The 112936-nt window shown below is 72.1% G+C and carries 102 protein-coding genes and 1 riboswitch (1 of these 103 cut by a window edge); of the genes, 55 read left to right on the top strand and 47 right to left on the bottom strand.

All coding sequences use genetic code 11. The features are described 5' to 3' along the window. Positions 1-103: 103 nt before the first annotated feature. From AB0J97_RS29450 to AB0J97_RS29460, 3 genes are read right to left on the bottom strand one after another with little or no spacing between them, the layout of a single operon-like run. Positions 104-1129, bottom strand: coding sequence for an ABC transporter permease (locus AB0J97_RS29450; RefSeq protein ID WP_364094307.1), 1026 nt, complete (start codon positions 1127-1129; stop codon positions 104-106). Continuing rightward, entirely contained in the window at positions 1116-2093 is a 978-nt protein-coding gene (locus tag AB0J97_RS29455; RefSeq protein WP_364094310.1) for an ABC transporter ATP-binding protein, read from the bottom strand. The genes AB0J97_RS29450 and AB0J97_RS29455 overlap by 14 nt, the downstream gene beginning before the upstream one ends. After that, positions 2090-3229, bottom strand: a complete 1140-nt coding sequence (locus tag AB0J97_RS29460; protein ID WP_364094312.1) for a DUF2092 domain-containing protein — start codon at positions 3227-3229, stop codon at positions 2090-2092. The genes AB0J97_RS29455 and AB0J97_RS29460 overlap by 4 nt, the downstream gene beginning before the upstream one ends. Positions 3230-3356: 127 nt before the next feature. Between AB0J97_RS29460 and AB0J97_RS29465 the strand changes: the two genes are divergently transcribed. After that, a complete protein-coding gene (locus AB0J97_RS29465) occupies positions 3357-4031 on the top strand; it encodes a response regulator transcription factor (protein WP_364094315.1) in 675 nt (224 codons plus the stop codon). Next, positions 4024-5370, top strand: a complete 1347-nt coding sequence (locus AB0J97_RS29470; RefSeq protein WP_357696005.1) for an ATP-binding protein — start codon at positions 4024-4026, stop codon at positions 5368-5370. The genes AB0J97_RS29465 and AB0J97_RS29470 overlap by 8 nt, the downstream gene beginning before the upstream one ends. 109 nt (positions 5371-5479) lie before the next feature. On the opposite strand, the gene AB0J97_RS29475 is transcribed toward AB0J97_RS29470, so the two are convergent. Beyond that, positions 5480-6349 (bottom strand): LysR family transcriptional regulator, encoded by an 870-nt coding sequence (locus tag AB0J97_RS29475; protein WP_357696003.1) that lies wholly within the window; start codon positions 6347-6349, stop codon positions 5480-5482. A 346-nt stretch (positions 6350-6695) separates the two neighbouring features. On the opposite strand from AB0J97_RS29475, the gene AB0J97_RS29480 reads away from it, so the two are divergent. Together AB0J97_RS29480 and AB0J97_RS29485 are read left to right on the top strand one after the other, a co-directional pair. Beyond that, entirely contained in the window at positions 6696-7991 is a 1296-nt protein-coding gene (locus AB0J97_RS29480; protein WP_364094320.1) for a neutral zinc metallopeptidase, read from the top strand. Positions 7992-8124: 133 nt separating this feature from the next. Continuing rightward, complete coding sequence (locus AB0J97_RS29485; protein WP_364094323.1) at positions 8125-9693, top strand: LCP family protein; 1569 nt, start codon at positions 8125-8127, stop codon at positions 9691-9693. A 122-nt stretch (positions 9694-9815) separates the two neighbouring features. Here the strand turns inward: AB0J97_RS29485 and AB0J97_RS29490 are convergent, their stop codons facing one another. Beyond that, on the bottom strand, positions 9816-11642 hold the full coding sequence (locus AB0J97_RS29490) for a spermidine synthase (protein ID WP_364094326.1): 1827 nt from the start codon (positions 11640-11642) through the stop codon (positions 9816-9818). Positions 11643-12035: 393 nt separating this feature from the next. On the opposite strand from AB0J97_RS29490, the gene AB0J97_RS29495 reads away from it, so the two are divergent. Continuing rightward, positions 12036-13394 (top strand): S8 family serine peptidase, encoded by a 1359-nt coding sequence (locus tag AB0J97_RS29495; protein ID WP_357695995.1) that lies wholly within the window; start codon positions 12036-12038, stop codon positions 13392-13394. 34 nt (positions 13395-13428) lie between these two features. On the opposite strand, the gene AB0J97_RS29500 is transcribed toward AB0J97_RS29495, so the two are convergent. Next, positions 13429-14154: an ABC transporter permease gene (locus AB0J97_RS29500; RefSeq protein ID WP_357695993.1), complete on the bottom strand. Its 726-nt coding sequence runs from the start codon at positions 14152-14154 to the stop codon at positions 13429-13431. Then, on the bottom strand, positions 14154-14891 hold the full coding sequence (locus AB0J97_RS29505; protein WP_357695991.1) for an ATP-binding cassette domain-containing protein: 738 nt from the start codon (positions 14889-14891) through the stop codon (positions 14154-14156). The genes AB0J97_RS29500 and AB0J97_RS29505 overlap by 1 nt, the downstream gene beginning before the upstream one ends. Before the next feature lie 68 nt (positions 14892-14959). On the opposite strand from AB0J97_RS29505, the gene AB0J97_RS29510 reads away from it, so the two are divergent. After that, positions 14960-15667, top strand: a complete 708-nt coding sequence (locus AB0J97_RS29510; protein WP_364094332.1) for a TetR/AcrR family transcriptional regulator — start codon at positions 14960-14962, stop codon at positions 15665-15667. On the opposite strand, the gene AB0J97_RS29515 is transcribed toward AB0J97_RS29510, so the two are convergent. Further along, entirely contained in the window at positions 15593-15904 is a 312-nt protein-coding gene (locus AB0J97_RS29515) for a DUF4190 domain-containing protein (protein ID WP_357695987.1), read from the bottom strand. The genes AB0J97_RS29510 and AB0J97_RS29515 overlap by 75 nt on opposite strands. A 118-nt stretch (positions 15905-16022) precedes the next feature. On the opposite strand from AB0J97_RS29515, the gene AB0J97_RS29520 reads away from it, so the two are divergent. Then, entirely contained in the window at positions 16023-16814 is a 792-nt protein-coding gene (locus AB0J97_RS29520; protein WP_364094337.1) for an ion transporter, read from the top strand. Positions 16815-16865: 51 nt separating this feature from the next. Here the strand turns inward: AB0J97_RS29520 and rpsD are convergent, their stop codons facing one another. Next, positions 16866-17480 (bottom strand): 30S ribosomal protein S4, encoded by a 615-nt coding sequence (rpsD, locus tag AB0J97_RS29525; RefSeq protein ID WP_364094766.1) that lies wholly within the window; start codon positions 17478-17480, stop codon positions 16866-16868. 67 nt (positions 17481-17547) lie between these two features. On the opposite strand from rpsD, the gene AB0J97_RS29530 reads away from it, so the two are divergent. From AB0J97_RS29530 to AB0J97_RS29545, 4 genes are all read left to right on the top strand, one after another. Further along, a complete protein-coding gene (locus AB0J97_RS29530) occupies positions 17548-18249 on the top strand; it encodes a DUF2470 domain-containing protein (protein ID WP_364094769.1) in 702 nt (233 codons plus the stop codon). 79 nt (positions 18250-18328) lie between these two features. Further along, positions 18329-18955 carry a hypothetical protein gene (locus tag AB0J97_RS29535; protein ID WP_364094340.1) on the top strand — a complete coding sequence of 209 codons (627 nt, stop codon included), beginning with the start codon at positions 18329-18331 and terminating at the stop codon, positions 18953-18955. Between the two features lie 93 nt (positions 18956-19048). Beyond that, a complete protein-coding gene (locus tag AB0J97_RS29540) occupies positions 19049-19360 on the top strand; it encodes a hypothetical protein (RefSeq protein ID WP_364094344.1) in 312 nt (103 codons plus the stop codon). Beyond that, positions 19357-20670: a hypothetical protein gene (locus AB0J97_RS29545; protein ID WP_364094347.1), complete on the top strand. Its 1314-nt coding sequence runs from the start codon at positions 19357-19359 to the stop codon at positions 20668-20670. Before AB0J97_RS29540 ends, AB0J97_RS29545 begins: the two co-directional genes overlap by 4 nt. A gap of 18 nt (positions 20671-20688) precedes the next feature. On the opposite strand, the gene AB0J97_RS29550 is transcribed toward AB0J97_RS29545, so the two are convergent. Further along, entirely contained in the window at positions 20689-21321 is a 633-nt protein-coding gene (locus AB0J97_RS29550) for a TetR/AcrR family transcriptional regulator C-terminal domain-containing protein (protein WP_364094351.1), read from the bottom strand. Positions 21322-21373: 52 nt separating this feature from the next. Between AB0J97_RS29550 and AB0J97_RS29555 the strand changes: the two genes are divergently transcribed. Continuing rightward, positions 21374-22948, top strand: coding sequence for an ATP-binding cassette domain-containing protein (locus tag AB0J97_RS29555; protein WP_364094354.1), 1575 nt, complete (start codon positions 21374-21376; stop codon positions 22946-22948). On the opposite strand, the gene AB0J97_RS29560 is transcribed toward AB0J97_RS29555, so the two are convergent. After that, positions 22945-24156 (bottom strand): ROK family transcriptional regulator, encoded by a 1212-nt coding sequence (locus AB0J97_RS29560; RefSeq protein ID WP_364094357.1) that lies wholly within the window; start codon positions 24154-24156, stop codon positions 22945-22947. The two genes, AB0J97_RS29555 and AB0J97_RS29560, sit on opposite strands and share 4 nt — an antisense overlap. Positions 24157-24295: 139 nt before the next feature. Between AB0J97_RS29560 and zwf the strand changes: the two genes are divergently transcribed. The 4 genes from zwf (at position 24296) to eda (ending at position 29438) form a co-directional block, all read left to right on the top strand. Continuing rightward, the gene (gene zwf / locus AB0J97_RS29565; RefSeq protein ID WP_364094360.1) at positions 24296-25774 is read left to right on the top strand and encodes a glucose-6-phosphate dehydrogenase; all 1479 of its coding nucleotides are present in this window, start codon (positions 24296-24298) and stop codon (positions 25772-25774) included. Beyond that, positions 25771-27732, top strand: a complete 1962-nt coding sequence (gene edd, locus AB0J97_RS29570; protein WP_364094363.1) for a phosphogluconate dehydratase — start codon at positions 25771-25773, stop codon at positions 27730-27732. Before zwf ends, edd begins: the two co-directional genes overlap by 4 nt. A 67-nt stretch (positions 27733-27799) precedes the next feature. Then, positions 27800-28765: a glucokinase gene (locus AB0J97_RS29575; RefSeq protein ID WP_364094366.1), complete on the top strand. Its 966-nt coding sequence runs from the start codon at positions 27800-27802 to the stop codon at positions 28763-28765. 58 nt (positions 28766-28823) lie between these two features. Next, a complete protein-coding gene (gene eda, locus AB0J97_RS29580; RefSeq protein WP_364094369.1) occupies positions 28824-29438 on the top strand; it encodes a bifunctional 4-hydroxy-2-oxoglutarate aldolase/2-dehydro-3-deoxy-phosphogluconate aldolase in 615 nt (204 codons plus the stop codon). Here the strand turns inward: eda and AB0J97_RS29585 are convergent. Further along, positions 29356-30177: a hypothetical protein gene (locus tag AB0J97_RS29585; RefSeq protein WP_364094372.1), complete on the bottom strand. Its 822-nt coding sequence runs from the start codon at positions 30175-30177 to the stop codon at positions 29356-29358. The genes eda and AB0J97_RS29585 overlap by 83 nt on opposite strands. Before the next feature lie 213 nt (positions 30178-30390). Here AB0J97_RS29585 and AB0J97_RS29590 point away from each other — a divergent pair, with 213 nt between their 5' ends. The 4 genes from AB0J97_RS29590 to AB0J97_RS29605 all read left to right on the top strand — a co-directional run bounded on the left by AB0J97_RS29590 (position 30391) and on the right by AB0J97_RS29605 (position 35394). Next, positions 30391-31173, top strand: a complete 783-nt coding sequence (locus AB0J97_RS29590; RefSeq protein ID WP_357695961.1) for an IclR family transcriptional regulator — start codon at positions 30391-30393, stop codon at positions 31171-31173. Positions 31174-31373: 200 nt separating this feature from the next. Continuing rightward, positions 31374-32510, top strand: a complete 1137-nt coding sequence (locus AB0J97_RS29595; protein ID WP_364094375.1) for a cytochrome P450 — start codon at positions 31374-31376, stop codon at positions 32508-32510. 120 nt (positions 32511-32630) lie between these two features. Continuing rightward, positions 32631-34784, top strand: coding sequence for a protein kinase (locus tag AB0J97_RS29600; RefSeq protein WP_364094378.1), 2154 nt, complete (start codon positions 32631-32633; stop codon positions 34782-34784). A 187-nt stretch (positions 34785-34971) separates the two neighbouring features. Continuing rightward, on the top strand, positions 34972-35394 hold the full coding sequence (locus AB0J97_RS29605; protein WP_364094381.1) for a hypothetical protein: 423 nt from the start codon (positions 34972-34974) through the stop codon (positions 35392-35394). A 148-nt stretch (positions 35395-35542) separates the two neighbouring features. On the opposite strand, the gene AB0J97_RS29610 is transcribed toward AB0J97_RS29605, so the two are convergent. The 6 genes from AB0J97_RS29610 to AB0J97_RS29635 all read right to left on the bottom strand — a co-directional run bounded on the left by AB0J97_RS29610 (position 35543) and on the right by AB0J97_RS29635 (position 41291). Then, on the bottom strand, positions 35543-36448 hold the full coding sequence (locus AB0J97_RS29610) for an NAD(P)-dependent oxidoreductase (protein WP_364094384.1): 906 nt from the start codon (positions 36446-36448) through the stop codon (positions 35543-35545). Then, complete coding sequence (locus AB0J97_RS29615; RefSeq protein ID WP_364094387.1) at positions 36445-37182, bottom strand: FCD domain-containing protein; 738 nt, start codon at positions 37180-37182, stop codon at positions 36445-36447. Before AB0J97_RS29615 ends, AB0J97_RS29610 begins: the two co-directional genes overlap by 4 nt. After that, complete coding sequence (locus AB0J97_RS29620; protein WP_364094390.1) at positions 37179-37799, bottom strand: bifunctional 4-hydroxy-2-oxoglutarate aldolase/2-dehydro-3-deoxy-phosphogluconate aldolase; 621 nt, start codon at positions 37797-37799, stop codon at positions 37179-37181. Before AB0J97_RS29620 ends, AB0J97_RS29615 begins: the two co-directional genes overlap by 4 nt. Positions 37800-38117: 318 nt before the next feature. Next, complete coding sequence (locus AB0J97_RS29625; protein ID WP_364094393.1) at positions 38118-39032, bottom strand: sugar kinase; 915 nt, start codon at positions 39030-39032, stop codon at positions 38118-38120. A gap of 70 nt (positions 39033-39102) precedes the next feature. Continuing rightward, on the bottom strand, positions 39103-40425 hold the full coding sequence (locus tag AB0J97_RS29630) for an MFS transporter (RefSeq protein WP_364094396.1): 1323 nt from the start codon (positions 40423-40425) through the stop codon (positions 39103-39105). Between the two features lie 254 nt (positions 40426-40679). Continuing rightward, the gene (locus AB0J97_RS29635; protein WP_364094399.1) at positions 40680-41291 is read right to left on the bottom strand and encodes a TetR/AcrR family transcriptional regulator; all 612 of its coding nucleotides are present in this window, start codon (positions 41289-41291) and stop codon (positions 40680-40682) included. A 225-nt stretch (positions 41292-41516) separates the two neighbouring features. Between AB0J97_RS29635 and AB0J97_RS29640 the strand changes: the two genes are divergently transcribed. Then, on the top strand, positions 41517-42875 hold the full coding sequence (locus AB0J97_RS29640) for a sorbosone dehydrogenase family protein (RefSeq protein ID WP_364094402.1): 1359 nt from the start codon (positions 41517-41519) through the stop codon (positions 42873-42875). A gap of 204 nt (positions 42876-43079) precedes the next feature. On the opposite strand, the gene AB0J97_RS29645 is transcribed toward AB0J97_RS29640, so the two are convergent. Beyond that, the gene (locus AB0J97_RS29645) at positions 43080-43571 is read right to left on the bottom strand and encodes a signal peptidase II (RefSeq protein WP_357695941.1); all 492 of its coding nucleotides are present in this window, start codon (positions 43569-43571) and stop codon (positions 43080-43082) included. A gap of 208 nt (positions 43572-43779) precedes the next feature. On the opposite strand from AB0J97_RS29645, the gene AB0J97_RS29650 reads away from it, so the two are divergent. Beyond that, on the top strand, positions 43780-44211 hold the full coding sequence (locus AB0J97_RS29650) for a hypothetical protein (protein ID WP_364094406.1): 432 nt from the start codon (positions 43780-43782) through the stop codon (positions 44209-44211). Between the two features lie 301 nt (positions 44212-44512). On the opposite strand, the gene AB0J97_RS29655 is transcribed toward AB0J97_RS29650, so the two are convergent. Genes AB0J97_RS29655 through AB0J97_RS29670 form a run of 4 tightly spaced genes read right to left on the bottom strand, consistent with a single transcriptional unit; the run spans position 44513 to position 48124 of the window. Then, a complete protein-coding gene (locus tag AB0J97_RS29655) occupies positions 44513-45391 on the bottom strand; it encodes a PfkB family carbohydrate kinase (protein WP_364094410.1) in 879 nt (292 codons plus the stop codon). A gap of 31 nt (positions 45392-45422) precedes the next feature. After that, complete coding sequence (locus AB0J97_RS29660) at positions 45423-45623, bottom strand: hypothetical protein (protein WP_364094413.1); 201 nt, start codon at positions 45621-45623, stop codon at positions 45423-45425. Between the two features lie 9 nt (positions 45624-45632). After that, positions 45633-46658: a LacI family DNA-binding transcriptional regulator gene (locus AB0J97_RS29665; protein WP_364094416.1), complete on the bottom strand. Its 1026-nt coding sequence runs from the start codon at positions 46656-46658 to the stop codon at positions 45633-45635. Beyond that, positions 46655-48124, bottom strand: a complete 1470-nt coding sequence (locus tag AB0J97_RS29670) for a glycoside hydrolase family 13 protein (RefSeq protein WP_364094419.1) — start codon at positions 48122-48124, stop codon at positions 46655-46657. Before AB0J97_RS29670 ends, AB0J97_RS29665 begins: the two co-directional genes overlap by 4 nt. Positions 48125-48355: 231 nt before the next feature. Between AB0J97_RS29670 and AB0J97_RS29675 the strand changes: the two genes are divergently transcribed. Beyond that, complete coding sequence (locus tag AB0J97_RS29675; RefSeq protein WP_357695931.1) at positions 48356-49639, top strand: ATP-binding cassette domain-containing protein; 1284 nt, start codon at positions 48356-48358, stop codon at positions 49637-49639. Between the two features lie 31 nt (positions 49640-49670). On the opposite strand, the gene AB0J97_RS29680 is transcribed toward AB0J97_RS29675, so the two are convergent. From AB0J97_RS29680 to AB0J97_RS29690, 3 genes are all read right to left on the bottom strand, one after another. Beyond that, complete coding sequence (locus tag AB0J97_RS29680; RefSeq protein ID WP_364094423.1) at positions 49671-50849, bottom strand: hypothetical protein; 1179 nt, start codon at positions 50847-50849, stop codon at positions 49671-49673. Between the two features lie 185 nt (positions 50850-51034). Then, on the bottom strand, positions 51035-52309 hold the full coding sequence (locus AB0J97_RS29685; RefSeq protein ID WP_357695927.1) for an acyltransferase: 1275 nt from the start codon (positions 52307-52309) through the stop codon (positions 51035-51037). A gap of 24 nt (positions 52310-52333) precedes the next feature. After that, positions 52334-53410, bottom strand: a complete 1077-nt coding sequence (locus AB0J97_RS29690; RefSeq protein ID WP_364094427.1) for a cation diffusion facilitator family transporter — start codon at positions 53408-53410, stop codon at positions 52334-52336. 51 nt (positions 53411-53461) lie between these two features. Between AB0J97_RS29690 and AB0J97_RS29695 the strand changes: the two genes are divergently transcribed. After that, positions 53462-53818, top strand: a complete 357-nt coding sequence (locus AB0J97_RS29695; RefSeq protein ID WP_357695923.1) for a metalloregulator ArsR/SmtB family transcription factor — start codon at positions 53462-53464, stop codon at positions 53816-53818. Here the strand turns inward: AB0J97_RS29695 and AB0J97_RS29700 are convergent, their stop codons facing one another. The 3 genes from AB0J97_RS29700 to AB0J97_RS29710 form a co-directional block, all read right to left on the bottom strand. Continuing rightward, positions 53819-54982: an acyl-CoA dehydrogenase family protein gene (locus AB0J97_RS29700; protein ID WP_364094431.1), complete on the bottom strand. Its 1164-nt coding sequence runs from the start codon at positions 54980-54982 to the stop codon at positions 53819-53821. Between the two features lie 74 nt (positions 54983-55056). Further along, positions 55057-55659 carry an amino acid-binding protein gene (locus tag AB0J97_RS29705; protein ID WP_357695919.1) on the bottom strand — a complete coding sequence of 201 codons (603 nt, stop codon included), beginning with the start codon at positions 55657-55659 and terminating at the stop codon, positions 55057-55059. Between the two features lie 265 nt (positions 55660-55924). Continuing rightward, positions 55925-59050 (bottom strand): cytochrome P450, encoded by a 3126-nt coding sequence (locus tag AB0J97_RS29710; protein WP_364094435.1) that lies wholly within the window; start codon positions 59048-59050, stop codon positions 55925-55927. 53 nt (positions 59051-59103) lie between these two features. Between AB0J97_RS29710 and AB0J97_RS29715 the strand changes: the two genes are divergently transcribed. Further along, positions 59104-59661, top strand: a complete 558-nt coding sequence (locus AB0J97_RS29715) for a TetR family transcriptional regulator (RefSeq protein ID WP_357695915.1) — start codon at positions 59104-59106, stop codon at positions 59659-59661. Positions 59662-59731: 70 nt separating this feature from the next. Beyond that, a complete protein-coding gene (locus AB0J97_RS29720; protein WP_364094438.1) occupies positions 59732-60892 on the top strand; it encodes a thiolase family protein in 1161 nt (386 codons plus the stop codon). 3 nt (positions 60893-60895) lie between these two features. On the opposite strand, the gene AB0J97_RS29725 is transcribed toward AB0J97_RS29720, so the two are convergent. Genes AB0J97_RS29725 through AB0J97_RS29750 form a run of 6 tightly spaced genes read right to left on the bottom strand, consistent with a single transcriptional unit; the run spans position 60896 to position 67992 of the window. After that, positions 60896-61192, bottom strand: coding sequence for a hypothetical protein (locus AB0J97_RS29725; RefSeq protein ID WP_357695911.1), 297 nt, complete (start codon positions 61190-61192; stop codon positions 60896-60898). A gap of 18 nt (positions 61193-61210) precedes the next feature. Further along, positions 61211-62461, bottom strand: a complete 1251-nt coding sequence (locus AB0J97_RS29730) for a NosD domain-containing protein (protein WP_364094441.1) — start codon at positions 62459-62461, stop codon at positions 61211-61213. Between the two features lie 58 nt (positions 62462-62519). Further along, positions 62520-64304, bottom strand: a complete 1785-nt coding sequence (locus tag AB0J97_RS29735) for a glycoside hydrolase family 13 protein (RefSeq protein ID WP_364094444.1) — start codon at positions 64302-64304, stop codon at positions 62520-62522. Between the two features lie 4 nt (positions 64305-64308). Continuing rightward, positions 64309-65148 carry a sugar ABC transporter permease gene (locus tag AB0J97_RS29740; protein WP_357695905.1) on the bottom strand — a complete coding sequence of 280 codons (840 nt, stop codon included), beginning with the start codon at positions 65146-65148 and terminating at the stop codon, positions 64309-64311. Further along, positions 65145-66713: an ABC transporter permease subunit gene (locus AB0J97_RS29745; protein ID WP_357695903.1), complete on the bottom strand. Its 1569-nt coding sequence runs from the start codon at positions 66711-66713 to the stop codon at positions 65145-65147. Before AB0J97_RS29745 ends, AB0J97_RS29740 begins: the two co-directional genes overlap by 4 nt. 1 nt (position 66714) lies before the next feature. After that, positions 66715-67992 carry a maltose ABC transporter substrate-binding protein gene (locus AB0J97_RS29750; RefSeq protein WP_357695901.1) on the bottom strand — a complete coding sequence of 426 codons (1278 nt, stop codon included), beginning with the start codon at positions 67990-67992 and terminating at the stop codon, positions 66715-66717. A 301-nt stretch (positions 67993-68293) separates the two neighbouring features. Here AB0J97_RS29750 and AB0J97_RS29755 point away from each other — a divergent pair, with 301 nt between their 5' ends. The 3 genes from AB0J97_RS29755 to AB0J97_RS29765 all read left to right on the top strand — a co-directional run bounded on the left by AB0J97_RS29755 (position 68294) and on the right by AB0J97_RS29765 (position 72083). Continuing rightward, positions 68294-69787: a glycoside hydrolase family 13 protein gene (locus AB0J97_RS29755; protein WP_364094449.1), complete on the top strand. Its 1494-nt coding sequence runs from the start codon at positions 68294-68296 to the stop codon at positions 69785-69787. An 83-nt stretch (positions 69788-69870) separates the two neighbouring features. Beyond that, positions 69871-71217 (top strand): ATP-binding protein, encoded by a 1347-nt coding sequence (locus AB0J97_RS29760; RefSeq protein WP_357695897.1) that lies wholly within the window; start codon positions 69871-69873, stop codon positions 71215-71217. Between the two features lie 47 nt (positions 71218-71264). Next, positions 71265-72083, top strand: coding sequence for an SAM-dependent methyltransferase (locus AB0J97_RS29765; RefSeq protein WP_357695895.1), 819 nt, complete (start codon positions 71265-71267; stop codon positions 72081-72083). A 26-nt stretch (positions 72084-72109) separates the two neighbouring features. Here AB0J97_RS29765 and AB0J97_RS29770 read toward each other — a convergent pair whose 3' ends face one another. Next, positions 72110-73438, bottom strand: a complete 1329-nt coding sequence (locus AB0J97_RS29770) for a cation:dicarboxylase symporter family transporter (RefSeq protein ID WP_357695893.1) — start codon at positions 73436-73438, stop codon at positions 72110-72112. Between the two features lie 107 nt (positions 73439-73545). Between AB0J97_RS29770 and AB0J97_RS29775 the strand changes: the two genes are divergently transcribed. The 5 genes from AB0J97_RS29775 to AB0J97_RS29795 all read left to right on the top strand — a co-directional run bounded on the left by AB0J97_RS29775 (position 73546) and on the right by AB0J97_RS29795 (position 80054). Next, on the top strand, positions 73546-75039 hold the full coding sequence (locus tag AB0J97_RS29775; protein ID WP_364094454.1) for an ATP-binding protein: 1494 nt from the start codon (positions 73546-73548) through the stop codon (positions 75037-75039). Then, positions 75036-75719: a response regulator gene (locus tag AB0J97_RS29780; RefSeq protein ID WP_357695889.1), complete on the top strand. Its 684-nt coding sequence runs from the start codon at positions 75036-75038 to the stop codon at positions 75717-75719. Before AB0J97_RS29775 ends, AB0J97_RS29780 begins: the two co-directional genes overlap by 4 nt. A gap of 82 nt (positions 75720-75801) precedes the next feature. Beyond that, the gene (locus AB0J97_RS29785; protein ID WP_364094458.1) at positions 75802-77829 is read left to right on the top strand and encodes an N-acetylneuraminate synthase family protein; all 2028 of its coding nucleotides are present in this window, start codon (positions 75802-75804) and stop codon (positions 77827-77829) included. Positions 77830-77832: 3 nt separating this feature from the next. After that, complete coding sequence (locus tag AB0J97_RS29790) at positions 77833-78819, top strand: glycosyltransferase family 2 protein (RefSeq protein ID WP_364094460.1); 987 nt, start codon at positions 77833-77835, stop codon at positions 78817-78819. Then, positions 78819-80054: a polysialyltransferase family glycosyltransferase gene (locus AB0J97_RS29795; protein WP_364094463.1), complete on the top strand. Its 1236-nt coding sequence runs from the start codon at positions 78819-78821 to the stop codon at positions 80052-80054. Before AB0J97_RS29790 ends, AB0J97_RS29795 begins: the two co-directional genes overlap by 1 nt. Here AB0J97_RS29795 and AB0J97_RS29800 read toward each other — a convergent pair. Together AB0J97_RS29800 and AB0J97_RS29805 are read right to left on the bottom strand one after the other, a co-directional pair. Further along, a complete protein-coding gene (locus AB0J97_RS29800) occupies positions 80038-81216 on the bottom strand; it encodes a DUF6716 putative glycosyltransferase (protein WP_364094465.1) in 1179 nt (392 codons plus the stop codon). The two genes, AB0J97_RS29795 and AB0J97_RS29800, sit on opposite strands and share 17 nt — an antisense overlap. Beyond that, positions 81213-82133 carry a hypothetical protein gene (locus AB0J97_RS29805; RefSeq protein ID WP_364094468.1) on the bottom strand — a complete coding sequence of 307 codons (921 nt, stop codon included), beginning with the start codon at positions 82131-82133 and terminating at the stop codon, positions 81213-81215. The genes AB0J97_RS29800 and AB0J97_RS29805 overlap by 4 nt, the downstream gene beginning before the upstream one ends. 121 nt (positions 82134-82254) lie before the next feature. Here AB0J97_RS29805 and AB0J97_RS29810 point away from each other — a divergent pair, with 121 nt between their 5' ends. The 3 genes from AB0J97_RS29810 to AB0J97_RS29820 all read left to right on the top strand — a co-directional run bounded on the left by AB0J97_RS29810 (position 82255) and on the right by AB0J97_RS29820 (position 85012). Further along, a complete protein-coding gene (locus tag AB0J97_RS29810) occupies positions 82255-83076 on the top strand; it encodes an aldo/keto reductase (protein ID WP_357695877.1) in 822 nt (273 codons plus the stop codon). A 19-nt stretch (positions 83077-83095) separates the two neighbouring features. Then, entirely contained in the window at positions 83096-84049 is a 954-nt protein-coding gene (locus tag AB0J97_RS29815) for a Gfo/Idh/MocA family oxidoreductase (protein WP_364094472.1), read from the top strand. 117 nt (positions 84050-84166) lie between these two features. Beyond that, a riboswitch (cyclic di-AMP (ydaO/yuaA leader) is annotated at positions 84167-84304 on the top strand. 12 nt (positions 84305-84316) lie between these two features. After that, complete coding sequence (locus AB0J97_RS29820; protein ID WP_364094475.1) at positions 84317-85012, top strand: CHAP domain-containing protein; 696 nt, start codon at positions 84317-84319, stop codon at positions 85010-85012. A 65-nt stretch (positions 85013-85077) separates the two neighbouring features. Here AB0J97_RS29820 and AB0J97_RS29825 read toward each other — a convergent pair whose 3' ends face one another. After that, positions 85078-85896: a class I SAM-dependent methyltransferase gene (locus AB0J97_RS29825; protein WP_364094480.1), complete on the bottom strand. Its 819-nt coding sequence runs from the start codon at positions 85894-85896 to the stop codon at positions 85078-85080. 165 nt (positions 85897-86061) lie between these two features. On the opposite strand from AB0J97_RS29825, the gene AB0J97_RS29830 reads away from it, so the two are divergent. The 9 genes from AB0J97_RS29830 (at position 86062) to AB0J97_RS29870 (ending at position 95623) form a co-directional block, all read left to right on the top strand. Then, a complete protein-coding gene (locus tag AB0J97_RS29830; protein ID WP_364094772.1) occupies positions 86062-86490 on the top strand; it encodes a YciI family protein in 429 nt (142 codons plus the stop codon). 43 nt (positions 86491-86533) lie between these two features. Beyond that, complete coding sequence (locus tag AB0J97_RS29835) at positions 86534-87805, top strand: RNA polymerase sigma factor (RefSeq protein WP_364094485.1); 1272 nt, start codon at positions 86534-86536, stop codon at positions 87803-87805. 360 nt (positions 87806-88165) lie between these two features. Next, the gene (locus tag AB0J97_RS29840) at positions 88166-89506 is read left to right on the top strand and encodes an extracellular solute-binding protein (RefSeq protein WP_364094488.1); all 1341 of its coding nucleotides are present in this window, start codon (positions 88166-88168) and stop codon (positions 89504-89506) included. 57 nt (positions 89507-89563) lie between these two features. Continuing rightward, a complete protein-coding gene (locus AB0J97_RS29845) occupies positions 89564-90520 on the top strand; it encodes a sugar ABC transporter permease (RefSeq protein ID WP_364094491.1) in 957 nt (318 codons plus the stop codon). Beyond that, positions 90517-91347: a carbohydrate ABC transporter permease gene (locus tag AB0J97_RS29850; protein WP_357695863.1), complete on the top strand. Its 831-nt coding sequence runs from the start codon at positions 90517-90519 to the stop codon at positions 91345-91347. Before AB0J97_RS29845 ends, AB0J97_RS29850 begins: the two co-directional genes overlap by 4 nt. Then, positions 91344-92753: a GH1 family beta-glucosidase gene (locus AB0J97_RS29855; protein ID WP_364094495.1), complete on the top strand. Its 1410-nt coding sequence runs from the start codon at positions 91344-91346 to the stop codon at positions 92751-92753. The genes AB0J97_RS29850 and AB0J97_RS29855 overlap by 4 nt, the downstream gene beginning before the upstream one ends. Beyond that, positions 92734-93732, top strand: a complete 999-nt coding sequence (locus AB0J97_RS29860) for a LacI family DNA-binding transcriptional regulator (RefSeq protein ID WP_357695859.1) — start codon at positions 92734-92736, stop codon at positions 93730-93732. Before AB0J97_RS29855 ends, AB0J97_RS29860 begins: the two co-directional genes overlap by 20 nt. A gap of 53 nt (positions 93733-93785) precedes the next feature. Further along, complete coding sequence (locus AB0J97_RS29865) at positions 93786-94613, top strand: aldose 1-epimerase family protein (protein WP_364094499.1); 828 nt, start codon at positions 93786-93788, stop codon at positions 94611-94613. A gap of 17 nt (positions 94614-94630) precedes the next feature. Beyond that, positions 94631-95623 carry an aminoglycoside phosphotransferase family protein gene (locus AB0J97_RS29870; protein ID WP_357695855.1) on the top strand — a complete coding sequence of 331 codons (993 nt, stop codon included), beginning with the start codon at positions 94631-94633 and terminating at the stop codon, positions 95621-95623. Here the strand turns inward: AB0J97_RS29870 and AB0J97_RS29875 are convergent. Next, entirely contained in the window at positions 95570-97816 is a 2247-nt protein-coding gene (locus AB0J97_RS29875) for a M64 family metallopeptidase (RefSeq protein WP_364094503.1), read from the bottom strand. The two genes, AB0J97_RS29870 and AB0J97_RS29875, sit on opposite strands and share 54 nt — an antisense overlap. A 77-nt stretch (positions 97817-97893) precedes the next feature. Here AB0J97_RS29875 and AB0J97_RS29880 point away from each other — a divergent pair, with 77 nt between their 5' ends. The 4 genes from AB0J97_RS29880 to AB0J97_RS29895 all read left to right on the top strand — a co-directional run bounded on the left by AB0J97_RS29880 (position 97894) and on the right by AB0J97_RS29895 (position 102505). After that, positions 97894-98841: a LysR family transcriptional regulator gene (locus AB0J97_RS29880; protein WP_357695850.1), complete on the top strand. Its 948-nt coding sequence runs from the start codon at positions 97894-97896 to the stop codon at positions 98839-98841. A gap of 114 nt (positions 98842-98955) precedes the next feature. Next, positions 98956-100152 (top strand): FAD-dependent oxidoreductase, encoded by a 1197-nt coding sequence (locus AB0J97_RS29885; RefSeq protein WP_364094508.1) that lies wholly within the window; start codon positions 98956-98958, stop codon positions 100150-100152. A gap of 68 nt (positions 100153-100220) precedes the next feature. After that, a complete protein-coding gene (locus AB0J97_RS29890) occupies positions 100221-101558 on the top strand; it encodes a class II 3-deoxy-7-phosphoheptulonate synthase (RefSeq protein WP_357695846.1) in 1338 nt (445 codons plus the stop codon). A 179-nt stretch (positions 101559-101737) separates the two neighbouring features. Beyond that, positions 101738-102505, top strand: a complete 768-nt coding sequence (locus AB0J97_RS29895) for an SAM-dependent methyltransferase (RefSeq protein WP_364094511.1) — start codon at positions 101738-101740, stop codon at positions 102503-102505. Between the two features lie 38 nt (positions 102506-102543). On the opposite strand, the gene AB0J97_RS29900 is transcribed toward AB0J97_RS29895, so the two are convergent. Continuing rightward, positions 102544-103395, bottom strand: a complete 852-nt coding sequence (locus AB0J97_RS29900) for a LysR family transcriptional regulator (protein WP_364094514.1) — start codon at positions 103393-103395, stop codon at positions 102544-102546. A gap of 26 nt (positions 103396-103421) precedes the next feature. On the opposite strand from AB0J97_RS29900, the gene AB0J97_RS29905 reads away from it, so the two are divergent. Further along, positions 103422-104840: an MFS transporter gene (locus AB0J97_RS29905; protein ID WP_364094517.1), complete on the top strand. Its 1419-nt coding sequence runs from the start codon at positions 103422-103424 to the stop codon at positions 104838-104840. Here the strand turns inward: AB0J97_RS29905 and AB0J97_RS29910 are convergent. Further along, entirely contained in the window at positions 104806-105180 is a 375-nt protein-coding gene (locus AB0J97_RS29910) for a thioredoxin family protein (RefSeq protein ID WP_357695838.1), read from the bottom strand. The two genes, AB0J97_RS29905 and AB0J97_RS29910, sit on opposite strands and share 35 nt — an antisense overlap. Before the next feature lie 162 nt (positions 105181-105342). Then, positions 105343-107046, bottom strand: a complete 1704-nt coding sequence (locus AB0J97_RS29915) for an ExeM/NucH family extracellular endonuclease (protein ID WP_364094521.1) — start codon at positions 107044-107046, stop codon at positions 105343-105345. A 106-nt stretch (positions 107047-107152) separates the two neighbouring features. Here AB0J97_RS29915 and AB0J97_RS29920 point away from each other — a divergent pair, with 106 nt between their 5' ends. Both AB0J97_RS29920 and AB0J97_RS29925 read left to right on the top strand, forming a co-directional pair. After that, complete coding sequence (locus AB0J97_RS29920; protein WP_364094524.1) at positions 107153-108523, top strand: pentapeptide repeat-containing protein; 1371 nt, start codon at positions 107153-107155, stop codon at positions 108521-108523. 53 nt (positions 108524-108576) lie between these two features. Then, positions 108577-109728 carry a hypothetical protein gene (locus AB0J97_RS29925; protein WP_364094527.1) on the top strand — a complete coding sequence of 384 codons (1152 nt, stop codon included), beginning with the start codon at positions 108577-108579 and terminating at the stop codon, positions 109726-109728. 102 nt (positions 109729-109830) lie between these two features. On the opposite strand, the gene AB0J97_RS29930 is transcribed toward AB0J97_RS29925, so the two are convergent. From AB0J97_RS29930 to AB0J97_RS29940, 3 genes are read right to left on the bottom strand one after another with little or no spacing between them, the layout of a single operon-like run. Then, positions 109831-110262: an SRPBCC domain-containing protein gene (locus AB0J97_RS29930; RefSeq protein ID WP_357695831.1), complete on the bottom strand. Its 432-nt coding sequence runs from the start codon at positions 110260-110262 to the stop codon at positions 109831-109833. Next, positions 110255-110581 carry a metalloregulator ArsR/SmtB family transcription factor gene (locus AB0J97_RS29935; RefSeq protein ID WP_357695829.1) on the bottom strand — a complete coding sequence of 109 codons (327 nt, stop codon included), beginning with the start codon at positions 110579-110581 and terminating at the stop codon, positions 110255-110257. Before AB0J97_RS29935 ends, AB0J97_RS29930 begins: the two co-directional genes overlap by 8 nt. Further along, complete coding sequence (locus AB0J97_RS29940) at positions 110578-110931, bottom strand: VOC family protein (RefSeq protein ID WP_364094532.1); 354 nt, start codon at positions 110929-110931, stop codon at positions 110578-110580. Before AB0J97_RS29940 ends, AB0J97_RS29935 begins: the two co-directional genes overlap by 4 nt. Positions 110932-111035: 104 nt before the next feature. On the opposite strand from AB0J97_RS29940, the gene AB0J97_RS29945 reads away from it, so the two are divergent. Continuing rightward, positions 111036-111719 carry a permease prefix domain 1-containing protein gene (locus tag AB0J97_RS29945; protein ID WP_357695825.1) on the top strand — a complete coding sequence of 228 codons (684 nt, stop codon included), beginning with the start codon at positions 111036-111038 and terminating at the stop codon, positions 111717-111719. Here the strand turns inward: AB0J97_RS29945 and AB0J97_RS29950 are convergent. Next, positions 111711-112046, bottom strand: coding sequence for a helix-turn-helix transcriptional regulator (locus AB0J97_RS29950; RefSeq protein WP_364094536.1), 336 nt, complete (start codon positions 112044-112046; stop codon positions 111711-111713). The two genes, AB0J97_RS29945 and AB0J97_RS29950, sit on opposite strands and share 9 nt — an antisense overlap. A gap of 89 nt (positions 112047-112135) precedes the next feature. Between AB0J97_RS29950 and AB0J97_RS29955 the strand changes: the two genes are divergently transcribed. Beyond that, positions 112136-112936 carry the 5' portion of a cytochrome ubiquinol oxidase subunit I gene (locus AB0J97_RS29955; protein ID WP_364094539.1) on the top strand. 369 nt of this gene lie beyond the right edge of the window, so the window shows 801 of its 1170 coding nt (coding positions 1-801); the start codon lies at positions 112136-112138; its stop codon lies beyond the right edge, outside the window.

Consider the following 112936-nt stretch of genomic DNA (forward strand, 5'->3'; position numbering starts at 1 on the left):
CGGGCGGGGGGGGGGCCCCCGGGGGCGGGCCCGGCGGGGCGCCTGCCCCCCCCGGGGGGCCCCCCGGGGGGGGGCGCCCCCGGCCGGGGCCCGCGCCTCCCGGTCAGGACGTGATGTCCTTGCCGGAGAAGCGCGCCCAGGCGATCGAGCAGAACAGCACGATGTAGGCGCCGAAGGCCAGCAGCCCGTCCCGCAGCGCCGACAGGTCCATCGGGCTGCGCAGCACCGCGTCGAAGCTGGTGAACCTGGTCGGCAGCAGGTACGGCGTCACCGCGCTCAGCTCGGGGAAGGCCCGCAGCACCTGGCAGACGATCACCAGCACGAGCGTGGCGGCCACGGCCCCGATGGACACCTCGGTGAACGTCGACAACGCCAGCGCTACGGCCGCCAGCGCCGCCATGCCCGCCCCGACGTAGCCGACGGCGACGAGGATGCGCAGCAGCCCCTCGCCCATCGAGATGGTGGTGCCCGACAGCAGCGTCACCGGCCCGACCGGGAACAGGATCAGCCCGGTGACCAGCGCCGACAGCGCCACCACCACCGTGACGGCGTAGGCGAAGACGACCGCGTTGAGGTATTTGACGGCCAGCAGCCGGGTGCGTCCGGCGGGCGCGGCCAGCAGGTAGCGCAGGGTGCCGCCGCCCGCCTCCCCGGCCACCGAGTCGCCCGCGACCACGCTGACGGCGACCGGCATGAGCAGCAGCACGAGGAACGAGAAGGCGACGAACGTCAGCATGAGGCTGTTGCCCGCCACGTTCTGGATGAACCCGCCCATCCCATCGGAATCGTCGCCACCGAACGCGCGCAGGGCGAGGCCGAGGACGGCCGGCACGGAGGCGAGCACGGCCAGCATCATCAGGTTGCGCGGGCGGCGGAAGGTCAGGCCCAGCTCCGAGCCGAGCAGCCGCCAGAACGCCCCCCTCGCCCGCCTCGGCCCGTCGGCGGCGTCCGGCGTGGAGCCCTGGCCCGTGCCCTCCACGGCCTCCGCAGCGGTCAGGGCCGGGTCCGCGTCCGGGATGCGCCGTTCGGCGGTGCGCAGCGTCTCGGTGACGGGCACCAATCCGGGCGTGCGTCCCCGGCGGGTCTCAGTGGCCCGCGTCTCAGTGGCCCGCGTCTCAGCCGTCGACATCGAAGCCCTCCCCGGTCAGTCCGACGAACACGTCCTCCAGGCTCGGCCGCAGCACGGCCAGCCCCCGTACGGCGACCCCCTCGCCGACCAGCGCGGCGTTGATCCGCTCCGGCGCGTCGCCGCCCAGCTCGGCCGTCACGTCGGCGACGCCGGGCCGCACGTCGGCCAGCCCCAGCCGGCCGAGCACCCGCGCGGCGTCGGCCACGTCGGGCGTCTCGATCCGGACGCGCGTGGCCAGGCCGCCGTTCAGCGAGGCGATCGTGCCCTGGGCGGCCAGCCTGCCGGCCCTCATGATCGCCGCGTGCGTGCACATCTGCTCGACCTCGGCCAGCAGGTGCGAGGAGACGAAGACGGTGGTGCCGCCGGCGGCGATGTCCTTGACCAGCGCGCGCACCTCGCGGGTGCCCTGCGGGTCGAGGCCGTTGGTCGGCTCGTCCAGGATCAGCAGCTCGCGCGGGCCGAGCAGGGCGGCGGCGATGGCCAGCCGCTGGCGCATGCCGAGCGAGTAGTTGCGGTAGCGCTTGCCGGCCGCGGCCGACAGGCCCACCCGGTCGAGCGCGACGGCGACGCGCGCCCTGGCGGTACGGCGCACGGCGGTGGGGTCGGCGGCGTCGAAGCGCATCAGGTTGGCCTCGCCCGACAGGTACGGGTAGAACGCCGGCCCTTCCACCACCGCCCCCACCCGGGGCAGCGCCCGCGGCAGCGGCAGGCCGAGCAGGGAGTGCTCCCCCTCGGTGGGCGCGATCAGGCCCAGCAGCATGCGGATGGTCGTGGTCTTGCCCGAGCCGTTGGGGCCCAGGAAGCCGTAGACCGAGCCGCGCGGCACGGCCAGGTCGAGCGCGTCCACGGCCACCTGGCCGCCGCGGAAGCGCTTGGTCAGGCCGCGCGTGACGATGGCGTGCTCCCCGGAGGGCGGGGCCGCCCCGAAGGGCGCCCCCGCTTCCTGCGTGACGGCGGTCGTCACCTGACGCCCGCCGCCTGGGTGATCTCCTCCGGGGTGACCGCGCCGACCAGCAGGCGGCCGTCGTCGGTCAGCAGGACGGTGACGAGCTTGGTCCTGATCAGCCGGCCCGAGCCCCACGTGCCGCTCACCGGGGTGGCCGACTTCAGGACGGTGTCGGCCAGCGCGGCCGGATCGGCCTTCGAGCCGTCGCCGGCCCCGGCGCCGCCCGTGAGGTCCTCCGGCTTGAACGGCAGGACGGCCACGGTCGTCCAGCCGTCGCCGACGACCTTGAGCTCGCCCGCGACCTTCTCGGCCCGCTCGGCGTGCTCCTCGGCCCGCTTGACGTCGCCCAGCTCGCTGAGGTCCTGCTCCTTCACCTTGGCGCCCGCGGGCGGGGTGAAGGCGAAGTTCTCCGGCGCCGGTGGCGTGAACGTCACCTGGGTGAAGCCGACCTGGAAGGCCGGTTCCGCCGAGCCCTTGGCGTAGACCTGGACCTGGAGCGGGACGTAGGTCTCGCCGTCGAGCGCCAGACGCACCTCCTGCACCAGCGAGCCCTCGTCCTTGGGCGCCAGGACGAGCTGGTAGACCGGACGGCCGGCCACCTCGGCGGTGTTGATCACGCGGACCGCGGTGTGCTCGTCGGCCTTGGCCAGCAGCTGCTCGGCCACCTGCGCCGGCGTGAGCTGGGTCGGCGGCGGGGTGGGCCGCTGGTGCTCCCGGCCCGCGCCGGGCTTGATGGTCAACTTGGTGGCGGTGTTGGTGGCGCTCTCCCAGTACCAGCCCTGGTCGCCGTTGACGATCAGGTTGGTCTCGTTCAGCTGGGTCGGCATCGCCACCCGGAACCGGTCGGCGCCGCCGTACCAGACCTTGATCTCGTGCGAGCCGGACAGCAGGCTGAGCGGCGACTCGGAACCGGTCTGGGGCAGCGACGGCAGGCCGAGCGAGGCCGTCTGCTGCACGGTGCCGGACATGGGCGGCACCCCACCCCCCTTGCTCGTCGCCGCCACGGCGTCGGCCAGCAGTTGCTGGGCCGAACGCTCGGGCAGGACGGGCTCGCCGCTGACGGCCGCGATCACCGGGCCCGCTCCGATCGCGCCACCGATCAACGCCGCCGCGGCGATCGGGACTCCCCACCTCACGAACGTGCCTCTGCGCATCTCACTCCTTAACGGTATGTCGATGACCAGAGCCTGCGGCATGCATCCTGTGGCCGGCCTGAGACTGTCTGAGACGCCTCTCAGCCTTCTCAGCGGCGTCTCAGGTCAGGGACGGGAGAATCAGCACATGAGAGTACTGGTCGTCGAGGACGAGCGGCGGATGGCCGCGGCCCTCCAGCGCGGGCTGCAGGCCGAGGGGTTCGCCGTGGACCTCGCCCACGACGGCGAGGAGGGCCTGCACGCGGCCCGGCAGGGCGACTACGACGTCGTGGTGCTGGACATCATGCTGCCGAGGTTGTCGGGCTACAACGTGTGCAAGCAGTTGCGCGCCGAGGAGAACTGGGTGCCGATCCTCATGTTGTCGGCCAAGGACGGCGAATACGACATGGCCGACGGCCTCGACCTCGGCGCCGACGACTACCTGACCAAGCCCTTCTCGTACGTGGTGCTGGTGGCCAGGCTCCGGGCCCTGCTGCGGCGCGACGCCGGGCGGCGGCCGTCGGTGCTGGCGGCCGGCGACCTGTCCCTCGACCCGGCCCGCCGGAAGGTGCAGCGGGGCGAGACGCCGGTGGAGCTGACGCCGAGGGAGTTCGCGCTGCTGGAGTTCCTGATGCGCCGCCGTGACGAGGTGGTGTCGAAGTCGGAGATCCTGGAACACGTGTGGGACACCTTCGACACCGACCCCAACGTGGTCGAGGTCTACGTCGGCTACCTGCGGCGCAAGGTCGACGCCCCGTTCGGCAGGAACGCGCTGCAGACCGTGCGCGGTGCGGGCTACCGGCTGGCGGGCGACGGTGGCTGACTCCCCCGTGGCCTGGTGGCGGCGTCAGGGGCTGCGGTTCAGGCTGACGGTCGCGGCGGCCGCCGTGCTGGGGCTGGCGCTGGCGTTGTCGGCCTCGGTGCTGCTGTCGGTGCTCGACCGGGCGCTGATCGACACCGTCGACGAGTCCACCAGGCAGCAGGCCCAGAGCGTGCGCGTGGCGGCCGACGGCGGCACGCTGACCAGCCCGATCACCACGCACGACGGGACGATCGTCCAGGTGCTCGACCGGAGCGGGCGCATCACGCACGTCACGTACGGCACCGACCGGCTGGTGCCGCTGCTGGACGCGGCGGCCAGGGCCAGGGTGCTGCGGGAGGGGCGGGCGACGTTCCTGGACGGGCGGCCGTACGCGATCCCGGGGCCGCTGCGGGTGGTGGTCCTCAGCGCCGACCACGGGCAGACGGTGCTGGCGGCCCGTCCCATCGGCGAGATCCAGACGAGCCTGGGCGTCGCCGGGCGGGTGCTGCTGGTCGGCACGCCCGCGCTGGTCGTGCTGCTGGCGGTGGCGAGCTGGCTGATGATCGGCAGGACGCTGCGCCCGATCTCGTCGCTGCGCCGGGTCGCGGCCGAGATCACGCACACGGCCCGGTCCCGGCGGCTGCCGGTGCCGCAGTCGCGCGACGAGGTGTACGCCCTGGCCACCACGCTCAACGGCATGCTGTCCCGGCTGGAGGAGGCCGAGCAGCGCCAGCGCGCGCTGGTCTCCGACGCCGCCCACGAGCTGCGCAGCCCGTTGGCCAGCATCCGGCTGCAGCTTGAGGTGGCGCTCGGCCATCCGGAGGGCCAGGACTGGCGGGAGACCGCCGAGGGCGTGCTGGAGGACGCCCTGAGGCTGTCCAGGCTGGCGGAGGACCTGCTCGCGCTGGCCCGCCTGGACGAGCGCGGCGGCGTCCCGGCCCGCGACGAGCCGGTCAACCTCGACGAGGTGGTGCGCCAGGTCGCCGAGCGGTACGGCGAGGCCCGGCTGACCACGTGCGACCCCGTGGTGGTGCGCGGGGACGCGCTGGACCTGAGCCGGGTGCTGACGAACCTGATGGACAACGCCGTCCGGCACACCTCGTCGAAGGTCGAGGTGGCGCTGACCGCCGACGGCGTGCTGACGGTGACCGACGACGGGCCCGGCATCCCGGAGCGCGACCGGGAGCGGGTGTTCAACCGGTTCACCCGGCTGGACTCCGGCCGCAGCAGGGACGAGGGCGGGGCCGGGCTGGGGCTGGCGATCGTCCGGGAGACCGTGCGCGCCCACGGGGGGACCGTGGTGCTGGAGGACGCGGCGCCGGGCCTGCGCGCCGTGGTCCGCCTTCCGGTGTCCCGCTAGGTGTCCCGCTAGGCGGGCCGCCGGGGTGCTCGGCCCGCGCGACGCGTTGGGGGCGCCGGCGGGCTGCGGTCAGTGGCGGGGGTAGTGGGGGATCATGGAACGTTCCTGGTCAGGCGGCCGTGCCCTTCTCCGCGGTGGACAGGAAGTCCTGGGCGATGAGCGGCAGGCGGCGGCGTGCGTGCACCACGGCGATGACGCGTCGCACGGCCGGTTCGAGTGAGCGCACCACCAGGCCCGCCCGGGCGGCCTGGTCGGCCATGCCGCGGTACCACAGCAGCGAGGCCCGGCCGGCGCGGACCGCGTTGAGCCAGCCGTTGCGCTCGTCGGTCTCCAGGACGACCACGGGGGTGACGGCGTACTTGCCGAACATGGCGTCGAGCTCCCTGCGCCGCGAGCTGCCGCGGGCGGGCAGCGCCAGGCGCATCCCGTGGAGCTTGCCCATGGGGACCGGGTTGGGCAGGTCGAGCCCGGGCGGGGAGATCAGCACGATCTCCTGGCGTTCGAGCGGGTGGGTGATGAGGTCGGTGGGCACGGGCAGATCGGTGAGCCCGAGGTCGGCCCGCTGATCCCGGATGGCGCTGACGACGCCGTCGCGGCCGTCGCAGCGCACGATGTGCACGCGCACCCCTGGGTGCTCGGCCGCGTAGGCAGGGAGCAACCGCCCCGCGAGCCCGGGTTCGAGACTCGGTGTGGCGGCTATGCGCAGTTCGGCATCCGTCATGCCGGCGTGGTTGGCCAGGCCCTCGATCTCGTGGACGGCGTCGAGCGCCTCCCTCGCCAGCTTGACCACGCGACGGCCCTGTGCGGTGACCACCACGCCGCGGCCGGAGCGGGCGAAGAGCGTCATGCCCAGCTCCCGCTCAAGATCGCGGATCGCGCGGGACAGCGCAGGCTGCGCGATGTAGAGCGACCTGGCCGCGTCGGTCATGGTGCGGTGCTCCGCAGTCGCGACCACATAGCGGAGCTGCTGGAGGTTCATGCCAAAGAAGCTAGGACACCGCCCCGCTCCGGGACCGGGAGATAGCGGAGATCACCTCGATTGATTTCGGAGCGTGACCGAGTACCGCTACATCCGTGACGGGTGATAAATCAGTATGCTTTTGCCCCAAATTTGGCAAAGATCCTTTGGGGTCTGCCGCAAAGCCGTGCATTGCAGACAAGCGGGTTAACGGGGAGACACGGTGACAGCAAACGGGCAGTATCCACCTCCGCCACAGGGGCCAGGGCAGCCCCAGCGGCCTCCTTCGCGGCCCTGGCCGCCGCCGGGCTACGGGCAGCCGCAGCCGCGGGGCGGTCAGCCCTACCCGCAGGCTCCCCCGCCGCCCATGCCCCCGCCTCCGCAGGGCCCGCCGCCCGGTTCCCATCCCTATCCGCAGCAGCAGCCCCCGCCGAACCGCCCGCAGCAGCAGCCGTCGCCTCCACAGGGCTATCCGCCGCAGCCGCCGCAGCCGCCGCAGGCTTATCCGCCGCGCGGACCGCAGTTCCCGCCGCCGCAGTACGGGCAGCAGTTCCAGCCTCCGCCGCCGCCCCCGCCGCCCATGCCCACGCGGCAGTGGCCGCAGCAGCCGCGCAAGAAGTCCGGCATGGGGGTCGCCGGCGTGCTCGGGGCCGTGTTCGGGTCGCTGGCCGCGCTGTTCGTGCTGATCGTCATCGGGGCGGCGATGCTGAAGTCGTCCAAGCGCACGGAGACGACCACGCCGGTCGCGATCCCGTCGTACGAGCCGTCGCACAGCGACGAGCCCTTCCCCACACGGGAGCCCACCCGCGAGGCCGAGCCGACGCGCGAGCCGTCCGAGGAGCCCACCCAGCGGCCTACAGAGCGCCCGACGGAGCAGCCGACCGAGCAGCCGACCCAGGAGACGGTCACGCCGCCCAAGCAGGTCACGCTCAACACCAGCCTGAAGAACAACACCCTCTACAAGGCGGGCACCCTGCCGCGGGTGAACTGCCGGGCCGGCAACGCGAACGTCTTCAACCACAGCCAGCTCAAGGCGCTGATCCTGAAGACCGGCCGGTGCATGGACAAGGCGTGGGGGCCGATCCTGCAGCGTCAGGGCATCGCGTTCCGCCCGCCGGGCTACGCCATCGCGGCCGGACGCGGGCGGGGCGCCTGCGGCGACTATCCGTCGGCCGGGAGCATGGTGCCGTACTACTGCCCGCGCAACAACACGATCTACGCCTCCACCTCGGCGATGTCCAGGGGCAACGGCAACTCCCGCGGCTACGGCCAGATCATCTCCTGGCACGGCGGCATCATCAGCATGATGGCCCACGAGTACGGCCACCACGTCCAGAACATCAGCGGCGTGATGGACTCCTGGTGGCAGGGCACCCTGGCCTCCTCCAGCCAGAGCGGCAAGATGGCGCTGAGCAGGAGGCTGGAGCTGCAGGCCACCTGTCTGGGCGGCATGTGGATGCGCTCGGTCGCCGCCTCCTACCCGGTCCCTTCCTCGCTGCGCTCACGGCTTTTCTGGTTCTACGCGCAGGTGGGCGACTATCCCGGCTATCCGCGCGACCACGGCACGCCCGCCAACAACAACCGCTGGTTCCGGCAGGGGTGGGAGCGGGACAAGACGTACCAGTGCAACACGTGGATGGCGCCGTCCTCGACGACCTCCTGACAGACACGTGGCGTTCATCTCATGTTGAAGAGTTGTCTCTGATGTCCAGGTATGGGGGCTAGAATCCTGGCAATCTTGTGCCCGACATGGGGCGAACGTCATTTTTGCCTGGTAGGCGTGTGAAGGAGCCGGTGTGAGCAAGCGCGATGGGGTGGACCCCGTGCCCGGAGGCACCAAACGGCGCGCTCCACGCCCGCGCAAGGGCTCCTCCCCCGCGCCACGCTTCGCCAAACCCCTGACGATCGCCTCGATCATCGGCTGGACGGCTCTGTCCGCCCTCGTGCCCGGCGCCGCGCATCTGCGGGCCGGGCGCCGTCGTACCGGGCTGATCATGATCGGCGTGTACGCGGTGGTGCTGCTCTCGGCCCTGGCCTTCGGCCTGACGCGGGACCTGAGCAACGTGACGGGCCTCGCCGAGGACGGCGCCATGGTGACGGTGATCGTCATCGCCGCGGCGTGCGCGCTGGCCTGGTTCGCCGTGATCGCCGTCTCGTACGTGGCGCTGGGCCCGAACAGGCTGAACCAGCAGGGCCAGGTGGTGACCGGGATCGTCGTGGGCGTGCTGTGCGTGGCCGTCATGTCGCCGTTCGCGCTGACGGCCAACTACGTGCTGGCCGGGCGGGAGGCGGTCAACGCGATCTTCCCGTCCCACCCGGACCCGGAGAACCCCATCCAGATCAAGAACCCCGCGGACCCCTGGGACGGCAAGGCCCGGGTGAACTTCCTGCTCGTCGGCGGCGACGCCGCGGGCAACCGCGTCGGCGTGCGCACCGACAGCATGACGGTGGCCAGTGTGGACACCAGGACCGGCAACACCGTCCTGTTCAGCCTGCCGCGCAACCTGCAGCACGTGCGCTTCCCGCCGTCCTCGCCGCTGGCCAAGCACTTCCCCAACGGCTACATGGCCGAGCTGCCCAACGGCGGCCTGCTCAACGAGGTCTGGCAGTACGCCAACGACAACCCCCAGCTCATGGGCGGCAAGAACCGCGGCCCCCGAGCCCTGATGGACGCCATCGGCTACACCCTGAACCTCAAGATCGACTACTACGCCCTGATCAACATGTACGGCTTCGCCGCCCTCGTGGACGCCATCGGCGGCCTGAAGATCCGGGTCGAGCGGGACGTCAAGTGGGGCGGCCACTTCGGCACCGCGGGCACGATCAAGGCGGGCTACCGCAAGCTGTCGGGCGAGCAGGCCCTGTGGTACGGCCGCTCCCGCGTCGAAAGCGACGACTTCTCCCGCATGGGCCGCCAGCGCTGCGTCATCGGCGCCTTCGCCCAGCAGGCCACCCCCGGCGTGATCCTGACGAACTTCACCAAGATCGCCGGGGCGGCCAAGCGGCTGGCCCAGACGAACATCCCGCGTCCGCTCGTCGCGCCGCTGGCGGACCTGGCGCTCAAGGTCAAGGACGCCAAGATCACCAGCCTCCAGTTCGTGCCGCCGGACTTCTACTCGGGCCGGCCCGACTGGGTCAAGATCCGGGCGGCCACGAGAAAGGCGATCGCCGACTCCGACCGTTCCGCCCGCCAGGCCCAGACCGCCAACGTGACCGCCTCCCCTGGCCCCTCGGGCTCCCCGGCCACCTCGCCGTCGCGGACGCAGGCCCAGACGGGTACGCAGGCCGGGACACCGACGGAGACCCCGACCCGCAACACCCAGAAGAGCGGCGCGAAGTCCCTGGCGGAGCTCTGCGGCCTGTAACCGCCCCGCCCTGCCGGATCCACCCCGCCCTGCCGGATCCGGACCGGCAGGGCGATCCCGCGTGAGGACCCCCATGGGGGCGGCGCCGACGGCAGATCGCGGAAGCCCGCCGGTCCCCTTGGTCACACGAGCGCGGTTTTGCGCGGCATCACCGCGAGAGCGCCCAGGTAGAGCAGGGCGGCCACGATGAGCAGCCCCTTGTAGCCGATCACCAGCGCCAGGTACTCCAGGCAGCCGCCGACCATCGCGCCGAGCAGGTTCGCGCCGAAGGACGTGGTCGCGTCGGCGGTGTCGGAGAAACGTTTGGCGAAGACCACGTTCGCGGCGAAGATCGGCAGGAACGCCACCGTCACGGCCGCCACGGCGCGCAGCGGCACCGGCAGCGACAGCAGCCACGCGTTCGGCACGAGCCAGGCCAGCAACAGGCCGGCCAGCAGCACGGCGTACATGACGGGCAGCGGCGGGGTGCGGAAGCGGCGGGTCACCTCGACGGCGGCGAGCACGGCGACCAGCACCCCGGCGAAGACGATCGCGTTGACCACCCAGGTGGTGCCGAACAGCAGCGCGAAGCCGGTCACGCTCTTGGTCTCCAGCAGCATGAACGCCACCCCGAGCAGGAACAGGTCGGAGTAGGGCTTCATGCGCCCGTACGGGCCCGCCACGACGCGGACGGCCAGCAGGCTGACGATGAGGATCAGGCCGAGGGTGATGATGTAGATCGGCGGGATCGTGCGGTCCTTGAGGTAGAGGAAGGGACGGTCGTCGTCGGCGGGCGCCGGGGTGCCGGCGGCGGCGCCGGGCCACTCGCTCGCGCAGCGCTGGTCGGAGGCGGTCAGGCCGGCGGTGATGACGGCCTGCTGGCCGGCGGTGCTGACCACGTCGACGCAGGGCTTGTGGCCGAAGGCGGCCTGCATGGTGGAGGCCAGGCGGTCGACCAGCCAGCTCTCGCGGTAGTAGTTGTACATCGAGAAGGTGCCGCCGGGCCGCAGGTGGGCGCGGGCGGCCTTCATGGACTCCTCGGTGAACAGGTAGCTCTCCAGCCGCAGCGAGCTGGCCCCCGACACGAGTGTGAGCGAGTCGGGCAGGGCGAACAGGATCAGGTCGTAGCGGTCGCCGCTGCGTTCCAGGAAGGCGCGGCCGTCGGTGATGTGCGTGGTGACGCGCGGGTCGGCGTAGGGCTTGTCGGGGTGGACGGCGCCGCCCAGCTCGCGCAACTTGGGGTCGATCTCGACGGCGTCGACGTGCTGGGCGCCCTTGGACAGGGCGATGGCCACGTCGGTGCCGCTGCCCGCGCCGACGATCAGCACGTCCTTGGGCGGCCTGGTGGTGCGCTCGTAGGGCAGCCCGTACTGGCGCTCCCACTGCAGGCGGGCGTAGGCGGGCACGGCCTGCTGGTGGGGGATGCCGTTGACGGCGATGTCGGTGACCGGCACGCCGAGCATCTGCATCGCCTTGTAGGTCACCTTGTAGTACGGCGACCACAGCGCCCCGGCCGTCAGCGTCTCCGACAACAGCAGGCCGACGACCACGAGCGCGGGCAGGACCACCAGGCCCAGGTAGAGCGAGCGGGGCCGGGGCACCAGCAGCAGGCCGTAGCACAGGGCCGCGACCGCGCCCCAGAACACCGGCGGCGCCGACAGGAACGACAGCGCCGTGAACGCGGCGATCCCGCTGAGGCTGCCGATCAGGTCGTAGCGGTAGGCCTCCAGGCGCGGCAGCTCGGGGAAGCAGCGCCCGACCAGCTCGGCCGGCCCCATGAGCACCGCCGCGGCGGCGACGAAGATCACCGGCAGGATCAGCCAGGCGGGCGGCCCGACGGTGCCCAGGCTCGTCCAGTACAGGACGCCCTCGGTGTTGCGGTCGACGGTCACCGGGAAGGCCAGCACGAGGGCCACCAGGACGAGCAGGACGACCGGCGAGTAATAGGGCTGGCGCCGCGAGCGCCCCACGCGCAGGAATCCGAGTCCGATTCCAAGAAAAGAACCGAGCAGGACAAAATTGGTGAAATAACTCAGATGAACAATGTTCGATCCGGTCCACCGGATGAGCGCCAGTTCGAGGAAAAGCATGAAGGCACTGGCGAGAACGAGCCTCGGCCGGACCGGCAGCCAGTGATGTCTTTCTCCGTCGGAAACCGGCGTCTGCGCCTGGAGCGTCATGATGCATCACCGTAGTGAACAGACCGAAAACAAGGAAGTCTGACGCCCCGGAAACAATATCCGTCCGCTTCGCCAGTTATGCCATGTTTTCGCAGGTCACAACCGCTGCAAGGGGCTGGACGTGCCTTGGCGGATGCAGGAATGTTGGGTCGTTCGTTTTCCCCCTATGTTCGGTGGTGACTCATGCGGGTCCTGATCCAGCTCCGCCCCTCCCCCGATCTGGTCGCGGCCGTCGCCGACCCCGGCCAGACCGCCACCACGGCCGATGTCGCCGACGGTCTGCCCGGCGTCGAACTCGACACGGCCTTCACACCGGTCGCCGTGCCGAGGCCGGTCCCGGTGGCCGGCGGCGATCCCCTCTCCCTTCACCAGCCACTCACCTTCTCGCTGGCCGCCGAGGACGCCTCCGTGCTCGTCCGCGGCACGATCTCCGACGACGAGCTGACCTCGCGGGTCACGCTGCTGCCCACGCTGCGGCCCGACGTCGTCGGCGTGTTCGCCGATCCGGTGATCGAGTCCAGCCTGACCTGCGGCGGCAATCCGCCGGTGGGCGACTGGCACGACGTCGAGCGCCTGCTCAACGTCGCCGGCCTGCACGCCGAAGGGCTCGACGGCGCCGGGGTGGCGCTGGCCGTGCTCGACACCGGCATCAACGCCGCCCATGTCGCCAGACAGCTCGGCCGCGGCGTCACGCTCGACGCCGAACGCAGCTGGAGCCCCTCCGGCGTCACCGGGCGGGCCGGCCAGTTCGAGGTCGACCACGGCACGATGTGCGCCTTCGACGCGCTCATCGCCGCGCCGCAGGCGTCCCTGATCGACGTCCCGCTGCTGCGGTCGGCCCGGCCGGGCGGTTCGGCGCTCGACGGGCTGCTGTCCGACGCGGTGGCCGCCTTCACGCACCTGCGCACGGTGCTGGAGGCCCAGCCGGCGGCGTCCAGATCGCTGGTGGTGAGCAATTCGTGGGGGTCGTTCTCCCCCGAATGGGACTTCCCCGTCGGGCATCCGGGCAACTACTCCGACAACGCGGCCCACCCGTTCAACCTGGTGGTTGCCAGCCTCGACCGGGCGGGCGCGGACGTGCTGTTCGCGGCGGGCAACTGCGGCAAGGAGTGCCCCGACGGCCGGTGCGCCTTCCCCAACCGGCCCATCGGGGGCGCCAACTCCCATCCCAAGGCGCTGTCGATCGGCGCGGTCGACGTCAACGGCGAGCGGGTGGGCTACTCCTCGCAGGGCCCCGGGCGGCTGACCGCGCGCAAGCCCGACGTGTGCGCGTACACGCACTTCTCGGGGTCGCGGGCGTTCGGCGACGGCGAGCCCGACACGGGCACCTCGGCGGCGACGCCGGTGGCCGCCGGGCTGGTGGCCGCGGTGCGCACCCGATGGCCGGCCGCCAAGCTGTCACCTGCGCAGCTGCGGGCGCTGCTGCGGCGCACCGCCGAGGACCGCAGCGAGGTGGGCTTCGACTACGACTACGGCTACGGGACGGTCGATCCGGCGGGCATCCTGGCCGCGCTGCACCGGCGGGCCAGGGCGGCGGCCTGATCGCGGGCGGGCGGGCCGTCCCGGAGCGGCCCGCTCACGCGGTCTCCCGGTTGAACACACGGGCCCCGACGGCCAGGCCGACCACCGCCAGGACGGCGGTGACGGCGACGCCGAGCCCGACCGTGCCGGTGGCGTAGTGGCCGGCGAACAGGTCGCGCAGCGCCTCCAGCACGTACCTGAAGGGGCTGAGGCGGGACAGGACGTCCAGCCAGCCGGGCGCCATCGACATCGGCAGGAACGCGCCCGACAGCAGCACCAGCGGGATGACCGCCGTCGACATCACGGGTGCGAAGAGCTGCTCGCCGATGGTCAGCGCGACGGCGTACGACATCGCGGCCAGGCTCGCTCCCAGCACCACGACCAGCACGAACCCGGCCACGAGCCCGGCGATCGGCACCCGCATCCCGAAGGCGAACCCGACGGCCAGCAGCATCACCGTCTGGACGACCATCGTCACGGCGTTGTTGAGCACCCGTCCCAGCAGCAGGGCCAGCCGGCTGGCGGGGGTGACGCGCAGGCGCTCCAGCACGCCGAAGCGCCTGTCGAAGACCACCCCGAACCCGGCCAGCCCCATGCTCATCAGGCCGAGCTGGACGATCAGCCCCGGCACCAGCACCTCCCAGGTGCCGAACGTGGCGAAGATCGGCCCGAACAGCACCAGGAACAGCAGCGGCTGGACGGCGCCGAAGACGATGCCGAGCTTCTGCTTCAGGGTGGCGCGCAGGGAGTGGCGGAACAGCACCCAGGTGTCGCGCAGCATCAGACCCCCGCCTCCTCACGCAGCGACCTGCCGGTGATGTCGAGGAACGCCTCGTCGAGCGTGCGGCCCGCCTTGAGCTCGGCCGGGGTGCCCTCGGCGGCGATGCGGCCGCCGTCGATGATCAGCAGGCGGTCGCAGAGCGCGTCGGCCTCGTCGAGGTAGTGGGTGGTCAGGAAGATCGTCACGCCGTGCTCCTCGCGCAGGGAGCGGACGTGCTCCCACAGGTTGGCGCGGCTCTGCGGGTCGAGGCCGGTGGTCGGCTCGTCCAGGAAGAGCAGCCGGGGGTCGTGCAGCAGGGCGAAGGCGATGTCGAAGCGGCGGCGCTGGCCGCCCGACAGCGCGCCGCCCACGCGCTCCTCCAGGCCGGCCAGGTCGAGCCGGGCCAGGACCTCGCGGTACCTGGACCTGGCCGCGGCCCTGGTCAGGCCGTACAGCATGCCTTGCAGTTCCAGCTCGTCGGCGAGCGGGGCCATGACGTTGACGCCGCCGCCCTGCGAGACGTAGCCGATGCGGCGGCGCACCTCTCGCGGGTCGCCCAGCAGGTCGTGGCCCGCCACGGTGGCGGTGCCCGAGGTGGGGCGGAGCAGGGTCGTCAGCATGCGCATGGTCGTGGTCTTGCCGGCGCCGTTGGGGCCGAGGAAGCCGACGATCTCGCCGGCCTCCACCGAGATGTCGACGCCTTTGACGGCCTCCACGCCGCCTTCGAAGGTCTTGGTCAGACCTGTGGTTCTCAACATGTGTGATCGCCTCCAAAATTAGGGTAACCACAATTTTGGGGTCACTGCAAACTTGGTATCATGGCGGCATGGAAGAGGGGTTGCGGGAGCGCAAGAAGCGGGAGACCAGGCAGCGCATCGCGGACATGGCGATGGGGCTGTTCATGACGCGCGGGTTCGACAGCGTGACCGTGGCCGAGATCGCGCGGGCCGCGGACGTGTCGGTCAACACGGTCTTCAACTACTTCCCGACCAAGGAAGACCTGTTCGCCGACCGGCAGGAGCTGGTGACCGACCTGCCGCAGCAGGTGGTGCGCGGGCGGCGGCCGGGCGAGAGTGTGGCGCGGGCCTTCCGCCGCGACTTCCTGGACGCCCTCGACTCACGCGACTGGCGCTACGGCCTCAACGCGGGCGGCGACGTGTTCGCCCGGATCGTCAACGACAGCCCGTCACTGGTGGCCAAGCTGCACGAGCTGCACGTCGCGCGGGTGCAGGCGCTGGCCGCGGCCCTGGCCGACGAGCTCGACGCCGACCCCGACGACCTGACCCCGCGGATGGTGGCCACGCACGTCCTCGGCACGACCAAGATCCTCACCGATCACGCGATGACCCGGACGCTGGCGGGCGAGAGCTGGGAGACGATCGCGCCCGACCTGCGGGCGCAGGCCACGGCGGCCTTCGACCTGCTGGAGTCGGGCATCGGCGGCTACTGCGTGCGGCCTCTAGTTGTTGGAGAAGATGGCCGACAGGATGCCGGCCCCGAGCCCGAGGACCATGAACGCGGCCCCGATGATTAGCAGGATCGTGGCGATCATGCCGCAGACACGGCCGGCCTGCACCGCGCCCCGGTTGTCGTAGGGGTAGCCGCTGCCGTCGATCTCCTTGAGCGCCTTGTTGCCCATCGACCAGGCGAAGGGGCCGAGGATGCCGCAGACCACCAGGCTCAGGATGCCGAGGACGAGGATGGTGGTGCCGTTGGGGTGGCTCTGGGGCGGCGGCCCGTAGTAGGACGGTCCGTAGTTCGGATACGACATGCCCCTTGCGCCCCCTTGCCCCTGTGACTATCAGGTGCGATTTATACCACAGGCAACTCCTTGATCATGTTGCTGCATCATGGAACGGCACATGACCGATCTTTAGGAGCCTGCCCCCGTGCGTGAACGCCTCCAAGCCCTCCTCGCCGACCGGCGCTTCCAGCGTTTCATCGTCGGCGTCATCCTGGTCAACGCGGCCACCCTCGGCCTGGAGACCGTCCCCGCCGTCGCCGGGGAGTTCGGCCACGTGCTGGTCGCCATCGACCACGTCGCCCTGTACATCTTCGTGGCCGAGCTGCTGGCCAAGGTCTACGTCGAGCGGTCGGCGTTCGTGCGCGACCCGTGGAACCTGTTCGACACCGTGATCGTGGGCATCGCCCTGGTCCCGGCGTCCGGCGGGCTGTCGGTGCTGCGCTCGCTGCGCATCCTGCGGGCCCTGCGCCTGCTGTCGGTGGTGCCGAGCCTGCGCCGGGTGGTCTCGGCGCTGCTGCGCGCCCTGCCCGGGATGAGCTCGATCGTGGTGCTGCTCTCCCTGGTCCTGTACGTGGCCGCCGTGATGGCCACCAAGCTGTACGGCGACGACGCCCCCGAGCGCTTCGGCAGCCTGCCGACCTCGCTGTTCACCCTCTACCAGACGATGACCGGGGACGACTGGGGCAACATCGCCCGCGAGGTGATGGGCGCCCACCCCACGGCCTGGATCTTCTTCACCATCTTCATCCTCGTCTGCACGTTCGTCGTGCTGAACCTGTTCATGGCGGTCGTGGTGAGCGCCATGGACGAGGAGTCGGCCGAGGAGCGGGCGGCGCTGGAGCAGGACAACAGCGTGCACACCCAGCGCATCCTGGAGGAGCTGAGCGCCCTGCGCCGCGAGGTCGCCGAGCTGCGCCGGCAGGACGTCGCCGGCTGACCCGCCCGCCGGCCCTGCTCACCGCCCTGCCCGCCGACCCCGGCCGCACGGCTAGCGCGAATAGAACTCCACCACGAGCTGCTCGTCCACCGGCACCGCGATCTGCTCGCGCTCGGGCCGGTGGGTGAGGGTGAAGCTCAGGCCGGCGCGGTCGACCGTCAGGTAGGGCGCGATGCGCTCGTCGGCGTGCACGCCCTCGGCGGCGGCCACGAAGGGCTGCATGCGCCGCGAGCGCTCCCGCACCGTGACGATCTGGCCCGGCTTGACCAGGTAGCTGGGGATGTCCACCTTGCGGCCGTCCACGGCGATGTGGCCGTGGGTGACGTACTGGCGGGCGGCATAGATCGAGGGGGCCAGGCCGGCCCGCAGCACCAGGGAGGCCAGGCGGCTCTCCAGGATCGTGACCAGTTCGGCGCCCGAGGCGCCCGGCTTGCGTACCGCCAGGTCCCAGTAGCGGCGCAACTGCCGTTCGGACACGTCGTAGTACCAGCGCAGCTTCTGCTTCTCCAGCAGCCGCAGCCCGTAGTCGCCGGTGGTGCGGCGGTTGGTCTTGCGGCCGTGCTCGCCCGGCGGGTACGGCCGCTGCTCGAAGTAGCGGACGGCTTTCCTGGTCAGCGGGACGCCCGCGCGACGCGACAGTCGCACCTTCGGGCCGGTGTAGCGCACGTTCACCTCCATGTGGTTAGGTAATCCTTACTTAGGTAAGCCTAACCTACCCGTGGATGTGATCTCAATGTTGCCCCTCGCCGAGCGGATCCGTACTCTCGCCTCGACCTCGACGCCGGCCAAACTCACGGTGGACGGCGTCCACTGCCCCGCCCGCGGCGGCGTGGACGAGCGCGGCCGCCCGGTGCTGCTGGTCCGGCCCGGCGAGCCCCTGCACGGCCTGCGCGAGGACGCCGTGGTCGCGGTGAACCTGACGGCCATGCGGCAGCTCGGCGAGGTGACGCATCCGCGGGCGCTGATCGAGGTGCACGGGTGGGCGGAGGCCGTGCCGGAGTCGCAGGCCCGCTCCGCGGCGGTGGCGGTGGCCGCGCACAGCGCCGACGAGGGCCTGTTCGACGCCCTGGAACGGTACGGTCGCCCCGGCGCCCCGCGCCTGCTGCGCCTGGACGTGGCCCAGGTGGTCTACCTGACCGGCCAGGAGTCCGGCGTGCTCGACGCCGACGACTACCTCGGCGCGGCGCCCGACCCGCTGACCGAGACGGCCGAACGGGTGATCGCGCACGTCAACGCCTCCCACCGGCCGCAGCTCACCGCGGGCGTGGCCAGGCAGCTCGGCGAGGAGCCCGGCGAGGTGTGGCTGTGGGAGCTCGACCGGTACGGCGCCACCGTGCGCGTGGACGAGTCGCTGGTGCGCTTCCCGTGGCCGGTCCCCGCCCGCTCGGAGCTGTGCCTGGAGACGGCGTTGCGCGGGCTGCTGTGCGCGTGTTGATCACGATTGACGCCGTATTTTCCGGGCGGACGTCCACTACCGGCCGACCCATGCCTCCGCCTCGCTACCATCGGGGTACGTGAGCGGAACCCATCGATCAGCGGCGCGAGCCGCCTCCTCCCCGTCCGAGGGCGGCGGGCGGCGCGGGCGGGCGCTGATGGCCGCCGGGGTGCTGCTGGGCACGCTCATGCTGGCCACCGCGGGCGCGCTCATGGGCGACACGTTCAACTCGCCGGGCCTCGACCCGGTCCACTGGCCGCACGACGCGCGCCGGACCTCCGGGGAGCCGGGGCCCGTCGCCACCGACTCCCGCCGTCCCGTCGCGGTGAGGTCGGAACGCGCCGCCGTCGCCTCCGGCCCCGTCGCCGACCGGCCCGCCAAGACCGCCACAGGGCCCGCCGTGGGCCGTACCGGACCTTTCGTGGCCGGTTCCACACCGCCGGGCGGGTCCACGCCGTCGGCCGTCCAGCCGGAGGGCGGGCGGGGAACGCGCCGCCCGCACTCGACCGTCCCCGGCCCCGCCGCGACGGCCCCGGGCCGGACCCCGGCCCCGTCGCCGTCCCGCCCGCACGGCTCCCTGCCCGGCCCCACGCCGACGCCGTCCTGGAGCACGGGCCCGGCGGCGAGCGACCCTCCGTCCCATCCGCACGGCACCCCGCCGGGCCGCGTCCCGTCCAGGACCCACGGCCCCAAGAGCCGGACGTAGCTCCCCCGCCTGTAGGCGGGCGTTCACCCAGTTGTTGATCATCCGTCGCCGGTGGCCCGTAAGGTGGGCTCCCCATCGGGGGGACGGAGGGCGATGACGCGGGAGTTCTGGGCGGACGACACGTCGTTGGCGAACGCGGCGCACGCCATGGACGAGTCCGCGGACCTGTTCGGGCGGCACGTGGACACACTGCTGGGCCGCCTGTCGGGCGGGGGCCGCTCTCCGTGGGGCATCGGCGTGGTCGGCATGGCCGTGGACGAGATCAACCTCCTGGTCGGCGAGGCGTGCACCCGCCTGCACGAGAGCATGGCCAGCGCCGGGACGGGCCTGCGGGACATGGCCGCCGTCCGCCGGGCCGCCGAACGGGCGACGGTGCCGACCGCCCGGGTGATCGACGCTTCATGACGGTGATGCTGCCGCCCCAACTGGAGATCGCCTTCCAGGCGCTCGGCGTGCCCTGGCCCACCCAGGACGAGGACGGGCTGCGCGCCGGCGCGGCGGCCTACCGTGAGTGCGCGGCGGCGCTCGTCGTCCAGGTCACGCCGCTGGTGCGCGAGTCGCTCGGCCGGGCCGCCACCGGCAACGCGGGGCTGCACATGGAGGCGGTGGCCGCGTTCTGGGACGAACTGGACCGGGACGACGACCGCTCGGGCCACCTGTCCAGGATGGGCACGACCCTGAACGCCCTGGCCGACGCGCACGAGGCGGCGGCGCTGCTGGTGGAGGCGCTGAAGGCGGTGCTCGTCGCGCTGGCCGCCGGAGTGGTCGCCGTCCTGGTGTGGGCGGTGGCGGCGGCCGCGGTGAGCGGTGGGGCGGCGGCTCTCCAGGCCAGGTCCGCGCTCCTGTCGTTACGGGTCTCGGCCATGCGCTTCTGCCGGGCCTTCGTGCGCCAGCTGGAGCGCTTCTTCGCGCGCGACCTGGCCACGGGGCTGCGTGCGCTGCTGCACCCCGTCCTCAGCGCCCGCAAGGCCCGCACCCTGACGAAGGAACGGGCGGGCGCCCGGCCGGTCGGCGCCGCCGAACGTGACCTGCTGTCCAGGCTGAGCCGGGTACGGGACAAGGACGTCGTCCCGTACCCGCACGCCGGCGACGAGGGCGTCTACCTGGTCACCCTCGACAACGGCAGCCGCGCGATCTACAAGCTGCCCCCCGGCCGCAGCCCCCGGGAGACGGTGCCGAGGTCGGGCATGCCGCGCCGCGAGGCCGAGGCGTACCGGTTCAGCGAGCGCCTGGGCTGGGACCTCGTACCGCCCACGACGACCTGGGACGGCCCCTACGGGCACGGCTCGGTGCAGCTGTGGGTGGAGAACGCGCGCGGCGGAGGCATGGGACGCGGCGTCCCGGAGATCCAGCGCGAGCGCGCGGCCGTCTTCGACTACGTCATCGGCAGCCTCGACCGGCATTCGGAGAACTACCTGACCGACGAGGCCGGCGGCCTCCGGCTGATCGACAACGCGCTGTCGAACCCGCGGTCGCACACCCGGGCCATGCGCTCGCCGTTCCTCATGGCCTACCGCGACGAGCCGCTCAGCCCCGGGATCGTCGCCGACCTGCGGGCGCTGGACCTGGAGCAGGAGGCCCGGCTGCTGCGCGAGTCCGGGTTCGGGCACCGGGAGATCAGGGGCAGGCTCCAGCGGCTGCAGGAGCTGCGGGAGCAGGGCATGATCACCTCGTCGGCGTGGCGCGGCCGCATCCAGTCCGGCGACAGCTGGTGACGGCGGCCTCCGGCCGGTTCACCCCTCGCCGCTCCCGGGCGTCATGCCGCGCAGGAGGTAGCCGAGGCCGGTGGCGAAGGTGGCGTCCCAGTCGTGGCCGAGGCCGTGCGCGGCCAGCGCCGGGTAGCTGGCGGCCCGCTCGCGCAGGAACGCGTCGGTGTCGTGCAGGTCGCGGCGCTGCCAGGTGACCTGCATGATGACCGAGCCCATGACGTAGTTGGACAGGCTGTAGGCGGCCTGCGGGCCGTCGAGACCGGCCCCGGACAACGTCCGGTAGAGGAAGTCGGTGCGCTCCAGGGCGTTGGGGCCCATGAGCGGGCGGTCGAGGATGGTGGCCGACCAGGGGTGGCGCAGCAGGGCGGCGCGCCAGCCGTCCATCAGGTCGCGTGCGGCCGTGCGCCAGTCGTCGTGGTCCCCGGGGAGCGGCACCTCGCCGAAGACGGCGTCGAGCGCCAGGTCCAGGACGTCCTCCTTGGTGCGGACGTGCCAGTAGAGGGTGGTCGAGCCGGTGTCGAGGCGTTCGGCCAGCCGGCGCATGGTGAGCCCGCCCACGCCCTCCTCGTCGAGCAGCGCGAGGGCCTCGGCGACGATCCGGTCAAGCGTCAGCCTGGGCTTGGCGTCCTTACGGGGGCGCACCCATACGTTGTCCACCCGTCGGATAATACGCTGTACGCGGACCGGATCGATGGTCTAGTAATGGAACATGGGTCATATCGAGGTGAGCGGCGTGACGTACCTGCTGCCGGACGGGCGCCCGCTGCTGCTGGAGGCGTCGTTCAAGGTGGGCGACGGCGCCAAGGCGGCGCTGGTCGGCCCCAACGGCGCGGGCAAGACGACACTGCTCCGGCTGATCGCGGGCGACCTGCGCCCCGACGACGGGCGGGTCACCACCGGTGGCGGCGTCGGGGTGATGCGGCAGTTCCTCGGCACCGGCAGCGTGCGCGACCTGCTGCTGGGCGTCGCGCCCCTACGGGTGCGGGAGGCCGCGGCCGAGCTGGAGCGCGCGGAGTCGGCGATCGGGCGGTGCGACGACGAGCCCCGGCAGCTCGCCTACGCCCAGGCCGTCGCCGACTTCGCCGACGCGGGCGGCTACGAGCTGGAGGTCGTGTGGGACGTGTGCGCGACCGAGGCGCTCGGGCTGCCGTACGAGCGGGTCGCCGGCCGGGGGCTGGACACGCTTTCCGGCGGCGAGCAGAAACGGCTGATGCTGGAGGCGCTGCTGCGCGGCCCCGACGAGATCCTGCTGCTCGACGAGCCGGACAACTACCTGGACGTGCCGGCCAAGCAGTGGCTGGAGCGGGCGGTCAGGAGCTCGGCCAAGACGGTGCTGCTGGTCTCGCACGACCGTCGGCTGCTGGCCGAGGCGGCCGGCCGCGTCGTCACGGTGGAGGGGCGCGAGGTGTGGGTGCACGGCGGCGGCTTCGCCGGTTACGCCGAGGCCCGCAGACGGCGCGGCGAGCGTCTGGAGGAGCGGCGGCGGCGCTGGGAGGACGAGCGGGGCCGGCTGCGCCGGCTGGTGCACGTCCTGCGGCAGCGGTCGGCGAACAACGACGCGCTCGCCGGGGCCTACCGGTCGGCGGTGTCCCGGCTGGAGCGCTTCGAGCGGGCGGGGCCGCCGAGCCGGCCGCCCAAGGAGCAGAACGTACGGATGCGGCTGCGCGGCGGGCGTACCGGGAAACGGGCCGTGACGTGCGCGGACCTGGAGCTGACCGGGCTGGTGCGGCCCTTCTCCACCGAGGTCGCCTACGGCGAGCGGGTCGGCGTGCTGGGCCTGAACGGCACCGGCAAGAGCCACTTCCTGCGCCTGCTGGCCGGCGAGCCCGTCGCGCACACCGGCGTGGCCCGGCTGGGCGCCCGCGTCGTCCCCGGCCACTTCGCCCAGACCCACCTGCGGCCCGACCTGCACGGACGGCCCGTCGCCGAGCTGGTCACCGAGACGTTCGCGCTGACCAGGAACGAGGCCATGGCCGCGCTGGCCCGCTACGAGCTGGCGCCGGCCGGCGGGCAGCGGTTCGAGACGTTGTCGGGCGGCCAGCAGGCCCGGCTGCAGATCCTGCTGCTGGAGTTGTCGGGGGCGACGCTGCTGCTGCTCGACGAGCCGACCGACAACCTCGACCTGGCCAGCGCGCAGGCGTTGCAGGAGGGGCTGGACGGCTTCGCGGGCACGGTGCTGGCGGTCACGCACGACCGCTGGTTCGCCGACGACCTGGACCGCCACCTGATCTTCGGCGCGGACGGCGTGGTGCGGGAGAGCCCCGAACCCCGCTGGGACCTCTAGCTGGAGGCGGCCACGCCGCGCTCGCGGCGCAGCGTGGAGACCGTCATCGTCTCGTCGACCGCCTCGGGCGAGAGCACGTGGTCGAGAACCATCACCGCGCAGCCGCTGATGCCCGCCCCCGCGCCGAGCCGGCTCGGCTCGATGCGCAGCCGCCGGGTCGCCAGGGCGGTGGAACGCCGGTAGACGACCTCGCGGATGCTCGACACCAGCGGGCCGAACGCCTCGGCCATGTCGCCGCCGAGCACCACGACCGACGGGTTGAGGATGTTGACCGCCCCGGCCAGCACCTCGCCGATGCGGCGGCCGGCCGTGCGGACCGTGGCCATCGTCTCGGCGTCGCCCGCGCGCACCAGCGCGGTCACGTCGGCGATGGTCACGACGTTCTTGCCCGCCTCGCGCAGGTCGCGCAGCAGCGCGGTGCCACTGGCGACGGAGTCGACGCAGTCGGTGTTGCCGCAACGGCACAGCACGCCGCCGCCGTCGAGCACGGGGATGTGGCCGATCTCGCCGGCCGCCCCCATCGCGCCGCGCAGGATCTCGCCGCCGGCGATCACGCCCGCGCCGATCCGGGTGGAGACCTTCACGAACATCAGGTCGTCGAGGTCGGGGTAGGCGCCTCGGTGCTCGCCGATGGCCAGCACGTTGACGTCGTTGTCCACGAGCACCGGGACGGGGAACCGGTCGCGGATGATCGGCGGGATCACCACGCCGGTCCAGGAGGCCATCACCCGGGCGCTCTCCGTACGGCCCTGGGCGAACTCGACGGTGGCGGGCACGCCCATGCCGACACCCCTGACGCACGAGCGGGGGCGGTCGCCGAGCAGCTCGTCCCAGGTGTCCATGAGCAGCGGGAGCACGACGTCGGGGCCCTGCTCGACGTCGATGAAGAAGTCACGGCCGGCCAGCTCGCGCCCGGCCAGGTCGCAGACCGCGACCCGGGTGCGGCTCGCGCCCAGCGCGGCGACCAGGACGACGCCGCCGCCGGAGTTGAACTCCAGCCGGACCGGCGGCCGCCCGCCCGTGGAGGGCGCGTCGGTGCGCTCGACGACCAGGCCGCGTTCGAGCAGCTCGCCGACGCGCAGTTGCACCGCCGGACGCGACAGACCGGTCACCCGGCCGAGGTCGGCGCGCGTGACGGCCTCACCTGTGCGGATGAGGCGGAGCACCTCGCCACTCGTGGCGAGGGTCGCGGCGGTACGTCGAGGCATCGGCTAAGTGAATCACATGGGCTTCGGTAATGAAAGGTGAAGACTTTTTCATCTCAGATAGCAAAACCCTGCTTGTGTACGACCCGAACTCTCGTTAGTGTCCGTTCTGTCCTTCTTGGTAGATCAACGGAGCTTCGCCTTGTCCCCCCTCTCGACCGCCAGCCCCGCCCATACCGCCGATCTCGTCGTCTTCGGCGGCACCGGCGACCTGTCCATGCGCAAGCTGATCCCGGCGCTCTACCACAGCGACAGGGACGGCCGGCTGTCCCCCGAGACCCGCGTCATCGCCATGTCCCGGGGCGGGCTGACCGACGCCGACTTCCGCGGCAAGGTGGACGCCGAGGTACGCGACCAGGTCCCCGTGGACGACCCCGCCGTCTGGCAGCGCTTCCTCGGCCGCCTGCACCACGTCTCGGTGGACGTCGGCGGCGAGGACAAGTCCGGGTGGGGCGCGCTGACCAGGCTGCTGGCCGGTCACGAGCAGCGTGACCGGGTGTTCTACCTGGCCAGCCCGCCGATGACGTTCGGCCCCTTCTGCCGCGAGCTGGACGAGGCCGGCCTGGTCACGCCGCTCTCGCGGGTGGTGCTGGAGAAGCCGCTCGGACGCGACCTGCCCAGCGCGCAGCGGATCAACGACGAGGTCGGCGCCATCTTCGACGAGCGCCAGATCTTCCGCATCGACCACTACCTGGGCAAGGAGACGGTGCAGAACCTGCTGGTCCTGCGCTTCGCCAACGCCTTCCTCGAACCGATCTGGAACTCGCTGTGGATCGACCACGTCCAGATCACCGCCGCCGAGACCGTCGGCACGCCGGGACGGCGCGGCTACTACGACCACGCGGGCGCGCTGCGTGACATGGTGCAGAACCACCTGCTCCAGCTCCTCACGCTGACCGCGATGGAACCACCGTCCCGCAACGACCGCGAGTCCATCCGCGACGAGAAGGTCAAGGTGCTGCAGTCGCTGCGGCCGGTCGTCGGGACCGAGGTGGACCGTTTCACCGTGCGCGGCCAGTACACCGAGGCCGACGGCATGCCGTCCTACCTGGACGAGCCCGCCTCCACGCCGACGACCGAGGCCTCGCGGCGGGTGGAGACGTTCACCGCGATCCGGGCCGAGATCAAGAACTGGCGATGGGCCGGGGTGCCGTTCTACCTGCGGACCGGCAAGCGCATGCCGTACCGGCGGTCGGAGATCGTGGTGCAGTTCAAGGACGTGCCGCACTCCATCTTCCCCGGCGGCACGCCGAACCGCCTGGTGCTGCGGTTGCAGCCCGAGGAGGGCATCGAGCTGCACATCATGGCCAAGGAGCCGGGCGCGGGCGAGGTGACGCTGAAGCCGGTGCCGCTGTCGCTCAGCTTCGGCAAGACGTTCACGGCCCGGGTGCCGGAGGCGTACGAGCGGCTGCTGACCGACGTCCTGGCGGGCAACCCGACGCTGTTCATGCGGCGTGACGAGGTGGAGGCGGCCTGGCGTTGGATCGATCCGATCCTGGCCGCCTGGGAGTCCTCCGCCGATCTGCCCGAGCCCTACCCCGCAGGAACCACCGGCCCCGCCGGGGCCCACGAACTGCTCGGCCGCAGCGGTCGCGCCTGGCACGAGGAGGAAGACCTGTGAATTCCGTCATCCAGGAGATCACCGATCGGATCGCCGAGCGCAGCGCGGCCAGCCGTACCGCCTACCTGGCGCGCATCCGGCGCGACGGCGAGGCGGCGCGGGCCAAGGGCCCGGCGCGCGCCCACCTGGGCTGCGCGAACCTGGCCCACGGCTTCGCGGCCGCGCCCGAGGACGACAAGCTGATCCTGCGCGGCGCCGGAAGCGCCGGAAGCACGGCCAAGCCCGGCGTGGCGATCGTGACCAGCTACAACGACATGCTCTCGGCCCACCAGCCGTACGAGACCTACCCGCCGGAGCTGAAGGCGGCGGTGCGCAGGGCGGGCGGCGTGGCGCAGGTCGCCGGCGGCGTGCCCGCCATGTGCGACGGCATCACGCAGGGCCGCGCGGGCATGGAGCTGTCCCTCTACAGCCGCGACGTGATCGCCATGGCGGCCGCCATCGCGCTGTCGCACGACATGTTCGACGCGTCGCTGCTGCTGGGTGTCTGCGACAAGATCGTGCCGGGCCTGTTCATCGGGGCGCTGCACTTCGGGCACCTGCCGGCGATCTTCGTGCCGGCCGGGCCGATGACCTCCGGGCTGCCGAACAAGGTCAAGGCGCGCACCCGCCAGCTCTTCGCCGAGGGCAAGGTGGGACGGGCCGAGCTGCTGGACGCCGAGGCCAAGTCCTACCACTCCCCCGGCACCTGCACCTTCTACGGCACCGCCAACTCCAACCAGGCGCTGATGGAGGTCATGGGCCTGCACCTGCCCGGCTCGACGTTCGTCAACCCGCACACCGAGCTGCGCCACGCTCTCACCGAGGCGGCCGGCCGCCGCGCGGTGGAGATCACCGCGCACGGATCGGAGTACACGCCGATCGGCGAGCTGGTGGACGAGAAGTCCATCGTGAACGCGTGCGTGGCGCTGCTGGCCACCGGCGGCTCCACCAACCACACGCTGCACCTGGTCGCCATGGCCGCCGCCGCGGGCCTCGTGCTGACCTGGGACGACCTGGCCTGCCTGTCGCGCGTCGTGCCGTCGCTGACCAAGATCTACCCCAACGGACAGGCGGACGTGAACCACTTCCGCGACGCCGGCGGCATGCAGGTGCTCATCGGCGACCTGCTGGACGAGGGCCTGCTCCACGGCGACGTGCTGACCGTCGCCGGCCCCGGCCTCGACCGCTACCGCGAGGCGCCGTCCCTGGTGGACGGCGAGCTGGTGTGGGAGCCGGTCACGGGCGGCAGCAAGGACCTCGACGTGCTGCGTCCGGTCGCCGAGCCGTTCTCGGCCGACGGCGGGATCCACATGGTCGAGGGCAACCTCGGCCGGGCCGTCAGCAAGGTGTCGGCGGTCAAGGCCGAGCACCTGGTGATCGAGGCCCCGGCCAAGGTGTTCGACGACCAGCTCGACCTGCTGCGCGCCTTCGAGGCCGGCGAGCTGGACGGGCAGGACTTCGTGGCCGTCATCCGCTACCAGGGCCCCAGCGCCAACGGCATGCCTGAGCTGCACAAGCTCACGCCGCCGCTGGCCGTGCTGCTGGACCGGGGGCAGCGCGTGGCGATCGTCACCGACGGCCGCATGTCGGGCGCGTCGGGCAAGGTGCCCGCGGCCATCCACCTGTCGCCCGAGGCCGCCGACGGCGGGCCGATCGCGCTCGTCCGCGACGGCGACGTGGTCCGGCTCGACTCGGCCGCCGGCACGCTGGAGCTGCTGGTGCCCGCCGAGGAGCTGGCCCGGCGCACGCCCGAGGGCCGGCCGCTGAGCGACGCGGAGTGGGTCGGCACGGGACGCGAGCTGTTCGCCACGTTCCGCCGCATGGCCGGGCACGCCGAGCAGGGCGCGGGGATCTTCGGGGTGAGCGGCGCCGAGTCGCCCCACCACGGCCCCGGGCTGGGCTTCCCCGCCGAGGCGGGCGCCTCCCACCTGGAGACGGGCGCGCCCGTGGGCACGCGGGCCACCGGGCTGCGCCGGTGAGCGTTCGTGACATCCTTCCGGCGACGGCGTGCGATCCCGGTCGCGCCCTGAGCATCGGAGGTGTGAGATGAGTGCGTTCGACCTGCCCTGGCTGGTCGCCGACATCGGGGGGACCAACGCCCGGTTCGGGCTGGTCACCTCGCCGCAGGCCCGGCCGACGAACGTCGCGGTGCTGGCCGGCTCCGCCTACGCCACCCTGCCCGACGCCGTGGACGCCTACCTCGCCGAGCACGCGGGCGGGGCGCGTCCGGGCGCGGCCTGCCTGGCGCTGGCCGGGCCCATCGACGGCGACCGCTACCGGCTGACGAACTCGGCGTGGGCCGGGTCCGTCCGCGACCTGGGCATCCCGTACGCGGTGCTGCTCAACGACTTCGAGGCGCTGGCCGTGTCGCTGCCGCACCTGGAGGGCCCCGACCTGGTGTCCCTGGGCGGGCCCGAGCCCGGCGACGGCGTCAAGGCCGTGCTGGGCCCGGGGACCGGGCTCGGCGTCGGCGGGCTCGTGCCCACCGACCGGGGCTGGACGCCCGTCCCGGGCGAGGGCGGGCACGTCACGGTGCCGGTGATCGACCGGCGGGAGCTGGAGATCGTACGGGTGCTGCAGGCCGAGGGGCTGCCGCACGTCGTGGCCGAGCACCTGCTGTCCGGCCCCGGCCTGGTACGCCTGCACCGGGCGCTGGCCAAGGTCAACGGCGTGACCGCGCCCGACCTGAACGCCTCCGACATCGTGGCCCGGCTCGACGACTCGCTCTGCGCGGAGACCGTCGAGGTGTTCTGCGAGATGCTGGGCAGCTTCGCCGGGAACGTGGCCCTCACCCTGGGCGCCAGGGGTGGGGTGTACCTGGGCGGCGGGGTGCTGCCCCGTATCGTGGAACGGGTGCGGGCCAGCGGCTTCCGCGACCGGTTCATCGGCAACCCCGACATGTCCGGATACCTGGAGGCGATCGCCACCACGCTGATCGTCGCGCCCCAGCCGGCGCTCACCGGCGCGGCCGCCTGGCTGCGCCGGCGGGCCACCACCGAACTCGTGGGCTGAGGCCCACCCTGATCACCACTAGACGGCCGCGACCCCGGCCGATGAGGAGAAGACTCTCATGAGCTTGCTCGACCTCGCCCCCGTGATCCCCGTCGTGGTGATCGACGACGTGGCGACCGCCGTGCCGATGGCCGAGGCGCTCGTGGCGGGCGGACTGCCCGTCATCGAGGTGACGCTGCGCACGCCGGCCGCGCTCGGCGCGATCGAGCGGATCGCCGCGGAGGTGCCGGGGGCCACGGTCGGCGCGGGCACGATCCGCACCACCGCCGACATCTCGGCGGCCGTGGCGGCCGGGTCCCGGTTCCTGGTCTCGCCGGGCACGACGCTGTCGCTGGTGGAGGCGCTGGAGGCGAGCGGCGTGCCGTACCTGCCGGGCGCGGCCACCGTCTCGGAGGTGATGGCGCTGGCCGAGCGCGGCATCAAGGAGCTGAAGTTCTTCCCGGCCGAGGCGGCGGGCGGCGTGCCGTACCTGAAGTCGCTGGCCGGGCCGCTGCAGGACGTGCGCTTCTGCCCGACCGGCGGCATCCGGGCCGAGAGCGCCGCCGACTACCTGCGGCTGCCGAACGTCGGCTGCGTGGGCGGGAGCTGGCTCACCCCGGCCGACGTGCTGGCCGCGGGCGACTGGGCGCGGGTGGAGAAGCTGGCCGCCGACGCGGCGGCCCTGCGCCGGTAGGCCGCCCCTGTCGGAGGTCCTGGGCCTTGGCGTCCTCGTGCCGCGCCTGCTCGCACTCGGCGACGGGCGCGCGGGTGCGGCAGTCCTCGTAGACGGCGGTCGCGTGCCGGCAGATGTCGCCGCCCTCGGAGGTGAGGGTCCAGCCGTACCGGCAGAAGGCGTACTCCTCGATGCCTTCGACGCAGATGTGGCGGGCGATCTCCGTGCCCTCGACGGTCCGCGCCCGGCAGGCGTCATAGCCGGGGGCGGCGTCGCCGCAGAGCATCCCGCCGCCCCGCCGGACGCAGACGGTGTAGACCGCCGGGCGCTCGCACCGGCGGTCCGTCCCGCCGGCGAACCGGCAGTACAGGTACGCCCGCGCGGCGCTCTCCCCGTCCCGCGCGCACGTCCGCGTGTCGCGTACGACGACGTCGGCGCGACGGCAGTCCGCCAGGAACGCCCTCCGGTCATGCTGGACGGCCTCGCTGCCCCGGCAACGACGGCCGGTGAACCCGGCCTCCTCGCAGGCGTCGAGAAGGGCCCGTCCCCTCTCGCACCGCTTGGCGTCGGAGGTGTCCGCGCAGGACTCCAGCAGCTCCGGCGGCGGCTGCGTGGACCGGATCACGGGCACCGGTGTGCTCGTGGGGGCCGCCGTGTGGGCGGCTCGCGGGACGTCCCGTTCCGGGCCGTAGGCCAGCCAGAGCAGCCCTCCGACGAGCAGCACCGCCGTCAGCGCGACGGCGTACGCCCGCAGCGACATCCTGATGCCCCCTTCGCACGCCCATGCGCATATGCCGCACTTTTGGACTTATACCGCAGAACCACCGCCGACGTGGCCGTTTACGGGTAAGCCGAGATCATCAGCCTGCGCCGAACCGGGTATTCGGACGCGTGGCGGCGGGGTAGGGCAAGGAATGCCAAGCCGTAGCCCCGGGAAGCCCCATCCGCTCCTCGGAGAGCGAAAGGGACTGCCATGCCGCTGCAAACGGCCCGCCAGGAAGACCTCACGCGTCCGGTGACGCCGATCGGGAGCCTGGAGCGGGGCATCGACATCCTCCTCGCGCTGAGCGCCGCGCCCCGGCCGGTCAGCCTGGCCCAGCTCAGCCGGAGCACGGGCCTGCCCAAGTCCACGGCCCACCGCATCCTGGGTGTGTTGTGCGCCCGCGAACTGGCCCGGCGGGTGGGCACCGGCTACCTGCCCGGCCGGCAACTGGAGACCATGGCCGGCATCGCCAGGAGTCGCATCCCGGGGTCGCGCCGGGTGGTGCTGCCGTACCTGCTCTGCCTGCAGGAGACCACCCGGCAGACGGTCAACCTGGCCGTGACCGCCGGCCTGGAGGCCCGCTACGTCGAGCGCCTGTACGGTCACGACCGCGTCCGCTCCCGCTCCGACGGCACCGATCTCGCGCCGCTGCACTGCACGGCGACCGGCAAGGCGCTGCTGGCCTTCGACACCGGGCTGCGCGAGGAGGTGCTCGGGCGCGGCGGCTTCGAGCGGCTGACCCGTCGCACGATCACCGGGGTGGCCACGCTGGAACGGGAACTGGCCCAGGTCCGCCGCTACGGCGTGGCCTATGCCCAGGAGGAGTACACCGAGGGCGTGTCGTGCGTGGCCGCGCCGGTGTTCGGGCCCGGCGGCGGCGTGTGCATGTCGGTGGGGGTGGCGGCGCCCGCGCCGTCCGCGCCGCTGGCCCGGCTGGGCCTCACCGTACGCGGCGCGGCACAGGCGATCTCGGCCGCGCTGGTGGTGGCCTGAGGTGTTCCGGCTTCTGGAACGCTCCATATGGCGCGGCCCGAAAACGTTCCGCCCAGCGAGACCCCCGCTTGCGCGACCGGCGGACGGGCGATCGCATGAGCCCATGAACCACCTTCCCGCTCCGGCCGCCGAGGAGGCGCCCGCGGCCCGGCGAGGTCAGGCCCCGACGCCCCTGGGCACGGGCCCCGGGGAGGGCACGCGTGCCTAGAGGCCTGCACAGGGCCACCGTGCTGGAGAGCCTGCGCCTGGCCGCCGCCCTCCTGCCGCCGGGCACGCCGCACGCGACGGCCGGGCTCGACCTGCTGCGCTCCCGCTCCCTGCTGACCGGCCTGCACGTGCGGTACGGCGGCCGTCCCGTGCTCGTCCGCGGCCCGCGCCGCACGGCTCTGGTGGTGCTGTCCCGCCGCGACGCCGAGCGCGTGCTGTCGGAGCCCGCCTTCGTCCCCGCCGTGCGCACGCGGGCCGCCGGGCTGCCCTACGACGTGCTGCGACCGACGTTCGCCGAGGTCGCGCGCGAGGAGGCGGCGGCGCTGACGGCGGGCGTGATCGACTACGCCCGGCTGGAGGGCTGCTGGCAACGCGTGGCCCGGCGCTGCGTCTACGGCGCGGGCGCCGCCGGCGACGAGGAGCTGAGCGCGCTGCTCGCCCAGGTCAGGCGGGCGGGCAGAGGCCGGGCCAGACGCCGCCAGGAGATTCTGTCCGGCCGCTACGACGCCCGCATCCTCGACCACCTGCGCCGCGCCGAGCCCGGCACCCTCGCCGGCCTGCTGGCCGAGACCAGCGGCCCGGAGGCGCGCGGCCTGCGGCAGGCGGCGTTCTGGCTGCTCGGCTTCAGCGTCACCGCCGCGAGCCTCATGCGCACCCTCGCGCTGCTGGCCACCTACCCCGCCCAGCGCAAGTGCGCCCGCGCCGACCCCGACTACCTGCGCGCCTGCCTGCGCGAGGGCCTGCGCCTGTGGCCGCCGGTCCCGGCCCTGTCCCGGGTCACCACCGAGGAGACCGACTGGTACGGCGTCCCGGTGCCCGCCGGCACCCACGTCATCCTCCCCTTCGCCCCCCACCAGCGCAGCCCCCGCCTCCACTACGCCGACTCCTTCGCCCCCGAGATCTGGCTCGACGGCACCGCCGCCGACGAATGGTGGGCCCTGCCGCGCTGCGACGGCGTGCACCTGATGCTCGGCGTCGGCACGGCCTTCCTGGGCGGAATCCTGGCCGCGGCACGCCCCAAGGCGTCCGGCCGGCCGCTGTCGCCGCACCGCCCGCTGCCCCCGGCGCTCAACGCCGCGCGACTGCGGGTGGCGATGCGTCCCCTGACGCGGCGTGCGGGCCAGAGCTGACCGGTCTTCGTCGCCACCGGGCCTCGGCTTCTCCGTTAGAGTCTGGGGGAGAAAAAGGCGTACCGGCGGGAGAAACGGTTCGGTTTGCGACGGGATGACGACGGCGAGAGGACGGCGACCGTGGGGCGCTCGGCAGGCACTCCGCTGGAGCCTGAGGATCCGCCGGCGATCGGCCCCTACGAGCTGGTGAGCCGTCTCGGCTCGGGTGGCATGGGCACCGTCTACCTCGCCAGGGGCGCCGACGGGGTCAAGGTCGCGCTCAAGGCCATCAGGCGGGACTTCACGGCCGACCCGGTCTACCGGGCGCGCTTCCACGAAGAGGTGTCCAACGCGCGCAAGGTGGCCTCGTTCTGCACCGCGCGGGTGCTCGACCACGGCGAGGACCGCGGGGTGCTCTACCTGGTCACCGAGTACATCGACGGCATCTCGCTGGAGAACCAGCTGATCGAGCACGGCGCGCTGCCGCCGTCCGTGCTGCACTCGGCGGCCGTGGGCGTGGCGGCGGCGCTGACCGCCATCCACGCCGCGGGGCTGGTCCACCGCGACCTCAAGCCGGCCAACGTCATGCTGACGCTGGCCGGGCCGCGGGTGATCGACTTCGGCCTGGCGCGTTCCACGCACGTCGCGTCCCGGCACACGAACGCCGGCATGGTGATGGGCACGCCCGGGTGGATCGCTCCCGAGCAGGTCTTCGAGGGGCACACGAGCCCGGCCGGCGACGTGTTCGCCTGGGGGTCGCTGATCGCGTACGCGGGGCTCGGCGGGCACCCGTTCGGCGAGGGGGACGCGTACGTGATGGCGGCGCGGGCCCGTACCGCGCCGCCGGACCTGCGCGGGCTGCCCGCGCCCCTCGACCGGCTGGTCGCGGCGGCCATCCACCCCGACCCGGCGCGCCGGCCCGCGGCCAAGCAGCTCCTGCTGGAACTGGTGGGGGCGGCCGACGAGCCCGCGGCCCAACTGGCGGCCACCGAACACCTGACCAACGCGTGGAACCCCTCGGAGTTCCGGCCGCTCGGCCCCATGACCCCACCCGCCGAACGCACCGGCCCCCGGCCCCCGATTCCCCCGGCGACCGGCTCCCGCCCCCCGATGCCGCCCCCGGCCGAACGCACGGGCCCCCGCCCGCCGATGCCCCCCTCCACCGAGCGCACAGGATCCCGCGCCCCGATGCCACCTGCCGCCGAACGCACAGCATCCGGCGCTCCCATGCCACCCATGCCTGAACGCGCAGCGTCCGGCGCTCCGATGCCACCCGGAGCTGAACGCACACTGTCCGGCGGCCCGATGCCGCCCATGCCTGAACGCACGGCGTCCGGCGGCCCGATGCCGCCTGCGGCGTTCGGGGGGCCGGTGCCGCCCGCCGAGCGCACCGGCCCGCGCCCGCCGATGCCCGCCCCAGCGGACTACCCGGGGCCGGGCGCACCTCAGACTCCGTCCGCCGCCGACCACGCCGGGCCGCCCCACGCTGCCCAGATGCCCTCTCCGGCCGAGCTCACGGGCCCGCGTCCGCCCCAGATGCCTTCCCCGGCAGAACGCACCGGCCCGCGCCCGCCGCAGATGCCCTCCGCAGCCGAGCGCACGGGCCCCCGCCCGCCGCAGATGCCCTCCGCGGCGGAACGCACCGGTCCGCGCCCGCCCATGCCCGCCCCGACGGAGCATCCCGGTCCACGCGCGCCACAGATGCCGCCCCCCGTGGACCGGACCGGCAACATCCCGCTCCCCCACCACCAGACCACCGGCCAGGGCCCTCTACCGCCGCACACCACGGGCCAGGGCCCGCTCCCCGGGTACGTGCCCCCGCGCCCCAAACGCGGCGTGTTCACCGGCTGCGTGACCGTCCTGGTGATCGCGATCGTCCTGCTCGTGGTGCTGCTGGCCGCCCTCGCCTGGATCTTCCGCTCCCCCGCCATGGGCGCGGACGGCCCGGTACAGGACGGCAAGCTGAAGTTCGCGGTAACCGGCACAAAGTGCCCCAAGCCCGCGAAGTCGGCCTCCCGCCGGACCTGCCAGATCACGGTGAAGGTGAACAACGTCGGCCCCGACGCCCGCGTCCTCCAACCCGGCCAGCAGAAGCTGATCGACGCGGACGAGGCCCTGCACGGCGGGAGCAAACTCCTCGACAAGAGCGGCACCGAGATCACCCCGGTCCGCATCGCCCCCGGCCAGTCCTTCACCGGCACGCTGGAGTTCGACCTGCCGAAGAGCGCCGAGCCGGCGGGCCTTGAAGTACACGACTCGGGACAGAGCGCCGGAGCCCGAGTAGCCCTGGACTGAGCCAGAAATCCCCGGGGCGACCGCTCTCTGCCGCCGCCGCGCCGCATGATTTCGACGGAAAGGCCTCGACGTCGACCTTCCAGCGACTACCCATGCCGACCGACGCCATCCGGCTGGAAGGCTCAGCGATCCGCCGATGGATCGCTCGCCAGAAGCGCCCCCTTCCATCGATCCGGCACGAGGAGACATGAGCCGCGACGTCGCCATCCACCTGGAGCTCGCACACGACATCGATTTCATGGACGTCCTCGATCGGCTCGCCCGGATGGGGTGGGAGCTGCTGCGCGAAGAAGACGCCATCTGGTACATGACCGACTACGACTGGAAAATCCTGCCGCTGGACGGCCTGGACGAGGTGAAACGCGACATGCGCACCTCCTACGAGGCCGGAGAGGCGGTAGGCATCACCAGCAGGCTGCCCGATGGGAAGACCTTCGCGAACGTGCTGTTCCACGAGGAAAGGACATCGGTCTCCCTGCTCCCTCTGCTGGACTACCGCACCATCGCGCACATGCCGGAGTTCGTCGACCTGGGCTGGTATCTCGAAACGTTCCTGACGGCCTGCAGAGACCTGCCCATCGTACGAACAGAAGCCAGCGACCAGCGGTGACACCGTCAGCCGCGCCGGAGAGGCCCCCGCCAACCTTCGCCTGCCCAAAAGGTTGAGCGATTGGTGGTGGGATGGCGGCGCGATCGAGGACATTGGGCTTTCGACCACGGGCGTGGCCCGTTCTGATGAAGGTCAGGTCGCCGCCACCTCAGAACCCCTGCTCCGCCGAGACCACACCCTCCAGCGGAGCGCCGTCGGCGAGGTGGCGCACGTTCGCGGCCACCCGTTCGGCCAGGCCACGCCAGTAGGACGACGGCGGGTTCGCGGTGTGCGGCGTGATCAGGACGTTCTCCATGTGCCACAACGGGTGCCCGGACGGCAGCGGCTCGGGATCGGTGACGTCCAGCGCGGCACCGCCGATCCGCCCATCGCGCAGCGCCGCCACCAGGTCATCGGTCACGACGAGCGCGCCGCGTGCGATGTTGACCAGCCAGGCGTCCGTACGCATCAGGTCAAGCTCGGGAGCGCCGATGATGCCCTTGGTGCTCGGCGTGGTGGCCGCCGCGAGGACGACGTACGCCGCCTCCGGCAGCGCCTCCCGATATCGGGCACGAGGCAGGATGCGGTGTGCACCGGGCGCCCAGCCACTGTCGGTGACCGCGACCACCGGGCAGCCGAACGGCTCCAGCATCCTGATGATCGCCCGCCCGATACCTCCACAGCCGATGATCGCGACCGTCGAGCCGGCGAACTCCTTCGACTCGTTCCTCCCCCACTCGGTGGCCCTGGCCAGTCGGGGCAGGTTGCGGGCCGCGGCCAGCATGAGGGCCAGTGCGTGCTCGGCGACGGGCACGCCATAGGAGCCGGTGGCGGCGGTGAAGACAGGCGCCTCGGTGATCACTCCCGCCGCGGCGTACCGCTCGACACCCGCCGCCGGCAGCTGCACCCACCGGATGCCGTCATGGATCATGGATCGCAGCTCCTCGGGGCCGCCGCGCCCGTAGTAGACGATCGCCTCCGCCTCCTCCAGCGGCACGACACTGCCACCCGACCGCCGTACGGCGTCGACCAGCACAGGCACCGGCTCAGGGCCGACATGGACGGCGACGCTCATCGGGGAACCTCCGTGACGTGCTCTCTGCTGTTCTCCAGGATCTGCTCGACCTCGGCGCGGGCACGTCCGATGATGTCCGCCGCGGCCTGCGCGGCCTCGGCCGCCCGCCCGGCGGCGACCGCCTCGGCGATCTCGTGGTGGAGTCCGATGGCGGTCGTCTCCAGGCGCTCGGGCAGGAGCAGCAGCTCTCGCCTGGCTTCGAGCAGCACCTCGGTCACCTCGGCGAGCTGAGCGAACATGCCGTTGCCCGACGCGGTCAGCAGCACCCGGTGGAAGGCCGCGTCGGCCGTGACGTAGGCCGGGCTGTCACCGGCGCGGGCGGCGGCGTCCATGGCGTGGGCGTGGGCGGCCAGTTCGTCCCGCACGCGGGGGTCGGGTTTCGCCGCGGCCAGCGCGGCGGCGGCGGGCTCGATGGCGGCGCGCAGCTCGGCCAGCTCACGCAGCTGCACCTCACGCCCGGGCGAGGCCAGCCGCCAGCGGATCACCTGGGGGTCATAAAGGTTCCAGGCGCTCATCGGCCGCACGGTGACGCCGACACGAGGACGGCTGGTGACCACGCGTTTCGACTCCAGCACGCGGACGGCCTCCCGTGCGACGGTCCGGGAGACTCCGTACCGCTCCTGGACGTCCTCCAGTCGCAGCACCTCCCCCGCGCGGATCTCCCCGCCCGCCAGTGACCTGCCGACCGCGTCGAGCACCTGCCCGTGCAGGCCCCGTAGCGTCTCCACACTCATCGGGCCCGTCCAAGCCCCGCCAGCAGCGCCGCCACCCGCTCGCTTGCGGCACGCGGGCCGCCCGAGGTCAGCGCCGAGCCCATGCCACAGGCCACGGCACCGGCCGCGATCCACTCGGGAGCGTCGTCGATGGTCACGCCGCCGGTGGGGATCGCGGGCAGCTGCGGCAGAGCGGCCCGCACGTCCCGCAGCCAGGACGGCGACACCGCCGACGCCGGGAAGATCTTGACCGCGTCCGCCCCCTCTTCCAGGGCACGGACGATCTCCGTCGGGGTGGTCACGCCCGGGAAGACCGGCACGCCGTAGCGGTGCCCGGCACGGATCACGTCGGTCCGCAGGCCGGGCGAGACCAGGAACCGCGCGCCCGCCTCCACGGCGGCCCTGGCGGCGGCCTCGTCGAGTACGGTCCCCGCCCCGACCAGCGCGTCGGGGCGCTGCTCGGTGAGCCGGGCCACGGCGCTGAGGGCGCGGGGCGTGGTGAGCGCGACCTCGACGGCACGCAGCCCGGCGTCCAGCACGGCCTCGGCCGCCGTCAGCGCCGCCTCGGGCGCGGCGGCCCGGACGATGCCGAACACGCGTTGCTCCGTGACGGCCTGGACGATCTCCCAGCGGTACATGACGTCCCTTCTCCGGTTTCCCTCATCAACGCACGGCTACGGCGAGCCGCCCTCCGTGGTGACGGACGATCCCCCGCCTACCCGCCCCTGACCGCGTTTTCACGAATCGCCTTCGCCCGATTTGCGGACTCGCGATTCTCGTTCGATCGTCTTCGCCGGCCTCTTGCGGCGCAGGGGCCAGGCGCCGCAGGCTCCCCGTCACCGCACACACCAGAAGCAGGCCGACAGCAGAGTCATTCGACACACTCCTGATCAGTAACGGCCCCTCTGCGGCAACGAGGTCACTCATGACGGCGAAGCATCTTCGACTGGTTTCGACTATCGGTGGACCGTTTCGGTGTGTCCGGTGAAGGCAGCCAAAGCGCGCTCCAGCCCCGCCCGGTCCGGCAGACCGTCGGTGTCCGCGGCGCACTGGACGACGAGCGCCGCCACCGCCGCCGCCTCGCGCAGACACACCTCGTACGGCTCGCCGCGCAGCATCCCCGACAGGAACCCCGCGGCGAACCCGTCCCCCGCTCCCACGGGGTCGGTCACCGGCACCCTGAACGCCTCCTGCCGCAGCCCTGCGCATGTCGCGGACTTGTCGCGGTGCTTGATCACGGTCAACCCGGGCAGCGTCGCCGGGTCTATCTGGAGCAGGTCGAGCTCGTCCTCGCCGGCCAGCACCACGTCCGCCCTGGCCAGCAGCGGCGCCACCCGCTCGCGCCACGCTGCGGGCTCGCCCAGCTTGTGTCGGATGTTGGGGTCGATGGAGATCAGCGCCCCGGCCTGCCCTGCCAGCTCCAGCAGCCGCAGGGTCGCCAGGTGCGCGGTCTCGGACAACATCGGAGTGATCCCCGTGACATGGACGATCTTCGCACCACTCACCATCTCCGGTGTCAGCTCGTCGGGTGCGAGCCTGGACGCGGCCGCCCCCGCACGGTAGTACTGCACGTCGATGGCCCGGAAGGGATGGCTGTCGCGGACGAGCAGACCGGTCGGCGCACCCGGGTCGATGACGGCATGCCTGGTGTCGACGCCCTCGGCCCGGAGCATGGACAAGACCGCCCGGCCCGCCGGATCCGCGCCGACCCGGCCGAGCCAGCGCACGTCGTGGCCGAGCCTGGCCAACCCGGCGGCCACGTTCGACTCCGCGCCCGCGATCGAGCGGCGGAAGACCGTGGCCCGCTCCAGCGGGATGCCGGGCTCGGCCAGCATCAGGAGCATCGCCTCACCGCACACCACGACGCTCATGACTCGCCCATCCCTCGTCGCCCCGCATTCAATGGTGCTATCAAATCATGAAAGGCACGAGAAGAGTCGCTCAGGTCGTCTTGTAGGCGGAAGGCTGGGAGATGTCGATCCTGGATCGATCGGGCAGGGCCATCGTGGCGACGAACCCGACCACCGCCCCCACGACCATGAAGATCGCGATGGCCTGCCAGCCGTAGTCGTGCAGCAGCCACGTCGCGATCAGCGGCGCCGGACCGCCGGCGATGATCGACGCGAGCTGGTACCCGAGGCCTGCGCCGCCGTACCTGAGTCTGGTCGGGAAGCTCTCGGCGATGAGCGAGGCCTGCGGGCCGTACTCCATGGCGTGCTGGATCTGCGTGACCATGATCGTGAGGAAGACCACCAGCACGATGCCGGTGTTGAGCAGCGCGAAGTACGGGAACGCCACCACCGCCAACAGCGCGGCGCCGACCGCGTACACGAGCCGGCGGCCGACACGGTCGCTCAGGTGCCCGAAGAACGGGATCGCGACGAGTTCCACCGCCGCCGCACAGGTCACCGCCGACAGCGCGATCGTCCGGGACAGGCCGAGCTGCTGGGTGACGTAGGTGATGGCGAACGTCGTGTAGAGGTAGAACGGCATCTGCTCCGACACGCGCGGCAACGCGCTGAGCACCACCTCCTTGGGGTGCCTGCGCAGCACCTCGACTACCGGCAGCCTGACCACCTGCCGCCGTTCCAGCACCCGCGCGAACATCGGGGTCTCCAGCACCCTCAGCCGCACCCACATCCCGATGGCCACCAGGACCAAGCTGGCCAGGAACGGCACCCGCCATCCCCAGTCCTTGAACGTGTCGCCGGTCGTGGTGGCCAGCAGTGACATCGCGCCGGTGCCGAGGATCAGCCCGATGGGCACGCCCACCTGCGGCCAGCTCGCCATCAGCCCACGCCTGCGCTGGTCGCCCCACTCCATCGACAGCAGCACCGACCCGCTCCACTCGCCGCCCACCGCGATGCCCTGCAGAACACGCAGGACCACCAGGATGATCGGCGCTGCCACGCCGATGCTGTCGGTGCCCGGCAACACGCCGATGAGCGCGCTGGCCACCCCCATCGTCAGCAGGGTCACGATGAGCGTCGCCTTCCTGCCGATGCGGTCGCCCCAGTGGCCGAAGATCGCCGCTCCCACGGGCCGGGCGGCGAAGCCCACGGCGTTGGTCGCGAAGGCCGCCAGCGTGCCCGCGTACGGCGTGGACTTCGGAAAGAAGACCTCGGCGAAGACCACGGCGGCGGCCGTGTTGTAGAGGAAGAAGTCGTACCATTCGATGGCGGTGCCGACCACACTCGCCGTGGCGGCCTTGCGCACCTGGGCTCTGTGTTCGGCGGTCGTTAATCCGCTGCTGGTCTCGGTCACGCTGCACCTCGAAGGCGCTCCTGGGCCGCGTCCGCGCCAACGGTCGCCCTACCCCGCACCCGTGCCACGAACCACCTTCGGCCTTCTCCCCTCGCGGGAAACCTCCGGCCATCGTCGCGCCTCCTCTCATGGGGACGGCCCCCGGCTCCGCCCGGCTGGAAGCGGCGCCGGGCAGAACTCTAACACTCGTTAACCCGTCCCGCCGCCGGCGTCGCCTGGGTGCCCAGATCGGGCGGAGGCGCCCCAGGAGGGCGTCAGGCAGCGGGTTCGCCCCCATGGTTCGGGTCGGGCAAACCGGCGAGGACCGCGTCGAGCGCGAACCTGAAGTGTTCGACTTGGTCGGCCCGCCGACGCGCGGCCTCTACCGCGTGATAGTGCGGATACTTGTCGGCGGGGAGCTCGGTCCAGTCCCTCGCGGCGGCCTCGTGCAGGACCAGATGCCCGACGCACACGCGCAGGACCGCCCCCTTCACGTGATCGGCCTGGTCAGGAGGGAAGCCCGCGTCCAGCAGGATGCCGAAGATGGCTTCGTGGAGGCTCATCACGGGCGCGCGCCGGGCGTAGGTGGTGATGGACCACACCGAGGCCCTGGGATGCTCCAGCGACTGCCTGACCATCGAACCCATGAGCCCGCGCAGCTGGTCCTTCCACCCCCCCTCACGGGGGGCCTGCGAGACGATGTTGCTGCACACCTCGTCCACGATGGCCTCCAGCAGCGACTCGCGCCCGTCGAAGTAGTGGTAGATCGCCGTCGCCGTCACATCGAGACGTTTGGCCAGCTTACGCATGCTGATGCCGTGGGCGCCGTCCGCCTCGAGGACCTCCAGGCCGGCTTCCAGGATCTTGTGACGGGTGAGCATCTGCATTGACCTCGCGCTTAACACATGTTAGAAATCTAACGGCCGTTAACTCCGGACAGCTTATCCGAGGGGAGAGGGATCCTTGGCTGCCGTTCTCACGTGCCGTCCCGTCATCCATCAACGATCATCCGCTCACGGGGAGACGATCCGGTGTCCACGACCTCCGAAGTGACAGCGCCGGCGGCGACCCCGCGCCGCCCACGACGCCGGATCCTGCTTCGAGCTCTGCTCGTGCTGCTCCTGCTCGTGGTCCTCGCGGTGGCAGGCGCCGTCTACGCGGTGAACCGTGGCGGAGCCCCGCAGACAGCCGCTCAGCTGGGCTCCGAGCCCGAGCTCGGGGAGCGCGAGACGTTCCCCATCCCCAAGGTCAACGCCCCCGACGTGGTCGGCTGGCCCTCCGGCAGGACGCCGACGGCACCGGCCGGGTTCACGGTCACCCGGTTCGCGGGTGAGCTGGAGCATCCCCGATGGCTCTACGAGTTGCCCAACGGCGACGTGCTCGTGGCCGAGTCGGCCACGCTGCCCAAAGACCCGGAGTCCCCCATCATGGGGCTGTTCTACTGGCTGCGCCGCAACGACGGCTCGACCACCGAACGCAGCGCCAACCGGATCACGCTGCTGCGCGACACCGACGGTGACGGGGTGGCCGACTTCCGCAGCGTGTTCCTGGACAACCTCAACCAGCCGTTCGGGATGGCGCTGCTGGCCGCGTCCGCGCCGTACACGCTCGGTCCGGCGGCTCCGGACGGCACCCAGGCGGCCTTCTACGTCGCGGGCACCGACGGTGTTTGGCGCTTTCCGTACAAGCTGGGCGAGACCCGCGTCACCGAGCCCGGCAAGAAGATTCTCGACCTGCCGGCCGGCGGCTACAACAACCACTGGACCCGCAACCTCTTCGCCGCGCCCGACGGCACCAAGCTCTATGTCACGGTCGGTTCGTCGAGCAACGCGGGCGAACACGGTCTGGAGGCCGAGAAACGGCGCGCCGCGGTCCTGGAGATCAACCCTGACGGCACCGGCGAGCGCATCCTGGCCTCCGGCCTCAGAAACCCCAACGGCCTGGGCCTCGAACCCCACTCCAAGACACTCTGGACAGTCGTCAACGAACGCGACCTCCTGGGCGACGACGCCTCACCCGACTACCTCACGCGCGTACGCCCCGGCGACTTCTACGGCTGGCCCTGGAGTTATTGGGGTCGTCACGTGGACGACCGGGTCCAGCCTCAGCGTCCGGACATGGTGGCCCGCGCCCTCCGTCCTGACTATGCCCTCGGCGCCCACACGGCCCCGCTCGGCCTGGCCTTCTCCGACAGCGCCACGTTCCCCGAGCGCTACCGCGGCGGCGCCTTCATCACCGAACACGGCTCGTGGAACCGGGGCGATCCGGTGGGCTACAAGGTGGTGTACGTGCCCTTCAAAGACGGCATGCCCAGCGCCAAACCCCAGGACTTCCTGACCGGCTTCAAACCGGCACCGGACGACAGCGCCACCTACGGCCGGCCGGTGGGCGTGATCATGGGCAAGAACGGCCGCTTATTGGTCGCCGACGACGCCGGGAACACGATCTGGCACATCACGCCGCGACCGTGACCCCGGGCCTTGTCCCGGACCGCATCCGCGCCATTCGCTGTCCTTCTCCGGACGACCGACGCGACGACCGACGGAAACTGAACGGGCGGCCGACACGCGATGGAAGGCGGAGGTGGGCAGCAGGCAGAGGACCGGTGGCGGGTGAAGAACGTGCGGTGGCGGGAGGATGGGCGGCGGGTCCCCATCCATCCTCCAGGCGTTCGGTCAGGCGGGGCCTTCTGTCGAGGACAGGCGTCCTTCGCCGGCTACGCCCGCAAGGGGGATGCCACGGAGGCTGAGCAGGAACAGGAGGGCGCACCCGCCGGTCAGGGCGATATCGGCGACGTTGCCGACGAACAGGCCACCGTAGTCGATGAAGTCCACCACGTGACCCTGGGCGAACGCGGGCGGGCGGAAGAGCCGGTCGAGCAGATGGGAGGTGGCGCCGCCGAGCAGGGCGCCCAGCACGACGGCCCAGGCCGGCGAGCTCAGCCGTCGGGCCATGTACAGGATCCCGGCGACCGCCCCGGCGGCAGCCAGGGTGAACACCCAGGTCACGCCCTCCCCCAGGGAGAACGCGGCACCGGGGTTGAGCAGCAGCCGCAAGGAGAGCAGCCGTGGGATCACCGTGATCTCCTCGCCGCCGGACAGCGCCGACAACGCCCAGAACTTGGACGCCTGATCGACCACGAGCACCATCACGGCTAGCACGATCATCCACGCACGAGGACGCCCTCCTCGACTCGTCGTCTGCGGGCCGCGTTCGTCTGACACTCTTGCCTCACAATCCCTGGCTTCTCGCCCCGAAATCTACCGAACCTTCGTCGTGGCCACGCTCGCTCCCGCGCGTGGAACGGCTTGGAACGCCTTCCAGATCGGCGCCGGCGACATGCCGGTTCCGGTTCGGACGATGGAAGGAACGCGTATGTCAGAACGTCGACCAGGCCGCGGACGGTACCACCGCGCGGCCCTCGTGCTCGCCGCCGCCGGGGCGGTGGGGCTGCTCGCCACAGGCCAGACCGTATCTGCCCAGGCCGCCGTCTCCACCGCAAGCCAAGGCGTGCCTGCTCGGACCGCCGTCTCTGCCGCGGGGCTCAAGTGCGGGTTCGCCACTCACGACCTGTCGTACACGGGTGCCGCGCCCGCGCGGGTGGTCGCCCAGGGCGAGTGCGTCCCCGAGACCTTGGATCACGGGCTGTTCGTCAAGATCTTCCGCAACGGGACGGTGGTCTTCAGCGGCGGCAACGGAGTGGGCATCGTCACCGCCGTCTACACCTGCCGTGGCAGCACGCCGGGCGAGTTCCGGGCAGTGTGGAGCACCGGCCAGGTGGACGAGGCAACGTTCCCCTGCGGCTGACCGCTTGGGCGACGGGGGCGCAGGCGGCCTCGGCGAGGCCAGGACGGCCAAGGCGCTCGGGGGCGCCGGGGCGCTCGGGACGAGGCCAAGTCGGCCGAAGCGAGCCTGACCCGGTCGGGGCGAGGGCACAGGACGGTCGGGGGGGCCGGGACGTGGAGCCGGGCGATCGGAGGCGGAGCGGGCCGGGCGGAGCGGGCCGGGCGGAGCGGGCCGGGCGGAGCGGGCCGGGCGGAGCGGGCCGGGCAGGGGGCGCGGCTCAGAGGGCGCTCCGCCAGAGGGCGCTCCGCCAGAGGGCGCTCCGTCAGAGGGCGGGTGTTCTTGTGAGGAGGAGGGTTTCTGTTATTGGGGATTCGTGGGTGCCCTCGGTTGTGCAAGCGTGTGCCCCTGCCACGGCGCCCAGCTTGACGCATTCGTCCACCGGACGGCCGTTCAGAACGCCGTACAGGAAGCCTGAGACGAAGGCGTCGCCCGCGCCGTTGCTGTCGGCCACCGGGCCGGGCAGCGGTGCGGCGGGGAAGGCGCGTACGGAGGCCGAGTCGCGGGTGAGGACGAGGCAGCCGTCCGCGCCCCGCGTGCAGACGACCGTGTGGGCGCGTCCGTTCGCCAGGATGTCGCGCATCGTCGCAGCCGGGTCCGCGAGGGCGGTGGCCGAGAGGAACACCAGGTCGGAGTTGTGGGCGAAGTCCTTCTGGTAGTCGGCGGCGCCGTCCCAGTCGTGCAGGTCGGTGGAGGTGGGGATGCCGGCGAGGTCCGGGTAGACGTGGCGGCAGAAGTCCATGATCGAGACGTGCACATGTCTGGGGCGCAGATCGGCGTACAGGTCGCGGGGCAGTCGCTCCCCTGGCGTGACCTTGGGGTCGTGCAGGGAGGTGCGCCGCCCGTCGGGGCCGACGAGCAGGACGCTGCGCCTGGTGCCCGCCTCGGCCGGCCCCCATCTGCAGTCGACGTCCCGCAGGGCGTGCCTGATCAGCGTGCCCTGCGGGTCGTCACCGATGAGGTCGGCGAACGCGACGTCGAGCCCCAGCGCGTGGCAGCCGAGGGCGACTCCGGCCCCGGTGTTCCCGATGCGGTCGACGACGGGCGGCACATGGTAGGTGTCCTTGTACGGCAGGGGCAGTGTGGGCACATAGACAGTGGTGTCCACCCCGGCGCCGCCGAGGACCAGCACGTCACGCGTCAACGTTCGATCAGCCTTTCGAGATACGCCGGGATCAGCGGTCCACCACCGACCCGGAACCCGTTCGAAATACACCGGGCCCACCGGTCCAGCACACGTCCGGAATGCGCCCGGACCAGCGGTCCGGAGCCTGTGGAGCGCGGACGACGAGTTCCGGCTGGAAGATCAGCTCGACGTGCTTGGCCGGAGCGCCGCTGACCTCCTCCAGCAACGCCCGGACGACGGCCGAGGCCATCGCCCGGGATCAGCGGTTGACCAGCGGTCCGGAACCTGTGGAGCCGCGGACGACGAGTTCCGGTTGGAAGATCAGCTCGACGTGCTTGGCCGGAGCGCCGCTGACCTCCTCCAGCAACGTCTGGACGGCGGCCGAGGCCATCGCCCCGATCGGCTTGCGCACGGTGGTCAGCGGCGGGTCGGTGAACGCGATCAGCGGCGAGTCGTCGAACCCGACCACCGACACGTCGCCCGGCACCGACAACCCCTTCTGCCGGCACGCCCGGATCGCCCCCAGCGCCATCAGGTCGCTCGCGCACACGATCCCGGTGCACCCGCGGGCCAGGAGCTGCGCGGCGGCCGCCTGCCCGCCCTCGACCGAGAACAGCGAGTGGGAGATCAGGTCGTCGACGTCGGTGGCGCCGAGCAGGTGGGCCATCGCCTGCTTGTACCCTTCGATCTTCCTGATCACCGGGACGAACCGGCGCGGCCCGAGCGCGAGCCCGACGCGTTCGTGGCCGAGGTCGACCAGGTGCTGGACGGCCAGCCGCGCCGCGAGGCGGTCGTCGGGCGAGATGAAGGGCGCGTCGATGTGCTCGCTGTAGCCGTCGACCAGCACGATCGGCAGACCGCGGTCGATCAGGCGGGTGTAGCGGTCCATCCGGGCGGTGGTGTCGGCGTGCAGGCCGGAGACGAAGACGATGCCGCTGACGCCGCGGTCGACCAGCAGCTCGGTGAACTCGTCCTCGGGGGCGCCGCCGGGCAGCTGGGTGCACAGCACGGGCGTGTAGCCGTGCTGGGTCAGCGCCTTCTCGATGGCCTGGGCGAACGCCGGGAAGATCGGGTTGTCCAGCTCGGGCGTCACGAGCCCGATGAGCCCGTTGCTGCGCTGCCTGAGCCGGGGCGGCCGCTCGTAGCCCATGAGGTCGAGGGCCGTCATCACGGACTGGCGGGTGCCGGCCGAGACGCCGGGCTTGCCGTTGAGCACCCGGCTGACCGTGGCCTCACTCACCCCGGCCTGGGCGGCGATGTCGGCTAGGCGAGCGTGACCGTTCATGGAACACACTTTACTTTCCACCAGGCGGCCGAATCGGCTGCTCCCGGGACATCGGAGGCGAGCAGCAGTTCTCCCTCGACGCCGAAGTCGACGGGCGCGCCGGTCAGGTTGACGGTGCACAGCACGTCGCCGCGGGAGAAGACCAGTGTGCCCTCGGGCGAGTCGTGCCAGGTCAGGTCGCCGTCCAGGGTGCGGCGCACGCGCAGCGCGGCGCGGTAGAGCTCCAGGGTGGAGCCGGTGGCGCCGTCCTGGGCCTGGACGCTGAGCTCGGACCAGTCGGCGGGGATCGGCAGCCACGGGTCGCGCCACCCGAGGTCACGGGTCCACGGCAGCGGCACGCGGCAGCCGTCGCGCCCGCTGTCGGGGTCGCGCAGCCGCTGCGGGTCCTGGCAGACCTCGTCCGGCAGGTCGAGCACCTCGGGGAGGCCCAGTTCCTCGCCCTGGTAGACGTAGGCCGAGCCGGGCAGCGCGAGCGTCAGCAGCGCGGCGGCGCGGGCCCTGGCCAGGCTGCCGTAGCGGGTGACGTGCCGCTTGACGTCGTGGTTCGACAGCACCCAGGTGGTGGGCGCGCCCACGGAGCCGGCCGTGGCGAGCGAGGAGTCGATCACGTCGCGCAGTTCGGCGGCGTCCCACGGGGTGAACAGGTAGTGGAAGTTGAAGGCCTGGTGGAGCTCGTCGGGCCGGACGTACATGGCCAGGCGTTCGGCGGTGGGCGCCCACGCCTCGGCGACGCCGACGCGTTCGCCGGGGTAGGAGTCGAGCACGCGGCGCCATGCCCGGTGGATCTCGTGCACACCGTCGTTGTCGAAGTACGGCACCGGTTCGCGGCCGATCATCCTGGTCTGGTTCGGATGACCGATGTCGGGCAGGCCGTGCGGTTTGACCATGCCGTGGGCCACGTCCACGCGGAAGCCGTCCACGCCCAGGTCGAGCCAGAAGCGCAGGATGGACTCGAACTCGCCGCGCACCTCGTCGTCGTCCCAGTTGAGGTCCGGCTGGGCGGGGTCGAACAGGTGGAGGTACCACTGGCCGTCCTCGACCTGGGTCCAGGCCGGGCCACCGAAGATCGACTCCCAGTCGTTGGGCTGATCGCGGAAGATGTAACGATCGCGTCGCTCGCCGCGCAGCGCGGCCTGGAACCAGGGGTGCGCCGACGAGGTGTGGTTCGGTACGACGTCCACGATGACGCGCAGGCCGTGCCCGTGGGCCTCGTCGATGAGCGCCTTGGCGTCGGCCAGGGAGCCGAACAGCGGGTCGACGTCCCGGTAGTCGGCCACGTCGTAGCCGAAGTCGGCCATCGGCGAGGTGTAGAAGGGCGTCAGCCAGACGGCGTCCACCCCCAGCTCGACCAGGTACGGCAGGCGATCGCGCACGCCGATCAGGTCGCCCACGCCGTCGCCGTTGCCGTCGGCGAAACTGCGCACGTAGACCTGGTAGATCACGGCGTCACGCCACCACATGCTCATGGATCTCCCCCCGGGTGTCCCGGACAATGAAAGCCCTTGCGGCAAGTTTACGCAAGCCCTTCCATGCACCTCATATCCCGATTTATGGGTATACGGGCGTTCAAAACCCTTGGCCGAAACCCCCGCCAGTGAGATTCTTTATGTCAAGGGTGGACATGCAGCGTTAAGGCGCGATGTACTACCTCATCAATCAGCATCGTCACAGGTGACACGCGCGCAAGGTGTGGGCCCATGAGCTCGGTCGTACTCGACAAAGTGACCAAGGTGTATCCGGGCGACTACCTGGCAGTCGACCGGTTGAGCCTGCAGGCCGAGGACGGCGAGTTCCTCGTCCTCCTTGGTCCTTCCGGTTGCGGCAAGTCCACGCTGTTGCGGATGATCGCCGGCCTGGAAGAGATCACTGACGGTGATCTCTGGCTGGACGGCCAGCTCGCCAACCACCTGCCGCCGCGCGACCGCGATGTGGCCATGGTGTTCCAGAACGGCGCGCTCTACCCCCACCGGACCGTGCGCGGGAACATCGCCTTCCCCCTGGAGATCGCCAAGTCGGACCCGGCGATGGTGCGCGACCGCGTCACCGAGCTGTCGAAGGCGCTGCACATCGAGGAGACGCTCGAACGCCGTCCCGGCACCCTGTCGGGCGGTCAGCGGCAGCGCGTGGCGATGGGCCGGGCGATCGTCCGGCAGCCGAAGCTCTTCCTCATGGACGAGCCGCTGTCGAACCTCGACGCCGGCATGCGCACCGAACTGCGCATGGAGATCTCCGCGCTGGTCAGGTCGCTCGGGGTCACCACGATCTACGTCACGCACGACCAGGTCGAGGCGCTCACGCTGGCCGACCGGATCGCGATCCTGAACCGCGGCGTCCTGCAGGACGTGGGCACTCCGGCCCAGATTTACAACGATCCAGCGACGGCGTTCGTGGCGGCCTTCCTCAACTCCCAGCAGTTGAACCTGCTGGCGGCCGGTGTCAGGACGCCGCAGAACCAGTACGTCATGCTCGACTTCGGCCCGCACCGGCTCACGATGCCCTGGAGCGATCCCAGGGCGTACGCGATCTCTCAGCACACGGGCGGGCAGGTGCTGGTCGGCATGCGTCCCGACGGCCTGGCGCCGGTGCCGGAGTCGTACGACGGGCCGTCCTTCTACGGGCGGGTGCGGGCGCTGGAGTACCACGGGCACGAGTGGCTGGCGTACCTGGAGTGCGGCATGCCGGCCGTGCCGGTGCCCGAGCCGCCGGACCCGCGCGCCCGCGTCAACGCCGAGCGCGACGGCGCGGGCGGGCTGAGCGGGATGGTGCGGCGGCTCTTCTCGCAGCGCGCGCCGGAGCACGAGGAGCAGGAGCAGGTCGGCCAGAACGTGGGCAGCGGCTTCCACCGCCGCTCGGACCTGATCGTCCGGCTGGGCAACCGGCCGATGTGGCGGGCGGGCGACGCGGCGAAGGTCGCGGTGGACCTGTCCCGCCTCATGATCTTCACGTTGGACGGCGCCCGCATCGACCCGCCCCGCCGCTGACCCCACGGCCGACAGCCTGACGCGTCACGCCTCACGAGGAGGCGGGGCTCCAGCGGGGGCCGGCCGGGGTGTCCTCCACGATCACGCCGCCGCGTGCCATGGCCTTCCGCAGCGCGTCCGCCACCTCGTACCGCCCCGCTTTTCGCAGCTCCGTGCGCAGGTCGAGCAGGGGTTCGGCCAGCGTGCGCAGGTTGGCGGTCGCGGCGGCCTCGCCCAGGCGGGCGATCAGCAGCCGCAGCAGCTCCCGGGCCTGCTCGACCCCGCCGGAGTCCTCCTCGGTGTCGGCCGCCCACTTGACGATCTCCGCCTCCAGGTCCAGCACGAGCTGCGCCGCCGCCACCATGTCCGGCCTGCCGACCGCGTCCTTGAACAGCTCCTCGCAGGACCTGATCGTCTCCTCCAGGGTGACGGCGGGTTCCGCGGCGACCACGGCGGGCCCCGGCGGCGCGACCGTCCCGGGCACGGCCCCCTCCGCCAGGCCGCGGACGGCCGCCAGACTCGTACGGGTGCCGGCCGGCAGCACGCTCACCGCCCCGGGACGCCGTACGGTCAGCCCGCCGCGCCCGGCCACCTCCACCGCCTCCGACTCCAGGTCGATGATCAGCGCCGTGTGCTCGTCGAGCCCCAGGACGGCGGTCTCCGGCGGCAGCTCCCGCTCCATCCGCGACAACCGCCGCTCACCTAAGTAGCAGTAGCGGGTGTCGTGGGTGCCGCCCTCGGCGTTGTCGAAGTGCGGGATCAGCACGGCCCGCAGGCCCAGCGGCGCCAGCAGGTCGACGCCCTCGCGCCAGTGGGGCTCGGCGCCCACCTTGTAGATCTCGTAGACGGGCACGGTGGCCAGGCCCGCGGTGCAGGCGGCGGCCGAGGCGAGCACGGTCACCCCCTGCCGCGCGCGTACGCGGGCCCGCAGGTCGCCGGCCACGCCGGAGGCGGCCCACCGGTCCAGCGCGTACGTGGGGCTGCCCGGCCCGGAGAACACCCAGTCCGCCCCCGTGACGCCGGCGGCCACCTCGACCTCCAGCCCGACGCTGCGGGCGAAGTAGCGGCGGGCGCGGGCGGAGATGTCGGCGGCGTTCTCCTGGAAGGCGTAGGGGGTGTCGAGCAGCACCGCGCGGGCCCCGGCGCGCAGCCCGCGCGCCACCGTCCGGTGGACCTCGACCATGGTCGGGCTCGTCTCCCCCGACCCCATGAGCACCAGCGAACCCGGCATGACCTCGGCCCTTCTCCCACCCGCGGGCGACCGCGGGCGGCTGCCTGCGCACCCTGACCGGACCGGGCCCGGGAGAGCCCCGACGAGGCCGCGCGACGGCCGGGCGGGGTTCGCGCCGATGACCCGCACACCATCTTGCACTCCACGGACCGGCGGCACGAGCCCGGCGACGAGATCGTGCCGATCTACGCGGTGTGCCCCGGCCCGTCGCCCTGGCTGCCCGCGCCCTGGAGGCCCACCCGCGCGTCGCGGCCCGCCTGCCGCCGGTCGGCGCGCGCGCCGGGGGCGGCCCGCCGGGACAGGCGCCGGCCCAGCGCCTGCATGGGACGCTCGACGTACCGGTAGGAGAGCGCGCTGACGGCCAGGATCAGCGCCAGCGCCAGCCCGGCCATCGCCAGCTGGTACGGCAGCGGCGCCCACCGCAGGTCGCCGCTGACCTCCACGAAGTACTTCAGCAGCGGATGGTGCACCAGGTAGAGCGAGTAGCTGATCAGCCCGAGCCAGGTGAGCACGGCGGGCAGCCGCCGCCCGCGCAGCGCCATCGCGCCCGCGAACGTCGCCGCCGCCAGCGCGATCGTGGTCAGCCACACGTCGGCCTCGACCCACCACCAGCCGCTCTCGATCGCCCACAGCGGGGCGACGGCCACCAGCGCCGCCGTCACCGCGACCGGCCACAGACCGCCGCGCCCGCGTTCCCACCGATGGATCGCCGTGCCGGCGAACATGACCGCGACCACGGCCGCGCCCAGCCACGGCACCCGGCTGCTCAGCAGCAGCAACGCCAGCGCCATCAGCCCGAGCACGCACGCCGCGGTCCTGCGGAACCAGCCGCCGACCACGCAGGCGAGCCCGGCGGCGAACACCGCGCACGACACGTACGCCGGCCACCCGCCCCGCAGCACCGCCCCCGACACGACCAGCCCCACCACGACGGACGCGCCGGCGAACAGCACGGACACCAGCCCGCTGCGTTCGTGCGCCCTCATCAGGAACAGCGCCGTGACCAGCAGGTAGAACACCATCTCGTACGACAGCGTCCACATGGTGTCGGCCACGCCGCCCACGCTCACGACGTCGAGCAGCATGGTCGCGTGGGCCGCCACCGCGCTCCCGTCACGCGGCACGCCCTCGCGCACCGGCACCCACCAGGACGCCGCCAGCACCAGCGCGATCACGGCCAGGTAGAGGGGGTAGAGGCGGAAGGCGCGACTGGCCCAGAAGGCCCGGACGTCGCCGTGGCGCTCCAGCGAGGTCGGGATGATGTACCCGCTGACCAGGAAGAACACCAGGATGCCGTAGACGCCGAGGTTGAACCAGTAGGGCCGCAGCGCGGGCAGGAACCACGGCAGCAGGTGCTCGGCGACCACCGCGAGCGCGCCGATGCCACGCAGGGCGTCGAGCCAGGCGAGCCTGGACGGCGCGCCGGGCGTGGTCGTGTCGGGGGTCGCGGCGGTCGGCACCCGCCCCAACTTACCCGGAGCGGGCTAGGTGATGCGGTGGGTCGCCAGGGACGCGTGGTGGTCGGCGCCGTCCGGGCCGTACGGGTCGGTGTGGACGGTGGCGGCGCGCAGGCGGGGAAGGTCGTGGATGAGGCGGTGCTCGGCCTCGACCGCGACGGCGTGGGCGTCCACGACCGACATGTCGTGGTTCACCAGGATCTCGACCTCGGCGCGCAGGGCGTGCCCGATCCAGCGCAGGCGCACCGAGCCGACGCGCTCGACGCCCGGGACGGCGGCCAGGATGCGTTCGGCGTCGTCCAGCAGGGCGGGATCGACGGCGTCCATGAGGCGGTGGTAGATCTCGCGGGCGGCGTCGCGCAGGACGAAGCAGATGGCGACGGTGATCAGCAGGCCGACGATCGGGTCGGCGATCGGGAAGCCGAGGGCCGCGCCGCCCGCGCCGAGGAGCACGGCGAGGGAGGTGAAGCCGTCGGTCCTGGCGTGCAGGCCGTCGGCCACGAGCGCGGCCGAGCCGATCTGGCGGCCCACGGTGATGCGGTAGCGCGCCACCCACTCGTTGCCGACGAAGCCGGCCAGCGCGGCGGCGGCCACCCAGCCGAGCGCCCGGACGTCCTGGGGCTCGACGAGCCGCCGGACGGCCTCGTACCCGGCCAGGGCCGCCGAGGCGGCGATGAGCACGACGATGACGATGCCCGCGAGGTCCTCGGCCCTGCCGTAGCCGTAGGTGAAGCGGCGGGTGGCGGCGCGGCGTCCGAGCGAGAACGCGATGGCCAGCGGGACGGCGGTGAGCGCGTCGGCCAGGTTGTGCAGCGTGTCGCCGAGCAGCGCGACCGACCCGGACGCCACGACGATCACGGCCTGGACGACGGCGGTGAGCATGAGGACCGCGAAGGAGACGGCCAGGACGCGCATGCCCCGGCGGCTGGACTCCAAGGCGCTGTCGGTCCTGGCGGCGCTGTCGTGGCTGTGCGGCGTGAACGCGTGCGCCGCCTTGACGGCCAGCGCTCTGAAGCCTCGTCGCTCCCCCGCCCCATGGCCGTGTCCGTGACCGTGTCCGTGGCCGTGGCCGTGGCCGTGCGCGTGGGTGTCGGAATCAGACATGGGCGCCCTCCTGCTTGCACATCTCGTCCGCTCCGACCAGGATATGTAGTCATGTACGCACGCGACAACGTCTCAGGTGCGGACCACTCGCAGGAGCAACCCACTCCCGCCCAGGTCAACGCCGCCGTCGACGCGTTCCGCATGCTCAGCGACGCCACCCGGCTCCGGCTGATGTGGGAGTTGTCCGCCGGTGAGCTGGACGTGAACTCCCTGGCCCAGGCGGTCGGCGCGGCGCGCCCGTCGGTGTCGCAACACCTGGCCAAGCTCAGGCTGGCGGGCCTGGTGGACACCCGCAGGGACGGCCGCCGGGTGCTCTACCGCGCCCGTGACGGGCACGTGCGGGCGCTCATCGCCGAGGCGCTGTCCCACGCCGACCACGAGGTCTCAGGGCTGCCCCGGCACGACTAGCTACCAGCCCACCCGGCCCTTGCCGGAGACCAGGGCACGGGCGATCACCAGCCGCTGCACGTCGTTGGTGCCCTCGCCGATCGCCATCAGCGGGGCGTCCCGGTAGAGCCGTTCGACCACGAACTCCTGGGAGTAGCCGTAGCCGCCGTGGATGCGCATCGCCTCCAGCGACGCCTTCAGCGCCACCTCGGAGGCGAAGTACTTGGCCATGCCCGCCTCCATGTCCACCCGCTTGCCCCCGTCGGCCTGGGACGCCGCCCAGTACGTGAGCAGCCGGGCCGCCTGGATCTCGGTGGCCAGGTCGGCGAGCTTCAGCTGGATGGCCTGGAAGTCGGCGATGGGCTGCCCGAACGCGGTGCGCCCCCGGGCGTACTCCAGGGCGGCGTCGTAGGCCGCCTGGGCGACGCCGACGGCCCGGGCGGCGATGTTGACCCGGCCGATCTCCAGCCCGCCGAGCACCTGCTGCATGCCGCGCCCCTCGACGCCGCCGAGCAGCGCCGAGACCGGCACGCGCACCTCGTCGAGCACGACCTCGCACGTCTCGGTGCCCTTGTAGCCGAGCTTGGGCAGGTCGCGGCTGACGCCGAAGCCGGGCGAGGCCGGATCGACGAGCAGCACGGACATGCCCTTGTGGGCGGGCTCGGTGATCGAGGTCTTGACCAGCACGGGCAGCGGGTCGGCGTGCCGGGCGTTGGTGATCCACGTCTTGGTGCCGGTCACCACGTAGTGGTCGCCGTCGCGGATCGCGCGGGTCTGGATGCCCTGCAGGTCGGTGCCGGCGCCGGGCTCGGTGAGCGCGATGGCGGTACGGCGGTCGCCGCTCGCCAGGTCGGCGAGCTGGAGGCGTTTCTGCTCGTCGGTTCCGTGCTTGGCGATCATCCAGCAGGCCAGCGAGTGGGAGCCGATCGTGCCGGCCACGCCCATCCAGCCACGCGCGATCTCCTCGAAGACCAGCGCGAAGGAGACCATGTCGGCGCCCAGCCCGCCGTACTCCTCGGGGACGGTCAGCCCGAACAGCCCCATCTGCTTCATCTTCTCGACGATCTCGGTGGGGTAGCGGCCCGAGTGCTCCCACTCGGTGGCCACGGGCAGGATCTCCTTCTCCACGAAGGCGCGCAGGGTCTCCCGGAAGGCCCTCTGCTCGTCGGTCAGCTCGAAATCCATGGCCTCAGGTCCTCTGCGCGGGAGGGACGGTCGAGGCTCACGTTATTCGTCTGATGTTTGGCCGGTCAATCGTTCTAGGCGCGGGCGGCCAGCTTGGCGACGACGTCCACGATGCGGACCGCGCGTTCCAGCTCGGCGCGGTGGAAGACCGGCCCTCCGGCGCGGGCGACCACGACGTGCAGGCGCTGCGGGACCATGGGCAAAAGCATCAGCCGCAGGTCCGCCGAGTCCAGGGCGATCGCGCGCGGGGGCGGGTCGGGCAGGTTCACGACCTCCGGCGCCGCCATCGAGGCGTGCCGTACGGCTCCGTCCTCGACCGCGACCGACCACTCGGCGCCGCACAGCCCGGGCAGGGCGTCCACCAGTGTGGCCAGGCCGCGCGCCGGTTCCGTCGCGACGTGCATGAGCAGGTCGTAGTCGGGGGCGGAGCCGGGCACGTCGCGGGTGGGCCAGACGCCCTCGACGCGTACGCCCGGCGTCGCCGCCAGGCGTTCGCAGACCTCCGTCGCGCTGATCGGTCCCGGCCAGGACACGATGAAGTCGTCCACGGCCCGGCCGGTCTCCCGTTCGAGCACGGTGACCTGCAGGATGTCGGCGCCGAGCGTCCCCAGCGCCTTCGCGACCTGGCCAAGGCCGCCCGGCCGGTCCGGCAGGGACACCCTCAGTCGCAGCAGCATTGCCCGCCCCCTTTCCAGAGGCTCTCACAGTGCCGTGGACAGGTTTCTCACATGTTCCACGGATATGTCGCGCATGCTGCGCTTATATCCCAGGATCTAGCGCTAAGTCCGGATTGTCGAACCTGAATGGCGGTTTGAGCAGGTGTTTTCCCAAAACCGACCAAGGATCGTTCAAGGATCAGGCGGACGCAGCCCCGCACGTGGGGTTCGGGCGGACGCAGCCCCGCACGTCACGATCAGGCGGGCGCACGCCCGCACGTCGGGATCAGGCGAACACGTCCTGCTGGTAGCGGCCGTCCGCCTCCAGGGCGGCCAGCCAGGCCGCGCCGTCCGCGCCGTCCCCGCCGGTGCGCCGCAGGTGCACGTCCAGCAGCGCCTGACGCACCGCGGGGGCCATCCGCAGGCCGTCGCCGCAGACGTAGACGTACGCGCCCTGTTCCAGCAGCTCCCACACCTCCTCGGCGTGACCGGCGACGGCGTCCTGGACGTAGCGGTACGGATGCCCGGCCACGGCCGAGAACGCGGTGTGCACGTTGACCTCCTCGCGGGCGGCCCAGGCGGTCACCTCGTCCCGGTACAGCCAGTCGTGGTCGGGGTGGCGGCAGCCGGTGAAGACCTCGGCCCGGCCGCCCGCCCCGCCCAGCGCCCGCTCCTCCAGGAAGCCGCGCAGCGGCGCGAACCCCGTGCCGGGGCCGACCAGGATGACCGGCGTGGCCGGGTCCTCCGGCAGCCGGAACGGCGGCGCGGGCACGCGTACGTACCCGTAGAACACCTCTCCGGGCCGCAGCCCGGCCAGGTACGCCGAGCACATGCCCTGGTAGGTGCCGCTGCCGGACCAGGCGGGCCCCTCGACCAGCCCGACGGTGAGCCGCACCAGGCCGGGGTCGGCCAGCGGCGAGGAGGAGACCGAGTAGTAGCGCGGCCGGATCGGCCCGGCCATCTCCAGGAACAACGGCAGCGGCAGCTCGACGGCCGGGAAACGCTCCAGCAGGCTCAGCGGCGAGACCCGCTTGGCCAGGATCTCGTCGGCGTAGTTCGCGGTCAGCTCGGCGAGCTGGCCGCGCGTCCAGGGGCAGCCGGTGTGCGCGGCCAGGGCCTCCAGGTCGGACCTGGTGGCCACCTCCTGCAGCTCGGCGAACTCGGTCAGCAGCAGCCCGGCCGTCACCGGCGTGTCCACGGGCAGGTGGGTGGCGCCGGCGGCGCGCAGCCGCACCACCTGCTCACGCGGGACGCGCAGGCAGCGCAGGGCCCACTCGACCAGCTCGGGATCGTTCTTGGCGAAGACGGCGACGTGGTCGCCCGCCGTGTACGTCACGCCCTCGGGCAGGCGGGCCACGATGGAGCGCACGCCGGGCCGCGGGGCCTCGGCCGAGAAGTCCCACAGGCCGGTGGGGTCGCCGGTGAGCTCCTCGTTGGACACGACGGTCAGCGGCACGGCCCGCTCGGACACGACGGCCGGCCTGACCTCGCTCTCGCCGAGCACGTCCATCTCGTAGCGCGGCCCGGCCGCGCCCGCCGGGGCGCTGTACTCCTCGGCCAGCGCGGCCCAGAGCCGGGCCGTCCACGCCGAGACGTCGCCGTCGAAGTCGCCGTCGGCGTCGGCCTCGCCGCGCTCGATCAGCGGCACCGCCCCGGCGGCGGTCAGCTTCTCCCCGGCCCGGCGCGGGAAGTCCTGGTACGTCGGCCACTGGGAGTTGCCGCAGCCGAGCACCGCCAGGCGCACGCCGGACAGGTCGGGCAGCTCCGCCAGGGCGTCGAAGCGCTGGGCGTTGTCGGGCGCCTTGCCGTTGTAGGAGGAGGCGACCACGACGAGCAGGCCCTCCGACGGCGGGGTGAGGTCGTCCAGGGTGGTCAGGGTGGTGGCGAAGCCGGACCGGCCGGCCCGCTCGGCCAGCCGCTCGGCGATGTCGGCGGCGGTGCCCAGGTTGGAGCCGTAGGCGACGGTGAGCGGCACGCCGGTGACCGCGAGGTCGCGCTCCTCGCCCGCCCCGGCGGCCTGGACGACCTCGGCGGCGGCGGTGCGCTCGTGGGCGCGGCGCTCGCGCACCCGCAGGGTGAACCCGTCGGGCTTGATGGTCAGCGTCTGCTTGATCTGCATCCGGTAGGCGTCCGGGTCGGAGACGGCGAAGCGGCGCAGGATCATGGCCAGGGCGAGCCGGGCCTCGGTCAGCGCGAACTGGCGGCCGATGCAGGCCCGCTCACCGTTGCCGAACGGCTTGTACGCCGCCGGGTGGTGGTCCTTCTTGTTCTCCGGCAGCCAGCGGTCGATGTCGAACTCCTCCGGCCGCTCCCACGCCTTGGGGTGGCGGTGCAGCGACGGCAGCAGCACGGCGACGCCCTGGCCGGCCTCGATCTCGTAGCCGCCGATGGTGGTGGGCTCGATGGCGCTGACGGCGAATGCGGGGATCGGCGACCAGACCCGCAGCGTCTCCTCCAGGATCCGGGGGATGACGTCGAGCTTCATGATCGTCTCGTAGCTGGGCGGTTCGTCGCCGGGCAGCAGGCGGTCGACCTCGTCGTAGGCCCTGGCCAGGGTGTGCGGGTCGCGTAGCAGGTTGTACAGGGCGAAGGAGAGCAGGCCGCTGGTGGTCTCATGCCCGGCGATCAGGAAGGTGAGCACCTGGTTGCGGATGTTCTCGTCGGACAGGCGGCCGCCGGTCTGCGGGTCGGCGGCCTCCAGCATGAGGCCGAGCAGGTCCTTGGTGTCGCCGGCGCCCTCGGTGCGGCGCCGCCTGATCACGTCGTCGACCAGGACACGCATGGTCTCGATGTCGCGCCGGTAGGTCTCCTCGTGGCCGCGCTTCAGCCGGGTGACGAACGGGAGCTGCTGGTTGCGCAGCATGGCCTCGGTCAGCGCGCCGCCCATGGCCTTCAGGAACGGGTGCAGCTCGGGCGAGGCGAAGGAGTCGAAGCGGAAGCCGAAGCCGGTCAGCGAGATGGTGTCCAGCGTGAGCCGGGTCATGTCGTCGGCCACGGGCAGGTCCTGCCCCTGGCGGCCGGCCCATGAGGCGACGAGCTGCTCGGCGACCTCCAGCATCTGCGGGTAGTACGCCTTCATCGAGCGCTGGCTGAAGGCGGGCAGCAGGATGCGGTGCGCCTGCCCCCACACCGGCTCGTGCAGCTCGGCGGTGAACAGGCCGTCGCCGCCGAAGTCGCGCACGATCGACAGCGGCGGGGTGATGCGCTTGACGAACCTGCTCTCGTCGCACACCTCCGCCACCAGGTCGGGGTCGTAGACCAGGACGATCGTGCGCCCGGCGACCTCCAGCCGGAAGATGCCCTCGTCGTACCGCTCGGCGACCTTGACGAAGTGCTCCACCGGCGAGTGGGCCGGGATCTGCAGCGTGTTGCCCAGGATCGGCAGGCCCTGCGGGGCGGGGATACGCCTCATGAGTGCTCCCTTCGGTAGCCATACACCGTATGGCTGACGCTACCATACGCTGTATGGCAGTGAGCGCGCGCAGGGGAGCGCCCCTGAGTCTCGGTGAGATCTGTTCCACGGCGCTGCGCCTGATCGACGAGGGCGGCGTCGAGGGGCTGTCGATGCGGAAACTGGCCGCCGAGCTGGACGTCAACCCCATGTCGGTCTATCACCACGTCGCGAGCAAGGAGGCGCTGCTGGCCCGCATCTGCGAGACGATCAGCGTCCGGCTGCCGCTGCCGCCCGACGACGGCACCCCATGGCCGGACCAGCTCCGGACCCTGGCCCTGGCCTACCACCGGCACGCCCGGCAACATCCGGCGATGTGGACCTATCTGCACAACCATCCCGAGTTCGTCGAGGACCGGCGGCTGCCGCTGTGGCAGGCGCTCTACCGCATCCTGCGCGCGTCCGGGGTGCCCGAGGAGGAGCTGCGGCGGACGAGCGAGGTGCTGCACGCGTTCGTCTCGGGGTTCGTCTTCGCCGAGACGCGAGGCCACCTGACGGGCGAGCCCGAGGAGGTCGAGCGCAGCTTCGACGTCGCCCTGAACATGATCATCCATGGCCTGGCCGCCCGGTGACCCCTGCGTTGGAAAGTCCAACCCACTCGCGTTAGGGTGAGTTGGACTTTCCAACGAACAGGAGGCCGCGATGCGCGACGCCGTCATCGTGCAAGCCGTACGCACCCCGATCGGCAAGGGCAAACCCGGCGGCGGGCTGCACGGGACGCACCCCGTCGACCTGCTCGCGCATGCCCTGCGCGCCCTGATCGAGCGCAGCGGCGTGGACCCGTCGCTGGTCGACGACGTGATCGGCGGCTGCGTCGACCAGGTGGGCGAGCAGGCCATGAACACCACCCGCTACGCCTGGCTGGCCGCCGGTTTCCCCGACTCGGTGCCCGCCGTCACGGTCGACCGGCAGTGCGGCTCGTCCCAGCAGGCCGTGCACTTCGCCGCGCAGGGCGTCATGTCCGGCGCGTACGACCTGGTCGTGGCCTGCGGCGTGGAGTCGATGAGCCGGGTGCCGATGTGGTCGAACGTGCCGCCGGGCGCCGACCCGTTCGGGCCCTCGGTGGCCGCCCGCTTCCCCGGGGGGCTCGTCCCGCAGGGCATCAGCGCCGAGCTGATCGCCGCGAAATGGTCGCTGAGCCGCGAGGAGATGGACGCCTTCTCCGCCGGCTCCCACGCCAAGGCCACCGCCGCCGACTTCGGCGCCGAGATCGCCCCGATCGCCGGCCTGGACCGGGACGAGTCGGTCCGGCCCGCCACCACGCCCGAGATCCTGGCCGGGCTGCGGCCCGCCTTCGCCGACCCCGGCTACGCCGCGCGATTCCCGCAGATCACCTGGTCGGTCACCGCCGGCAACACCAGCCCGATCAACGACGGCGCGGCGGCCGTCCTGATCACCAGCTCCGAGACGGCCGCCCGGCTGGGCCTGCGCCCGCTGGCCCGGCTGCACAGCTTCGCCGTCACGGGCTCCGACCCGCTGCTCATGCTCACCGGCGTGATCCCGGCGACGGAGAAGGTGCTGCGCCGCGCCGGGCTCTCGCTGTCCGACATCGAGCTGTTCGAGGTGAACGAGGCTTTCGCGAGCGTCGTACTGGCCTGGCTGCGGGAGACGGGGGCCGACCCGGCGAAGGTCAACGTCAACGGCGGCGCCATCGCCCTCGGCCATCCGCTCGGCGCCAGCGGCGCCCGGATCACCACCACGCTCGTGCACGCCATGCGCTCGCGCGGCGCGCGCTACGCCCTGCAGACCATGTGCGAGGCGGGCGGCCTGGCCAACGCGCTCGTCCTGGAAAGCCCGAGCTAGGGGTCAGGCGGCGTCCCAGACGGCCTCGAACGCCGCCTGGGTGATCTCCGTCAGTTCCCAGATCTCCAGCGGCTGGTCGGTGAGGAAGCCGCGCTCGTCCTGGAGCCGGCCCCACCAGTAGCGGTGGGCGACCCGGTCGGTGTCGACCTCGATCTGCCTGATCGCCCAGTGCTCGCCGTCGCCCTCGACGCTCTCGAACAGCCAGACGCGCCCGCCGGGGCCGGCGTCGTGCCAGAAGCGGTGGGGCACGTCGGCCTCGGCGAGCTGCTTGACCAGCGGCAGGCGAAGATCCGGAACCATGCTCGGTAGGCTACACCGCTACCGCTGGTAGGCCCCGGCGTCCGGCGCCCCCGTCAGCGCCCTGCCCAGCATGTCCTTGCCGAAGGCGGCGCCGCCGTACCACGTGGGCGACAGCGGCAGGCCGCGGCCCAGCGCCGGGGAGCCCGGACGCAGCCGCAGGTCGGTGCGGGAGACGAACAGCGGGTCGGCCTTGACCGACCTCGGCCCCAGCTTGAAGGTCATCTTGCGGCCGGAGTAGACGCTGCCGCCGTCGTCGACGCCCTTGCCGTCGGCCCAGCCCGCCTCGCCGCCGACCTGGATCACGTTGTTGCGCAACCTGAGGATGGCGGGCGAGCAGCCGTCGTGGCAGGACCAGCCGATGGTGTCCTTGGCCGGCAGGTAGACCGAGTTCTGGACGGCGATCGTGCCCTTGACCGGGCCGACGACGTGGCCGGGGCCGCGGGTGATGAGGAAGGAGCCGCGGCTGCGGCCGGAGGTGACGACGTTGAAGGCGAAGATGTTGCCGGTGGCGGTCTTGCCCTTCTGGGCGCCGAGCTCGGTGAAGGTCTCGTTGTCGCGCGCGGTGTTGTGGGTGACGCGGTTGCGGTCGCCGTTGAAGATCTCGACGGCGGACCCGTCGGTGCCGTAGTCGTGGCTCCTGGCGTAGCTGCCGGTGATGGTGTTGCGGGTCACCAGGTTGTCGTCGCCGTTGAGCAGCACGCCGAAGGCGCCGGAGTCGTTGTCGCCGCCCTCGTCGTTGACGCTCATGCGGTTGTTGCCGGTGAGCGTGCTGTCGCGGACGGTGTTGTGCGAGCCGGACGGCGTGATCCACACGCCCGCGACGTTGGCGTCGGCCTGGACGCCGGCCAGCTCGATGTGGTGGCCGCCGAGCTGGAACCCGGCGAACCGGCAGCCGGTGGCGCGCAGGCCGCCGATCTGCCAGTAGGCGCCCTTGACGACCACGCAGTCGCGCTCTTCGCCGCTGATCCTGGGCAGGGCGCCGGTGCCGTGGGAGCGGATGACGATGGGCCGGGCGGCGGTGCCCGAGGCCGTGAGCCGCAGCGGGCCGGTGAAGCTGCCGCCCCGCTTGAAGCTGACGGTGTCGCCCGGCTTGAGGGCGACGGAGTTGACCTTGTCCAGCGACTTCCACGGCTTGTCGGCGCTGGTGCCGGCGGCGGAGTCGTCGCCGGCCCTGGAATCGACGTAGTAGGTGGTGCCCGCCCTGGCCTCCGCGGCGGTCGGTACGGCGGTCAGAAGCGAAGCCGCGACGGCTACGGAGAGCAACCTCATGCGCGCACACCACTATCTAATTGAGAACGGTACGGGGCGGAGCCCTACCGTAGCGTGATCAGTGTGTGATGCGCCACACACACACCGCAGGTCCTTCTCCCGGGATCTCGTCGCCGTCCGGAGCGTTGTAGACGCCCTGGGCCTGCGCTCCGATGGGCAGCGCCGCGCCGGGCGCCCGGCGGACGGACACCAGCAGCGACTCCTCGAACGTCTCGCGCGCGAAAACCAGGCAGTCGGCGTCGGCATGCAGCCAGCGCAACCCTCCGTGACGCAGGGCGGGCTCGGCGCGGCGCAGCCCGAGCAGCGCGCGGTAGGCCGCCAGGGTCGCCTGGTCCTGGTCGTGCGGCCGGTTCCAGGGCATCGGGGTGCGCGAGTGCTCCCCGTTGATCCCGGTCAGGCCGAACTCGCTGCCGGCGAAGACCATGGGCGTGCCGGGCAGCGTGGCCTGCAGGCCCAGGGCGAGCAGGTGGCGTTCGCGTGAGCCGGTCACCGTACGGATGCGCGGCGAGTCGTGGGAGTCCAGGAGCTGCCAGGAGTGCGTGAGCGAGCGCCAGGACATGTGCGAGGCGAACGACCTGAACGTGGCCAGGGTGTCGGCGCCGTCACGCTCGGGCACGCCGCCCGGCACGCCTAGGAAGTGCGGGAGGTCCAGGTCGGGGCCGCGCAGCCAGGCCCAGACCGGGCGGGTGAAGCCGCCGTAGTTCATGGTGCCGTGCCAGCCGTCGCGGTCGAGGTCGAGCGAGGCGTCGTGGTTGTGCTCGGCGATGAAGGCCGCCTCGGGGCCGAGCTGGCGGCGCAGCATGGCGGCGACCTCGTGGTTGCGGTCTTCGGGGCCGAGCCTGGCGGTCATGTTGGCGACGTCCACGCGCCAGCCGTCCAGGGGGCCGAGCCACTTCTTCAGCACCGCGCGCATGCTGGAGCGCACCAGCTCGCTGCCCCAGTTGAGCTTGGGCAGCGACTTGACGCCCCACCACGACTCGTAGTCGCCGGTGTCGGGGTCGAAGTAGAACATCTCCCGTTCGAGGGCGTTCACGTCGGACACGGCGGCGGTGAACCATTCGTGGGCGTCGCCGCAGTGGTTGGTGGTGATGTCGCCGAGCAGGCGCATGCCGCGGGCGTGCAGCGCGCCCGACAGCCGGTGCAGGGCCTCGTCGCCGCCGAGCAGCGGGTCGACGTGCTCGAAGCTCGCGGCGTCGTAGCGGTGGTTGGAGCGGGCCGGGAAGACCGGCGTCAGGTAGACGGTGTCGGCGCCGAGCCCCTGGATGTGGTCCAGGCGCCGGGTGATCCCGTCGAGGTCGCCGCCGTAGAACTGCTGGGCGGTGCCGGGGCCGCTGGGGATCACCGGGTCGCGGTCCCAGTCGCGCGGCAGCGCCCAGTCGGGCAGGTCCGGCATCGGGCCGGAGCGGTCGAAGCGGTCGGGGAAGATCTGGTAGACGATCGCGTCCGACATCCACGAGGGCGGCGCCTGGTGGCAGACCAGGCGGAAGTCGCTCGCGTCGGTCAGGTCATGCGCAACCGGGCCGGCCGCGGTCAGCCACCGCTGGCCGCGGCGGGTGTGCAGCAGGAACCGGTACGGGGTGACCGGGTTGACCGCGGTGATCTCCGCCCGCCACCAGACGTCGTCCGCGCCGTAGCCGGCCACCGGCGTGCCGGTCCTGGAGTCGTCGACGCGGGCCTCGGCGTAGCGGGGCTCGCCGTCGCAGACGGTGCGCACGTGCACGCCGGTGATCCCGGCGGCCCGCGGGGCCCGCAACCAGAGGGTCACCCGCGAGCCGAGCGCCGGTTCCTGGCTGGAGACGTAGAGAGCTGAGCCGTCGTGATGCGGCTCGCCGACATAGCGCAATGAACTATCCCTTGACAGCCCCGGCCGTGAGGCCGGAGACGATGTACTTCTGCAGCCATAGGAACACGCTCACCGTGGGTACGGCGGTGAGCAACGTCGCCGCGGCGAACATGCCGAAGTTGGCGTTGCGGTGGTCGCCGGCGATCATGCCGTACATGCCGACGGCCAGGGTCTTGCTCTCGGGATCGCGCAGGAACACGTTGGCCATGAGGAACTCGCTCATGACGCCGATGAAGGCCAGCAGCGCGGTGACCGCCAGGATCGGCGTGACCAGCGGCATGATGACCCGCCAGAAGATCTGCGCGTGGGTGGCGCCGTCCACGGTGGCGGCCTCGTCGAGCTCCTTGGGCACGGTGTCGAGGAAGCCCTTCATCAGCCAGGTGTTCACGCCGAGCGCGCCGCCGAGGTAGAGCAGCAGCAGGCCCCAGACGGTGTTGAAGCCGAACGCCGGATACAGCTCGGTCACCCTGGTGAAGATCATGAAGATCGTCACGATGGCCAGGAACTGCGGGAACATCTGGATGAGCAGCAGTGCCAGCAGCCCGACCCGGCGTCCGGCGAAGCGCATGCGGCTGAAGGCGTAGGCGGCCAGCATCGACAGCAGCAGGCTCGCGAACGACGAGGCCAGCGCGATGAACACCGAGTTGAAGAACCACCGGCCGAACGGATAGCTGTCGGAGGTGAGCAGGTTGACGAAGTTGTTCAGGCTCGCCCCCGACGGCAGCAGGTCGGTGGAGGCCAGCGTGCCCATCGGGTTGATCGCGGCCGAGACCACGAACAGGATCGGGAACAGCGCGAACGCGCACACCAGCAGCACGAACACGTGCCTGAGCGCGATCCTCATGCGTAGACCTCCTCCTGCTTGCGGGTACGGCGGAAGGCCACGGCCGAGATGACCGCCACGATCGCGAAGATGAACACCGAGATCGCCGCCGCGAACCCGAACTGCGCCCCGCCCGCGCCGAACGCCAGCCGGAAGGTGTAGGTGATCAGCAGGTCGGTGGCGCCCACCTGCGGGCTCTCGGCCGGGAACGGCCCGCCCTCGGTGGTGAGCGCGATGGCGTTGAAGTTGTTGAAGTTGAACGCGAACGACGAGATCAGCAGCGGCGTCAGCGCGACCAGCAGCAGCGGCAGCGTCACCCGGCGGAACGCCTTGGACGGAGTGGCGCCGTCGATGGAGGCCGCCTCGGTCAGCTCGCGCGGGATCGCCTGGAGCGCGCCGGTGGTGACCAGGAACATGTACGGGAAGCCGAGCCACAGGTTGACCAGGATGACCGCGAACCGGGCGGTGAGCGGCTCGCCGAGCCAGTCGACGTTCAGCCCGAAGAACTGGTTGATCAGGCCGAAGTCGCGGTTGAACATGTCGCGCCAGACCAGGAGCATGGCGAAGGCCGGCATGGCGTACGGCAGGATCAGCGCGATCCGGTACGCCTTCGTGCCGCGCATGCGCGGATGGTGCAGCGCCAGCGCCACGGCCATGCCCAGCCCGAACGTGCCGGCCACGGAGACCAGCGCGAACACCAGGTTCCAGCCCAGCACGCCGACGAAGTAGCCGGAGATGGTGGGGTTGGTCAGGACGCGGGCGAAGTTGTCCAAGCCGACGTTCACCTGCCAGCCCTGGGCCAGGTGCTCGCCCTTGGCGTTGACGAAGTAGCCCTGGTCCTCGTCGGCCGTCCAGGTGTCGCCGTTGCCCTTGACGCAGTCGCAGGCGGCCTCATAGACGAGCGCGGCCCTGCCCTCCACGGCCCGGCTCAGGCCGTTGGCCTTGATCACGCCGCCCGGCGTCGGCACGGACAGCGCCGAGATCTCCTGGCCGCGGGCGGCGGCCTCGGGCGCCTTCAGCACGGTCACGCCGGGGGCCGACAGGACCTTGCCGGTGAGGCCGACCTGGGCGCCCTCCAGCGGGGTCAGCCCTTCGCCGGTGCCCAGCCGTACCTGCTTGGTCTTGGGGTCGACCAGCAGGAACACCAGCTCGTCGCCGCGCAGGGCGGTGGTCAGGCCGTACTCGGGCGAGCCGGGGGCCTGGCGGACCGAGCCGGTCTCGATGGCGGTGACGGCGTCGGCCTTGTCGCCACGGTGCCCGTCGCCGAAGTTCGTGAACGCGGTGGTCACCGTGTAGAGCACGGGCAGCACCTGGAAGGCGATCAGGAACAGGGTGCCGGGGACGAGGTACTTGGCCGGGATGAAGCGGCGGGTCAGGTAGAGGTAGGCGATGGCCGCGGCGGCCAGCCCCAGCAGCGTGAGCGAGACCCACGACTCGGCGGCGACCAGCGGCGGCACGGCGTAGAGCAGGATCGCGGCGGCCACGGCGAGCACCGCGATCCTGCTCACCACGAACGCCGTGGTGAGTTCCCGGCGAGGCCGCGGGGACCGGTCGGTCCCCACGGCCTCGTGCACGTCCTGGGTCATGTCAGTTCTTGAGCGCGCCGTCGATGGCCTTCTGCGCGGCGGCGGCGGCCTTGGCGGCGTCGCCGCCCTTGACCACGGCCGTCTCCGCGATGCCGAACGGCTCCCAGATGGCGGCCATCTCGGGGATGGCGGGCATCGGCATGCCGCTCTTGCCGGCGTCCATGAACTTGGCGGCGTCGGGGTCGGCGGCCTGGACCTCCTGCAGCGCGGCGGTCAGCGCCGGGGGCCGGGGGTCGGCCTCGTACAGGGCCTTGGCGACGTCCTTGTTGGTGACGTAGTTGGCGACGAACTCCTGGGCCAGGGCCTTGCTCTTGCCCTTGGCGGCCACGAAGAACGTCTGGACGCCGACGAACGGCGTGGCCGGCTTGCCGTCCTTGAACGCCGGGACGGGCGTGATGTCGTAGGAGACGCCGCCCTTCTTGACCTCGCTCATGGCCCACGGGCCGGAGATCAGGTAGGCGCACTTGCCGGCGGCGAAGTTGACGATGTAGTTCTCGTTGGTGACCGACGTCTTGAGCGCGCCGTCACCCTTCTCGCCGAGCTCCTTCAGCTTGCCGAACGCCTTGACCGAGCCCTCGGAGCCGAGCAGCACCTGCTTGGGGTCGGGGTCGCCGGAGGCGGTCTGGCCGAACAGCGCGCCGCCCGCGGACGCGAACAGCGGGTAGGCGTGGAAGGCGTCGCCCTTGACGCCGACGGGCAGGCAGAGCACCTCCTTGACCTTGCCGGCCTTCTTCAGCTCCTTGCCCTTGTCGATCATCTCGTCGAGCGTGGCGGGGGCGTCGGGGGCGAGCTTGGTGTTGCGGATCAGGGCGATGTTCTCCACCGCGTACGGGGCGCCGTACACCTGGCCGTTGAAGGTGACCGCCTTCATGGCGATCTCCGAGAAGGCCGCCTTCTGCTCGTCGGTCAGCGTGACGGGGTCGATGGCGCCGTTCTGGACGAGGTTGCCGATCCAGTCGTGCGCGCCGATCATGATGTCCGGACCGCTGCCCTGCTGGGAGGCGGTCAGGAAGGTCATCTGGTTGTCCTTGCTGATCTCCTTCACCTCGACGGTCACGCCGTTCTCGGTGCCGAACTGGTCGGCGAAGGGCTTGAGCGGCTTGACCCGGCTCGGGTCGGCCCAGATGACCAGCGTGCCGCCCGCCGCCGAGGCCGGAGCCGAGGCCGAGGCCGAACCGCTGGGCTGCGCCGACGAGGCGGGCGCGCCGGAGTCACCACAAGCCGTAGCGGCGAACGCGAGGGTGGAGAGGGCGGCCACTCCCAGGACCCGTACACGCATGAGACCTCCCGAGGTCATGGAGGAGCGGCGGCGCCTGCGTGCGCCGCCGTCAAAAGATCGTTATCCGCCGCTGTTCACGGCTTACGTTTCCGGGACGTTAGCGGCTCTTTGCAAGAATTGGAAGAACTTGCGAAAGAGCGTTACCGGAACCACATCCGACCCGTCGCCCGCTGACCTCGTCCCCGCCCGCGAGAACGCCTTGACGCCCAATCTGCAACTTTCCGAAACTTGCACTTGACCTGTCGCAAGAACGCGCGACATCCTGCACCAGACATCACGGACATCCGGGGGAAGGAAAGCCATGCTCGGCAACGACGACTGGTGGCGGGACGCCGTCGTGTATCAGGTCTACCCCCGGAGCTTCGCCGACGCGGACGGCGACGGCACCGGCGACCTGAAGGGCGTGCGGGCGCGCCTGGACTACCTGGCCAGGCTGGGCGTGGACGCGATCTGGCTGAGCCCCTTCTACACCTCCCCCATGGCCGACGGCGGCTACGACGTGGCCGACTACCGGGACGTGGACCCGATGTTCGGCACGCTGGCCGACTTCGACGCCCTGGTCGCGCAGGCCCACGGGCACGGCATCCGGGTGATCGTGGACCTCGTCCCCAACCACTCCTCCGACCGCCACCCCTGGTTCCAGGGCGGCCTGCGCGACCGTTACATCTTCCGCGACCGGCCCAACGACTGGGAGTCGATCTTCGGCGGCCCCGCCTGGACCCAGGTCGAGGACGGCCAGTGGTACCTGCACCTGTTCGCGCCCGAGCAGCCCGACCTCAACTGGGACAATCCCGAGGTGCGCGCCGAGTTCCGCGACGTCCTGCGCTTCTGGCTGGACCGCGGCGTGGACGGCTTCCGGGTGGACGTGGCCCACGGCATGGTCAAGGCCGAGGGGCTGCCCGACGTCGGCCCCAAGGAGGGCCGCCAGGCCGAGATGCTGGGCGACGAGCGGGTGCCCTACTTCGACCAGGACGGCGTGCACGACATCTACCGGGAGTGGCGGCCGATCCTCGACTCCTACCCCGGCGGGCGGATGGCCGTCGCCGAGGCGTGGGTGTCCTCGCCCGAGCGGCTGGCCCGGTACGTGGGGCCGGACGAGCTGCACCAGGCGTTCAACTTCGAGTTCATGATGGCCGACTTCCACGCCAAGTCGTTCCGTTCGGTGATCGAGAAGTCGCTGGCCGAGGCCGAGCTGGTCGGCGCGCCCACCACCTGGGTGCTGTCCAACCACGACAAGCCCCGCCACGTCACCCGGCACGGCGGCCTGGCCCGCGCCCGCGCGGCGACGCTGCTCATGCTGGCCCTGCCCGGCTCGGCCTACCTCTACAACGGCGAGGAGCTGGGCCTGCCCGAGGTCCTCGACCTGCCCGACGAGCTGCGCCAGGACCCGGCCTTCCGGCGCACCGGCGAGAGCCGCGACGGCTGCCGGGTGCCGATCCCGTGGACGAGCGAGCCGGGCTGCGGCTGGACCGACCCGTGGCTGCCGATCCCCGCCTCGTGGACACTGCTGTCGGCCGCGGCCCAGGAGCACGACCCGGACTCCACGCTGCACCTCTACCGGGCCGCGCTCAGGCTGCGCAAGGAGCACCCGGCGCTCGGCGGCGGCACGCTGAGGTGGCTGGAGACCTCCGAGGACGTGCTGGCCGTCCAGCGCGACCCGGGCCTGGTCGTGATGCTGAACACCGGCGAGGAGCCGGTCGCCCCGGTCGTGCCCGGCACGGTGCTGCTGGCCAGCGGTCCGCTGGCGGCCGACGGCTCGGTCCCGCCGGACACCACGGTCTGGATCCAGCGCTGACGTTGGCGGAACCTTTCCCTCAACGCTGCCTGAACGCGGCATGTGGCGGCAATGACGGTTAGTAGTCTCGGGGAGTGCCACCCATGTGGGCCCGCTCCCTGCGCGGACGCGTCACCCTCATCGCGACGGCCGTAGCCGCCCTCGTGCTGATCCCCGTGGGCATCGCCGGGTGCATCGTCTCGCGGTCCCTGGTGACGGCCGCCGTCTACCGGGACACGCGGGACACCGCCGAGCGGGTGGCCTCCGAGATGCGCGCGGGCGGGCTGCCGCAGGGCGCCACGATCCCGGTGCCCAATCCGTCCATCGACCTGATCCAGGTGGTCGGGACCGACGGCCGCGTCCTGGCCAGCAGCGACGCGGCCAGGAACCTGCCGCCGCTCAGCGACGTGCGGCCCACCGCCGAGAGCCGCGTCGTCAACACCACCAACTGCCTGCCGACCGAGTGCGTGCACCTGTCGGCGGTCAAGGCCGGCATGTCGGAGGACTCCCCCATCGTCTACGCCGGCCGCAGCACCCCGGAGGTGCTGGCCTCGCAGACGCTGGAGGTGATCGTGTTCTCCCAGGTGGCGGTGCTGATCGCGCTCACCGCCTGGGCGACCTGGCTGGTCACCGGCCGCGCGCTGCGCCCGGTGGCGACCATGCGCGCCGAGCTGGACGCGGTCAGCGCCGGCGACCTGAGCCACCGGGTCACCCAGCCGGGCGGCGAGGACGAGGTCGCCATGCTGGCCAAGGCCGTCAACAACACACTGGCCCGGCTGGAACGTTCCGCGCTGCAACAACGCCAGTTCGCCTCCGACGCCTCCCACGAGCTGCGCACCCCGATCGCCGGGCTGCGCGCCCAACTGGAGAGCGCCCAGCTCTACCCGGAGGACACCGACGTGGAGGCGCTGGTGGACAGCGCCCTGCGCGACACCGACCGGCTGGAGGCGATCATCACCGACCTGCTGCTGCTGGCCAGGATCGGCTCCCGGGTGGACATGGCCAGGGAGCCGGTGGACCTGGCCGACCTCGTACGGCAGGAGCTGGCCGTGCGCAGCGACAAACTGCCCACGCGGCTGGAGCTGACCGAGGGCGTGGTCGTCGAGGGCGTGCGCCTGCAACTGGCCCGGGTGCTGACGAACCTGCTGGACAACGCCCAGCGGCACGCCGAGACCCTGGTGCTGGTCGTGGTCGCCAGGGAGGCGGGCCCGGCCAGGGGCGGCACGGCCGTGCTGGCGGTGGAGAACGACGGCCAGGAGATCGCCGAGGCCGACCGCGAGCGCATCTTCGAGCGGTTCACCCGCCTGGACGCCGCCCGCAGCCGCGACTCCGGCGGCACCGGCCTCGGCCTGGCGATCGCCAGGGACGTGGCGATGGCCCACCGGGGCAGCGTGCGGGTGGAGGACCGCCGGGGCGGGGCGCGGTTCGTCCTGAGGCTTCCGGCCATCTGATGTCGATAGCGTAGATTTCCGGCAGCCGGTTAGTGGATCATGCCCTCATGACGCAAGAAGTCCCCCAGGGCGTGGATCCTCACATCCCCAACACCGCGCGTATGTACGACTACTTCCTGGGCGGAAAGAACAATTTCCCGGCCGACCGGGAGCTGGCCGAGCTGGTGCTGAGCGCGATGCCGGAGGTCAGGGACGGCACGCGGGAGAACCGGCTGCTGATCGGCCGGATGGTGAAGTACCTGTGCGACCGGGGTGTCACCCAGTTCCTCGACCTCGGCTCCGGTCTGCCGGCCGCCGAGAACGTGCACGAGGTGGCGTTGCGGCTCGCGCCGGAGGCCCGCGTGGTCTACGTGGACAGCGACCCGGTGGTGGCCGCGCACGGCCGGGCGCTGCTGGCCGACCCCGGGCAGGTGGCCATGCTGCACGGCGACGTCCGGCGCCCGCGGGAGGTGCTGGACAGCCCCGAGGTGCGCGGGCTGCTGGACTTCGGCAAGCCCGTCGCCGTGCTCATGATGTTCGTGCTGCACCTGATCCCCGACAAGGACGACCCGCAGGGCTTCGTGGCCGCCTACCGCGACGCGCTCGCCCCCGGCAGCTACCTGGCCCTGTCGCACGTGGGCACCGACCACGCGCCGCAGCGCGTGGCCCGCGTCAGCCAGTTCTACCGGCGAGCCAACGCGCCCTTCTGCCCGCGGCCGGGCAAGGAGATCGCGGCTTTCTTCGGCGACTTCGAGCTGATCCCGCCCGGTCTGGCCACGGGCAAGGGGCCGGAGCTCGGTTTCCCGTTCACCGACCCCCAGAACCCGCCCTTCTACGACGACGACTTCGCCCGCATGGGCTACGCGGGCATCGGCCGCAAGCCCTAGACCCCTAGACGCTTCGCACGCGGGCCCTAGACGCGCACAACCTCGCGTTCCGCCTCCGGCCCGGGGCGGTCGTCCGCCTCGTCGAGCAGCGTGGACTCGTCGAACGGCGCCCGCCCGGCCAGCACCTCGGCGGCGCGTTCCCGGTCGAACTCGCCGGTCCAGGTGCCGACCACGACGGTGGCCACGGCGTTGCCCGCGAAGTTGGTCAGCGCCCTGGCCTCGGACATGAACCGGTCGATGCCGACGATGAGGCCGACGCCGTCCACCAGTTCGGGGCGGTGCGACTGCAGGCCGCCGGCGAGCGTGGCCAGGCCCGCGCCGGTCACGCCCGCGGCGCCCTTGGAGGCGACCATCATGAACAGCAGCAGCGAGATCTGCTCGCCGACCTGCAGCGGCGCGCCGGTGGCCGAGGCGATGAACAGCGTGGCCATGGTGAGGTAGATGGCGGTGCCGTCGAGGTTGAAGGAGTAGCCGGTCGGGACGGTGATGCCGGCCACCGTCCGGCTCACCCCGAAGTGCTCCATCTTGGCGATCAGCCGCGGCAGCGCCGTCTCCGACGACGACGTGGACAGGATCAGCAGGAACTCCCGGCCGAGGTAGCGCAGCAGCGACCACAGGTTGATCCGGGCGACCAGCCACAGCAGCGCGCCCAGCACCACGCCCACGAACAGCAGGCAGGTGACGTAGAAGGCGATCATGATGATGGCCAGGCTCTTGAGCGCCTCGATCCCGGTGGCGCCGACCACGGCCGCGATGGCCCCGAAAGCGCCGACCGGCGCGGCCCACATGACCATGGCCAGGATGCGGAACACCAGCCGCTGGACGTGCTCGACGCCGCGCAGGATCGGCGCGCCCCGCTCCCCCATCGCCTGCAGCGCGAACCCGGCCAGCAGCGCCACCAGCAGCGTCTGCAGGACCGAGCCCTCGGTGAAGGCCGACACCAGGGTGACGGGGATGATGCCGAGCAGGAAGTCGACCCCGCCGGTGGCCTCGCCCTTGGCCGCCTCGGCCTCGGCGGCCTGCTTGGCGGCGTCGGTCAGGTGCAGCCCGGAGCCGGGGTCGATGACGTTGCCGACCAGCAGGCCGATGACCAGGGCCACGGTGGACATCACCATGAAGTAGCCGAGTGCGAGGCCGCCGACCTTGCCGACCTTGGCGGCCTGGCGTACCGAGCCGATGCCGAGCACGATCGTGCAGAAGATGATGGGGCTGATCAGCATCTTGATCAGCGCCACGAAGCCGGTGCCGAGGGGTTTGAGCTCCTTGCCCGCCTCCGGCCAGACGAATCCGACCAGGATGCCGAGCAGGACCGCCACGACGACGGCCAGGTACAGGTAACGAGTTCGATCACGCATGGGGGGTCTCTCCACCGCTTTGGAAAAAGGGGCTGGCCGTGCGACTATGCGCCTCACTGTGACCCACGTCACGATTGAGTAAGTTTCGTTCACGCGAGGGGAGGCTCATGCGCCGCTGGAGCCTGGCGGGCCAGATGCTGGTCCTGCAGTTGCTCGTGGTCGCGGTCGCCGTCACCGGCTGCGTGGTGCTCGCGCTGGTGCAGGCCCATCGCCTGCTGACCGAGGAGGCGGGCGCCACGGCCAGGGCCGTGGCGGTCAGCGTGGCCGCCGCGCCGGGCGTGGCCGCCGCCCTGGACGACCCGGAACCGACCCTGGCGCTGCAGCCGTACGCCGAACGGGTGCGCGAGCAGACGGGCGTCGACTTCGTCACCATCATGAAGCCGGACGGCACCCGCTACACCCACCCGAACCCGGCCGAGATCGGCAGACGTTTCCTCGGCCACACCGGGCGGGCGCTGGCCGGTGAGACCTTCGTCGAGACCTACACCGGCACGCTCGGCCCCTCCAAGCGGGCCGTGACGCCCGTGTGGTCCGGGGGCCGGGTGCGGGCCCTGGTCAGCGCGGGCATCACGATCGACCGGATCAGCGCCAGGCTGCGCGACCAGCTCGCCTGGAGCGGCCTGGTCGCCGCACTGGCGCTCGGCCTGGGCGCGGCCGGGACGTGGCTGGTCACCGTACGGCTGCGCCGCCAGACCCACGGGCTCGGCCCGGTGGAGCTGGGCCGCATCCACGACCACCACGACGCCGTCCTGCACGCCGTGCGGGAGGGCCTGCTGCTGGTCAGCGGCGACGGCACGCTGACGCTCTGCAACGACGCCGCCCGGCAGCTCCTGGACCTGCCGCCGGACGCCGAGGGCCGGCACGTGGCCGAGCTGGGCCTGTCGGCGCTGCTGGAGGGCCATGAGGAACGCGTGCACCTGGCCGGCGACCGGGTGCTGGCCGTCAACATCGCGGCCAGCAGGCTCGGCACGGTGGTGACCGTACGCGACCACACCGAGCTGCAGGCGCTGGCCGGGCAGCTCGACGCCGAGCGCGGCTTCGCCGACTCGCTGCGCTCGGCCGCGCACGAGGCCGCCAACCGGCTGCACACCGTGATCACGCTGGTCGAGCTGGGACGCACCGAGCAGGCGGTCGCGCTGGGCACGGCGGAGCTGCGCGCGGCGCAGGAGCTGACCGACCGGGTGGTGGGCGCGGTGCGCGAGCCGGTGCTGGCCGCGCTGCTGCTCGGCAAGAGCGCCGAGGCGGCCGAGCGCGGCGGCGAGCTGGTGCTGACGCCGGACAGCGACCTGGACGACCTGGGCCTGGACCCGCGCGACCTGGTGACGATCGTCGGCAACCTGGTCGACAACGCCCTCGACGCGGCCACCAGGGTCGAGGTGCGCCTGAGCGCGGACCGGGACGGGGTGGTGATCAGGGTGGCCGACGACGGGCCGGGGCTGACCACGCCGGAGGCGTTCGCGAAGGGCTGGACCACCAAGGGCGACGGCCACGGGCTCGGGCTGGCGCTGGTCGGGCAGGCGGTGCGCCGCCTCGGCGGCACGATCGACGTGGCCGGATCGGCGTTCACCGTGCGCCTGCCGGTCCCGGAGCGGGTGCGATGAGCGGGCCGGGTGGGGCGGTCTCCGTGCTGATCGTGGAGGACGAGGGGATCACGGCCGAGGCCAACCGGGTCTACGTCGAGCGGGTGGCCGGCTTCGAGGTGGCCGGGGTGGCCCGCTCGGGCGGCGAGGCGCTGCGGTTCCTGCGCGGGCGGCCCGTCGACCTCATCCTGCTCGACCTGTACCTGCCCGACATGCACGGCCTGGAGGTGTGCCGCGCGGTGCGGGCCGGCGGGCTGCTGTGCGACGTCATCGCCGTCACCTCCGCGCGCGACCTGGCCATGGTCCGTTCGGCGGTGTCGCTGGGCGTCTCGCAGTACCTTCTCAAGCCGTTCACCTACGCGACCCTGGCCGAGAAGCTGACGCGTTACGCCCGGTTCAGGCAGGACACCGGCGTGATCGTCGCCCAGGGCGACGTGGACCGGGTGCTCGGCACCCTGCGCGGCCCCTCCGAGCTGCCCAAAGGGCTGGCCCGCGACACCCTCGACGCCGTGTCGGCCCGGCTGCGCGAGCGGCCCGGCGGCAGCTCCGCGCAGAGCGTCGCCGAGGCCGTGGGGGTGTCGCGGGTGACCGCCCGCCGCTACCTGGAACACCTGGTCGAGCTGGGGATGGCGGTGCGCGTGCCGCAGTACGGCGGGGTCGGCCGGCCAGAGTTGCTCTACCGGATCCCCATGGAAAGTTAATGGCGGTGACGCTGCCCGTTCAATCCCGGCCTCTAGCTTCTGGGTGCGATCCCACGCACTGAGGAGAAGACACTTGCGAGTCTTGGCCGTTGTTCCCGCCCGCGGAGGTTCGGCGGGCGTACCCCTGAAGAACCTCGCCCTGGTCGGGGGCGTCCCGCTGGTCACCCGCGCGGTACGGGCGTGCCTGCGGGCCGAGCTCGTGGACCAGGTCGTGGTCAGCACCGACCACCCGCAGATCGCCGAGACCGCCCGCGCGGCGGGGGCGGTCGTGGTGGAGCGGCCCGAGGAGCTGAGCGGCGCGACCGCCTCCAGCGAGTCGGCCGTGCTGCACGCCCTCGACGCCCTGGGCGAGGACCCCGAGGTGGTCGTTCTCGTGCAGTGCACCAGCGCGTTCATCGACCCGGCCGACCTGTCGGCCGCCGTGCGCAGGGTCCTGGACGGCGAGGCCGACTCGGTCGTGTCCGGGCTGCCCACCCACGAGTTCCTGTGGACGGCCGCGGGCGCGGGCGTCAACCACGACCCGGCCGTACGGCAGCGCAGGCAGGACCGCGAGCCGCAGTTCCGTGAGAACGGCGCGTTCTACGTCATGCGCACCGCCGGCCTGCGCGAGCACGGCCACCGCTTCTTCGGCGAGGTCGCCGTGCAGCCGGTGCCGCCGCAGCACGCCATCGAGGTCGACGACCCCGGGGACCTGGAGCTGGTGCGCGCCCTCGCGCCGTTCATCGACCAGCCCGAGCCGATCGACGTGGACGCGGTCATCACCGACTTCGACGGCGTGCACACCGACGACCGCGCCTACATCGACTCCGACGGCCGGGAGATGGTCCTGGTCAGCCGCTCGGACGGGATGGGCGTCTCGCTGCTGCGCCGCTCCGGGGTCAAGGTGCTGGTGATGTCCACCGAGCAGAACCCGGTCGTGGCCGCCCGCGCCCGCAAGCTGGGCGTGCCCGTGCTGCAGGGCCTGGCCGAGAAGCGCATCGTGTTGCGCGACTGGCTGGCCATCGAGGGCCTGGACCCGGCGCGCGTGGCCTATGTCGGCAACGACGTCAACGACCTGGGCCCGATGGCCGAGGTCGGCTGGCCGATCGCCACCCCCGACGCGCACCCGCGCGTGCGCGCCGCCGCCCGCGTGGTGCTGACCAGGCCCGGCGGCTCCGGCGCGGTGCGCGAGCTGTGCGACCTGGTGGTGGCGGCCCGGCCCGAGCCGCCGGTCGCCGAGGCCAAGGCCCGTCCGCGGCTCGGCCCGGTCGCGATCGGCGACGTGCTGGTCGGCGACGGCGAGCCCGTCTACATGATCGGCGAGATCGGCATCAACCACAACGGCGACCTCGACCTCGCCCGCCGGCTCATCGACGTGGCGGCCGAGGCGGGCTGCCAGGCGGTCAAGTTCCAGAAGCGCACCCCCGCGATCTGCGTGCCCGAGGAGCAGAAGGGCCAGATCAGGCAGACTCCGTGGGGCGAGATGACGTACCTGGAGTACAAGGAGCGCACCGAGTTCGGCTACGACGAGTACCGGCAGATCGCGAAGTACTGCGACGAGCGTGGCCTGCACTGGTTCGCCTCGCCGTGGGACGTGCCGTCCGTGGAGTTCCTGGAGAACATGGACGTGCTGACCCACAAGATCGCCTCGGCCAGCGTCGCCGACCACGAGCTGCTGCGCGCCCTGGCGGCCACCGGCAAGCCGCTCATCCTGTCCACCGGCATGTCCACGCTGTCGGAGATCGACCAGGCCGTCGAGATCCTCGGCACCGACCGGCTGATCATGATGCACGCCACCTCCACGTACCCGCTGCCGCCGGAGGAGGCCAACCTGCGCACGATCACCACGCTCAAGGAGCGCTACGGCGTGCCGGTCGGCTACTCCGGGCACGAGCGCGGCCTGCAGATCTCCCTGGCCGCGGTCACCCTGGGCGCGGTCTGCGTCGAGCGGCACATCACGCTCGACCGCACCATGTGGGGCTCCGACCACGCCGCCTCGCTGGAGCCGTCCGGGCTGGAGCACCTCGTCCGCGACATCCGCATCATCGAGCAGGCCATGGGCGACGGCGTCAAGCGCGTCTTCCCCGGCGAGGAGGCGCCCAAGGCCCGGCTGCGCCGGGTGACCGTCTGAGTCATGACGCCGACCACTCTCTCCGTCGTCGTGCCGGTGCGTGACGGCGAGCGCTTCATCGCCGACGCGCTCGCCTCGCTCGCCCGCAACGCCCGGCACGACTTCGAGTTCATCGTCGTGGACGACGGCTCCGTGGACGCCACCCCGGACATCATCGCCGACTTCGCCCGTGACCTGCCCGGCCTGGCCGTGCTGCGCAACCCCGCCCCCGTGGGGCTGGCCGACGCCCGCAACACCGGGCTGTCGGCCGCCTCGGGGCGGTTCGTCACGTTCATGGACGGCGACGACTGGCTGGCGCCCGGCTACCTGGCCGGGCTGGTGGCGGCCATCGACGGGCTCGGCTGCGACTTCGTCCGGGTGGACCACGTCCAGGTGGAGGGGCGCAAGCGGGTGGTGCACCGGGCCCCGCTGTCGCGCCGCGGCGTGGTGCTCGACCCCCGTGCGGCGATCCTGCCGGCGGGGGTGCGGACCATGGTGGACTACCCGTACGCGTGGGCCGGGGTCTACCGGCGTTCGCTGCGGGACCTGCTGCACTTCCCCGGCTCGCTGCACACCGCCGAGGACCGGCCGTGGATCTGGCGGCTGCACCGGGAGGCGGCCACGTTCGCGGTGGTGTCGATGGCCGGGGTGTTCTACCGGCGCCTGGTGTCCGGCTCGCTGACGCAGATCGGCGACGAGCGGCAACTGCACTTCTTCGACGCCTTCGAGCTGGTCCTCAAGGACCTGGAGCCGGAGTTCCTGCCCAAGGCGGCGCGCAACTTCTGCGCGCTGCTGGCCCACCACCTGGAGCTCGCGGGCCGGTTCACGCCCGCGCTGCGGGCCCGCTTCGAGGAGCGCGGCGCGCAGATGGTCCGCGGGCTGCCGTCCGCGCTGGTGGCCGACGCGGTGTTGCGGATGGCCGTCGAGCGGGAGGCCCTGCTGCGCGCCCTGGTGCCCGACATTCCCCCCAGCCCCCACGTCCGGATCCGCCGGGATCGGGAGGACTCCTGATGAAGGTCTTCTACGCCTCGACGCTGTTCGGCGCCATGTCGCTGGCCGCCGCGATCGACGACGGCCGCTTCGGCACGGGCCGGCGCGTGCTGATCGTGTCGAACAACGCGGCGATCCCCGAGGTGTCGGTGCCGCTCGACGGCGCGCCCGGCTTCGCCGTCCTGCGCTCGCGCTTCGACGAGGTGCACTCCTGGAACGACCTGATCGCCCCGCTGCACCCCTCCGACTGGCGGGCGCGGGTCATCGAGGTGCCGATGTTCGAGCGGCTGATCCGCTCCCACCTGGCCCTGGACGACGTCGAGGAGCTGGTGCTGGAGTCGATCGCGGTGCCGCCCGCGCGCACGATCGCCGGTCTGGTGCGCGACTGCCCGATCACCGTCTACTCCGACGGCCTGATGAGCTACGGCCCGACCCGCGACCCGCTGCCGGCCGAGATCTCCCGCCGCATCGAGCGGCTGCTGCACCTGGACCTGGTGCCCGGCCTGACCCCGCTGCTGCTCAGCGAGTACGGCGTGCCGCCCGTGGTGCTGCCCGAGGAGCGTTTCCTCGCGGTCGTGCGCGAGGTGGCCGCCACCGCGCCGGACATGCTCTCCGGGCAGGCGGTCATCCTCGGCCAGTACCTGTCGGCCCTGGAGATCGTCACGCCGGAGGAGGAGGCCGGGCTGCACGCCTCGATGCTGGGCGCGCTGGTCGCCCGCGGCTGCACCAGCGTGGTGTTCAAGCCGCACCCGGCCGCCGGACGCCGGCACGCGCAACTGCTGCGCGCGGCGGCCGAGCCCCTGGGGGTACGGCTGACGGTGGCCGGGGAGAGCGTGCCGGCCGAGGTGTGCTTCGCGGCGCTGCGGCCCGAGCTGGTCGTGGGCTGCTTCTCCACCGGACTGGTGACCGCCATGCGCTACTTCGGCCTGCCGGTCGCCACCTTCGGCACCGGCCTGGTGCTGGACCGGCTCACGCCGTACGAGAACAGCAACAGGATCCCGGCCACGATCGTGGACGCCCTGCTGCCCCGGCTGGGCGCCGACGGAGTGATCGACCGGCCGCCGCGCACGGACCTGCCGGCGCTGGTGCGCGCGGTCGGCTACTGCATGCAGGCCGACGCCTATCCCGAGCTGCGCCCGTCGGGGGTCGCGTTCGACCCGCGCTACTTCAAGCGCAAGCGCCTGGAGACGCTGGGGCTGGCCGAGCCGCCCTCGGCGCTCTCCAGGCTGCGCAGGAAGATCAGGTCAGCGATCTGAGGTAGCGGCGCACCCGCCGCCTGGCCCGGTAGCCCGCCCGCAACATCGTGGGCGGCACCTCCACCCGCAACCTGGCCCGGCGGCGGGCCGCGGCGTGCTCCGGGCCGTCCAGCAGCGAGCGGGCGGGCGGCCGCCCCCCTTCCGCGGCCAGTCCGGCCAGCAGGTCCGCCCAGTCGTCGCGCCCGGCGGGGTGGAAGTAGTTGGCCTCGCACCACCGCGGCTCGGCCGGGCGGAAGTCGCCCAGGGCCAGGTCGTCGAGCGTGCCGAGCAGGCCGCTGCCCTCGAACACCAGGTTGATCATCTCGGCGCTGACGCCGAAGTCGCTCAGCACCAGCGACGGCACGCCCATGGCGACGGCCTCCAGCGCGGCCGTCGAGCTGACCGTGACGAACCCGGCCGCCCGCGAGAGCTGCTCGTGCATCGACCCGGCCGCGAACGTCAGCCGGCCCGGCTCGCCCATCTCGCGCCAGAGCCGCTGGTAGTGGTGGCGTTCGTTGTGCGTCTGGCGCTCGTGCTCCAGGGCGCGCAGCTTGACCACGACCTCCAGGCCGGGGCGGCGTCCGGCCAGCTCGGCCAGGGCCCGCAGCACCCGCTCGCGCTCCTCCCGCGCCCGCGGCACCTTGGCCTGGGTGGCGAACACCACCCGGTCGCCGCCGCCGGCCGCCGCGCCGGGCCGCAGGAACGGCAGCCGGGCCAGCCCGACCGCCCCGCCTCCGCCGAGCCGCCCGGCGATCTCGGAGAACTCGGCCACCTCGCGCTCGCTGTGGACCACGAACAGGTCGCAGCCGCTGCGGAACAGCCACGCCTTCTCCGTGGCCGGGACCGAGATGCCGGGCAGCCCGCTGACGAACACCGGCCGCGCCCGGCCGTCCGGCCGCAGCCCGGCCAGCACGTCGGCCACCAGCACGTCCACGACCGGGCCCGTGCAGCCGACCAGGATCGCGTCGGGCCTGGTGCGCTCGGCCAGGCGGCGCAGGGACCGCGCCGAGAGCACCGGGGGCACCGCGCGCCCGCCCACCGCCGCCGCGATCTGCTCGGCCGAGGGCGCGATCGGGCTACGCACCACCACCAGCTCCGTGTCGCAGCCCGGGGGCAGGTCGTCGAGCAGGCAGGCCGCCCACTTCAGATACGAGTCGGAGTCGGCTACCGCCAGCACCCTCACCTGGAAGCTCCTGTCAAGTGCGATCGCAGGTCGGGGGCCGCCCTGCTCGTCCACCAGTCGTCGGGAACGTCCACCGGCTCGACCTCGACACCGCGCGGGCCGAGCAGCACCCGCAGCGAGGTGATCGCGGTCGAGGGAAGGCTGAGCACGCGCTGCCCCGCGTCAAGGCCGCGCAGCGTCAGCTCGGCCGGCACGCCCGCGTCGTGCACGGTGATGCCGGGACGCTCCCTGATCAGCGCGAGGTCGACGGGGTCCTCGCGGCGGTGCGGGTAGTAGGCCAGCGGCTCGCGGCCGGCCAGGTCGGTCAGCCAGCGCAGGTAGCGGTCGCGGTGCACCAGGCCGTTGCGGACCAGGGAGGTGCCGAGGACGACCGTGCGCTCGGCGGGGCCCTGCGTGCTCGGCGGCTGGGCGCGCAGCCAGGCGAAGTCGTGGTGCACGAGGTCGACGCCCGCCTCGCGGACGGCGTCGGCCAGCTTCTCGGGGACGGGCAGCGCGGTGAAGACCGAGACCCGGCTCATCCGCAGCCGCAGCGCGGCGGCCAGACCTAGCAATGCCCGCGCCCGCGACGGCGTCGCCCGCGCCCGCAGCAGCGGCCGGTACGGCCCGGCGGCCAGCAGTTCGAGCAGCCTGAGTGTGGCCAGGCCGTCGTCCACGACGACGATGCGGCCGGGGTCGGAGGTCAGCCAGCGCACCTGGACCTTGCCGGAGAACGCGTCGCCCACCGCCTGGACGCGGCGCGGCATGCGCTCGCGCGGCTCGTCCAGCACCAGGCCTGGAGGCAGGTCGAGGCGGCGCAGCTCCTTGCGGGTGGCGCGCAGCGGGCGCAGGCCGGCGCGCGGCACGACCACGGTGTCCGGGCCGAGCAGCCCGGCGTGGTGGGCCTCGACGGCGCACAGCATCTGGAGCGGAGACTCCACCCAGGCCGACGCCTGTCTGACCACTCTGTTTCCCCCAGCCGGTGGAGCGCCTTGCACGACCCGTCACAAGCTAACCCGGCCTGCTTAAGCCGCAAGAAACGACACGTGAACAATGGAGGGTATGAACTCGCTGATGCTCAACACCGACGGTGTGCAGATACCACAGCTCGGCTTCGGCGTCTGGCAGGTCTCTGCCGACGACGCCGAGCACGCCGTGACGACCGCGCTGCGCGCCGGATACCGGCATGTCGACACCGCCGCCGCCTACGAGAACGAGGAGGGCGTCGGCCGGGCCGTGCGCGCCGCCGGGGTGCCACGGGAGAAGGTGTTCGTCACCACCAAGCTGTGGAACGGCGACCACGGGCGGGCCGAGCAGGCCTTCGACGAGAGCCTGGCCCGCCTGGGCCTCGACTACGTAGATCTTTTCCTGATCCACTGGCCGGTTCCGGAGCAGGACAAGTACGTGCAGGCCTGGCGGGCGCTGGAGAAGATCTACCGTGACGGCCGGGCCAAGGCCATCGGGGTCTCCAACTTCACGGTCGCCACCCTGACCCGGCTGATGGACGAGACCGACATCACGCCCTCGATCAATCAGATCGAGCTGCACCCGTACTTCCAGCAGCGCGAGATGCGGGCCTTCCACGAGGCCAACGGCATCCTGACCGAGGCGTGGAGCCCGCTCGGGCAGGGCAAGGGGCTGCTGGCCGACCCGGCGCTGCGCGTGCTGTCGGAGAAGTACGGCAAGACGCCCGCGCAGATCGTGCTCCGCTGGCATCTCCAGCTCGGCAACGTGGTGATCCCCAAGTCGGTCACCCCGGCGCGGATCGAGGAGAACATCGACGTGTTCGACTTCATCCTCGACTCCGAGGACCTGGTGGCCATCGGCGCGATGAACTCTGGGCGGCGCATCGGGCCCGACCCCGACTCGTTCAACCTGACCTGAGCGCTCTACGATCTCGGGCGTGCGACATTTCACCTGGGGAATAGCGGCGACCGGCGGCATCGCGCGTACCGTGGGGGCGGCCATCGTGGCCGAGCCCGGCATGCGGGTGGCCGCCGTCGGCTCGCGGAGCCTGGTCAGGGCGCGGGCCCTGGCCGACGAGCTGGGCGCGGAGTCGGCCTACGGCTCCTACGAGGCCCTGTGCGCCGATCCGGCCGTCGACGCGGTCTACGTGGCCACGCCGCACGCCCAGCACCTGGAGGTGGCCGAGGCGGCCATCGCGGCGGGCAAGTCCGTGCTGTGCGAGAAGCCGCTGGCGGCCAGCGTGGCCGACGCCGAGCGCATGGTGGCGCTGGCCCGCGCGGCCGGGGTCTTCCTCATGGAGGCCATGTGGATGCGGTTCAACCCGCTCATCCAGCGGGTGGCGGCCGATCCGCGTTTCGGGGAGATCCGCTCGGTGCGGGCCTCGTTCGGGTTCGCGCTGCCCTACGACCCCGCCCATCGGCTGTGGGCGCCGGAGCTGGGCGGCGGGGCCCTGCTCGACCTGGGGATCTACCCGTTCGGGCTGGCGCAGCTCCTGCTCGGCATGCCGCGTGAGCTGCGGATCACCGGCTCGCTGGCGCCGAGCGGGGTCGACGCGGAGGCGGGCGGGGTGCTGCTCTACCCGGACGGACGGCGGGCGCTGGTGGACGTGTCCCTGCTCGCCCATCACGCCAACGACGCGAGCGTGGTGGGCACGTCGATGCGGGCCGACATCCTGGCGCCGTTCTGGGCGCCGCAGCGGGTGCTGCTGTCGGGGCCGTCGATGGAGACGGAGGAGCTGGTGCTCGACCCGGCCGACAACGGGTACGCCGGGGAGCTGCGCGAGGTGCGCGCCGCCACGGCCGAGGGCCGGACCGAGAGCGCCGTCATGCCGCTTGACGAATCCCTTGCCATGATGGGGCTTCTGGCCGACGCGCGGGGGCAACTCTCCTAGCTGCGCCTTTAGGCACTTGCCTTCTTCTTGCCCGATGTATTACCTTGTGGGGCATCTCGCGGCAGACGTCCGGTTTGTCCGGCTTTGTCCAACCATCGCAAGACATTTCACAGGATCGTCCTGTGACCGCTGAATCCGCCTCCGGGCGGAACCGGGGACCCACGTCCTTTGGGGTGAATCGGCACTTCGGTGCCGTAGGGCAGCTTCCACGTCCGAACCCGTCAGCTAACCCGGTAAGCGGCATGGAAGCAAGGAGTAATGCCCTCGATGGCCAAGCACCGTCCCATCCGTGCCCCGAAGATCAACCACCTCCGCGCCGCGCTCGGCGCGACCATCATCGCCACCGCGATCGGCGCCCACGCCACCGCCGCCGGCGCCGACAGCGTCGACCCGGCCGCCTCCACCGGCCACTCGGCCGTCGCGCCGCAGGCCGCCGCCCAGGCCGGCAGGGCCGGGGAGACCCAGGTCAACGTCACCGCCGCACAGGTCCTGGCCGTGGCCAAGGCCCAGGTCGGCATCTCCGAGAACGCCTACGGCGGCGGCACCAAGTTCCAGAAGTGGTACGCCGACTCCCAGCGCGCCGCCGAGACCGTCGCCCGCGACGGCGGCAGCCGCCAGGACTACGTGAACGCCGCCTGGTGCTCGATGTTCGTCTCCTGGGTCGGCGAGCAGACCGGCGCCCGCCCGCAGGTCGGCTGGGACGCCTGGACCGTGGCCCACGCCAAGTGGTTCGCCGCCAACAAGCGCTGGGGCACCGAGGCCAAGCCCGGCGCCGTCGTCTTCTTCTCCTGGGGCGGCAGCAAGAGCCTGGACGCCATCCAGCACGTCGGCTTCGTCGTCAAGGACAACGGCAACGGCACGATCTCCACGGTCGAGGGCAACACCGGCAACGGCAAGGTGGAGGAGCGTGTCCGGCCGAAGTCGCAGGTCGTCGGCTACGGCTACCCGCAGTACGCGGGCTGACCTCCCCTGCTTCGAGCGCGGCTTCGAGCGCGCGTCCCGCACGAGGGACGCGCGCTCGCCGCGTCTCAGGGCCGGACCGCCACCAGCGAGTACAGCACCGGCAGGTGCGAGTCCCCGAACGGCAGCCGGTAGCGGCCGTCCTCGCCCTCGGTCAGCAGCCCGCGCGGGTCCAGCTCGACGGCGACGTGCTCGCCCAGCTCGGCCACCGTGAGCCCGGCGCGCGCCGCCGCCGTGACGATCTCGCCCACCGAGTACGGGTACTGGACGGTCTCCTGGGCCTCGGTCACCACGCCGGCGTCGGCGTACGTGCCGGTCACCGTCTCGCGGTGGGCCTGGCCGCCGCCGTAGGGCCAGTCGGCCACCAGCGGGTCGAGCGAGGCCACCGTCTGGTAGGCCGGATGCAGGTCGACCAGCACCAGCCGCCCGCCGGGCCGCAGCGCCATGGCCGCGCCGCGCATCCAGGCGGCCAGGTCGCCGATCCAGCACAACACGCCGTACGTGGCCACGGCCAGGTCGAAGCCCCCGGCCAGCGACTCGGGCAGCCGCTGCGTGTCGGCCTCCACGAACGTGGCCGCCAGCCCGGCCTCGGCCGCCAGGTCGCGGGCGCGCGCGACCGCCACCGGGGAGAAGTCGACGCCGGTCACCCGCGCTCCGAGCCGCGCCCAGCTCAGCGTGTCCATGCCGAAGTGGCACTGCAGGTGGAGCAGGTCCTTCCCGGCGACGTCGCCGGCCAGGCGGCGTTCGAGCGCGTAGAGGGTCTGCCGGCCGGCGAGGAAGGCGTCCACGTCGTAGAACCTGTCGGCGGGCGTGGAGCCGTGGACGCGGGCGCGCTCGTCCCAGAGGGCCCGGTTGGCGGGGAGGCCGGCTGCTGCGGGTTGGGGCATGGGCCGAGGATGGCACATCGGCCACGCGGTCGCACGACCGGTACCGTGCCCTGGACAACGAACGATCCGCCCCCGCGTGTCGATCCGGCGGGCGCCCGTTCGACGCTCGGGTGAGACCGGCTCCGCGGCGCGATCGCGGGCGGAAGGGACGGCAGAGTGAAGTTCATGATCGTCGGCAAGGCCAGCGCGGAGACCGAGGCGGGGGCGGTGCCCAGCCAGGAGGTCGTCGACAACATGCACGCCTACAACGAGGCGCTGACCAGGGCGGGGGTGCTGCTGGCCGCCGAGGGCCTCTACCCGAGCTCGCAGGGCGCGCAGATCGCCTACAGCGGCGGCCGCGCGAAGGTGATCGACGGCCCGTTCGCCGAGGCCAAGGAGCTGATCGCGGGGTTCTGGCTGATCCAGGTGAAGTCCAGGGAGGAGGCCGTCGAGTGGGCCCTGCGCGTGCCCGTCCCCGAGGGCTGCGACGGGATCGCGCTGGACGTGTGGCGGGTCTACGACGCCTCCGACGCGCCGGACGCGGCCTCGTCCGACCCGGTGGACGTCGAGCGGGAGCGGGCCATGCGCCGGCGCCTGGGCACGTGGGAGCCCTGACCGAGGCTTGCGGACCCCGGGCGGCGGCTGGTGTCATGTGCCGATGACGGCTTCCGAGGCACCCCGGACGATCGAGGCGGTGACGGCCTCCGACGCCCACCGGGCGGTCGAGGCGGTCTGGCGGATCGAGGCCGCGCGGCTCATCGCCGGCCTCGCCGGGCTGGTCCGCGACGTCGGCCTGGCCGAGGAGCTGGCCCAGGACGCGCTGGTCGCGGCCCTGGAGCAGTGGCCGGAGTCGGGCGTGCCACGCAACCCGGGCGCCTGGCTGATGACGGTCTCCAAGCGCCGCGCCGTCGACCTGATCCGCAGGAACGAGCGCATGTCCCGCAACCTGGCCGAGCTGGGCCACCGGCTGGAGAGCGCCGAGGAGCCGCCCGAGCCCGACGAGATCGAGGACGACCTGCTCCGGCTGGTCTTCACCGCCTGCCATCCGGCGCTGTCGATGGAGGCGCGGGTGGCTCTGACCCTGCGGGTGCTCGGCGGCCTGAGCACCGACGAGATCGCCCGCGCGTTCCTGGTGCCCGAGCCGACCGCCGCCCAGCGGATCGTGCGGGCCAAGCGCACCCTGGCCGACCGGGAGGTCCCGTTCGAGGTGCCGCAGGGCGCCGAACTGGCGGGACGGCTCTCGTCCGTGCTGGAGGTCATCTACCTGATCTTCAACGAGGGGTACTCGGCGACGGCGGGCGACGACTGGATGCGCCCCGGCCTGTGCGAGGACGCGCTGCGGCTGGGCCGGGTGCTGGCGGGGCTGATGCCCGCAGAACCCGAGGTGCACGGGCTGGTCGCGCTCATGGAGATCCAGGCGTCCAGGGCGGCGGCCCGGGTGGGGCCGTCCGGCGAGCCGGTGCTGCTGCTGGAGCAGGACCGCACCCGGTGGGACCGGCTGCTCATCGGGCGCGGGCTGGCGGCGCTGGCGCGGGCCGAGAAGCCGGGGGGCGCGTCCGGGCCGTACACGCTCCAGGCCGCCATCGCGGCCTGCCACGCCCGCGCGCTCGATCCCGGCGACACCGACTGGGTGCGCATCGCGAGCCTGTACGAGTCGCTGGCCCGGCTGGCCCGCTCCCCCGTCGTCGAGCTGAACCGGGCGGTGGCGCTGTCGATGGCCTACGGCCCGGCGGTGGGCCTGGAGCTGCTCGACCAGATCGTGGACGAGCCGTCGCTGAAGGGTTACCACCTGCTGCCGAGCGTCCGCGGCGACCTGCTGTTCAAGCTGGGCCGGCGCGGCGAGGCGCGGGCGGAGTTCGAGCGGGCGGCCTCGATGACCCGCAACTCCCGCGAGCGGGCCCTGCTGCGCGAGCGCGCCGCCGCCTGCTGAGGAACGGCGATCCCCTCTGCGGAGGGCGGACGTTGGAACGTGCCAGGCGGCCGTCACGCTCCGTGACAGCCGGGCCTGACCCGGAGCAAGCACGGAGGGTCCGGGCGACATGCCCTTGATGCGGCACGAAAGACGTCTCTTGAGGTGGGAGCGCTCCCAAACGGCCTTTCGCGCCCTTTGTGCCCTTCAATCCTGATTTTGGGGCGCAAAACGCACCATTGGTAACGGTTCCGTTTCGGTGGATTGACGGACACAGCCGGTAAGTGCACCCTTTGTGGGAGCGCTCCCAAACACTCCCACCGCGGCGGAGCGCGTGCCGCGGTGCACCTCCCCCACCATTCACCCGAGAAGGGGTCTCCCATGATGATCAGCAAGCGTCGCGGTCTGGCCGCGGCCTCAGCCCTGGCCGCGGCGGCGCTGACCGTCGCGTCGTGCGGCAGCGGCGACACGCCGGCCGCCGGCAGCTCCCCCGCTTCCTCCGCGGCGGCGGCCGAGCCCGTCACCATCCGGGTGCAGACCTTCGGCGGCGGCTCCAACTTCGGCTACAAGAACGCCATCGAGAAGTGGAACGCCGAGCACAAGGACATCCAGATCAAGGAAGAGCACCTGACCGACCAGTTCGAGCAGCAGTACTGGCCCCAGATGATCCAGTGGCTGCAGTCCGGCAACGGCGCCGGTGACGTCGTCGGCATCGACGAGGGCGGTATGGGCCTGGCCAAGGCGCACCCCGAGTGGTGGGCCGACCTGAAGGAGTACGGACTTGAGGGCCGCAAGGCCGACTACCCCGCCTGGAAGTGGGAGAACGGCGTCACCGCCGACGGCAAGATCTTCGGCCTCGGCACCGACATCGGCGGCATGAGCCTCTGCTACCGCGCGGACCTGTTCAAGAAGGCCGGGCTGCCCACGGACCGCGAGAAGGTCGCGGCGCTGTGGCCGACGTGGGACGACTTCATGAAGGTCGGCCAGCAGTTCCAGGCGAAGGTGAAGGACACCAAGTTCACCGACGGCACGAACACGCTCTACAACGTGGTGCTGTACCAGGAGGCGGCCAAGAACGGCAACGTCGCCTACTTCGACAAGGACAACAACCTCATCGTCGACAAGAACCCGGCGGTCAAGGCGGGCTTCGACTTCGCCTCCAAGCTCAGCCAGTCCGGCCTGACGGCCAAGCTGCGCAACTTCACCGACGAGTGGGCGGCGGGCACCCAGAAGGGCGCCTTCGCCACGGTCGGCTGCCCGTCCTGGATGCTCGGCGTGGTGTCGGGCAACGCCGGTGACGGCATGAAGGGCAAGTGGGACGTCGCCTCGGTGCCCGGCGGCGGCGGCAACTGGGGCGGCTCGTGGGTGGCCGTGCCCAAGCAGTCCAAGCACCCGAAGGAGGCCGCGCAGGTCGCCGACTACCTGACCAGCGCGCAGACCGAGGCGAGCATCTTCACCGACTTCGGCAACATGCCGAGCAACAGCAAGGCCCAGGCCGACACCGCCGTGCAGGGCGCGAAGAACGAGTTCTTCAGCGACGCCCCGATCGGTGAGATCTTCGCCAAGTCGGCGGAGAGCCTGCAGCCGGTCTTCCTCGGTGTGAAGCACGCGCAGGTCAAGAACGCGGTCGAGTCGGTCATCCAGGGCATGGACGACGGCTCGGTGGCCTACGACAAGGCCTGGCAGCAGCTGGTCGACGACGCGGTGAAGGCCGCGGGCTGATCTTGCTCCGCCCGGCCCGCGATCCGCGGGCCGGGCTTGCCGCCGAAAGGTCTGTTCATGAGCTTCGACTTCCATCCGCGGCCGGTGCGGACGAACCGTCGCCGTGCCCGCCCTCCCGGCCGCCTCTGGCGTTCACGACTTGACGTCAAGGCCATGCCGTACGCCCTGGTCTCCCCCTACTTCCTGCTGTTCGCCGCCTTCGGGCTGTTCCCGCTGGCCTTCACGCTCTACTACTCGCTCTACGACTACGACCTGGCCGGCGACACCAAGTGGGCCGGGCTGGGCAACTACGCCGCGCTGCTGACCGACGAGGACTTCTGGAACGCCGTCACCAACACCGTCGGCATCTTCCTGCTGGCCACGATCCCGCAGATGCTGATGGCCCTGTTCCTGGCCAACGCGCTGAACAAGAAGCTCCGCTGGCGCCTGCCGATCCGCATGAGCGTGCTGCTGCCGCTGGTCACCTCGGTGGTCGCGGTCGCGGTGGTGTTCACGCAGCTGTTCGCCCGCGACTGGGGCCTGGTGAACTGGGTCCTGGGCATGTTCGGCGGCGAGAAGACCAACTGGCGGGCCGAGCGCTTCCCGTCCTGGCTGGCCATCGCCGCGATGGTCGACTGGCGCTGGACGGGCTACAACGCCATCATCTTCCTGGCCGGCATGCAGACGATCCCCAAGGACCTGTACGAGGCGGCCGCCATCGACGGCGCGTCCCGGCGGCGGCAGTTCTGGCAGATCACGCTGCCGATGCTGCGCCCGACGATGATCTTCGTGGTGCTCAACTCCACGATCGGCGGCCTGACGCTGTTCTCCGAGCCGACCACCTTCTACAACGGCAACGTGGACGGCGGCTCCCAGGGCCAGTTCCAGACGGTGGCGATGTTCGTCGTCAAGCAGGGCTTCCGCGAGTTCGACTACGGCTACGCCGCGGCCGCCGCCTGGCTGCTGTTCCTGCTGATCCTCATCGGCGCGGCCGTCAACTTCCTGTTCGTCCGGCGGATCGGAGGCGCCAAGTGACCGCCTGGAAACCGACCGTCATGACGCGGGTCATGCTGGGGGTGGCCATCTTCCTGTCGGCGTTCCCGCTGTACTGGATGCTGGTCATCGCCTCGCGCACGAACTCCGACGCCGTGGCGGTGCCGCCGAAGTTCCTGCCCGGGGGCAACCTGGGCGAGAACATCGTGGCGGTGCTCAACAACGAGGACGCGCACTTCCTGCTCGGCCTGACCAACTCCTTCATCAGCGCGGCGATCGTCACGGTCTCCGTGGTGATCATCTCGACCCTGGCCGGGTTCGCCTTCGCCAGCCTGCACTTCAAGGGCCGCAACATCCTGCTGCTGCTCGTGCTGCTGACGATGGCGGTGCCGTTGCAGCAGATGGGCGTGGTCCCGCTCTACCGCATGATGGTGAGCCTGGAGTGGACCGGCACGCTCAAGGCGATCATCCTGCCGTACCTGCTCAACGGGTTCGGCGTGTTCCTGATGACGCAGTACACGCGTCAGGCCGTGCCGAACGAACTGGTCGAGGCGGCCAGGGTGGACGGCGCGGCGACGCTGCGGATCTGGTGGAACGTCGTGCTGCCGGCCGTGCGTCCGGGCATGGCGGTGCTGGGCATCAACACCTTCATGCTCATGTGGAACGACTACATGTGGCCGCTGATCGTGCTGACCCCGGACAACCCGACCGTGCAGATCGCCATCAATTCGCTCAACGCGCGCTACTCGACCAGCTACTCGCTGATCTTCGCGGGTACCGCGCTGTCCATCATTCCGCTCATCGCGGTATTCGTCGCATTCGGCCGCCAGATCGTCGGCGGACTCATGGAAGGTGCGGTCAAGGCGTGACGACACAAGAGGAACAGATTCGTCCCGGGCTGCGCTTCCCCGCCGGCTTCGCGTTCGGCGCGGCGACCTCGGCGTACCAGATCGAGGGCGCGGTCACCGAGGACGGGCGCGGCCCGTCCATCTGGGACACCTTCACCAAGACGCCGGGCCGGGTGCTCAACGGGCACCACGGGGACGTGGCCATGGACCACTACCACCGCTACCGGCAGGACGTCGCCATCATGGCGGAGCTGGGCCTGACGGCCTACCGCTTCTCGGTGTCCTGGCCCCGGGTGCAGCCGACCGGCTCGGGCGCGGTCAACCAGAAGGGCCTGGACTTCTACAAGCGGCTCACGGACGAGCTCCGGCAGAACGGCATCGACCCCTGGCTGACGCTCTACCACTGGGACCTGCCCCAGGAGCTGGAGGACAAGGGCGGCTGGCCCAACCGCGACACGGCCTACCGTTTCGCCGAGTACGCCTCGATCGTCCACGAGGCCCTGAAGGACCACGTCCACACGTTCAGCACGGTCAACGAGCCATGGTGCGCCGCGTTCCTCGGCTACGCCTCGGGCGAGCACGCCCCGGGCCGGCGTGAGCCGCGCAACGCGATCAGGGGCGCGCACCACCTCAACCTCGCCCACGGCCTGGCCGTCCAGGCGATGGACGCGCGCCGCGCCGGCGGCTGCGTCAACCTGTACGCGATCTCCCCCGAGACCGGCAGCGAGGCCGACCTGGAGGCGGCCCGCCGCATCGACGGCCTGCAGAACAGGTTCTTCCTGGACGCGCTGCTGACCGGCCGCTACCCCGAGGACGTCCTGAACGACATCCCGATCGACGACGACCTCGTGCGGCCGGGCGACATGAAGATCATCAACGCTCCGATCGACGTGCTGCTGGTGAACTACTACAGCCGCTTCACCGTCTCCGGCGCGCCCGGCGGCAAGGCGTCGGCGGCGGCGGCCCCCACGGACACGGCCTCGCCGTGGGTGGGCAGCGAGCACGTCTCGTTCGTCAACGGCGGCCGGCCGGTCACCGCGATGGGCTGGGAGATCGACGAGGGCGGCCTGGTGGAGGTGCTCACCCGGGTGGCGCGGGACTACCCGCCGATCCCGATGGTGGTCTCCGAGAACGGCGCCGCCTTCGACGACGTGCTGGCCGACGGCCGCATCCACGACGCGCAGCGGCAGGCGTACGTGGAGGCCCACCTCGGCGCGTGCCGGGAGGCGATCGACGCGGGCGTGCCCCTGCAGGGCTACTTCGCCTGGTCGCTGATGGACAACTTCGAGTGGGCCTGGGGCTACGGCAAGCGCTTCGGCCTGGTCCACGTCGACTTCGACACCCAGGAGCGGCTGCTGAAGGACAGCGCGCACTGGTACTCGGAGATCATCCGGCACAATAGGCGACATGAACCGACCGACTCTTGAGGCAGTCGCGGCCCGGGCCGGTGTGGGCCGGGGCACGGTGTCGAGAGTCATCAACGGCTCGCCGAACGTCAGCGCCAAGGCCCGCGAGGCCGTCGAGCTGGCCATCCGCGAGCTGGGCTACGTGCCCAACAGGGCGGCGCGTGCTCTCGTCACGCGCCGCACGGACACGGTCGCCCTGGTGGTGTCCGAGTCCCAGTTCCGGGTCTTCGACGAGCCGTACTTCGCCGGCACCATCCGCGGCATCGGCTCGGCGCTGGCCGAGACCGGGCTGCAGCTGATCCTGGCGATGGCGCGCTCCCCCGAGGAGCACGAGCGGCTGGAGACCTACCTGACGGGGCAGCACGTCGACGGCGTGCTGCTGCTGTCGCTGCACGGCGCCGACCCGCTGCCGGGCAGGCTGGAGGAGATGGGCGTGCCGACCGTGCTCGGCGGCAGGCCCGTCGGCCTCGACCCCTACAGCTTCGTGGACATGGACAACCGGGCGGGGGCCAGGCAGGCGGTCAAACACCTGCTGGGCCTCGGCCGGGCCGCGATCGCCACGATCGCCGGCTCCCAGGACATGGGCGTGGGCGTCGACCGTCTGGCCGGCTACCGCGACGCCCTGCTGCCCTCGGGGCTGCCGGAGATCGTGGCCTTCGGCGACTTCTCCGAGGAGAGCGGCGCCACCGCCATGCAGGAGCTGCTGGAGAGCCATCCCGACCTCGACGCCGTCTTCGCCGCCTCCGACCCGATGGCCCTGGGCGCGATGCGCGTGCTCAAGGCCGCGGGCAAGGCGATCCCGGGCGACGTGGCGGTGATCGGGTTCGACGACTCCAAGGCCGCGCTGCACGCCGACCCGCCGCTGACCACCGTCCACCAGCCGACCGAGGCCATGGGCCGGCAGATGGCCCAGCTCCTCGTGGCCCGCATCAACGGCGAGGAGCTGCGCCAGCCCGTGGTGATCCTCGACACGCACCTGGTTCGCCGAGAGTCGGCCTGACCAGGGGATATCCTGGCCCGGCTGCTCGCAGGCCCGACGAAAGGACCTTCTCCGTGCCCCAGCTCGAAGGCGGCGGCTACACCGCGCAGATCAGCCCGCGTGGCGCCGCGGTCAGGACGCTCAGGCACGGCGGGCGCGACCTGGTGACGACCTGGCCCGAGCAGGGCCCGGTCCCGTACTTCGCGGGCACCGTCCTTGCTCCTTGGCCCAACCGGGTGGGCGGCGCCCGCTACACCTTCCAGGGCCGCCCGTACCAGCTGGAGGTGACCGAGCCCGACCGCGGTCACGCGCTGCACGGCCTGGTCGCCGTCGTCGACTGGAAGGTGGCCGAGGCCGAGGCCGATCGCGCGCGCCTGACGTACGAGCTGGCCGGGGCCCCCGGGTACCCGTTCACGCTGGCGCTGTCGGTCGAGCACCGGCTCGGCCAGGGCGGCCTGACCACGACGGTCACGGCCCGCAACGCCGGCGAGGCCGACGCCCCCTACGGCTGCGGGCCCCACCCGTGGCTGCTGGGCGAGGAGCTGGAGCTGCCCGCCGCCCGCTACCTGGAGACCGACGACCGGCTGCTGCCGGCCGGCCTGGCCGACGTCGCCGGCACCCCGTACGACTTCGGCAAGCCGCGCCCGGTCGGCGACACCGTGATCGACCACGCCTTCACCGGGCTCGACCGCGGGGAGGTGCGGGTCGGCGGGGTGCGGCTCGCCTGGGACCCGGCCGTGCTGCCCTGGGTGCAGGTCTGCACGAGCCGGCAGCTGGGTTACGAGGGCGTCGCGGTCGAGCCGATGACCTGCCCGCCCGACGCCTTCAACTCCGGCACCGACCTGGTCGTGCTGCGGCCGGGCGACGAACACGTGGCGAGCTGGACGATCAGCGCCGCCTGAACCCGGAAGGGGCCCACGTGGACAGTAGGACCAAGCGCCGCTTATCGCCCGCCGAGCTCGACGCGCTGGCCCGGCGGGCCGTGGGGGCGGGCGTCTTCACGGCCACCGAGCTGACCGACGGCTACGCCAACGCGGTGTGGCGGCTGACCCTGGAGGACGGCCGCGAGGTGGTGCTCAAGCTGTCGCCCTCGCCCGATCTCGACCAGCTCAGCTACGAGCGCAACCTGCTGCGCATGGAGGCCGCCGCCTACGAGCTGGCCGCCGCCGCGGGCGTGCCGATGGCGGAGCTGCTGGTGGCCGGGTTCGACGACCCGGTGCTGGGCGGCGACTACCTGATGCTGAGCGCCCTCGACGGCGTCTCCTGGAACGACGTCAAGCCCGAGGGCGAGCGGGCGCTGCGCCGGGAGCTCGGCCGCCACCTGGCCGCGTTCAACGCGGTGACCGGCGAGGTGTTCGGCTACCCGCACGCCGGGATCGTCGGCTCGACCTGGCGGGAGGCGTTCCTGGCCATGGTGGGCGCGCTGCTGGCCGACACCGAGCGCTACCCGACGCCGCTGCCCCGCCCGGCCGCCGAGATCATGGCGGCCTTCGAGCGGGCCGCGCCGGTGCTGGACGAGGTGACCACGCCCTGCCTGGTGCACTTCGACGTGTGGGCCGGGAACGTGTTCCTCGACCTGACCGGCGAACCGCGCATCCAGGCGATCATCGACCACGAGCGGGCGTTCTGGGGCGACCCGATCGCCGAGTTCGTCACCCCGACGATCTTCGACGAGCTGCGCGAGGACGACCCGCTGCTGGCCGGCTACCGCGAGGTGACGCCGCTGGAGCTGACCGCCTCGGCCCGCGCCCGGCTCGACCTCTACCGCGCCTACCTCTACCTGATCCTGCTGGTGGAGAACGGACCCCGGCAGTACCCGGAAGCCGAGTACGCCAGGGTCCGTGATCTGGCCGTCAGCTCACTGGCGGAGGTCCTGGACCGCCTCGTACGGCTTCCCCTTGACGCCCGCTGACAGCTTGCCGCACTGACCGCCGCCCGCGCCGTTCACCTGGTTCGGCACGCCGAGGTCGGCCGGCGCCGGGGTGTTGCCGGTGCAGGCGAGCGCGCCCTTGACCGTGACGCCCGACAGGATCGGCGCGGTGTTGCCGGTGAGCACGGCCGCGCCGCGCAGTTCGCCGCCCACGACGGTGAGCTGCCGCGCGCCCGTGACGCTGAGCGCGCCGTCCACGCGGGTCCTGATCAGGTGCACGGCGGCGGGCCCGGCGGCGGTGAGGGTGCCGCTGATCCGGCCGCCGTCGGTCACCAGCGAGGCGCCCGCCTTGACCGTGACCGGGCCGGTGACCTGAGCGTCCTTCAGGCAGGTGACGCCGTCGGCCACGGTGAGCGGGCCCCGGTGCGTGCCGGTGACCGTGCGGTCGCAGGCGGGCGGCGGGGCGATGGTGGTGACGGTGAAGCTCTTGGCCTGCCCGTAGTTGCCGGCGGCGTCGATCGAGCGGTATTCGACGGTGTGCCGGCCGCGCGGCAGCTTGCCGTAGACGAGGGAGTCGATGACCGTGCCCTCCTCGGTGAACGTCCAGGGCAGCTCGGAGGAGGTGGGCCAGCCGAAGTAGTTGAACCAGCCGTCGCCGTCCACCCGGGACTCCGAGACCACGTACCCGTCGCGGTCGTCGTCGCCGGTGAGCTTCATCGTGAACGGGGCGTTGTAGACGTAGGTGTCGCCGGAGCGGGCGAGCGGCTCGGACAGCTCGTACCCGGTGGTGGGATCGGCGGCGTCGACCTGCCAGGTCAGCGTCGTGCCGCCGAGGGTGGCCGTGAGGGTGTGCGCGCCGGGCGTCAGGCCGGCCGCGCCCAGGTCGAACTCGGCGCCGGTGCCCGCCTGCCGGTCACCGTCCAGCGTCCAGGTGACGGCGGGGACGGTCGCCGCCGGGTGGGTGGTCTCCACGTAGACGACGGCGGCGCGCCCGGCCGGGCGGTCCGTCGGCGTGGACGACACGATGCCCGCCTGGACGCCGTCGGGCGGCGTGGTGAGCGTGGTGTCCACGGTCCAGGTGCGCGTCCTGGTCATGGCGGCCCTGACCGCCGGGTCCCGGACGAACTCCGTGGGGTCGGCGACGGTGGCGGTGACCGTGTGCGTGCCGGGGGCCAGGCCCAGGGTGCGCAGGTCGAGGACGTCGGCGTCGCCGGGCAGGTTCTTGCCGTCCACGGCCCAGGTGGTGGTCAGCGAGTGCCCGGCCGGGCGCATCGGCTCGATCCAGAGCACCCGGTCGGCCCCGACGGGCGCGGACGTGGGCGCGGAGTCCTGGATCAGCATCGTCTTGGCGGTGATGCGCTGGGTCATGACCTCGCGGCTGACCTGGTCGAAGTAGTAGCCGAGGGTCTTCATCATGGAATGCCTGCTCGGCCGCCACACGCCGCTCGTGTAGTACATGCCGCCCTCGAAGCGGGCGATCGGGCCGCCGGACTCGCTGTCCTCGCCCAGCCACCGCCACCACTTCCTGCGCTGGTCGAGCATCTGCTGCTCGGTCAGCAGGCTGTGGTGCGCGCTGGACGGCTCGGAGCCGCCGTAGGTCCCGCCGGGGACGCCGCGCTGGTAGTAGTCGTACTCGTCCTGGAGGCCGCCCAGGGAGTGGCCGAGCTCGTGCGGGCTGATCAGGGCGGACATGGAGTTGCTGCCGGAGGCGGTGGCGTAGCTGCCGCCCGCGCCGCCGTAGGTGCCGCTGTTGGCCAGGGCGAGGATCTGCCGGTTGCCCGACGTCGTCCCGGTGACCAGGTTGGCGAAGCGGGTGGCGGCGGAGTTGTCCATGGTGATCAGGCGCTGCACGCTGCCCGGGTTGCACCCTCCCCAGAAGCCCATGCTCAGCGGGGTCGTACGGCGGGGCGCGTCCAGGCCGGGGTCGCAGCTCACGCCGGACTCGCCGGAGACGATGTCGATCCGGTAGACGTTGATGTAGTCGCGGTAGGTCTTGAACGGCTCGATCGACCACATCACGTTGAGGTGCCGGTCCACGTCGGCCCGGAACTTCGCCTGCTCGGCCTCGGTGTAGCCGTCGCCCATGACGATCAGGTTGAACCGCTTGGCGGGGGCGCCGGTGACCTGGACCGGCACGACCGTGGCCGCGCCGGGCCCGTCGGCGGCCGCGGACGCGTGGGCGGATGGGACATATAAGACGGCGGCGGCCAGCACCAGGGCCGCGAATTTACGCATGTCATGCACTATCGGCCCGAAAGGTGCAGGAGTCTCATCCCATAAGGGCATAACTCCGGAGTGATAGCTTCTGCGGGATGCAGCTCGAACTGAGACATCTCAGGACGCTGCGCGCCATCGCCGACCAGGGCAGCGTGACCAGGGCCGCGGCGGCGCTCGGCGTCTCCCAGCCCGCGCTCACCGCCCAGCTGGGGCGGATCGAGCGCCTGCTCGGCGGCGCGGTCTTCACCCGGGACCACCGCGGCGTGGCGGCCACCGCGTTCGGGGAGTTCGTGCTGGCCAGGGCCCGGGTGGTGCTCGCCGGGGTGGACGATCTGCTGGCGGCGGGGCCGTACGAGCTGGCCGGGCAGTCGATCCGGGTGGGCAGCTTCGAGAACCCCGTCGTCGTGCCCCTCGTCGCGAACCTGGCGGGCGCGCTGCCCGAGGCGCGCATCACGCTGCAGACCGAGCACTTCGTCCGGGTGCTGGTGGACATGGTGGCCAACGGGCGGCTCGACGTGGCCCTGGTGGCCGACTACCCCGACCACGAGCTGCGGCCCAGCCCCGCCATGGGCATGGGGGTGGTGGCGGTCGAGCCGGTGTTCGTGGCGCTGCCCGCCGCCCATCCGCTGGCCGGGCGGACGGAGGTGGAGCTGGCCGAGCTGGCGGGCGAGCCGTGGGTGCTGCCGCCGCCCGACGGCATGGGGTGGCCGGAGCACCTGCTGGAGGCGTGCGGGCGGGCCGGGTTCACACCGCGCGGGCGGTACCAGCTCGTGGAGGCCGGGGTGCGGCGGGAGCTGATCGCGGCCGGGCACGCGGTGTCGGCCTGCCAGGCGCTCTACGACCCGGGTGAGCGGGTGGCGGTGCTGCCGCTGCGCGGGAACCCGCTGTGGATGCGGCAGGTGCTCATCTGGCGGTCGTCGTTCGCGGCGCACGCGCCGGCCCTGCTGGAAAGCGCCCGCGCCGCGCACGCCGCCGTCGCGGCCCGCAGCACGGCGTACACCGCCTGGACCGCCCGCTACGGCCGCCCGCCCCTCACCTCCTGAGCCGCTCCTGAGCCGCTCCTGACGCGCGGTGCCCTCCACCCTTCGGCACGCCGGAGGGGCGGAGGGCTTGCCCATTTCCCCTGACAGGGAGACAATCTCATTGGGTGATGAATTATGACGTGTGTAATAGCCGGAGGCGGTCCCGCCGGGGCCGTGCTCGCACTGCTGCTGGCCAGGGCCGGCGTCGAGGTCACGCTGCTGGAGAAGCACGCCGACTTCCTGCGTGACTTCCGAGGCGACACGATCCATCCCTCCACCCTGCGCGTGCTCGGCGAGCTCGGGCTGGCGGAGGAGTTCCTCAAACTGCCCCACCGCAAGGCGCACGAGCTGCGGCTGGCGACCGACGCCGGTGACATCAGGCTCGCGAGCCTGCGCGGCCTGCCGGGCGGCTACGACTACATCGCGTTCGTTCCCCAGTGGGACTTCCTCACGCTGGTCACGAAGGCCGCGAGCGCGTACCCGAACTTCCGGCTGCTGATGAACGCCGAGGCCCACGACCTGATCCGCGAGGACGGCGCGGTGCGCGGGGTGCGCTACCGCGACCCGTCCGGCGAGCACGAGCTGAGGGCGACCCTGACCGTGGCGGCCGACGGACGGCGCTCGGTGCTGCGCGAACGCGCCGGCCTGGTCCCCCAGGACCTGAAGGCGCCGATGGACGTGCTCTGGTTCAGGCTGCCCCGGCACGACGGCGACCCCGACGACACGTTCCTGCGTGTCTCCAGCGGCCACATGATGGTCGCCATCAACCGCGAGACCTACTGGCAGCTCGCCTACCTGATCCCCAAGGGCGGCTACGGGCCACTGACCGAGCAGGGCATCGACGCCCTCAGGCGCCCGGTGGCCACGCTGCTGCCTTACCTGGCGGACCGGGTGGGCCAGATCGAGGGCTTCGACGACGTCAGCGTGCTCACGGTCGCGCTCAACCGGCTGCGCCGCTGGCACCGCCCGGGGTTCCTGTGCATCGGTGACGCGGCGCACGCCATGTCGCCGGTCTTCGGGGTGGGCATCAACCTGGCCGTCCAGGACGCGGTGGCCGCGGCCAACCTGCTCGCCGCGCCGCTCGCCGCGGGCCGGCCGATCACGGAGGCCATGCTGCACCGGCTGCAGCGCCGGCGCATGCTGCCCACGCGGATCACGCAGGCGGCCCAGCGGGTGGTGCAGAACCGGGTGATCAGCGCCGCGCTGGGGCGGCGGTTCGACCCGTCCGGGCTGCCGCGCGACGTGACCAGGATCCCGCTGCTCAACCGGCTGCCGCGGCGTTTCATCGGGTTGGGCGTACTCCCTGAGCACGTAAAGTCTCCCGAAAGCTGATAAATGCATTCTCACAACGTGGACAAGGGGGTCAGTGGGGCCGGGTCAGTGGAATACCCTCGTATCTCGTGAGCAGCAATCTCGTGGATCTCGATTCCTGGCGAGCCCTTCCCGCGGCCCAGCAGCCCGACTGGCCCGATCGCGGTGAGCTCGACAAGGTCGTCGCCGAGCTCGGCGGCCTGCCCCCGCTCGTCTTCGCCGGCGAGTGCGACCAGCTCAAGAGGCAGCTGGCGGCCGTCTCGCGCGGGGAGGCGTTCGTCCTGCAGGGCGGCGACTGCGCCGAGACCTTCTCCGGCGCGACCGCCGACAACGTCCGCAACAAGCTCAAGACGTTGCTGCAGATGGCGATCGTGCTGACCTACGCGGCGAAGGTGCCGGTCGTGAAGATCGGCCGGGTGGCGGGCCAGTTCGCCAAGCCGCGTTCCAAGGGCACGGAGGTCCGCGACGGCGTGGAGCTGCCGGCCTACCGCGGCGACATGGTCAACGGCTTCGAGTTCACGCCCGAGTCGCGTCAGCCCGACCCGTGGCGGCTGCTCAAGGCGTACCACTCCTCGGCCGTGACGCTCAACCTGGCGCGTGCCTTCACCAAGGGCGGCTACGCCGACCTGCGCCAGGTCCACGCCTGGAACCAGGACTTCGTGGGCGAGTCGCCCGCCGGGCGCCGCTACGAGCAGCTCGCCCGGGAGATCGACCAGGCGCTGGCCTTCATGCGGGCCTGCGGGGCCGAGCCCGAGGAGTTCCACACGGTCGAGTTCTACGCCTCCCACGAGGCCCTCATCCTCGACTACGACCGGGCGCTCACCCGCATCGACTCGCGCACGGGCCTGCCCTACGACGTCTCGGCGCACATGGTCTGGATCGGCGAGCGCACCCGCCAGCTCGACGGCGCGCACGTCGACTTCTTCGCCGGCATCCGCAACCCGATCGGCGTCAAGCTCGGCCCGACGACCTCGCCGAAAGAGGCGCTGGCGCTGATCGAGAAGCTCAACCCGGACAACGAGCCGGGCCGGCTCACGTTCATCACCCGGATGGGCGCCTCGAAGATCCGCGAGCACCTGCCCGCGCTGGTCAAGGAGGTCACGGCCGCCGGCGCCCAGGTGGCCTGGATCTGCGACCCGATGCACGGCAACACGTTCGAGGCGCCGAGCGGGCACAAGACGCGCCACTTCGACGACGTGCTCGACGAGGTGGCCGGATTCTTCGAGGTCCACCGCGAGCTCGGCACGCACCCGGGCGGCATCCACATCGAGTTCACCGGCGACGACGTCACCGAGTGCGTGGGCGGCGGCCACGAGATCGTCGAGGGCGACCTCGCCACCCGTTACGAGACCGCCTGCGACCCGCGGCTCAACCGCGGCCAGTCGCTCGACCTCGCCTTCCGCGTGGCCGAGCTGTACCGGGGCTGAGCACGACGCCTTCCCGGGGCTGACCGCGGTCTCCTCCCGAGGCTGACCGCGGTCTCCCGCCGGGTTCCGCGCGGCGTGTCTCTCCGGGACGCGCCGCGCGGGCAACCGAACCGAATTCCAGTGCGGGCGGGGTCGGCACGGCTATGATCACGCGAAAGACCGAAATTTCGGGAGAAAACGTGGACAGTGCCCCCGAGGGGGTCGACCCCAACGTCCCCAACGTCGCGCGGATGTACGACTACTACCTCGACGGCAAGGACAACTTCGCGGCCGACCGCGCCGCGGCGGAGCAGATCCTCAAGGTGTTCCCCAACACCAAGGAGGCCGCCCGCGCCAATCGCGCGTTCCTGCAGCGGGCCGTCCGGCACCTGGTGGACTCGGGCGTGCGGCAGATCATCGACCTCGGGGCCGGGCTGCCCACGCAGGGCAACACCCACGAGATCGCTCCCGAGGCGCGCGTGGTCTACGTCGACTACGACTCGGTCGTGTGCGTCCACGGACGGGCGCTGCTGGCCCGTACGGACAACGTCGACTTCCTCCAGGCCGACATCCGCGAGGTCGACCTCCTGCTGGACAAGCTGGGCGCCCTGGTGGACTTCGACCAGCCGGTCGCCTTCCTCATGCTGGCGATCCTGCACTTCATCCCCGACGAGCAGGCCCACCCGATCGTGGCCGGGCTGCGCGAGGCCAGTGCCCCCGGCAGCCACCTGGTGATCAGCCACGCCATCGACGCCAGGCCCGACACCACCCCGCAGGCCCACCAGGTCTACAACCAGGCCACGGCCGCGCTGAGCCTCAGGACCGACAAGGAGATCCTGAGCTTCTTCGACGGTTACGAACTGGCCGACCCGGGCCTGGTGTTCCCCCAGGACTGGCGGCCCACCGAGCCGCCCGCCCTGACGAGCGGCACGGACGTCGGCTACGTCGGCGTCGCCTGCAAACCCTGACGAACCCACCGGACCGCCCGGCTCGCGGCCTCCCGTGGTCAGGGCAGGGCCGCCAGGAGCTGCCGCACCTTGGCCGTCGGCGGCCCGGACGGCACGGCGAGGTGGGTGAGCACCTCGGGCTCGTCCAGGCCGGCGTAGGCGACGCCGCGGATCGGCGGCAGCTCGTCGAAGACCGGGTAGAACAGCGTCCACGACGGCGGCCCCGCGGCCAGGTCGATGAGCGTGTCGTGCAGCCCGGTGAAGGCCGGGCCCCGCGGCGGGTCCACGCCCGCCCGCGCCAGCGCCCCGGTGACCAGGTCGTGGAAAGACGGGTTGCGCTCGCGGGGGGCGAGTCGTACGGGCAGGTCGCCCAGCTGGGCGAGGCCGAGCGTGCCGGCCGTGGCCAGCGGGTGGCCGGCGGGCAGCGCCACGACCAGCGGCTCGGTCCAGGCGGGGAAGAACTCCAGACCGGGCGCGCTGTCCACCAGCCGGACGAGGGCGGCGTCCAGGTCGCCCGAGCGGACCGCTGCCAGCCGCTCGGCGAGCCCCTGTTTGCTGAGCCGGACCCGCAGGCCGGGGTCGAGCCGGTCGAGCATCGGGTACAGGCGGGTGCCGGGCGCCCGCGACACGCCGAGCCGCAGGGTGGCTCCCTCCAGGTGGCCGGTGACCGCCCGGCGGGCGCGTTCGGCCGCGGCGAGCACTTCGCGGGCCTCGGGCAGCAGCCGCTCCCCCGCCTCCGTCAGCCGTACGTGCCGGGTCGAGCGGTCGAACAGGCGCGCGCCCAGTTCGCGTTCGAGCCGGCTCACCTGCTGGCTGACGGCGGGCTGCACGATGTGCAGCCGCTCGGCCGCCCGGCCGAAGCCGCCCTCGTCGGCGACGGCGACGAAGTAGGCGAGCTGGCGCAGCTCCACTGGGGCTCCATTCATCATGATCCGTGATGGCTGTCCAGGAGAACGTCTTCTGGTTCGCCCGCTCTTCCCGCGATGGACTGGCCCGCATGAACGGGAGTGGATTGATCGGGATCAGGCTGGGCGCGCTGTTCGGCCCGGCCGTGTTCGGCGTCACGGCGGCCGGGGTCGCCCTGCCGGACGTCGCCGCCGCGCTGGGGGCGCGTCCAGGCGCGGTGGTGTGGGTGCTGACCGCGCACGCCCTGGCGCTGGGCATCGGGACGGCGCTGTTCGGACGCCTGTCGGACGCGTGGGGGGTGCGCCGCACGCTGCTGCTCGGCTCGGCGGTGCTGGCATCGGGGGCGCTGGCCTGCCTGGTGGCGCCGTCGCTGGGCACGCTCGTGGCGGCGCGGGCGGTGCTGGCGGCCGGATCGGGCGCGCTGTCGGCGGTCGCGCTGAACCTGGCGGCCACGACCGAGCCGAAGCGGCGTCATGCGGTGCTGGCCTGGTTCGGCAGCGCGATGGCGGTCTTCTCGGCGGGCGCGACGCTGGCCGGAGGGCTGGTCACCCAGGCGTTGTCGTGGCGGCTCACGCTCGCCTTGCCCGCGCTGGCGCTGGTGGCGGTGCCGTTCTGCCTGCCACTGGCGCGGCGGGCGGGGTCGGGCGGACGGGTGGACGTCGTGGGCGCCGGACTGCTGGCGGCGGCGGTGTCGGCGTTCCTCGTGCTCGTCCAGTCGGCCAATCTGGGGCTGACGTGGCCGGTGGCGGCGCTGGCCGGGGCGGTGGCGGCGCTCGCGGGGGCCGCGCTGGTCCGGCGCACCCGTACGGTCGCCGCCGGGTTCGTCCCGCCCGACCTGCCCGCTGACCGGGTCTTCCGCCGGGCCGCGCTGATCGGCGTCGGCGTGTACGGCGGCCTGTTCGCCACCATGTGGGCCGCCCCGCAGCTCCTGGCCGGCGTGCACGGGTGGAACGTGCTGACGATCGGGGCCTGGCTGCTGCCGGGCGCGCTGGTGGGCGTGGTGCTGGCCAGGATCGCGGGCGGCCGGGCCTGGCTGCTGCCCGCCGTGGCCGCCGCCTTCGCCGCCTGCCTGGTCGCGGCCGGGCTCGCCGAGATGCTCGGCGGCGCACGGACGGGCGCGGTGCTGGTGGTGGTGGCCGCCTCGCTCGGGTTCCCGGCGTTCTCGCTGGCCCAGGTGGTGATCACGGGCCGGATGTCGGCGAGCTTCCCGTTGGAGCGGCGCGGCGGCGCGATGGGCCTGCTGAACCTGACGTTCTTCGTCGGCGGCGGGATCGGGCTGGGCGTGGCGGGGGCGCTGTCACGCGTGCTCGGGCTGCCCGGCACGCTCGTGGTGCTCGCGGTGTTCCCGCTGGCCGCCGCCCTGACGCGGGCCGGGGGACGCGAGGGCCCCGCCGTGCAGGCGGGGCCTGCCGGAGTCAGTTCTGCTCGGCGTTCTTCAGCTCCTCGCTGAGCTCGGTCCTGATCGCGTCCATGTCGAGGGCCCGGACCTGGCGGATGAGGTCTTCGAGGGCCGGGGCCGGGATCGCGCCGGCCTGGGCGAACACCACGATGCCGTCGCGGATCGCCATCAGCGTGGGGATCGAGGTGATGTCGAAGCCCTGGGCGAGCGCCTGCTCCGCGTCGGTGTCGATCTTGCCGAAGGTGATGTCGTCGTGCTTGTCGGAGGCCGCCTCGAAGATCGGCCCGAACTTCTTGCACGGCGGGCACCACGTCGCCCAGAAGTCGAGCAGCACGATGCCCTTGTCAGCGATGTCGTTGAAGTTCTTCTCTGTTACTTCGATGGTCGCCACAAGTGGCTCCTCGCTCTTCGGTGAAATTGCAACCGTGTCAACCACGTACCCCCCACCAGCATTCCATGCCGCGGCGGCCCTCAAGCCCGATACGGCGGGCGATCTGGAACGCCGAAGGCGCGGCCCCGCGGGCCGCGCCTTCGGCTCGGGCGACGCGTGCGTTCAGTGGCCGCCGGGCAGGGTCAGGCCGATGACCAGCGGGTCGTGGTCGGAGGAGCGGTAGGCGTCCGGCTGGTAGAGGCCGGGCGGGTTGAACTCGGTGTTGTAGTCGCGGATGCGCGGCTCGTCGGAGTTGATGTGCCAGATGGTGGTGCTGGTCACCCGCTTGAGCAGCTGCTTGCCGGCGAAGGCGTGGTCGAGCTCGCCGGCCAGGCCGTCGAACAGGTAGCTGTAGCGCTGCGGCTCGGGCACGAACCGCTTGGTGAGGCTGGTCAGGCCGCCGGCCTCCAGCGTGTCGATCGGGTCCTCCTCGCCGTAGGCGTTGAGGTCGCCGAGCACGAGCGGGTTGGGCAGGTCCTGGTCATCGATGATGCCCAGCAGCGTCTGGGCCTGCTTGACGCGGGTGGGGTTCCAGCAGCTCTGGCCGTCGCCCTGGTCGGTGTCGGGGCCGTCGGCCGGGCAGGAGCCCTTCGACTTGAGGTGGTTGACGATCATGGTGAACGGCTGGCCGCCGCCCTTCCTGCGGAAGGTCTGGATCAGCGGCGGGCGGCTGAAGACGGGGTCCTGGGAGGCCCTGGTCTCGCCGACCGGGGTCAGCTTGCCCGGCTTGTAGATGAGCCCGACCTGGATGAGGTCCGTGCCGGGGTAGGGGTGGGTGAGCGCCGCGTACGTACCGGCGCCGACCTCGGCGTTGACGGCGTCCACGAGCGCCTGCAGCGCGGTCTGGCCGTTGTTCTCGACCTCCATGAGGGCGACCGCGTCGGCGTCCAGGCCCTTCAGCGCGGCCACCAGCTTGGCGAGCTGCCGCTGCTGCTCGTTGGCGTTGCTCGCGCCGCGTGAGCCGATGGTGGTGAACCAGTTCAGGGTGTTGAACGAGGCCACCTTCACGTTGCCGACCACCGGGAACGGGCGCGGCGTGCGCGGGTTGGCGTCCAGGTAGGCGATCGGCTTGGTGGGCTGGAGGCGGTACTCGCCGAAGCCGTACCCGAGCACGCCGGTGATGCCCACGGCCACGGTCCCCGCCCGCGTGACGGGCGGCAGGGGCGCCGGGTTCTCCCGGTTGGAGCCGTCGTCGACGAGCAGCGAGCGGCTCAGGTCGTGGGCGGGGTCCACGCCGGGCCGGTCGGTGGGCTGGTACAGGCGCCCGTGCGCCGACACCGTGACCTCGCCGAAGCGGCCCAGGTTGTAGTTGTCGTCCACGGTGAGCGGCTGCGGGAAGGTGAGCAGCATGTTCTCGACGGACTCCGGCCCCGCCCCACCCGTGGCCGGGGGCAGGGTGTACGGCTGCGCCGCCACGTTGCCGGCGCCGCAGACGTCCACGGCGGTGACCGGGGACAGCTCGGTCCAGCCGTTGTACTCGGTGGCCTTGCCGGTGACCAGGACGCGGTCGCCGACCTTGACGTCCTTGAAGGACTCGCGGGCGAAGACGAACAGGCCCTCGGAGGTCCTCGGGTCGGAGTCGGGCTGCGGGTCCTGGAGGAAGAAGCCGCTGAGCTGGTCGGTCCGCTGGAAGTCGCCGGTCACGACGCCTTCGACCCGTACGGTCTGGCCGGCCAGAGGACTGGCGTCGCCGCTGCCCTGCACCTCGGCGACGCGGCGGTCGGCCGGGGTGTCGCAGGGCGCCGCCGCCGTCTCGGCGAGGGCCGGGGTGGCGGTCAGGGTGCCCGCCACAAGGGCAGCGAGTGCTGCTCGGGATAAAACGCGCATGACCGGCACTTTAGAGGGATTATTGTCCGCATATTTCCACACAAAAGTGGATAGAACATTAAATCATCGAACCTTGACATTGGCACACTGCGGGTATGACCAGTGCATGGACTGGGTCACCTGCGCGTTTTCTGCTGCCTGCCCCGGAATCGCCCACCAGCCGTCCGGCCTGTGCCTGGCGCATCTGCCGGCCGAGGACCTGCCCGCCGTCCTCGCCCGGCTGTCCCCCGGCAGGCTGCTCGACCTCCGTGGCACCACCGTCACCGCCGACCTGCTCTCGCGGGTCCTGGAGGCGACGAGTCGCAGACCGGGCCGCGCCCGGCTCGACCGGGCCAGGTTCACCGGCGACGTCAGGCTGTCGGGCGTGACGTTCGCCGGTGACGTGTCACTCGACGGGGCCAGGTTCGAAAGGCTGGCCTCCTTCTTCGGGGCGTGCTTCGAGGGGAACGTGTCGCTGGCCGCGGCCAGGTTCACGCGCGAGCTGTCCTTCCACGGCGTACGCGTCCGGGGGCACGTCTCGCTCGACCGGGCCGTGATGTCCCGCGACGCGCTGTTCGGCCAGGCCGTCTTCGAGCACGGGCTCTCCTGCGAGGGCGCCCGGTTCGACGGGTACGCCACCTTCGACGACGCCCGCCTGGGCACCGGCGGCACGTTCCGCGGCGCCAGGTTCGGCCGTACCCTCTCCTTCCGCAAGGTGCGCGGGCAGGCGGGGTTCGAGTATGCGCACTTCGCCGGCGACGCGTACCTGTCGGCCACCGGCAGGCTGTCGGCCGCGCGCGCCCGCGCCGACGGCCTGCTCGACGTGACGGTCGCGCGCTGCGGGGTGGACCTGCGGCGGGTCGAGGTCTCGGGGGCCGCCACCGTACGGCTGACCGACTCCAGCGCCGACCTGGAGGGCGCCGTGCTGCACGGGCCCGCCTCGGTGACCGGCAAGGGCCTGTCGATGCTCAGCTCGCTGCGCCAGGTGGACGCCGACAGCCTCACGCTGACCGGCCTCGACCTGTCGGCGTGCGGCTTCACCGGGCTCATGCGTCCGGCCGGGGTGCGGGTCAGGAACTGCACGTTCGCGCTCACGCCGCGCGGCGTGCGGGTCAGCCTGCGCCGTCCGATGTTGCGCTGGTTCTCGCGGCGCAGCGCGCTGGCCGACGAGCACGCCCTGCGCGGCTGGGACGCCTCCGGCGGCTCGCCCACCACGCCCGACCGGCTGGCCGCCCTCTACGCCGAGCTCCGCGGCCGGGTCGAGGACCGCGACACCTCGGCGGACTTCGCCTTCGCCGCCATGGAGATGCGCCGCCAGGCCGGCGAGCACTGGTGGCTGTCGCTGTCGTGGCTGCTGTGGGGGTACGGCATGCGCCTCGGCCGCGCGGTGGCCTGGTGCACGCTGCTCGCGGCGCTGACGGCGGCGGCGGTGTTGTGGAGCTCCACCTCGCACGCGGCCCGCCAGGCGGTCCACCACAACCCGGTCATCCACCAGTAGCCGGGCGGAAATGCGGTGGCAGGCGGCGGATCGGGCTCGCTAGGGTCGCGCCGGTGAGCATCGATCCACTGCCGCTGCTGTGGTTGTCGGGCCCCACGGGCGCCGGGAAGTCGTCGGCCGGGTGGGAGATCTTCGCCCGGCTCGGCCGCAGCGGCGTCAAGGCGGCCTTCCTCGACGCCGACCAGATCAGCCTCTGTCATCCGGCGCCGGATGACGGCACGCATCGCCTGCGGGCGCGCAACCTGGCGGCCCTGTGGCCGGGGTTCCGGCGCGAGGGGATGGACTGCCTGGTCCTGGCCGGTTTCGTGGACACGTCCGAGGAGGTCGGCCAGTACACCGCGCTGCTGCCCGGGGCGGCGTTCACCGTGTGCCGGCTGCGGGTCCCCCACGCGGAGCTGAGGGCGCGGTTCCTGGGGCGGGGCTGGCGTCCGGACCTGGTGGAGGAGGCCGTGGCCGAGGCCGCGGCACAGGACCGCAGCCGGTACGCCGACCTGTGCGTGGACACCGGCGGGCTGACGGCTCCGGAGACGGCCCGGCTGGTGCTCGACCGGCTCGGCGGGTGGCCGCCGACCGTGCCCGCTGCTTGTCCGGCGACCGTACCCGCTGGTTGTCCGCCGACCGCGCCCTCCGGCGAGGTTCCCCTGCTGTGGTTCTCGGGCGCGACGGCGGCCGGGAAGTCGACGGTCGGCTACGAGGTCTTCGGGCGGGTGCACCGGTCGGGCGTGCGGGCCGCCTACGTCGATCTCCGGCAGATCGCCACGCTGCGCCCGTCCAGTGAGGACGAACGCCGCCGGCTCAAGGCGCACAACCTCGCCGCGCTCTGGGACGGGTACCGGGCGGCCGGGGCCGCCTGCCTGATCGTCTCCGGCGAGGCGGACTCCGACGAGACCGTCCGCGACTGCACCCGCCTGCTGCCCGGCCTGGCGCCGACCGTGTTCCGGCTGCACGCCTCCCCCGCCACGCTGCTCGAACGCGTCCTGCTGCGCGGCCGGGGAGGCGGCCCGGCGATCCCCGGCGACGAGCTGAGGGGGCTGGACGCGGACGCCCTGCGGGCCGTGGCCGCGCGGGCGGCTCGGGAGGCCGCGGCCCTGGAGCGGGCCGGGGCGGGCGACGTGCGCCTGGACACCGACGGCCGCGCCCCGGACGAGCTGGCCTCACAGGCCCTGGCCCACCTCCCGCCACCGGGCCCGAGCCCGCTCCGGTGACCGAGCCGAGTGGCCGCGAGGGAGTCGAACGCGGCGAAGCGCCGGAGCCGGACGGCGGCGAGGGACTCGAACGCGGTGAGGCGCCGAGCCGGGCGGCCGGGATCAGAGGGTGGCGGCGAGGGACTCGATCGTGGTGAAGTGCCGGGGCCAGCCGCCGCCCATGATCCGGCGGGAGAGCTGCTGGGTGGGGTCGTCGGGGTCGAAGCCCTCGTGGTCGAGGAACAGCCGGGTCCCCCGCCCCTCGGGCACCAGCCGCCAGGTGACCGTCCAGTCGGCCTGCTTGCGGTCGCTCCAGCTGATCCGCAGCAGCTTCTCCTCCTCGAACTCCAGCACCTCGCAGTGGACGACGCCGTCGAACCCCACCGCCTTCCTGGGCTGGGTGGTGAAGGTGAACCGGTGGCCCACCTCCAGCCGGAAGTCGTTGGGCATGAGCCAGCGGGCCATCAGCTCGGGGTCGGTCAGCGCCCGCCACACCTTGCGCGGCGGGTGCGCGAGGAACTCGTCCAGCCGGATCGCGGTCCGGTCGTCAGCCATCTTCTTCTTCCATCTCGTCGAGCAGTGCGGAGAGTCCGGCCAGCTTCCCGCGCCAGAACCTCTCGTACGGGGTGAGCCAGTCGCGGATCTCCATGAGTGGCTCCGGCTCCAGCTGGTAGTGCCGTTCCCGCCCCTTGCGGGCCTCGGCGACGAGCCCGGCGTCCTTGAGCACCTTGAGATGCTCCGAGACGCTGGGCCGGCTCAGGTCGAACCGCTCGGCCAGCCGCCCGGCGGGCTGGGGCCCCTCCTGGAGCAGCAGGCGCAGCAGCTCGCGCCTGGCCGGGCTGGCCAGCGCGGTGAAGACGTGGTCGGCGGTCATGCCTGGCTGACCACGAACCCGTTGCCGAAGGGGTCGCCGAAGAGCAGCTGGCGTCCCCATGCCTCGTCGCTCGGCCCTTCGAAGGCGATCTCGTGGGCGGCGAGCCGGGCGGCGAGCGCGTCGAGGTCGGGTGCGGCCAGCACGAGCCCGCCGACGGGGGCCATGGCGGGGAACCAGGAGGCCAGCAGGAGCGTGGTCGCCGTGCCCTTGGGCGCGACGGTGAGCCAGCGGCCCATCGGGAACGGATTGTCGGTGCGCACCTCGAAGTCGAGCACGCCGGTGTAGAAGTCGAGCGCCCGCGCCTGGTCGGCGACGGGCACGGTGACGGTCAGAATCCCGGAAATCAGCATGTGGGCCACTATACGTAGGATTTTTCCGACATATCAAGCCGGTGCGCGAAATATCGGGGACTTCCCTGATAGGCCAACGGCGACCTGCTCCGTAGACTGGGATCATGCGGATCGACGACTACGTGGCCGACCTCGATCGCGTGCTGTCCGGCCCCGCCGGCGCGAAGCGCGACCTGGTCGTCGAGGCGCGCGACAGCCTGTCCGACACCGCCGACGCCCTGGAGGCCGACGGGCTCGAACGCGCCGAGGCCGAGCGGCTGGCGGTCGCGGAGTTCGGCCCGGTCACCGAGATCGCCCCGGGCTACCAGAGCGAGCTGACCGCCGTGGCCGGGCGGCGCCTGGGCCTGCTGCTGTTCATCAGCGTCCCGCTGACCGCGCTCATGTGGTCGCTGGTGTGGCGGATCTATCCCGCCGACCCGGCGCTGTGGGTGGGCAGGCCCGCCTGGTACCACCTGCTCTCGCGGCTGCTGGACATCTGCCAGCTCGCGACCGGCCTGTACGGCGGCCTCGCCCTGCTGGCGCTGGGCCGGGGCGCCCGCTGGATCCGCCGCCCGCGCCTGGTGACCAGGTCGCTGGGCATCCTCGTGTGGGGCATGCTGCCGGTCGCGGGCGCCATGAGCCTCGTGCTGTCCTACAGTTCCTCCGGGCCGGGCACGATGACCGACTACCTGCCCGCGTTCCTGGCGAACCTGGTCACGACCGCGTTCTGGGGCCTGCAGATCTACGGCGCGACGCGCTGCCTGCGGGTCACCCGCGCCGGCCGGACCGCCGCGGAACCGTCAGCCTGAGGCCCGCGTGTCGGCCTGGAGCACGCCGCCGATCACGCTGGTGAACTCCCGCCAGGCCGACCGCTCCCCTTCGAGCTGCTTCCTGCCCGAGTCGGTCAGCCGGTACGTGCGCCGCTTGCGCCCGCCCACGGTCGCCCATTCGCTGGCCAGGTAGCCGATGCGCTCCAGCCGCCGCAGCGCCGGATAGACGGTGCCGGTGGGCACGCTGAGCGCGCCTCCGCTGCGCTCCTGGAGCGCCTCGATGATCGCGTAGCCGTGCAGCGGCTCCCGCTCCAGCACCGAGAGCAGCAACGCGTCCATGTGCCCGCGCAGCGCGTCTGGATTCATGTCCTAGATCCTAGACAACCGTTTCGCATGTAGCCAGTCTACATGTAGGCTGTCTATATGTAGGTAGACACAACAACGGAGTCGAGGGAATGGACGTACTCGAACTCGCCCGCACGCAGTTCGCGGTGACGGGAAGCCTGCACTTCCTGTTCGTCGTGCTCACGCTCGGGCTGGCGCCGATCGTGGCGCTCATGCACACCCGCCACGTGATCTCCGGCAGCGCGCTGCACGGAGGCATGACCCGGTTCTGGGGTCAGATCTACGTCGTCAACTACGCCCTGGGCATCGTCACCGGCCTGGTGATGGAGTTCCAGTTCGGGCTGTCGTGGAGCGGGCTGTCCGACTACGCCGGAGGCGTGTTCGGCGCGCCGCTGGCCATGGAGACCCTGGTGGCCTTCTTCCTGGAGTCCACGTTCCTCGGACTGTGGATCTTCGGGTGGGGGCGGCTGCCCAAATGGCTGCACCTGGCCTGCATCTGGCTGGTGACGCTGACCGCGTACGCCAGCGCGTTCTTCATCATGGTCGCCAACTCCTTCCTGCAGAACCCGGCGGGCTCGGTGCTCAGGGACGGCCGGCTGGAGCTGGTCGACTTCGGCGCCCTGCTCACGAACAAGACGCTGGTGTTCTCCTTCCCCCACGTCATCGGCGCGGGGTTGCTGACCGGCGGCCTGGTGCTGGCCGGGGCTAGCGCGTACCAGTTGCGGCGCCGCACGCGGGAGTCGGTGTTCTTCGACAGGTCCCTGCGCATGGGGGTCGGCGTGGCGTCCGTCGGCGCCTTCCTGGCCCTGGGGTTCGGCTACGCGCAGTTCGGCGGCGTCCAGGAGGGCAAGTTCGACGGGAGCACGGGCGCCGCGGTGCCGCTCGGGTTCATGATCGAGATCGGCCAGCTC

The organism is Nonomuraea sp. NPDC049607 (assembly GCF_040675375.1).
GTDB lineage: Bacteria > Actinomycetota > Actinomycetes > Streptosporangiales > Streptosporangiaceae > Nonomuraea.

Bases quoted from the DNA above. Each gene is read 5' to 3' on its own strand.
- AB0J97_RS29680 (WP_364094423.1), bottom strand. From the start codon at position 50,849: ATGCCGGGTTCGCTGGTGCTCATGGGGTCGGGGGAGACGAGCCCGACC.
- AB0J97_RS29915 (WP_364094521.1), bottom strand. From the start codon at position 107,046: ATGCGCGTTTTATCCCGAGCAGCACTCGCTGCCCTTGTGGCGGGCACC.
- AB0J97_RS29790 (WP_364094460.1), top strand. From the start codon at position 77,833: ATGACGCCGACCACTCTCTCCGTCGTCGTGCCGGTGCGTGACGGCGAG.
- AB0J97_RS29560 (WP_364094357.1), bottom strand. From the start codon at position 24,156: ATGCCTCGACGTACCGCCGCGACCCTCGCCACGAGTGGCGAGGTGCTC.
- AB0J97_RS29840 (WP_364094488.1), top strand. From the start codon at position 88,166: ATGATGATCAGCAAGCGTCGCGGTCTGGCCGCGGCCTCAGCCCTGGCC.
- AB0J97_RS29905 (WP_364094517.1), top strand. From the start codon at position 103,422: ATGGCTGTCCAGGAGAACGTCTTCTGGTTCGCCCGCTCTTCCCGCGAT.
- AB0J97_RS29745 (WP_357695903.1), bottom strand. From the start codon at position 66,713: ATGACCCAGGACGTGCACGAGGCCGTGGGGACCGACCGGTCCCCGCGG.
- AB0J97_RS29755 (WP_364094449.1), top strand. From the start codon at position 68,294: ATGCTCGGCAACGACGACTGGTGGCGGGACGCCGTCGTGTATCAGGTC.
- AB0J97_RS29605 (WP_364094381.1), top strand. From the start codon at position 34,972: ATGAGCCGCGACGTCGCCATCCACCTGGAGCTCGCACACGACATCGAT.
- AB0J97_RS29930 (WP_357695831.1), bottom strand. From the start codon at position 110,262: ATGGCTGACGACCGGACCGCGATCCGGCTGGACGAGTTCCTCGCGCAC.
- AB0J97_RS29610 (WP_364094384.1), bottom strand. From the start codon at position 36,448: ATGAGCGTCGCCGTCCATGTCGGCCCTGAGCCGGTGCCTGTGCTGGTC.
- AB0J97_RS29505 (WP_357695991.1), bottom strand. From the start codon at position 14,891: ATGTTGAGAACCACAGGTCTGACCAAGACCTTCGAAGGCGGCGTGGAG.
- AB0J97_RS29830 (WP_364094772.1), top strand. From the start codon at position 86,062: ATGATCGTCGGCAAGGCCAGCGCGGAGACCGAGGCGGGGGCGGTGCCC.
- AB0J97_RS29770 (WP_357695893.1), bottom strand. From the start codon at position 73,438: ATGCGTGATCGAACTCGTTACCTGTACCTGGCCGTCGTCGTGGCGGTC.
- AB0J97_RS29690 (WP_364094427.1), bottom strand. From the start codon at position 53,410: ATGTCTGATTCCGACACCCACGCGCACGGCCACGGCCACGGCCACGGA.
- AB0J97_RS29875 (WP_364094503.1), bottom strand. From the start codon at position 97,816: ATGCGTAAATTCGCGGCCCTGGTGCTGGCCGCCGCCGTCTTATATGTC.
- AB0J97_RS29665 (WP_364094416.1), bottom strand. From the start codon at position 46,658: ATGAACGGTCACGCTCGCCTAGCCGACATCGCCGCCCAGGCCGGGGTG.
- AB0J97_RS29660 (WP_364094413.1), bottom strand. From the start codon at position 45,623: ATGGCCTCGGCCGTCGTCCGGGCGTTGCTGGAGGAGGTCAGCGGCGCT.
- AB0J97_RS29795 (WP_364094463.1), top strand. From the start codon at position 78,819: ATGAAGGTCTTCTACGCCTCGACGCTGTTCGGCGCCATGTCGCTGGCC.
- AB0J97_RS29820 (WP_364094475.1), top strand. From the start codon at position 84,317: ATGGCCAAGCACCGTCCCATCCGTGCCCCGAAGATCAACCACCTCCGC.
- AB0J97_RS29515 (WP_357695987.1), bottom strand. From the start codon at position 15,904: ATGTCGTATCCGAACTACGGACCGTCCTACTACGGGCCGCCGCCCCAG.
- AB0J97_RS29575 (WP_364094366.1), top strand. From the start codon at position 27,800: ATGAGTGCGTTCGACCTGCCCTGGCTGGTCGCCGACATCGGGGGGACC.
- AB0J97_RS29615 (WP_364094387.1), bottom strand. From the start codon at position 37,182: ATGAGTGTGGAGACGCTACGGGGCCTGCACGGGCAGGTGCTCGACGCG.
- AB0J97_RS29670 (WP_364094419.1), bottom strand. From the start codon at position 48,124: ATGAGCATGTGGTGGCGTGACGCCGTGATCTACCAGGTCTACGTGCGC.
- AB0J97_RS29625 (WP_364094393.1), bottom strand. From the start codon at position 39,032: ATGAGCGTCGTGGTGTGCGGTGAGGCGATGCTCCTGATGCTGGCCGAG.
- AB0J97_RS29545 (WP_364094347.1), top strand. From the start codon at position 19,357: ATGACGGTGATGCTGCCGCCCCAACTGGAGATCGCCTTCCAGGCGCTC.
- AB0J97_RS29695 (WP_357695923.1), top strand. From the start codon at position 53,462: ATGTACGCACGCGACAACGTCTCAGGTGCGGACCACTCGCAGGAGCAA.
- AB0J97_RS29530 (WP_364094769.1), top strand. From the start codon at position 17,548: ATGTTGCCCCTCGCCGAGCGGATCCGTACTCTCGCCTCGACCTCGACG.
- AB0J97_RS29810 (WP_357695877.1), top strand. From the start codon at position 82,255: ATGAACTCGCTGATGCTCAACACCGACGGTGTGCAGATACCACAGCTC.
- AB0J97_RS29635 (WP_364094399.1), bottom strand. From the start codon at position 41,291: ATGCAGATGCTCACCCGTCACAAGATCCTGGAAGCCGGCCTGGAGGTC.
- AB0J97_RS29590 (WP_357695961.1), top strand. From the start codon at position 30,391: ATGCCGCTGCAAACGGCCCGCCAGGAAGACCTCACGCGTCCGGTGACG.
- AB0J97_RS29510 (WP_364094332.1), top strand. From the start codon at position 14,960: ATGGAAGAGGGGTTGCGGGAGCGCAAGAAGCGGGAGACCAGGCAGCGC.
- AB0J97_RS29460 (WP_364094312.1), bottom strand. From the start codon at position 3,229: ATGCGCAGAGGCACGTTCGTGAGGTGGGGAGTCCCGATCGCCGCGGCG.
- AB0J97_RS29585 (WP_364094372.1), bottom strand. From the start codon at position 30,177: ATGTCGCTGCGGGCGTACGCCGTCGCGCTGACGGCGGTGCTGCTCGTC.
- AB0J97_RS29845 (WP_364094491.1), top strand. From the start codon at position 89,564: ATGAGCTTCGACTTCCATCCGCGGCCGGTGCGGACGAACCGTCGCCGT.
- AB0J97_RS29780 (WP_357695889.1), top strand. From the start codon at position 75,036: ATGAGCGGGCCGGGTGGGGCGGTCTCCGTGCTGATCGTGGAGGACGAG.
- AB0J97_RS29765 (WP_357695895.1), top strand. From the start codon at position 71,265: ATGACGCAAGAAGTCCCCCAGGGCGTGGATCCTCACATCCCCAACACC.
- AB0J97_RS29730 (WP_364094441.1), bottom strand. From the start codon at position 62,461: ATGAGGTTGCTCTCCGTAGCCGTCGCGGCTTCGCTTCTGACCGCCGTA.
- AB0J97_RS29950 (WP_364094536.1), bottom strand. From the start codon at position 112,046: ATGAATCCAGACGCGCTGCGCGGGCACATGGACGCGTTGCTGCTCTCG.
- AB0J97_RS29710 (WP_364094435.1), bottom strand. From the start codon at position 59,050: ATGAGGCGTATCCCCGCCCCGCAGGGCCTGCCGATCCTGGGCAACACG.
- AB0J97_RS29835 (WP_364094485.1), top strand. From the start codon at position 86,534: ATGACGGCTTCCGAGGCACCCCGGACGATCGAGGCGGTGACGGCCTCC.
- AB0J97_RS29675 (WP_357695931.1), top strand. From the start codon at position 48,356: ATGAGCTCGGTCGTACTCGACAAAGTGACCAAGGTGTATCCGGGCGAC.
- AB0J97_RS29645 (WP_357695941.1), bottom strand. From the start codon at position 43,571: ATGATCGTGCTAGCCGTGATGGTGCTCGTGGTCGATCAGGCGTCCAAG.
- AB0J97_RS29880 (WP_357695850.1), top strand. From the start codon at position 97,894: ATGCAGCTCGAACTGAGACATCTCAGGACGCTGCGCGCCATCGCCGAC.
- AB0J97_RS29775 (WP_364094454.1), top strand. From the start codon at position 73,546: ATGCGCCGCTGGAGCCTGGCGGGCCAGATGCTGGTCCTGCAGTTGCTC.
- AB0J97_RS29495 (WP_357695995.1), top strand. From the start codon at position 12,036: ATGCGGGTCCTGATCCAGCTCCGCCCCTCCCCCGATCTGGTCGCGGCC.
- AB0J97_RS29650 (WP_364094406.1), top strand. From the start codon at position 43,780: ATGTCAGAACGTCGACCAGGCCGCGGACGGTACCACCGCGCGGCCCTC.
- AB0J97_RS29700 (WP_364094431.1), bottom strand. From the start codon at position 54,982: ATGGATTTCGAGCTGACCGACGAGCAGAGGGCCTTCCGGGAGACCCTG.
- AB0J97_RS29480 (WP_364094320.1), top strand. From the start codon at position 6,696: ATGCCCCCGCCTCCGCAGGGCCCGCCGCCCGGTTCCCATCCCTATCCG.
- AB0J97_RS29705 (WP_357695919.1), bottom strand. From the start codon at position 55,659: ATGCTGCTGCGACTGAGGGTGTCCCTGCCGGACCGGCCGGGCGGCCTT.
- AB0J97_RS29475 (WP_357696003.1), bottom strand. From the start codon at position 6,349: ATGAACCTCCAGCAGCTCCGCTATGTGGTCGCGACTGCGGAGCACCGC.
- AB0J97_RS29940 (WP_364094532.1), bottom strand. From the start codon at position 110,931: ATGCTGATTTCCGGGATTCTGACCGTCACCGTGCCCGTCGCCGACCAG.
- AB0J97_RS29740 (WP_357695905.1), bottom strand. From the start codon at position 65,148: ATGAGGATCGCGCTCAGGCACGTGTTCGTGCTGCTGGTGTGCGCGTTC.
- AB0J97_RS29945 (WP_357695825.1), top strand. From the start codon at position 111,036: ATGCGGATCGACGACTACGTGGCCGACCTCGATCGCGTGCTGTCCGGC.
- AB0J97_RS29920 (WP_364094524.1), top strand. From the start codon at position 107,153: ATGGACTGGGTCACCTGCGCGTTTTCTGCTGCCTGCCCCGGAATCGCC.
- AB0J97_RS29885 (WP_364094508.1), top strand. From the start codon at position 98,956: ATGACGTGTGTAATAGCCGGAGGCGGTCCCGCCGGGGCCGTGCTCGCA.
- eda (WP_364094369.1), top strand. From the start codon at position 28,824: ATGAGCTTGCTCGACCTCGCCCCCGTGATCCCCGTCGTGGTGATCGAC.
- AB0J97_RS29825 (WP_364094480.1), bottom strand. From the start codon at position 85,896: ATGCCCCAACCCGCAGCAGCCGGCCTCCCCGCCAACCGGGCCCTCTGG.
- AB0J97_RS29760 (WP_357695897.1), top strand. From the start codon at position 69,871: ATGTGGGCCCGCTCCCTGCGCGGACGCGTCACCCTCATCGCGACGGCC.
- AB0J97_RS29465 (WP_364094315.1), top strand. From the start codon at position 3,357: ATGAGAGTACTGGTCGTCGAGGACGAGCGGCGGATGGCCGCGGCCCTC.
- AB0J97_RS29450 (WP_364094307.1), bottom strand. From the start codon at position 1,129: ATGTCGACGGCTGAGACGCGGGCCACTGAGACGCGGGCCACTGAGACC.
- AB0J97_RS29860 (WP_357695859.1), top strand. From the start codon at position 92,734: ATGAACCGACCGACTCTTGAGGCAGTCGCGGCCCGGGCCGGTGTGGGC.
- AB0J97_RS29620 (WP_364094390.1), bottom strand. From the start codon at position 37,799: ATGTACCGCTGGGAGATCGTCCAGGCCGTCACGGAGCAACGCGTGTTC.
- AB0J97_RS29935 (WP_357695829.1), bottom strand. From the start codon at position 110,581: ATGACCGCCGACCACGTCTTCACCGCGCTGGCCAGCCCGGCCAGGCGC.
- AB0J97_RS29715 (WP_357695915.1), top strand. From the start codon at position 59,104: ATGGCAGTGAGCGCGCGCAGGGGAGCGCCCCTGAGTCTCGGTGAGATC.
- AB0J97_RS29540 (WP_364094344.1), top strand. From the start codon at position 19,049: ATGACGCGGGAGTTCTGGGCGGACGACACGTCGTTGGCGAACGCGGCG.
- AB0J97_RS29720 (WP_364094438.1), top strand. From the start codon at position 59,732: ATGCGCGACGCCGTCATCGTGCAAGCCGTACGCACCCCGATCGGCAAG.
- AB0J97_RS29555 (WP_364094354.1), top strand. From the start codon at position 21,374: ATGGGTCATATCGAGGTGAGCGGCGTGACGTACCTGCTGCCGGACGGG.
- AB0J97_RS29725 (WP_357695911.1), bottom strand. From the start codon at position 61,192: ATGGTTCCGGATCTTCGCCTGCCGCTGGTCAAGCAGCTCGCCGAGGCC.
- AB0J97_RS29500 (WP_357695993.1), bottom strand. From the start codon at position 14,154: ATGCTGCGCGACACCTGGGTGCTGTTCCGCCACTCCCTGCGCGCCACC.
- AB0J97_RS29750 (WP_357695901.1), bottom strand. From the start codon at position 67,992: ATGCGTGTACGGGTCCTGGGAGTGGCCGCCCTCTCCACCCTCGCGTTC.